This is a genomic window from Haloterrigena salina JCM 13891, from assembly GCF_000337495.1.
Taxonomy (GTDB): domain Archaea; phylum Halobacteriota; class Halobacteria; order Halobacteriales; family Natrialbaceae; genus Haloterrigena; species Haloterrigena salina.
Genome location: NZ_AOIS01000018.1, coordinates 38929 through 124000, shown reverse-complemented (window position 1 = coordinate 124000; position 85072 = coordinate 38929). Strand labels below are relative to the sequence as shown.

Here is an 85072-nt window from a genome sequence, read left to right as displayed (position 1 = left end):
GGCGACCCGACCGTCGACGTTCCCTTCCAGTACCTGCGGTTCTTCTTCGAATCGGACGACGAACGACTCAAGCGCATCGCCGCCGACTATCGGTCGGGCGACCTGCTCAGCGGGGAGTTGAAGGACCTCGCGATCGAGCGGATTACGGAGTTCCTCGCCGACCACCAGCGCCGCCGGGCGGAACTGGGATCGCTCGAGTCTGAATTGGAGCCCTACCGGCTGACCGCGGGAGAGCGGCGACGGGCGCTCGAGCGGGCCGGCGTACCGACGGGGCTCGAGGGGTAAGCCCGCTCTCGAGTCCTCACGATCATCGAAGCGTGTACTCCGCGTACGACTCCACGGCGCGGTCGATGGCCGCCCTCGAGACGGCCAGCGCGATACCGATCGTCAGGAGGACGGCGGCGCTTCGAACGAGCGGTGCCGGAACGCCGAGTACCGCCGTCGCCGCCTCGGTGACCGCCGGGACGGACGCGACAACTGCCGGTAGACAGACGGCGGCGAGCGCAACCCCGATCAGCCCGAGTCGAATGAACGACGCGCGACCGATCTCTCCGTAGATCATCGCGCTGGTGAACGGATACGGCATCGGGTAGATATCCCGATACCGGACGTCCATCCCGAGCGCCGTCGCGACGGCGGCGCTACAGCAACACCACGCGACGCTCGCGACGGTGATCAGTACGGCCTCGAGGACGCCGACCGAACCGACCAGTCCGGCGCCCAGCGTGAGTAGCGCGGTCGGCGGGGCACCGACGGCGACGGCGGCGAGGACGGTCCCGCGGACGAACTCCCGGCCGGAAGCCGACGTGAGCGTCATCGGTAACACGGGGTACTCGGCGCCGAGCACTTCGCTTCCGAAACCCTGTCCGACGCCGGTCGCACAGACGAACCCGATAGATACCAGCGCGAGCGGCGGGACGTCCCTCACCGTGCTCGTGTAGAGAGTGATTCCGGTCAGACCGAACAACGGGAAGCAGATCATTCCGAAGAACGCCACCGACACCCGCCACTCCTGGACCCACCGCTTCCGGGCGACGGTCAGGGCGGGGCGCGAGACATAGCGTCCGAACAGCCGCCTCGAGAGGCCGTCACCGACGAGCGATCGCGATCCGGCCGTCAGTTCGGCAGCGTCCGCTTCCTCGCCGAGGACTCGATCGGCGATCGCGACTGCAGCGATTACGCCACCCGGAATGCCGACGGCGAGTACCACCAGTGCACCGAGGCCGCGACGTGAGACGGTGTCGATTTCCGGGACGGCGATCAGCCCCAGATCGACGAGCCACGCAATCGGCGCTCGGCGAGCGATCTCCGCCACCCGATCGAACGGGGGCAGTCCACCGCCGGCGACGACGCTCGCGATGAGCCCCCCGACGCCGATCAGCACGTACCGCAGGACGGATCGTTGCCGAACGAGGACCGTGACACGAGCGGGAACGAGGCCCCAAGCGAACACGCCCACCGCACTGACCACCGCCGCGAGTGCGAGGAAACCACTGACCGCGACGACGATAGCCGCGGCAGTCGCCGGTGATCGAACGCCGATGGCGAACCCGACGGCCCCGCTACAGACGGGGGCCAGCCACGGCAGCGCAACTCGGCTATAGACGGCGAGGCCGATCCCGACCACGAACTCGCGGGTGGTGACCGTCGTGAGCAACAGGTCGGTTTCGGCGCGCTCGAGTCGTCGCGACGTCGCCTGCGCGAAGACGACGATCGCGGTGAGAAACCCCACGGTCGCTCCCATCCGCATAGACTCGAGGTCGAGTGCGAGTAGGTCCCGGTACATCGCCGCTCCGAAAGCGTACGCACCGACGCCACAACCGATCGAGAGCGCGATCAGTGCGATACCGAGAACGAGATGCAGCCCTCGCGAGCGGCCGCGTTTCCGGCGCGCACACAGCACTTCGATACGGGCAATTCGGACGCTGCGGCCCAACCGACCAGGGACCATCACCATACCAGATGGTGACAGAGACAGAACATATTAATCCTAACAATCGCCGTACGATCGACGCCGTGGAGAAGACAGGCGGCTACGAGTGACGACTCCTCAACGAATTAGTGACTCGCCCACGCGTACTCCCGTATGAACATCGGGATCGTTGCAGATACCCACGACAACGTCGAAGCCATCGAGCGAGCGACCGAAATCTTCGCCGAGGAAGGCGTCGAGATCGTGATTCACTGCGGCGACTTCGTCGCGCCGCTGATGGTCGACTACTTCGAGGCGTTCGAACTCCACGGCGTCCTGGGGAACAACGACGGCGACGTCGCCAACCTGCAGGCCGCGTTCGACGCGCTGGGCGGCGAGAGCGAACTCCACGGCCGGTTCGCCAGCCTCGAGTTCGACGGGCTCTCCGTTGCCGTCCTCCACGGGGAGAGTCTCGAAGAGGTCGAGGCGATCGCGGCCGGCGAGACGTTCGATTTCGTCTGTTACGGCCACCACCACGAGCGCGAACTGTCCGAGGAGGGCCGAACGACGGTTCTCAACCCCGGCGCGCACGTGCTGGCGGCAGACGAGGACCGCACGGTCGCGATCGTCGACACCCGTTCGGAGTCGGTCCGGTTCCGGTCGGTCGACGAGTGACTCGGGCCGCCGCGCGCTCGTCATCGGGACCGCTCGATTCGGTTCGACTCGAAAACGGGGCCGAAACCTTATTAATCCAATAACATATAATTAGCCAGTAGAAATTGCTGAATTAGATGATTACGACCTCGAACTACCGTAGCTGGCCGAAAAAGTATTATCGACCTCTGTTCTCTTTCGGCTATGCCGGTAATAAGGACTAGCAATGTGTGACGATCTACCACCCGTCGACGGATCCGGAACGGGGCCGAGCCTCGACGATTTCTTCGCCGTCTTCGCGAACTACCGGCGGCGGTGCGTGCTCCACCATCTACGAGAGGAGCGGTGTGCATCGCTCGGAGCCATCGCCCGACAGCTCGCGGCCTGGGAGCGCGCGTATCAGGCCGAGATCGACTCCGAGAACCTGGTCGATCGAATCGAGACCGAACTGTTTCACACGCACTTGCCGAAATTACGCGAGGTGAACCTCGTCGAGTACGACCGACAGTCTTCGATCGTCGTCTATCGCGATCCGCCCGCCATCGTCAGCGCGCTTCTCGATCTCTGCACCGACCGCGATATTCCGAAGTGAGGAGGCGTCCGGTCGCGGATCGAACGCGACGCTCGTCGGAACCGCGACCCCTTCCGAACGTTCGTCACGGCTCGAGTACGACTCACATGAACATTCGATCCTCCGGGAAGTTCCGGCTCCCGGGACCCTCTTGGGCCTCCAGCGTCGCCATGCGATCCGCGAGTTCGGCGTAGTGTCGCTGCAGCTCCGCGGCGCGTTCGCGGAGCTGATCGTCGTCGATCTCGAGGTCGTAGACCGTCCGCAGGAGGTCCAGATACCGCAGCGCCGCCTCGAGGTCCGGACCGGGCGGGTGCGTCGGGGTGACGTACGCGCCGAGCGGCGGGGCGTCCCCGTCGAGACTGCGGGCCGTCAGTTCGCCGGCGACGCCGTCGAGCACGCCGCCGCTGGCCGGCGACACGTCCGCACCGTCGAGTCGGCGATCCCCGTACGCCGGAGTGGCGACGTAGCAGACATCGTGCTCGTCCGGACCGTGCGGGTACGGAATCCCGTGCAAGACGGCCAGCTCGTCGATCTCGGTAGTATCGAGCCACTCCAACAGCCCGTCGGCGAACGCGTCGGCCGCCCACACCGGGACGAACAGTTCGCTGAGCACCGCGCAGTAGCCGGCCTGCGGGGCGGCGTACACGCGCATCGGGTGTCGCGGGACGCCGTCCTCGACCGGCGTGATATCGGGCAGTCCGCGGGCCCGGACGTGACCGACCTGCTCGAACTCGAGGTGTGAGACGAGGTAATCGACGGCCGTGAGTCCCGCCAGCCCCGCGTTCGAGAGGCCGACGAGCAGGGGACCCTCGAGCGCCTCGTCGCTCTCGACGACGACCTCGTACGCTGGATCGGAAGCCATGAGAGCCCTACGCGGGGGCGACGCTTCAACGTCGCACCTCCATTTTCCGGCGCCGGTAGCGGGACTCGACCGCGGCCCTCGAGAACGGACACCCCTCCCCCGCCGCGGCCGCCGCGAGGGGGCGCCCCGAGCGTCGTGGGACCGCTCCCCGCAGACCCTGAACGCTCGGACCAAGGTCTTAACCTCACCCAGCCAGTATCGGGCAGTATGCAACACGTGAAGATTCCGCAGGACCGCATCGGCGTCCTCATCGGCGAGGGCGGCGAGACGATGCGCGAGATCGAAGCGGAAGCGGAGGTGCGACTCGACATCGATTCGGAGAACGGCTCCGTCGCCGTCGAGACCGTCGGCGATCCCGTCCGCGGGCTCAAGGGCCCCGAGATCGTCCGCGCCGTCGGCCGCGGCTTCGCGCCCGACGCGGCGCTGCGCCTGCTCGAGGACGACATGATGCTGTTCGACGTCGTCGACATCGACGCCGCCGCTCGCAACAAGAACGACATGAAACGCAAGAAGGGCCGACTCATCGGTGAAGGCGGTCGGACCCGCGAACTCATGGAGGAGCTCACCGGCGCCGACGTCGTCATCTACGGCTCGACGCTCGGCATCATCGGGACGCCTGAACAGGTCGACGCCGTCCGCAGCGCCGCCGAGATGCTCCTCGACGGCGCGCCCCACGGCGCGGTGTACTCCTTCCTCGAGGAGAAACACAACGAGATGAAACACCAGGGGATGGAGTACCACCGGTTCCCGGGCGGCCAGTCCTAATTTCGAGGTCTCGATTTCGTCGACCGCTCTCTACGAACGGTCTCTTTCGCCGCCGAATGAAACGGCGTGAGTCTCCGCCGCGAGTCACATGTGTTTCGCGAGGTTCTCCGGCAGGTCGACCTCCTCGCGGTCGCACATGTTCTCGAGGCGACGGGCGATGAGGAACGCGGCCACGTCGCCGGCCGTCGCCACGTAGGCGCCGACGAGGTCACCGAGGACAGCCCGGCCGTCGCGTTCGATGTCGACGACGGTCCCGTCGCCGTCGACGACGAGTCCGTCGACCGAGTCGGCGCACTCGATCGCGTCGTCCGGCCCCAGAATGTCCTTCTCCCGGTCGATCGCGGCCTGAATCAGTGCGGTGTATCCGGGAGTTTCGTCCGTCATGGACATGGGTTAGGCGCTCTTGCCCGTCGCGGCGGACGCGGGGTTACGGTTACAGTTACAGTGACTCATTGGTGATAACCTCGATGGCGATGCTCTGGTGGTGGACGTCCTGGCGCATGAGCGACCGTGGATCGTCGTTCCACAACGGGTTCGGCGTCGCGATCTCTCCGTAGCTGTAGAAGCCGGCGACGGGAACGTCCGGGCCGACACGCTCCCTGACGATGTCGAGTTCGGCGTTTCGCGTCTCCTCGTTCGACAGGTGATACCAGCGGCAGTTGCAGTCGAATACAAGCACGGCCGCGATATCCTCGGGCCCGCCGGCGGCCATCAGCGCCCGATCGACGGCGGTCTCGACGCCGTCGAGGACCGCGTCGGCCGACGTATCCATGACGGTCAGTTCCTGACCCTCCTCGAGCGGTTTCTCGCCGACGATCATCGATCCCGTTTCCTCGTCGACGTCGGTCATTATCGCGATGTGAGTCTCCTCGCCGTCGTCGTCCGTTCCGAGCGGGTGGGTCATCAGGAAGTGTTCCTGGGTTACCCGGTCGCCGTAGCAGTCGCGGTAGGCCTCGAGTGCGGGTTTGTCGTCGAGTTCGTAGAGGCGGTTGTCCTCGGCGCTCGTCACGGTGAACGTGTGCTCGGTCTCGCGCAGGCCGTTGGCGACGCCGACGCCGGTCTTGACGTCGACGTCCATCGCGGCGACGGCCATCGAGTCCTCGACCGGTTCGCCGTCCCGGTAGACCCACGTCGAATCGAGCTTCCAGTCGTCCCCGGCGAACCCGCCGGAGACGTGCGCCCAGCCCAGCGCGTCCTGGACGCCGATCAGGGCCCACTCCTTGCTGCCGGTCAGGCCCGGGCCGAACGCGTTCACGAGCAGCTTCGGGTACCACCGCCGCCGGCCTGACTCGGACGCCGAAACCGACGTCGGGACGGGGCCGTCGTCGAGGTCGTCCACGGCCGCAGAGGCCGCTTCCATCCCCGCCTTTCTCGAGAACTCGGCGAACTCCGGTGCGGACCCGACACCGGGGCGAATACCGTCGCCCGCGAGCGCGAGCACGACGACGCTTTCGGTGTGCGACTGCGCGTGGGCGATTTCGCCGGCCGTCGAACAGCCGACGACCGGACAGTCGAGTTGGGCCTCGATACCGCCGAGTAACGCGGCCTGGTCGTACTCGCTCGAGCCGAACGCGTACGCGATCCGTTCCTCGCCGCCGAGGTCGTCTCGCGCGGCGCGGGCTGCGCGGCGGCCGGCCGCCGTCGAGTCGTCGTCGGTCGCGTGGCCGACTCCGGCGAGAATCTCACTCATCGATGCTACGGCAAGGATGGAAGTACACTCACATAAACGTACTGTCCGTCACGACGACCGAGGCGTCTCCGTCGCCGTGAGTCGGCGACGGACGAAGCGCCAGTGAAAGCCGCACGCGACCGACTGCGGGTTCCCGTTGCCAACCCCACAATGACTATGCCGGTTCGTTACTATCTGCAACGCAATGTCCGATCCCGATCCGCTGTCGGACATCGACGCCGTCGAGGCCGTACTGGCCGACGAGTCGCCGGCGACCCGCGACGGGTTGCTGGTGGCGCTGGCGTCGAACCGGGGCCGTTCGACGGCGGAGATCGCCGCACTTACCGGACTCTCGAGCGACGCCGTCGAGCAGTGGGTCGAGGCGCTCGACGTCGAGGGTCCGCCGGCGAAGAGGGACGACGGTGGCGACGGTGACGGCGGTGGGGCCGGTCGGTCCCGGTTCGAGGTCGTCGACGCGGCCGTCCGATCGCTGGTCAAGTCGGAAACGATCGACGGGATCACGGAGCCGGTGACCGACGTCGCGGACGAATTCTTCGGGACGACCGCGGCCGCCGTCTACCGGTACGACGGTCTCCGATCGGAACTCGTACCCGAGATCGTCACGCCCGCGGCCGACGCCCGCTTCGAGATCGAACCGATCGCCGAAGGGGGAGATCCGTGGTGGTCGGCGTTCCGATCAGACGACCCGACCGCCGTGGCGTCGACCGAGCTCGTCGTCCCGTCCGAGACGCTGGGGATCGTCCGCCTCGGCGGTCTCGACGCCGACGCGGTCGACGAGATCGACGTCCGGACGTTTCGACCGATCGCGACGGCGGCCATCGGCGCGATCGAGCGCCGCCGCCGAATCCGGACCCTCGAGGACGACCGCGCCGAACTCAAGGGAAAGAACGAGGACCTCCAGGACTTCGCGAACATCGTCTCCCACGACCTGCGGAACCCGCTGTCCGTCGCGGAGGGCTACCTCGATCTGGCCGTCGAGACCGGCGACGAGGAGTACGTCCAAGAGGTCGAAGACGCCCACGAGCGCATCGATCGGATCATCGAACACACGCTGACGCTGGCCCGGCAGGGACAGGGGATCGACGACGCCGAGCCCGTCGATCTCGAGTTGATCGCGCGACGGGCCTGGAGAACCGTCGAAACGCCGAACGCGACGCTCAACGTCGCCGACTCGACGACGTTCGACGCCGATCCGGCCCGGCTCCGACAGCTGTTCGAGAACCTGTTTCGAAATGCTGTGGAACACGGTTCCACAAACCCTGACTCGCAGGCTCGTCAGGACAGTGTCGAGCATGACTCGACAGGCGGTCGACCGTCGACCGACGACAGCGAACCCGTTGAGACCGACGATGAACTCGTCGTCACCGTCGGAACGCTCGAGGAAGGAGACGGGTTCTTCGTCGCCGACGACGGTCCCGGCATCCCGGTCTCAGAGCGGTCCCGGATCTTCGAGCGAGGGTACACCGACAGCGACGACGGAACCGGCTTCGGACTTCACATCGTCCGCGAGATCGTCGACGCCCACCGCTGGAGTATCTCCGTGACCGACAGCGATTCCGGCGGCGCTCGATTCGAGATCAACGGGGTGTGAGAAACCCCCGTACGGAACGGGGATCGACCACGGCATAAACAAAAGACTTATATAGAATAACAATCAATCGTTCCCTTGACTATGGCTCAGCAGATGGGTAACCAGCCCCTTATCGTTCTCTCGGAGGACAGCCAGCGTACCTCCGGAAAAGACGCGCAGTCGATGAACATTCAGGCCGGGAAAGCCGTCGCCGAGTCCGTACGGACCACGCTGGGTCCGAAGGGGATGGACAAGATGCTCGTCGACTCGACGGGCAACGTCATCGTCACGAACGACGGTGTCACCCTGCTGTCGGAGATGGAGATCGACCATCCGGCGGCCGACATGATCGTCGAAGTCGCCGAGACCCAGGAGGACGAGGTCGGCGACGGCACCACGAGCGCCGTCGTCATCGCCGGCGAACTCCTCAGCCAGGCCGAGGAGCTCCTCGACCAGGATATCCACGCGACCACCCTCGCCCAGGGGTACCGACAGGCCGCCGAGGAGGCCACCGAGGCCCTCGAGGACGTCGCCATCGACGTCGACGAGGACGACGACGAGATCTTAAAGCAGATCGCCGCCACGGCGATGACCGGCAAGGGCGCCGAAAGCGCCCGCGACCTGCTGGCCGAACTCGTCGTCGATGCCGTCCAGGCCGTCGCGGACGACGACGGCGTCGACACGGACAACATCAAAGTCGAGAAGGTCGTCGGCGGCTCCATCGAGAACTCCGAGCTCGTCGAGGGCGTCATCATCGACAAGGAGCGCGTCTCCGACAGCATGCCCTACTTCGCCGAGGACGCCAACGTCGCGATCATCGACGGCGACCTCGAGATCAAGGAGACCGAGATCGACGCCGAGGTCAACGTCACCGACCCCGACCAGCTCGAGCAGTTCCTCGAACAGGAGGAACAGCAGCTCAAGGAGATGGCCGAGGGCGTCGCCGCAGTCGGCGCCGACGTCGTCTTCGTCGACGGCGGCATCGACGACATGGCCCAGCACTACCTCGCCCAGGAGGGCATCATCGCCGTCCGCCGCGTCAAAGCGAGCGACCAGTCCCAGCTCGCCCGCGCAACCGGCGCCACGCCCGTCTCTTCCGTCGACGACCTGAGCGAGGACGACCTCGGCTTCGCCGGTAGCGTCGCCCAGAAGGAGATCGCCGGCGACCAGCGCATCTTCGTCGAGGACGTCGACGACGCGAAGGCCGTCACCCTCATCCTGCGGGGCGGCACCGACCACGTCATCGACGAGGTCGACCGCGCCATCGAGGACTCCCTCGGCGTCGTGCGAACGACCCTCGAGGACGGCAAGGTCGTCGCCGGCGGCGGCGCCCCCGAAGTCGACCTCTCGCTCTCGCTGCGCGACTACGCCGACTCCGTCGGCGGCCGCGAGCAACTCGCCGTCGAAGCCTTCGCGGACGCCCTCGAGGTCATCCCGCGCACGCTGGCCGAGAACGCCGGTCTCGATCCCATCGACTCGCTGGTCGAGCTGCGCGCCGACCACGACGGCGGCGAGACCAGCTCCGGTCTCGACGCCTACACGGGCGACACCATCGACATGGCCGAGGAAGGCGTCTACGAGCCGCTGCGCGTGAAGACCCAGGCCATCGAGTCCGCCACCGAGGCGGCCGTCATGCTGTTGCGCATCGACGACGTCATCGCCGCCGGTGACCTCGCGGTCGCCGACGACGACGATGACGAAGACATGCCCGCCGGCGGCCCCGGTGGCATGGGCGGCGGCATGGGCGGTATGGGCGGCGGCATGGGCGGCATGATGTAAGCCCAGCTTTTACGCTGCGCTCACTCACGCCGTTCGCTCGTTCGCTCGGTAAAACCTGGATCAAAAGCACTCCTCGCTCCCTACCGTCGCTCGTCGGCCCGAGCGCGGCGAAGCCGCGCTCGGTGAACGGCGTCGTTCGGGCTCTCCGAACCGCTCACTCGCCGACGCTCGCTGGGAGTGTGGTCAGCGGGCTATCGCCCGCTCGAGTCGCTCACTGCAGTCGGCCCATCTGATCGTTCTTTCTTTCGTCGTCGCTCCCGAATCCCGTACTCTTGCAGTTCGTACTCTCGCAAATCGGATCGTGCGACGCTCGAGTCCGTCCGCACGCAACCTTCATGTTGTTCTCATCACAAGTATCGGTCGTGACGAACGACGCCGACAGAAAGCGCGACGTCGCGACGAGTTTCGGGAACGCCACGGACGGCTATCGGGACGGGGCCGTCCTCAAGGAAGGTGCCGACCTCGAGCGACTCGTCGACTGGACCGAGGGCGCGACGCGGGCGCTCGACGTGGCCACCGGCGCGGGCCACGTCGCCGGTGCCGTCGCCGAACGGAACGTCCCGCGGGTCGTCGCGGCGGACCTCTCCCCCGAGATGGTCACGACGGCGACGGCCGACTACGGCGGTCTCGAGGGGGCCGTCGTCGACGCCGAGCGCCTGCCGTTTCCCGCCGGTCGGTTCGACGCGGTCACCTGCCGCTTCGCCGCCCACCACTTTCCGGACCCCGAGGCGTTCCTCGCCGAGGTCGAGCGGGTGCTCGCGACGGGCGGCGTCTTCGCGTTCGAGGACCTCGCCGCCCCCGCCGACCCGGAACTGGCGAGCTACGTCAACCGAATCGAACGACTGCGCGATCCGGGTCACGTCGAGACCGCCTCCCCGGCGCAGTGGCGCGACTGGCTCGAGGCCGCGGGACTGACCGTCGACGCGGTCCGGGAGACGAGTCGGCGTCTCGAGGTCGACACGTGGCTCGACCGGATGGACGTACCTGCCGATCGTCGCCGAGAGATCAGGTCGCTGCTGTCGAACGCGCCGGCCGCCCTCGAGGACGCGTTCGACTTCCGGTACGCCGACGACGGCGAACGGTTGGAATCGTACCGCACCGGCGTCGTGCTGTTTCGGGCGCGGGCCTGACGGTCGCCCGCCATCGAGACGGTGTCGGTGAGACGTGCGGGTAGACGACGCGACGGACAGCTACCGTCTACCACGGGAACAGCGGCGGAAGGTTGAACGCCACCTGCGACGCAGTCAGTTCTGCCCCGTCTTCGCCGTAGGCCATCGCGGGATAGCGGCCGATCGAGGTGGCGTGGTCGATGTACTGCTCGTAGCCCGTCCGCGTGTGCGGGGAGAACGGCGACCGGAGACCCTGCTCCTCGAGCGCCCACTGACCGAACCGCTCGTTGGCGTTCTCGTTCTGTCGCCACTCGCCGCCCTCGAGGCGGCTCCCCTCCTCGAATTCGGTTTCGTCGCGCTTCCGGTCGTCGACGTAGAGGTAGTGTTTGGGGTACGGGCTGACGTCCCAGACGCGGGCGAGACTCGTCCCGTCGGCCATCACCGCGAGCTCGAGGAACGTGTACATCGTCGGCGGCTGAACGATGAACGCGGGGACCGCTTCGAACTCCATCCCCGTCGTCTCGAGGAACTCGACCGGCCCGAGTTCGTAGAACTTCTCGCGCATGATCTCGATGTACGTGTCGCTCCCGCCGAAGAGGACGGACGCGCGCACGCCCTCGATCCCGTCGACCGCCTCGCGGACGGCGTCGCTCTCGAATCGCTTGCCCGCTACGTCGGCCCGGAGCTTGTCCTTTCCGTCGAACCAGTCGAGGTCGTCGCGCTCGATAATGTCTCTGACGACGTTCTCCTCGCCCGCCTCGCCCTCGACGCCGACGTACGACGGCTTCTCGTTCGCGTTCGTCTTGCGGGTGACACTCGAGTCGACGACGGTCCGGCCGTCCTCGGTCGAGAAGGAGAGTTCGAGCTCGTTCGCGAGGCGGTACTGGCGCAGCCCCTCGTCGTACTCCGGGAGCTGCTTTCGCATCTCGCGGACCGTCTCGAGGTCGTCGGGGAGGTCGGTCACGGCGTCGGCGACGAACCACGCGTCGAGGGACTTCCCGTCGTAGTCGGGCATCGCGCTGTCGAGCGCGTCGCCGCCCTCCGCGGTGTTCTCGCTGTGGCCGGGCAACAGCGTGATCGTCGCCGCCGAGGTCGTGCGCTCGACCATCAGGACCACCCCTCGCCGAACTCGATCTCGGTATCCGCGATAGTGAGCAGATACCGGTCCGCGCCGAGCGTCTCGAACCGGTAGGGCACGGTCTCGCCGTCGTCGAAGACGAACGCGCCCGCCTCTCCGCCGTCGAACGCATCGGTCACCTCGGTCCGAACGTACGGGCCGTGGTCGAACTGGAGGTCCCGCATCGTCGCCGCGAGTCGGGCGCTCCCCACTGGATCGACCGAGGCGGTCGCGCGGACGTCGTCGACGACGACGTCGCCGCGGGCGGCGACCGTTCCGTCCGCCGGGTCGCCGTCGGACGGATACCAGCCGATCTCGAGGCGAGAGACCGCGTCTAAGAGACCGAGGTCGACGTCGCTCGCGTCCCAGTAGAGACGACCCGGCGTCGCCTGCGGGACCGTCACCGGATCGGACGCGGCGACCGGCTCCCCCGTCGAGCCGTCCGCGAGGAGATCGGTCGAGCGATAGAGCCTCCACTGAAAGGCGACGCGGGCGTCGGTCCCGGTGAGTCGGCCCGGCGTGACGTCGGCGACGAAGTACGGATGCGTCGCGAGGTCGAGATCGGTGACCGGCCGCGAGATCGCCGGTTCCGTCTCGCCGTCGACGGCGGCCTCGAGGGCGTACTCGCCCTCGGTGACCGCTACCGGGCGCTCGTCTCGCCCGATCCGCGACAGCGCGAGGTCGCCCTCGGGGCGCCACTCCTCGAGCGACGACTCGAAGGTGCCGAACGAGATCTCGTCGAGCGCGTCGAGCGCGGCCGCGTCGGAAACGCCGTATTTCGACGCGAGCGTTCCGATCGCAGCGACGCCGGTTCCCGCGACTGTCGATAGCACGCGCCGGCGAGACGTCCGAATCACCCTCTCGTTTCCGAACATTATCCGAAGCGTGATACTCCTGCCCGTATTAAGGTACGTGTAGCACGAACGTCGCCGCCCGATACCGGACTGCGCGCCGGCCGTCGATTCAGGACGAATTAAGTGTCTTCCCGCGATATTTGCCACTATGAACACGCTCCTTCTGGACAGCGACGACGTCGACGAATACGCCGCCCTCGCCGACGTCATCGACGCCGTCGAGCAGGCCTTCGCGGCCTTCGAGCGCGGGGACACCCAGATGCCCGCGAAGTCCTACATCGACCTGCCGCGGTACAACGGCGACTTCCGGTCGATGCCCGCCTACCTCGATACGGGCGAGTGGGACGCCGCCGGGCTGAAGTGGGTCAACGTCCACCCCGACAACCCGGAGGACCACGACCTGCCGACGGTGCTGGGGACGATGATCTACTCCGATCCGGAGACCGCCTTCCCGCTGGCGATCATGGACGGGACGACGCTGACCATGAAACGCACCGGGGCCGCGGCGGCCGTCGCGACCGACCACCTCGCCGTCGACGACGCCTCGAGTCTCGGCATCGTCGGCGCCGGCGTCCAGTCGTACACCCAGCTTCGAGCGATCAGCGAGATCCGACCGATCGAGGAGGTCGTCATCGCGGATCAGGACGAAGACCGCGTCCGACGGTTCGTCGAGGCCTTCGAAGACGAGTTCGACGTCCGCGCTGGCTCGATTTCCGAGGCCGGCCACTGCGATATCCTCTCGACGGTGACGCCCGTGGAGAGTCCCATCGTCGGCCTCGAGGACGTCGGCGAGGACACCCACATTAACGCCATTGGGGCCGACGCCGCGGGCAAGCACGAACTGAGCGACGACCTCCTGCTCGAGGCGACGATCGTCATCGACGACCACGAGCAGTGTACCCACTCCGGCGAAATCAACGTCCCCTACGGCGAGGGCACTCTGACCGACGACGACATTCACGCCGAAATCGGCGAGGTCGTCGCCGGCGCGAAGGAGGGGCGGACCGAGGAGACGGGGATCACCGTCTTCGACTCGACCGGGCTGGCCATTCAGGACGTCGCGGCGGCCCACGTCGTCTACGACCGCGCCAGCGACGCTGGGAAGGGACTGTCCTTCGATCTCGTCGGCGCCGGAGACGCCGCGCAGTAGTCGGCGCCGCTCGAGCGGATCGCTCGCGGCGAGTCGAACCGACGGAAAAGGGAACCGCGCAGCGCGTCAGTCGTCCGATTCGGCGGGACGCGGACTGTCGTCGCCGACGGTGGAACCGAACGCCGTCTCCCGCAGGTCGGCCTCGATCTCCTCGAGCGACCGTCCCTTCGTTTCGGGGACGAGTTGGTAGCAGAAGACGAGCGCGAACAGCGTCAGGACGCCGTACAGCCAGAACGTGCCGGACTGGCCGAAGAGGTCGACGAGTCGGAGGAACGTCAGCGAGACGATCAGGTTCGCGGCCCAGTTTAAGACCGTAACGACGCCCATCGCCGTCCCGCGGATCTCCATCGGGTAGATTTCCGAGATCATGAGCCAGAACACGGGACCCAGCCCGATCGCGAAGAAGGCGACGTACAGCATCAGGCTCCCGGTCGCGAGCAAGCCGAGTCCTCCGGAGAGACCGGGCAAGTAGAACACGGCACCGAGGACCGCGAGCATGACGGTCATGCCGCCGAGCCCCGAGAGCAACAGCGGTCGCCGACCGAGCCGGTCCATCAAGAGGACCGCGACGACGGTCATCGCGACGTTGACGGCGCCGATGCCGACGGTCGCGAGGATCGACGCGGTGTCCTCGAAGCCGGTCGACTCGAGGATCGTCGGTGCGTAGTACATCACCGTGTTGATGCCGGTGACCTGCTGGAACACCGCCAGTCCGATCCCCACGACGAGCATCGGGCGTACCCACGCCTGAAGCAGGTCGCGGAGGGTTCCGGACTCAGTCTGGATGTTCTTTTTGATCTCGCGAAGTTCGCCGGCCACCTGACTTTCGGTGCGCGTGCGGGAGAGCACGTCGCGGGCGTCGTCTTCGTGACCCCGCTCGTAGAGCCATCTGGGACTCTCGGGCATGAAGAGCATGCCGGCGAACAGGATCGCCGCGGGGACCATCCCGAGGCCGAGCATCCAGCGCCACTGGCCGCCCTCGGAGAGCGCGTAGTTGACGAGGTAGGCGATCAGGATCCCGCTCGTGATCGTCAACTGGTTCAGCGAAACCAGCGAGCCGCGGATCTTCGGCGGCGAAATCTCCGAGATGTACAGCGGCCCGACGACGGACGCGAAGCCGACGCCGATCCCGTCGACGATGCGACCGAGGATGAGCACCTCGACCGTCGGCGCGACGGCCATGATGAGCGAGCCGACGAAGAAGACGACGGCGCCGACCAGGATGAGGCGCCGACGACCAAGTCGGTCGGCCAGTCGGCCGCCGAACGCGGCGCCGACGATCGCACCGATCATCGCACCGCTGACGATGACCCCTTCGACGAGCGAGGGGTTCATCGAGTAGCCGAATATCGTTGCCAGTTCGAACGTCTCCCGGATGTAGAGCATCGCACCGGAAATGACGCCCGTATCGAAACCGAACAGTAAGCCGTTGAGCGCGGCCAGCGCCGCGACGACGTAGACGAACGGATTTCGTTCGTCGACCGAACCGCCGGTCGATGTTGCAGTCATGGGTGATTAGCCAATATAATTATCTCGGATCATAGTTAACAAAGTCTCCGATCTTCCTCGGGAGGTGTTGACCCACAGTCAGAAGAGCCCAAACCCTCGAGCGATGTCGAGAGCCCGCCGGCTACGGTCGGCAGTGGACGGTCCGCCACCGCCGGATCGACCGTCCTCACCCCTCACGGAGTCGCCGCGGAATCGACCCCGTCATCGGGAGTTCATCGCAGTAGTAGACGACCGGATCGCCGGTCGGCTCCGGCAGGTCGTTGACCTCGAACATGGTGTTTTCGTTGATCGTCACTTCGCCGGGCCGGAGGGGCCACCGCTCGTGGGCGATTTCGCCGGTCAGGACCCCCCTGTCTTCGGCGGCGTAAAACCGGCGGCGTTCGACGAGCCAGTGGGCGAGCGTGTCCGGTTCGGGGCGAAAGACGTCGCCGTCGGGGCGATACGTCGCGTCGAAGCGAGCTCGCGGCGCGTCCTCGTCGAACCGCGGCCGCGCGCCGGCCGCAGTCTGGCCCCGCGTACTCGAGAAGAGGACGTCGCCGCTGTCGGCGCTGACCCGCATGTGTGCGTGATAAACCGGGAGCCGCGTCGTTCGGCTGACGATCGCGGCGATCAACGGGCTCCCGACGTCGATACTGAAGAAGAACAGGCCCGGGTCGCCGCGGTACCGGACGTACGTCCGGACGTTGAGTTCGGCGACGGCCGTTCTGGTAAACGGCGGCGTGCCGCGTATCCCGACCTTCGTGAGCACGAACGGCAACACGCTGAGCCAGGCGTCGCCGTCTCGCGTCTCGAGCGTCAGTTGGTCGGGAACGTGGGGACGGAGGGCGTCGGCGTCGACGGGCCAGTTGACGAACGACCCGTCGCGCCACGTCATCGAGACGACGTGTGGCGCGGTCGGGGTCGAGCCGTCGGCGAAGTCCCACCGAAAGGGGTCAGTTCGCGGTCGTATTCGGCGTCGTGTCTGTCTGTTGTTGTGATCCGTCATCCTCGAGAGCCAGTCCTGCGGACTGTGGTCCCGAATACGAGGAGCGATCGGATAAAGGAGACAGTCGACTGTCAGCTTCGATTGAGGTCTCGAACAGCGACAGTCGATCGGCCGCTCGAACCGGAACTGCGACCGGTTAGTCGGCCGGTTCGATGTCGGGATCGGCGTCGGAGTCGCCGGACGGCTCCGTGAACGTCACTTCGCCGTCGGACTCGTCCGAACCGCCGTTCGACTCGACGTCGTCGATGAGGTTCGCCATCGCATCGGACCCCCGAAGAAGCAACAGTCCGAAGCCGATTCGGGTGGCGATGTCGAGATAGGCGCCCGCGAAGACGCCGCCGAAGGCGTCGAGCAGGCCGATCCCCTGTCGCGAGATGACGCCGATAACCAGATACGCAATCCAGAGCAGGATGATCAAATTCCTGAGTTTGCCGTAGAGAAGCACCCGCTCGCCGGAGGTCTCGCCGGAGCGTTTCGTCACCGGCCAGATCATCACGTAGAGGAGCGCGGCGAGGGCGACGGCCGTACCCAGGTTCGCGGCGAGCACTGCCGCCCCAGTGAGGAAGTATCGACCGAGGCTAAAACCGATCCAACCGATCGTCAGGGCGATGAGCGTGGCCAACTGGCGTCGGGTCGCGTCCGCGACCTTCCCCGCGACCGCGATCATGATCGTCGTCGCGACAAAGTAGTCGACGTAGCGAGTCATCGGAAGCGGCTGGCCGTTCGGCGTCGTCACTCGAAGCAGTTCGAGCGACATCCCGAAGTACGCGAGCGAGAGCGTCCCGCAGACGATCGGCGCCGGCAGGAAGTACCGGCGCGTCCCGGCCGGTTTCTTCGCGACCCAGCCGAGAAACGCCAGCGTCGCGACGGCCGTCACGTAGGAGCTGAGCCGGTACATCTCGAGCTCGCCGATCATCGGCTCTCACCTCCGTGTTCGGCGGCCGGCGGCTGTGCGTCGGCGTCCGCCCCCGAAACGGCGAACTCGTCGACGGCGTCGGCCAGCTCCGTCGCCCGCTGGTCGAGCCGCGTCGCCTCGGCGGAGACGTCGGTGATCGTCGCCGTCGTTTCCTCGGAGGCCGCCGCGACCTGCTGTGCCTGCGAGGTCGTTTCGTTGGCCACGCTGGCGACGTCCTGAACGATCGTCGCGAGCTCCTCGGCGGATTCGGACTGCTCGTTCGTCGCCTGATCGATCTGCGTGACGCCGCTCGCGACCTGTTCGATCTCCCGGGCGATCCGGTCCAAGTTGTCCGCGAGGGAGTCGACGCGATCGGTAGCCGATCCGATCGTCTCCTCGGTCTCCTCGATCTGTGCCGCACTCTCGGTCGCGCGCTGTTGTATCGATTCGATCATAGCTTCGACGTCGTCGACTGCCGCCTGAGTCTGCTCGGCCAGCTCCTTGACCTCGTCGGCGACGGCCTGGAAGCCGCCGTCCTCGCTCGAGGCGCTCTGTGACCGGGCGGACTCGATCGCCGCGTTCAGCGCCAGCATGTTCGTCTGGCCGGCGATCTCGTCGATCAGCTCGACGATTTCCTGAATCTGTTCGGCCTCTTGCTCGAGGTCGTGGATCGTCTCGGCGACGGTCTCCGTCTTGTCGCTGGCGTCGTGCATCTCCGCCGTCGTCTCCTCGGCCGCTTCCTGGCCGGCGGTCGCGAGCTCGTCGACCTGTGTCGATTGGTCGGCGATCGTACTCGTCGCGGCGGCGACCTCCTCGACGGTCGCCGACATCTCCTTGACTTCAGTCGTCGCCGTCTCCAGGTCGTCGGCCTGCGCCGAGGACCCGTCGGAGATCTCCTGAACCGAGGCGCTGACCTCCTCGCTGGCCCGGCTGATCTCCTCGGAGCTGGACTGGACCTCCGTACTCGTCCGCGCGACGTCCCGCGAGATCCGCTTGACCTGAGACACCGTCGTCTCGAGGTCGGCGATCATCTCGTTGAACGACTCGGCGATCTCGACCATCGCCTCGTGGTCGGTCTCCGGTTCGAGGCGCCGCTGCAGATCGCCGTCCGCACAGTCGGCCATCACGTCGCCGAACCGCTCGGCCTCCGCCTCGAGTTCGCGGTTGCGCTGCTCGGTGCGGCGCTGGGCCTCGCGTGCGCGTTCGCGTTCGTCCTCGAGATCGGCCAGCGTGGTGCTGAGGTTGTCGCGCATCGATCCGAAGGAGTTGTAGAGGATGCCGACCTCGTCGATCCGATCGGTCTCGAGGTCGACGTCGAGGTCGCCGTCGCCCATCCGTTCGGCCTTCTGGGCGAGCCGGCGGAGTTGCAGGGAGAGGTTGCCGCCGAGGACGATAGCGACGAAGCCGAGGTTGATGACGAAGATGAACGCCAGCGTTGCGATGGCGGCCGTCGCGGTGTTCTGGGCCACGAAGACGTCGTCCGCGACGCCGTAGGTCATAACCCCCATCGTCGACTCGCCGACGTCGATCGTCGCCGTCGTCGCGGCGAGTTCCCGATCGGTTCCCTCGGGAGTCGCCGTCACGACGCCCGATGCGTCGGTCCCGACGGCCTCGAGGACGGCCGCGTCGTCGACCTCGACGTCACCGCTCAGTTCGCCGACGCCGACGATCCGCTCGCCGTCGGCGCCGGTGACGACCGTCCGGTAGTCGTCGCCGCTCTCGAGCGTCGACGCGAAGCCGGTCACCGGCGCCGAGAGGGCGACGTAGCGATCCTCGCCCGGGACGCTCGCGACGAACGAGAGCACCTCGTCGTCACTCGAGAGCGCCCGGTGGGCCGCGGTCGGGCCGTCGGTCTCGCCATCGACGCCCGCGGCGTCGAAGAAGTTCTCGGCCGTCGCCGCGTCGTCGCTGCTCGCGAGCACCTCGCCGTCGGCGGCGAGGTAGTGGATTTCCGCGACGCGATCGTCCCGGGCGGCCCGGGCGTCGGCGAGCCGGTCGGCGATCGCGTCGGTATCGCCGTCACGGACGGTCGCGTCCGCCGCCAATCCGTTCGTCGTCTCCGCGTTCGTTTCGAGCCACGTCTCCGCGACGTCGCTTCGGTCGTCGGTTCGGTCGCCGAAGTGCTGTTCCGCTTCCGGTCCGACCGCCCCGGAGACGTGGGCGAAAAAGATCGCCGAGACGAGCAGCGTCACGAGCGCGATTGCGACGAAAATCAAACCGATCTTTACACTGTACGTTTCTCTGAGCCGATCGGGGAGTGAGTCCTCGAATGCCATAGTATACCGTGGACGTGTCGGGCAGCGTGGCGCTGCGACGTGTCTCCGTAATACTGGTAATTCACACTAATTGAATGTATCGACACAATTGAACACTCCGAGCCGGTTTGTACACATCGTTATATCTCTCGGAGTTCCCCCGAACCTGCGAGCGCGAGCGAACGGTTCGATCGAGAAGTGGTTGCTGATAGCCGTACACAGCCTTCGGGGGAGAAGTCGGTCGGTATGCTCGATCGACCGCGCCGTATTTCGACCCGGTCATACCAGTACGGACAGATAACAGCGGACGGGATCGGTCGGCGACATCGACCGCCACCGACGAGTCGGGAACGACGGTCTGTCGACGAGTTCCCCTCGGTAGCGTCGCGTACGGATGGCGAGTCTCGAGGTCGGAACGCTCGAGCGAACAGCGGTAATCGATTGCCGACGGCGTCGGACGGTGTCGGACGGCGTCGATCAGTCGTCGATTTCGATCGCCGGGCGGCCGGGTTCGGCGTTCGCGAGCGCGCCCTCGTCGGCTTCGTCGGCGCCGACGACGGTCACCGGCGCCTCGAACTCGCGTTCGATCAGCCAGGCGGCGGACTCGAGGGCTGCGTACTCCGCCTCGGGCGAGAGGGTCATCGACAGCGCCTCGCGTTCGGCCTGCAGGTCCTGGCCGTAGTCGGCCGCGGCGTCGCCCTGTTCGCGGATGTGGCTCTCCTGCATGAGTTCGCCGATCAGGTTGTCGGCGTCGCTCTCGATCGCGATCTCGAGGGCGTCGTACTTCCAGTCGGGCGCGACGACGACGTCGATCGCGTTCGGGTCCTCGATGCCGGCGACCTCGACGATGTCGCGGATGTCCTCGCGGGTGTTCTCGACCAGTCGGCGGCGCTTCGTGACGTGGTCGCGGTCGACCTCGGCGGTCGGCCACGCGGCGTCGGCGACGAGGCCGTCGTTGCCCAGTTCGTCCCACAGCTCCTCCGCGAGGTGGGGCGCGACCGGCGCGAGCAGGCGGACGACCGCCGACAGCCCGCGCTCGTAGGTCTCGGCGTGGGGTTCCGCGTAGTCTCTGTATTGGCGCAGCGTTCGGACCAGATCCTGCGTCTCGCGCAGCGCCTTGTTGAACGTCAGGTCGTCGTACTCGTCGGTCGCCAGCGCGATCGTGGCCTCGATCTCGCCGTCGACGTAACTCGCGACGGCGTCATCGTCGCCCGCGGGCTCGTCGGAAACGTAGTCCTCCACCATCCCCTTCAGCCGCGCGAGGAACGCGTTGGTCGACCGGACGCCCTCTTCGCTCCAGTCGAAGTCGCGCTCGGGCTGGGCGGCCTGCATCATGAACAGCCGCGCCGTGTCGGCGCCGTACTCCTCGACGATCCGCTGGGGCGAGACGACGTTGCCCTTGGACTTGGACATCTTCTCGCCCTCGAGTTGCACCATCCCCTGGGCCAGCAGGTTCGTGAAGGGCTCGCGGTGCTCGAGCCCTTCGTGGTCGGCCAGCACCTTCGTGAAGAACCGCGAGTACAGCAGGTGCATCACGGCGTGTTCGATGCCGCCGACGTACTGGTCGACGGGCATCCAGTCGTTGGCCCGCTCTAAGTCGAACGGGGCGTCCTCGAGGCCGGGCGAGACGTACCGCAGGAAGTACCACGAGGAGTCGACGAAGGTGTCCATCGTGTCGGTCTCCCGTTCGGCCGGGCCGCCACACTCGGGACAGGTCGTCTGCTTCCACTCCTCGGCGGCGTCCAGCGGGTTGCCGGTGGTGTTGATGAACTCCGGCAGTTCGACCGGCAGGTCCTCCTCGGGGACCGTGACCGGACCGCACTCCTCGCAGTGGATCACCGGGATCGGCGTTCCCCAGTAGCGCTGGCGGGAGATCCCCCAGTCGCGCAGCTGGTACTGCGTCGCTTCCTCGGCGCTGTCGATGTCCTCGGTCAGGCGCTCTCGAGCCGTCTCGCTGTCGAGACCCGAGTAGTCGCCGGAGTTGATCAGCACGCCGTCCTCGGTGTAGGCCGCCTCCTCGACGTCGGGAGCTTCGGGGGCCTCGCCCGCTTCGGGTTCGGGGGCGATGACGGGGACGATGTCCAGTCCCTTCTTCTCCGCGAAGATGTGGTCGCGCTCGTCGTGGCCCGGAACGGCCATCAGCGCGCCCGTCCCGACGTCCGAGAGGACGAAGTCGGCGACGTAGACCGGAATCTCGTCGCCGGTGGCGGGGTTCGTGGCTGTGAGGCCGGTCGCGACGCCGTTCGGCTCGTCGCCGTCGGGGTCGGCCTCCTCCTCGACGAAGCGGCGGACGTCCTCGTCCTCCTCGGCGAGTGCCTCGCTGATCGGGTGGTCGGGCGCCAGCGCGAAGAACGTCGCCCCGTGGATGGTGTCGAGGCGGGTCGTAAAGGCCGTGACGGGACCGTACTCCCGCGGCTCGCTTCCCTCGCCGCGTCCGTCCGAGGCGCGTGGCGCCTCGCTGACCTCGAAATCGACCTCTGCTCCGTACTGGCGGCCGATCCAGTTGCGCTGCATCTGGCGCACCGAGTTGGGCCACCCCTCTAAGTCGTCGATCGCCTCCAACAACTCGTCCGCGTACTCGGTGATCTTCAGGAACCACTGCTCGAGTTCGCGCTGCTCGACGGGGGTGTCACAGCGCCAGCAGAGTTCGGCCTCGCCCTCGACCTGCTCGTCGGCGAGGACGGTCTCGCAGTGGGGACACCAGTTGACCTCGGCGTCGCGGCGCTCGACTAAGCCCTCCTCGTGGAACCGCTCGAAGAGCCACTGGTTCCACTGGTAGTACTCCGGCGTGCAGGTGGCGATCTCGCGGTCCCAGTCGTAGCCGAAGCCCATCGACTCCATCTGCTCGGTCATCGTCTCGATGCAGTCGAAGGTCCAGTCTCGCGGGTTGGTGTCGCGCTCCTTGGCCGCGTTCTCCGCGGGGAGGCCGAAGGCGTCCCAGCCCATCGGGTGGAGCACGTCGTCGCCCTGCATCCGTCGGAACCGGGCGTACGCGTCCGTGATCGTGTAGTTTCGGACGTGGCCCATGTGGAGTTTGCCCGACGGGTACGGATACATGCCCAGCACGTACGTCGGATCCTCGACGTCGTCGGGCGTCCGATAGGCGTCTTCCTCGTCCCACGCCTCCTGCCAGCGCCGTTCGACCGTTGCGTGGTCGTATCCCGCGTCGCTCATTTGCTTATATAGCTATAGGCGGGGACGGCGCCCTATACCTTTCCATACACTAGCCCGCGCCCGACGACCGCCGCGCGACCGACGTGACCGATTCCGAGGAAGCCGCCGAGCGGGCCGTCCGCCTCGAGGGTGCGGACTCGAGAGATCGAGACCGGTCCTAGAGAACGGCGAGTATCGCGACGAACACACCGAGCCCGAAGAACACGCCGCTGACCGCCTTTCGCATGCGGACCTCCGAGCGCAGTTGGTCCTCCTGACTCTGGAGATCACCGGCCGCGATCGACAGGGGCGTCTCGTCCGACCCGCGGATCACGTACCCGTCTGCCGTCTCGGTCAGATCGCCGCGGACGATCAGTTCGTCGCCGTCACGGAGGACCGTGGCCTGGTACTTGTCGGGCATAGTGGTCTTCCCGCCGGCGCTGATCGAGACCTCTACATCGCTTATGATACCGCCCTCGTCCGCGAACCCGTGGCGTTCGAGGAATCTGTTGATCGGATCGAGCTCGCCGAGATAGACGTCCGTTTCCGGCTCGTCGAGGAACAACTGCGACGAGTCGAACGGGTCGTCCACCTCGGCCGCAAGCGTCTCGGCGTCGACGCGAACGCGGTCCCAGCTGTGGTCGACAGTGAACTCCCCGACCGCGAGTTCCCCCTCGACGGTCTCCCATCCGTTGGTGCTCTCTCCCCCCTCCTTTCGGCGGTGCCGCCAGGCCCAAAGGGCGGCCGAGTCGGTCCCGTTCGACTCGGGACCGGTTCGTTCCGGCGACGCCGGTTCGACGACGGAGACCGGGCCGCTGATCGTCTCCTCGCCGCCCGGCTCGAGATGACCCTCATCCGTCGATTCGAGTTCGTCGATCGTCGTCTGCCGACCGCGCAGCCTCCGAGCGCTGGAGAGCGCCATCCACCCGAACAGCATGAACCCTGCTGCGACAGCGAGGACGAATAGCCGGACCATACCCACATATATGTAATAGAGATATAATAATCGTCTGGAAACGTACGGTGTGGACCAATGCGGTCGGTCGACGAAAGTCGCCATCGCTCGTCGCACTCGTCGGATTACGCTCGGTCGGCAAGTCTCGGTCGACCGATTCGCCGGCTGTCAGCGAGCGGCCACACTACGGCGGGGCTCGAACAGGCGCCTCGCCGATTACTCGATATCGATCCGCTTCGAGTCGTCGGTTCCCGAGACCTTCGGGAGCCGGACGGTCAACACGCCGTCCTCGAAGCCGGCCGAGACGGACTCCTCCTCGACCGGGTCGGGAAGGCGGATCCGGCGGTTGGCCGACGTGCGCGTCCGTTCGCGACGGAGGTAGCGACCCTCGGCGTACTTCGACTCGTCCTCGCGGTTGGCCTCGAGGCGCAGGGTCCCCTCCGAGAGGGTCAGTTCGATGTCGTCGGTTTCGTAGCCGGGAAGATCGGCCGTGACGAGGTACTCCTCGCCGGCGTCGACGACGTCGACCGGGACCGAGCCCGGGACCTGCAGTCCGCCGGCGCCCATACCCTCCTCGACCTGCCGGCTGACGCGGTCGAGCAACTCCTCGATATCGTCGAACGGGTTTCGTCGCATACGCACAGCTAGGGGCTCGAGCGAGATAAATTCTGCCCGCGATTCGAGGTCAAAAGATCCTATTCGGGTAACGTCACCAGCCCGGCGTCGAGCGCGTCGAACAACACTTCGCGCGCGTGGCCGTCGGGGTCGACGTTCTCGTAGACCGCCTTCACCTCGCCGTCGGCGAGGAAAAAGGTCGTCCGCGCGGTGACACCGCTGTCCCGCCGGTCGACGTCGAACGCCTCAGCGATCTCGCCGTCGGGGTCGGCCAGCAGGTCGAACTCGAGGCCCTCCGACTCGCAGAACGAGGCGTGGGAGTCGACGTCGTCGACCGAGACGCCGTAGACGTCCACGCCGGCCTCTCGGTAACTCTCGCGTTCGCGCTGGAACTGGTTCGCTTCGATCGTACAGCCGGGCGTGTCGTCCTTCGGGTAGAAGTACAGCACCGTCGGCTCCTCGAACTCGAGGGAGACCGGCTCGCCGTCCTGGATCGGTGCGGTCACGGTCGGCGCGTCGTCGCCGTCGTCGAGCGTCATGTGCGGGGCTACCGCGGGGACGCGGAAAACCGTTTGCGGTGCCGGGCCTGCCGTCGCGCGATCCGCAGTCGGCGGCCGCGTCGCGTTCAGGTGAAAGCCCCGCGCTGAATAGCCAGCCGGCTGTCTCTCTTCGTGCTATGTCAGTCGGCGAACTCGGTCCGAAGAACGTCGTAACGGCCGGTCCGGACACCGAACTCGAAACGGTCGCACAGCGGCTCGCGTCGAACAACGTCGGCGCCGCGGTCGTCACCGAGGGCGAGGAACCGGTCGGGATCGTCACCGACCGCGACATCGCCCTCGAGGTGGCTCAAAGCGACGACGTCGCCGCGACGCCGGCGGAGGACGTGATGACGGCGGGGCTGACGACGCTGCGGGAAGACGCGGACGCGATCGAAATCTCGCGGGCGATTAAGGAGGAGAACGCGCGCCGCTTCCCGGTCGTCGACGAGAACGGCGAACTGACCGGCATCGTCACGCTCGACGACCTCGTCGCGACCATCGGCGAGCAACTGGACAACGTCGCCGACACGATCGAGGCCCAGTCGCCGGCGTACAGTCCGTAATCACCGTCCGGCGTCGGTCACCTCGAGCGGCTCGTCGACGCTCACGCGGTCGTGGACGGTGATGATCCGTTCCCCGCGTTCGGTGAGCGTCACGACCTTCCGGTCTCGGTCGTAGCTAACCGCCTCGCGATCAGCCAACCGCGGGACGTGCGAGTGGTGCAAGGAGAGATAGATCCGCTCGATCTCCTCGTCCGAGACGTCGGGGGCTGGCTTTTCGTTGCACGCTCGCGCCACGTCCGCCGCCGCGTCGGCCAGCGAGACGGGCGCGTCGTGTCGGTCGAGACACTCGAGCAACGCGCGACGATAGACGTGGCTCAACAGGCGGAACGCGATGTCTTGCGAGATTGTCTCATTGGTCATTGAGGAGACTAGCCGACCCGGCCGGAAGAGCGACGAACCTGCCGAGCGCAACACTTTAAAAGGTGTCAGTCATCTATGACGACTCGGACTCCCGCTCCGCCGGCAGCGTCGCGAAGACGAGGTTCTCGGTCCCCCGTCGGAGGAGTTCCGAGATCGCCTGGTGAGTGATGCCGAGATCGTCCGCGAGTTCGGCCGTCGTCGTCTCCCGCGGGACGCGGTAGTAGCCGCGCTCCGCGGCGGCCACGAGCGCGTCCCGTTGGGCCGCGGTGAGGTCCTGCAACTCGTGGTCCGAGCGGGTCATTTCGGTCAGGCTCAGGAGCCGAAAGGAGTAGTCCCGGTCCGCGAACTGCTCCCGGAATGCGTCGAACTGCTCGCGGTCGGCGAAACGGAAGTCGACCCGCCACTCGCCCCCCGAGAGCCGGGCCTCGAGCAGCGACCCCTCCTTGTCGATATACGAATCGATCCGCCGAATCACGTCCTCGGCCCACTCGACGTGGTAGAACGCCGCCTCGTCGAACCGCACGCTCGCGACGACCTCGTCGATCGACGGATCCGACTCCAACGCGTTCTCGACGGCGTCGAACTCCCCGTCGGCGATCCAGAGACACGGCATGATCCACTCCGTGCTGTGCGCGGCGATCCGCTCGGCCTCGACCTCGATCCCGGGAACGGCGCTCGACGCGTACTCGAGCGCCAGCGCTTCCGCCGGAATGGCGATGGATGCGCGTAACATACGGAACGGAGGGGTTCCAGCGAGAAAAAGCCGCGAGGGGGGTCGACTCGAGCGGGCGAACCGGCGGCGGCGCACGATGAACGTATTCAGCAACACCTAACCGCGTTCTCTCGAGTGAACACGCCGTGAACTACACCGTCCTCCGGGTCTGGGGAATCCCGATCCGCGTGAACGTCTCGCTGCTCGTCTTCGTTCCGGTGCTCGTCTGGCTCATCGGCAGTGGCGAACAGCTCGCCGCGTACGAGGTCGTCATCAACGCCGCGACGCCGGCGACGGTCGACGCGGCGAGTCTCTCCGCCGCCGACCGCTGGCTCGTCGCCACCCTCGCGGCCGTCGGACTGTTCGCGAGCGTCACCGTCCACGAACTGGGCCACGCGTGGGTCGCGATGCGCTACGATATCGAAGTCGAGTCGATCACGCTCTGGATCCTCGGCGGGCTGGCGAGCCTCGCCGAGATGCCACGGGAGTGGAACCGCGAGTTCTGGATCGCCGTCGCCGGCCCCGTCGCGAGCCTCATCGTCGGGGCCGCCTGCATCGGCGCGCTCTTCGTCGTCCCCGAGTCGGCGACGGTCGCCGTCTTCGCGCTCGGGCTACTCGGTGTCATGAACGTCTCGCTAGTGGCGTTCAACATGCTCCCCGCGTTTCCGATGGACGGCGGGCGGGTGTTGCGAGCCGTGCTCGCGCGCAACCGGTCGTACGTCAGCGCCACTCGGACGGCCGCCCGCGCCGGAACGCTGTTCGCGATCCTGTTCATCTTCCTGGGCGTCGTCGTGACGTTCAGCCCGGTCCTCGTGCTGGTCGCGCTCTTCATCTACATCGGTGCGACCAGCGAATCCCGCGCGGTCGTTCTCGGTGACCTCCTCTCGGGTCTGACCGTGACGGACCTCCTCTCGCCCCGGGAGCCGGTCCAGATCGGCGCGACCGTCGAAACCGTGTTCGCCCGCTTGCTCGCCGCGCGGCGAACGGACCTCCCCGTCGTCGACGAGAGCGGCGCGATCGTCGGCGCGATCACCGCGGCCGCGCTGCGCGACGTCGGGCCGGCGGAGTACGAGACGACGACCGTCGGCGACGTCGCGACGACGGACCTCCCGCGCATCGACGCCGAGACGAGCGCGTTCGACGCGCTCCAGACGTTACAGCGGAGCCGGGCCGACGTCGGGTTCGTCGTACGCGACGGCGAGCCCGTCGGACTGGTCTCGCGGGCCGACTTCGCCGCGGCGCTCGAGCTCCGGCACGAGACGACGGCGTTCTAACGATTCGAGGGTGTCCGGTAGCGAACGCCGATAGTAAAACGGAATCTCGACGGCGGGCGACTACTCGACGACGTGTTCGGTGTCGTACGAGCCCAGTCGACGGACCCAGCCGTTGTCGGCCAGTTCCTCGAGTTCCTCGATCGCCTCCTTCGTCCGGGCCTCGTAGAGGCCGGCCTCGAAGTCGGCGTGGAACACGTAGTCGCCGAGTCGCTGCCCGCTGGGGCGGGACTCGACCCGCGTGAGGTTGATGTCGCGATCGGCGAAGGGCTCGAGGAGTTCGAGCAGGAGCCCGGGGTAGTTCGCATTGGGGTAGACGACGAGCGAGCTCTTGCCGCCGCCCTTCGAGCGCTCCTCGGCGGGCGCCAGCGCGAAGAAGCGAGTCGCGTTCGAGTCCTGGTCCTGGATGTCCTCGGCGAGCACCTCGAGGGTCGGTTCGTCGTCGGCATTGGCCGGATGCCCGATACCCGCGATCGAGGGATCATCGCGGGCGAACTCGACGCCCTGGGCGGTGCTGGCGACCGCCTCGAGGGTGGCGTCGGGGTACTCTCGCTCGAGGTAGGTGCGACACTGCGCCAGCGCCTGGGAGTGGCTGGCGATCGTGTCGAACTCCGGTCCCTGGGCGAGGAGGGCGTGGCGGATCGGGGTGACGATCTCGCGGACGACGGCGACGTCGTACTCCGCGAGGGCGTCCAGGCTCTCCGTGACCGAGCCCTCGATGCTGTTCTCGATCGGGATCACGCCGCGATCGTACTCGCCGCCGGCGACGGCGTCGACGATGGCCGTCACCGACTGCCGGAAGTCGATCTCGTCGCCGTCCGCGATCGCCGTCGCCGCCCGGTGCGAGTAGGTTCCTTCGGGACCCAGCGTAACTGCGACCATCGGCTGGTGATAGCGGGGACGGGATCAAAAGGTCTCGGGTCCGTCTCGAGCGCTGTCGGTCGGTTCCCCCTGGTTCGGTCAGCGATCGCCCCGCACCGGATCGCACTCAGGCCGGCACCGTGACGATGTCGTCCTCGTACTCGGCGATCGCGTCCAGCACGGCCTCGCGGTCGTCGGCGTCGACGTCGAACTCCTCGAGCGTCGCGTCGAGGTGTCCGACGATGACGTCGAAGTCGGGTTTCGTAATCCCGAGGTCGTCGTGTGCGGCCTCCATGTCCGCGCCCGAGTAGTCGACGGGGCCGCCCGCAACCGCGCTGATGAACTGGGTCTGGTGGGCCCGCTGTTTCTGCATGTCGACGTCCTCGAAGTAGTGGGCGACCTGCTCGTCTTCGACTACGCGTTCGTAGAACTGGTCGACGACTGCACCGATCGCGTCCTGTCCGCCGAGTCGTTCGTACAGAGTTTCGCTCATCCACCCGGCCCTACGAATGGCGGAGGGTTAAGTACTCTCTCGAATATGTTCGCGCGAAAATTCATGTTACTTGGTCACAAACACCATATGTTTTGTGAGCTGAATGACCGCAACGACCGCCGCCCGACAAGCGTGCGCTTTTCATACCCCAGGCGCCGACTGTTCTCCCATGAGAACGCGCGGGACGCTGCGACTGGCGACTCGGGGATCCACACTCGCCCGGCGACAGGCCTCACTGGTCGAAGAGGCCTTAGAGGACCGGCGCTACGAGGTGGAACTGGTCACCGTCGAGACGACGGGCGACCAGATCAGGGACGAACTGATTCATCGGCTGGGGAAGACGGGCGCGTTCGTCCGCGAACTCGACGAGCGCGTCCTCGAGGGCGACCTCGATGGCGCCGTCCACTCGATGAAGGACATGCCGACCGAACAGCCACTAGAGCTCGTCACGGCGGCGGTGCCAGAGCGCGGGCCGCCGGGTGACGTCCTCATCACGCCCGACGGCTCGACCCTCGAGGAGCTTCCCGAGGGGGCGACCGTCGGCACCTCGAGCCTGCGCCGGCGAGCCCAGCTCCTCTCGGAGCGCCCGGACCTCGAGGTCGAGCCCCTGCGCGGGAACGTGGACACGCGCCTCGAGAAGCTGCTGGCGCCGTCGCTGCAGGAAGAACACCAAGGGCGCACGGAAGCCGAGAAGGAGCGCAAAGAGAACGCCGGCGACGACGACTACGAACCGGAGTACGACCGCACCGTCGAGGAGTGGTTCGACGACCTCTCGGAACTCGAGCGACAGGCGATGGAGCGCGAGGTCGAGACCGAGTACGACGCGATCGTCCTCGCGCAGTCGGGACTGGAGCGCAGCGGCCTCGCTCACTACGTCGACTATCAGGAACTCCCGACGGGGACGTTCGTTCCCGCGCCGGGACAGGGTGCGCTCGCGGTGACCGCACGCGACGGCGAGACGGCCCGCGACATCCAGTCGGCGATCGACTTCCCGCGGAGCCGCGTCGAGACGACCGTCGAACGGACGATCCTCGCCGAACTCGGCGGCGGCTGTATCGCGCCGGTCGGCATCTACGCGGTCGTCCAGGGTGAGTACGTCCACGCCACGGTCAACGTCTTCGACCGCGACGGCGAGGAGTCGGTCGAGGGGAGCCGCGACCTGCCGGTCGAGACCCACGCCGAGGCCGCCCGCGAGTTCGCCCGAGATCTCGCGGATCGCGGCGCGGCCGACCTGATCGAGGCCGCCCGCGAGGACACCGAGAGCGACGAAGGCGACGTTTCCGCGGAAGATAAGCCGGAGGGGAAGTGAGGGAACGTACGGAGATGTCAACGGACTCCATCAGCGCCGACCCGGGAACGGTCTACCTCGTCGGCAGCGGCCCCGGCGACCCTGATCTGCTGACCGTCAAGGCCAAGCGACTGCTCGAGGAGAGCGACGTCGTCCTCCACGACAAACTGCCGGGTCCGGAGATCATCGATCTCCTGCCCGAGGACCGCCGTGAGGACGTCGGGAAGCGCGCGAACGGCGACCGCACGCCCCAGTCGGAGATCAACGAGCGACTGGTCGAACTCGCCCGCGAGGACAAAACCGTCGTCCGCCTGAAGGGCGGCGACTCCTTCGTCTTCGGCCGCGGCGGCGAGGAAGCCGAGTACCTCGCGGCCCACGACGTTCCCTTCGAGGTCGTCCCCGCGGTCACCTCGGCCATCGCCGCGCCCGCGGTCGCCGGTATCCCGGTCACCCACCGCGACCACGCCTCCTCGGTGTCGTTCGTCACGGGCCACGAGGACCCGACCAAGGCGGAGTCGGCGGTCGACTGGGAGGCCCTCGCGGCGACCGGCGGCACCATCGTCGTCCTGATGGGCGTCGGCCGTCTGCCCGACTACACGAAGGCGCTGCTCGAGTCCGGGATGGCCCCCGAGACGCCCGTCGCGCTCGTCGAACGAGGCACCTGGCCCGACCAGCAGGTCGCGACGGGGACCCTCGAGACCATCGTCGACGCCCGCGACGAGGTCGGGATCGAACCCCCTGCAGTGACGGTGATCGGCGACATCGCCGGCATCCGGGCGTCGGTCGTCGACTTCCTACAGAACGACTACGGCGCCGTCGGCGCCGACGAGGAGGGGAGGGGCGACCGATGAGCGACACGCCCGACGCGCCGACCGTCGCCGTCTTCCGCCCCGACGACGAGCGCCTCGAGTCGGCCGCGGTCCTGCTCTCCGACCTCGACGCCGAGCCGGTTCCGGACCCGATGTTAGCCGTCGAGGCCACCGACGCGACGCCCCGAAGCGACGCCGACTACGTCGTCTTCACGAGCAAGACCGGCGCGGAACTCGTCTCTGAAGCGGGCTGGGAGCCCGGCGATCAGACCGTCTGTGCCATCGGCCCCGCGACGGCCGACGCACTGCGCGCCGAGGGGTACGCGGTCGACCTCGTCCCCGAGGAGTTCACCTCGAGCGGCCTCGTCGACGCGTTGGCGGATCGCGTCGCGGGCGCCCGCGTCGAGGTCGCCCGCAGCGACCACGGCAGCGCGGTCCTGCTCGACGGCCTCGAGGACGCGGGCGCGTACGTCCACGAGACGATCCTCTACCGACTGGTCCGTCCCGCGGAGAGCGGCGAGTCGGCCGCATTGGCCGCCGAGGGCGAACTCGACGCGGCCTGCTTCACGTCGTCGCTGACCGTCGACCACTTCCTCGAGGCCGCCGCCGAGCGCGGCGTTCGCGACGCGGCGATCAAAGGGCTCGCCGACGCCACCGTCGGCGTCATCGGCGAGCCGACGGCCGAGACCGCCGCCGAGCGCGGGATCGACGTCGACGTCGTGCCCGAGGAGGCCACGTTCGACGCGCTCGCGCGGGAGACGGTCGCGGCCGTTCGGCCCGATCGCGAGTAACGCCTCGCGACCCGACTCCGTCCGGGACATTTCGAGCGCAAAAACCGCGTGCAGGGCCGTCACAACCCGCGTTAGCAAGGGTAACCAATACTCGTATTGGACCCTATGTCTCGAGTACTGTGTCCGTACAAACGTCCCTCGGAAAACGGCTCGACCCGCCGGACTCGGTCGGCATACGCTTCGCGTTTCTCACCCTCTGGGGGATCGACGCGGTCGCCGCGACCCTGTTCTTTCTCGTCCCGTACGCGAGCGAGCTCAACCCCGTGACCGTCTTCTTCTACCACCTGTTCGGACTCCCCGGAGTCCTGCTCGCCGCGGCGTGCTACGCCGCGGTCGTGATGCTGATCGGGCACGTCCTCTCGGACCCGATGGACGTTCGGTTCGTCGCCATCATCGTCGGACTGTACGTCCTGTTCGCGGCGAACAACCTGCTCTTGCTCGTGTATCGCGAACCGCTGCCGGAGCTCCTCGGACTGTGGTGAGACGCCGACGGTGACGTCGGCCGTCGGCCGCCGACCGATGACCGGAGGTTTATCCCGAATGCCGCCCCATCGTCTACCGATGTACCGATGACCGGTCCGGTTCCCGAACTCGCCGATCGCGCCGCCGCCTGCGCCGACCGCCTCCTCGAGGCCGATCGCGTCCTGCTGGCCTCCCACATCGACGCCGACGGACTCACCAGCGCCGCGATCGCCGCACAGGCCCTAGAGCGCGCGGCGATACCCTTCGAGACGGTCTTCGAGAAACAACTCGACGAGGACGCCATCGCCGACATCGCGGCGACCGACTACGACACCGTCCTCTTCACCGACTTCGGGAGCGGGCAGCTGGATATCATCGGCGAGCACGAGGACGCGGGCGCCTTTACGCCCGTCATCGCCGACCACCACCAGCCCGCCGACCGCGACACCGAGTTCCACCTGAACCCCCTGCTGTTCGGAATCGACGGCGCCTCCGAACTCTCCGGCGCCGGCGCGAGCTACGTGCTCGCGCGGGCGCTCGCGGACGCGGCGGATGTCGAGCCCGCCGCCGAAGCCGACGGAGGTGAGGCGAATGAAATGAGCCGATCAACGCCGGATCCCCGCTCTGATGGGGGCATCGTCACCGCCTCGGGTGCGACCAACGCCCGCGCCGACAACTGCGATCTGGCCGCCCTCGCGGTCGTCGGCGCCGTCGGCGACATGCAGGCCTCCGGCGGGGAGCTCCACGGCGCCAACGAGGCGATCGTCGAGGAGGGCGTCGAGGCCGGCGTCCTCGAGACCGGCAAGGATCTGGCGCTCTACGGGAAACAGACCCGGCCGCTGCCGAAACTGCTCGAGTACGCCACCGACGTCCACATCCCCGGCATCTCGAACGACGAGAACGGCGCGCTCCGGTTTCTGGACGGACTCGACCTCGAGTTGAAACGCGACGGCGAGTGGCGCCGCTGGTCGGGGCTGACCAACGACGAGAAGCAGACCGTCGCCAGCGCGCTCGTCAAGCGGGCCGTCTCGACGGGCGTCCCCGCGTCGAAGATCGACCAGCTCGTGAGTACGGCGTACGTCCTCCCCGAGGAACCGGTCGGCACCGAGCTCCGGGACGCGAGCGAGTTCTCGACGCTGCTGAACGCGACCGCCCGCTACGAGCGCGCCGACGTCGGCCTCGGGGTCTGTCTCGGGGATCGAACGGGCGCCTTGGAGCGCGCCCGGAAACTGCTGCGAAACCACCGGCGCAACCTCTCGGAGGGGATCGACCTCGTCACGCGCGAGGGCGTAACCCACGATGAGCACCTCCAGTGGTTCCACGCGGGCGACGAGATCCGCGAGACCATCGTCGGCATCGTCGCCGGAATGGCGATGGGCAACGAGGGAATCAGCCGCTCGAAGCCGATCCTCGCGTTCGCGGAGAAGACCGGGGAGGACGACGCCGCCGAGGACGACGCGGAAGTCAAGGTCTCCTCGCGGGGCACTCACAACCTCGTCCGACAGGGACTGGACCTCTCGGTCGTCATGGGCGAGGCCTCGCGGGCCGTCGGCGGCGACGGCGGCGGTCACGACGTCGCCGCGGGAGCGACGGTACCCGAAGGAAAAGAGGACGCGTTCATCGAGCGCGCCAACGAAATCGTCGGCGAGCAACTCTCCTGACGGACCTCGAGTAGCGGCCGACTCGAGTCGCGAGTAAATCAGGTCGAACGGTCCATCGAGGCCGGCACCGTCGGTACCAGCGGCGCCCGCGAGGTCAGCAGGTACGATACCTTCCGAGCCCCGCCCTTGGCGTACTGGACCGAACTCTTGTGAATCGGCGTCCGCTTGCCGCGGATCTGAGTCCGGCCCTCGAGGATGGCCGCGACGAGTTCGTCGCCGTCGATATCGGCCCCGGTGGCGGCGTTCGCGTCGGGCGAGACGAGAATCTCGGTGTAAGCCTTGCCGACGTTGGGCAGGTAGTGGGCGTCGCTGGCGCCGATTTGGGGATAGCCGTGGCGACGGGCGAACGTCCGCGCTCGGCGGTTGCGGTAGCCGGTAAAGACCATCGAGTTGTAGGTCTCGATCGCGTCGGCGTCCTCGAGGTGACGTTTGCGGACGCCGTGGCGGCTGCGCTGGAACGGGTGGGGAACGATCGCGATCCCGCCGCGGGCGCGGACGGCCGCGACGGTCTCGGCAAACGACTGGCCGGGTTCGGGCCGTTCCTCGACGCCGATCGCCAGCAGGTGGCCGTGGCGCGTCGACACCTCGACGCCGGGGATGCCGATCAGGCCGTACTCCGGCGCGAGTTCGGCCGCGCGGAGGGACTCACCGATCTCGTCGTGGTCGGTGATGACGACCCCGTCGAGTCCGATGTCGGCCGCCTGTTCGAGGATGAGTTCGATCGGTTCGTGCCCGTCGTAGGAGTCGTCGGAGTGAACGTGAAAATCGATCGCGAGCGGAATCTGAGTCGTCATAGCGGGATCAGGGCGGGGAACGCTACGCCCAGTACTTCGCTGGTCCGCATAAACGCTGTGTTGCCGCTCGAGAGGAGAGCGAGGGCCGGTTTCAATATAGCATTATCAGATTTATCGTGGCGAGAGCCATCCCGCGACGGGCCGAACGACGACCTGCAGACGAAGCGGCGAAGTAGAGCGATACGACGGATATCAGGGATTAGACCCGGTGATGGCGGGCAATCACTCGTTTCCGGCAGTTCGGCGGACGGATCGACGCGTCTCGAGAGATTTAGGCCACCCTAAAATTCGGTGGACTTATGTTGGTTTAGGTAGGCCTAAAGAACGAACGGCGGTCCCCGCTACCGCGATTCGGCGCAACGAGGCGATTCCGCCCCGAACGGGGCCGTGGCGCCGCACGACCGCCCTGCGATCCGCCGAGTGACTGGAGGAAAACCATGGTCGGAACGACACTCAGAGAGATTCGCCACGAGATCGAACGGTTGGCCAGCGACGACGGCGACTACTACGTCGTCTGCGCTCGCTCCGGCGAGCGACCCGTTCCCGTCGCCGGCCAGCGGTTCGCGACCCGTACGGCCGCGGCCGACGCGGCTCGAGCGACCGAACAGTACCGGGCGGCGCTCAGACGGTACGATCCGCAGTTGCCCTACTACGACCCTATCGTCCGGCAAGAGCAGCCGCTGCACGTCGGCGACGGGCCCGACGACCCCGACGGGGGCACGGACCCCGTCCCCCAGCAGCCCGTCGATCACGGCGGCGAGGCCGACGATCCGCTGATCAGTTTCTGTCACGACGTCTCCGGCGCCGTGTTCGAGGCCCTCTCGGGGAGCGAGCACGACGAGGCCGAGACGGCGATCATGGAGACCTATCTGGCCGCCGCCGAAGCCACGACCGACCGGAACACGCTCTGCCTGGTGTTGCTCGAGGCGATGGCGGCCGAACTCGAGGCGCACTTGACTGTCGACGAACGGACGCGACTGCTGCGGGACGCGGCGGCGAATCTCCCGTCAGTCGCGGCGGCGGCCGACCCCGTCGAGGCGAGTCTGACGTATCTCGACTCGCTGTCGCTAGTGCGAGCGTACGACGTCGTACGCGAGCCGCGGCCGGAGATCGACGCCTGGAGCGTCTCCCTGCGCGGGTACGCCATCGACTGCGACGGCCGGCGGTTTCCGACGCTGCCGATCGGGATCGACATCCTGCGCCGGACGTCAGAGGCGACCGCGGCGCTGGGCGTGACCGACGTGACCGCGCTGGGCGAGGGCGACTGGGAACTCGTCGTGACCAGCGACGTCGAGGCCGCGGGCGGCCTCGTCTGTCTCACGGAGGACGAGCCATGACGGACTTGACGGTCGTCCACCGGGCGGTGGCGTGTCTCGAGGGCGAACGGGACGACGTCGCCGACCGCGCGTCGGCCCTCGAGACGTTCGCGCGGGAGGTTCGAGACGTGCCGACGGCGTCAGGACCCGCGCAGGCGGCCGGTACCGTGCCGGCGACGCCGAAGGCGATGGCGACGGCGGTCGGATCGGCGACCGCGACTCCGCAGCCGTCCGACGACCGCTGTGAGACCGTCAAGGAGGCGTTCGTCGAGACCGTCGAACCGCACACGATCGCGGCCGACGACGACTCGCTCGTCGAGACGATGGCGGCCGAACTCTCGGAGGAGATCGCGGTCTCGCTGGCCGCCGACGCCGACTGGACGCCGGCGCTCAAACGAGCCGTTCTCGAGGAAGTCGAGACCCAGCACCGGAAGACGGTGCTGCTCGAGGAAACGCTGCAGCGCGAGCGACGGACGCTCGAGGAGGCGATCGACGAAATCGACGAGATCGTGGGGTGGCTTCGAGCGACGGCTGACGAATCGCTGCTTCAGTGCGGGTTCGACGATCTGCGCGAGAAACACGACCGACTCGAGACCCATCGGGACCGCCTCGAGACGCTGACCGACGAGCGACAGCGGCAGTTCTCCGGGGAGACGAACCCCCGCGGGACCGCCGACTACCGAGAACTCGTCGCGGCGATCTACGCGGATCTCCCCGTCAAGTTCCCGCTGCTGTCGACCGCGGCGCGGCTGTACGGGATCTGCGGCGACTGCCAGCGGACGGTTCGCGCGCATCTATCGCGGCGCGCCTAGGCGACCGCTCGCCGAGCGCGGACTACGACGACGACTGCGAGAGGCTGTCCGGGACGAGATCCGGAAGGGGGACGCTCTCGAGGACGTCCCGAACCTCGAGGGGATTGTCGCCCGTCGAAACGGTGTCGTGGACGCGTTCCATACACGCGAGGGCGCCTTTGACGGCGGCTCGGCGGGTCGACACGCGGCCGATCACCTCGGTGATCGTCTGGTCGGTGAGGAAGTACCGGTACCGAAGCTCCCAGCACCGACAGAGGCCGAGTCCCGGATGCGAACGATCGGCGGCGGTGCGATCCGCGACGAGTTCGAGCGGGGGCTGGCTGTGACGGTATTCGAACCGGTCGTCACAGCAGTCGAGGGGTCCCCATCCCGGTGGTAATGCCTCGCATGGAATGGGGGGCTGATCGGGAGGCATGTCCCTCCCTGAACCGGGAACGGGAGTGTCGGTTCCGCTTGCGTACGCATTGTTCGTATACCGCCTCCCCTACTGTGTCATCTCGTTGTCACTCTCGAGCGGCCTCGAGACCGCGAGACGGCGGCGGCCGACCGATCGTCCGACTTTTGTCTCCGGTCGCCGTCCCTCCGGGTATGGCCGACTTCGACCCCGAACAATTCGAAGACAAGTACGCCAACTACTTTCCCGAACTCCAGCAGGCGTACAAGAACGCGTTCAACCGGATGAACGATCAGTACGACTCCGAGCTGGTCCACGCGATCGACCAGCAGGTGTTAAACGAGAGCGAACCCTTCTACGAGGGCGACGGCGAGTTCCGCGTCGAGCTCCCAGAGGACCCCTACGACCGACTCACGGGCGTGCTGGTCGAGCGGGACCGGTTCGAGGAGGTTCTCGAGCGTCACGTCGAGGAGATCGAGGCCGAACTGCAGCGAGTTTTCGGGTTCGCCTGATCGGGGCCAAACGACTCGAGGACCGCGATTCGGCCGTCGCGAGCGTCGGCAGCCGAACGGGTAGGACGGAAGGTTTAGGGGCACCCACATCCAAAGGTGGTCTATGAGCACGGAATCCCAGAACGACGGGGACGACCTCGAAGACCGCGTCGCGAACTTCCTCCGCCGCAACTTCCCGCAGATCCAGATGCACGGCGGCAGCGCAGCGATTCAGGACATCGACCGCGAGAGCGGCGAAGTCAGCATCGCCCTCGGCGGGGCCTGCAGCGGCTGTGGCATCTCGCCGATGACGATCCAGGCGATCAAGAGCCGAATGGTCAAGGAGATCCCCGAAATCGAGACGGTCAACGCCCACACCGGGATGGACGGCGGCGAGGCCGACATGGGCGGTGGCGGCGGCATGAGTCCGTCGTTCCCCGGCGAGACCGTCGACGACGATGGTGACGCCGACGAAGGGCCGGAAGCACCGTTCTAATCGCCGGTCGTCCCGCGTAGTTCCAACCGCGTTTTTCGCTATTTCACTCGCCGAGAGATAGTGGTTCGACTTCCTTTCGCCGGAGTCCGTGGAGTCGGAGGAGCGCTCAGCGGCACCGCTGTGGGAGCCGCGGTAGACGGATACCGCGCCGACTTCGGGCGGCGCGAAACGGAGACCGTAGCGAGCCTAATCGCCGCTACTCGAGCGATTTCGCCCGGTTCTGAAACTCGCCGCCGCACTCACATACACCGGGATGGGTGTTCGCTTCGACGACGGTCCCACACTCGAGACACTCGTAGGTCGACGCCGATTCGGGGTCGTTCTCGCCTTCGACGTCCTGATCGTGAGGCATACGACGCACTTTTCGGTCCACGATCATATATTTCGTGCAAAATAGTTAAGGCGAGTAGCCGCGACGACGGTCAGCGCAGCTCGAGTTCTCGTTCCCACGTCCTGACCAGCGACGTCAGGACCCGGTTCGTCGGCACCTCGAGGCCCCGCTCGGCCGCCCGATCGACCACGTAGCCGTTGATGGCGTCGATCTCGGTGCGCCGCTCGGCGCGGACGTCCTGGTGCATCGAGGACGTGTTCGCGGCCGTCTCGCTCGCGACGGACTCGAGCGCGGCGAGCGCCTCGCGGTCCGAGAGGGAGACGTCGCAGGCCCGCGCGACCCGCGCCGTCTCGCGGGCGGCGGCGCGGGACAGGTCGATCGCGTCGGCCTCGAGGACGGCCCCGTTTTCGGTCCGAGCCAGCGCCGTGACGGGGTTGATACCGGCGTTGACGGCGAGTTTCTCCCAGAGGCGACGGGGCATGTCGTCGGCGACGGTCGTCTCGATCCCCGCGGCCGCGAACGCCTCGCCAACTCGATCCGCGGCGGCCGCGGGATCGCCGTCTCGAGCCCCCAGTACGACCTCGCCGACGCCGGTACACGCCACGACGCCCGGTTCGCGCAACATCGCGCCGTAGGTCGCCGTCGCCGCAAGTACCGGGGCCTCGAGCCGCGCGGCGAGCGTCTCCTCGTTCCCCATACCGTTTTGCAGGGAGCAGACGACGTCGAACGAACCCATCGTGAGCGCGTCGGCGGCGGCCGCGGTGTCGAACGATTTGACCGTCACGACGGCCAAATCAGCCTCGAGCCCCGTTCCGTCGGTCGTCGCCGCTGGAGACGCGTTGCACGGGAAGCCCGCCGCCTCTCCCTCGAGCGTCAATCCCGACTCGCGGACGGCCTGAGCGTGGGCCTCTCGGGCGACGAGCGTCACCTCGTGCTCGCGGGCGAGCAGTCCGCCGACGAGACTGCCGAGGCTTCCGGCCCCGAAGACGACGATCTCCATGGCTCGAGGTGGAACGAGCGGGCTGAAAACGGTTGTCGTCTGCGAGCCGCGCTCAGTCCTCGGTCCAGTAGTAGAGGTTCTCTCGCTCGGTGCCACAGGACGGACACTCGTCGGGGATATCACGGTCGAGCCGGCCCATTTCGCCACACTCCCAGCAGCGCCACATGAGTTCGGCCTCGCCGAACTGCTGTCCCGAGCGGACGTGTTCGACGCTCATTCCTTCGATTCCGTCACGCAAGGTGACGTAGAGCCCGTTCTCGTCGAGCCCGCGGATCCGTCCGATCGTCTCGCCGTCCTCGGTGTAAACCGTCGTTCCGAACCCCAGTCGCGGCTGTTTTTCGGCCATGGCGTCTCACCGCCTACAGCTACGTCGCGCGTGACGATAAACTCCAATACGCGATATAAAATAAGCCGCGGCCGGCCGGCGCAGTTCAGTCCTCGGTCCAGTACATCAGGTTCTCGCGCTCGGTGTTGCAGTTCGGACACTCGTCGGGCAGTCCGTCGTCGATGTCGCCCATTTCGCCACACTCCATGCAGCGCCACATCAGGTGGGCCTCGCCGAACTCGTGGCCCGAGCGGGCGTGTTCAACGCTCATCGACTCGGCGCCCTCGCGCGTGGTGACGAAGAAGCCGCTCCGCTCGAAGCCTCGGACCTTTCCGAGTTCGTTCCCGTCCTCGTCGTAGACGACCTGCCCGAGGTTGAGGTCCAGAACCTCCTCGACGGCGTCTTCCTCGCCTTCTTTCGCCGGAGTCTCCCCAGTTTCGACCATGGGCGAACGGACGCCGGCAACGCGAATAAAGTCACAGCGCGCATTATGCAAGCGGCCGCTCGAGGGCCGGTACCAACCGAGAACAGCCGATCGACGAGCAGCACGGACGATGATCTGAAACTGTAAACCAGACGCGAGAAAACGGAATCATTGGAAGGTGATTTCGCCGGTAATAGAAAACAATATACACCTCCCGTATAGATAGCCGCCGTATGGTAACCCTCCACACATCAGAGTTTCCCAGTGGTCGGCGATCGGCCGGCCGGTGCGGCACCGACGGCGAGGGGGGCCGAGCGGTACTGACCGTTGCGAGGGAAAAGGTGGACAACAGTCGAGCACCTTCGGCGGACGTGTTGTCTCAGACGTCCGCGTTCGGTCATCAGTTCGATCGCTGTCTGACCGTCGTCCCGTCTACGAGCCATGCCGACGATAGCGCGAGGGTGAGGGGAGTATGACGGGGACCGGCGTTACGACCGTCGGTGACTGTCGGATCGCCTACCGGCGCGCGGGGACGAGCGGTCCCCCGGTCGTCCTCTGTCACGGCGCCGGGATCGACGACGCGACGGTCTCGTGGCGCCACGCCATCGACGCCCTCTCCGAGGACTACCGCGTCTACGCGATCGACTGGCCAGGGTACGGCCGCAGCACCGGCTCGGTCACCCACACGACCGAAACCTACGTCGACGTCCTCGACGGATTCCTCGAGTCGCTCCCCTACGAGCGGGTCTCGCTGGTCGGGATCTCGATGGGCGGGGGCGCGGCGCTCGGCTACGCCCTCGAGCGACCCGACCGAGTCGAGCGACTAGCGCTCGTGGACAGCTACGGACTTGGCGGACGACTGCCCAACGCCCTCCCGTGGAAGCTGCTGTCGCGGGTTCCCGGAATGACGGAGTTCGGCAAGATCGCTGCCGGGGCTACCACCGATAGCGTCAGACTGGTTCTCGATAGCCTCGTCGCCGATTCCAGCGCCCTCTCCGACGGGTTCGTCGAGGACGCCCGGGCGAAGCTGATGGAACCGGGCTCGATCCAGGCGTTCACGGAGTTTCAGGGGAACGAACTCTCCTACGACGGCCGCGTCGCGACGAACTTCGTCGACGACCTCGACGACCTGTCCGTCCCGACGCTGCTGATCCACGGCGAGGAGGATCCCCTCGTTCCTCTCGAGTGGTCGGTTCGGGCCGCGGACCGCATTCCGGACGCCGAACTCGACGTCATCGAGAACTGCGGCCACTGGGCGCCTCGAGAGCTCCCCGAGCGGTTCAACGAGAGTCTCCTGAACTGGCTCCCGGACCGCCGCTGTGCGCCGACGCCCGAGTATCCGCCGGCCGAGATGCCCGGGGTTACTCGCGTCGGGGACTGATCTACCCTCGCTTGCCCGGTCCGAACCGAAACTTCGCTTTGTTCGGACTACGACTCGGTGGCTTTCGTCGGGCTACGCATCAGCGAGTGAGCGACTCGAAGAATCTGAGCGGGGCACGGTTCGAAGTTCCTGAGGGACGAGAACTGCGGAACGACGAACGACAATGGCGAACGGAAAACGGGAAACGAAGTGACCCGTGAGCGATGTCGTTCACCGGGTGCGGCGAAGTCGCGCTCGGGCCGACGACTGCGTGGGTGAGCGAAGCGACTGAACGAATCGAGTCGCGCTCCTCGAGTCCGGTGTCTTCGGCGTAGCGGGAATACGCTTGCTTGCTATCCGACCGTGGTTCGATCGCTCCGAGTCGACCGTTCTACCGTATCGGTAACAGAGAGCCGGGAGAGGGTTGTCTCTCCCAGACTGACCAGATTGACGGAGAACGTTCGACGGGTCTCGAGGGGCGACGTGATTACACAACAATGAGAAACGAGTTCGACTATATACGAAACTAGATTCATATATAATCGACCATTAGCGGAAGGAACTTATGTCAAACATACAATTATCCTAGGTGATATATGGCTGACTTCAGTCAGACCGGACGGAGAACGGTGCTACGAGGGGGTGCCGCACTCGGTGCTGGCATTATCGCGGGTTGTCTTGACTTCACTACTCTCGAATCAGACGACACTGAGAGTTCCGCTGCAAACGCTTCCGACGAGAACGGTTCGAACGATGTTGACACCGAGGACGACGCAGAAGAATGGAGCGAGTGGTCTGAGAACGGCGCGCTCACGTTTATCTATGACGACGGGCCGGTCCAGGACCTGGAACTGGCATTGCCAGCCCACGAGAAGTACGATGCGCCAGCTTCAGTCGGTATCGTCTCCGACTGGATAGAGAGCGACGACGAGAGATGGATGGATTTCGACGACGTCGAAACGCTCTCCGACGCCGGGTGGGAGATCGCATCCCATACGGCGACACACGTAGCGATAAGTTCCTTCGAGCTCGTTGCGGACGTCTCGTCCGGCGATAGCCGTATCTATCCCGAGGGGAGAGGTCAGCACGGATTCATGCTCGGGAATCCGATCGAAGTCACTGATGGGGAGAAGCTTGTCCAGCGGACGGTTATCGACTCGGGAACTGATGATGTTGGCAAATATATCGAGCTTGATAGGCCGATCAATGACTCGTTTATAGCCGGGGAGACGGTCGAGAGGTATCCGGAGACCTTCGTTCGCGAGGAACTTGAGGAATCGAAGCAAGTGCTATCTGAGTTCCAGCCGACGACGTTCTTGGCCCCGCACGATGTCATCGACGACTATCACCTCGACATCGTCCGAGAATACTATGACGGTGTGTTCAACGTAAATCCAGATACACTGATCAACGATGTGCCGTTCGACTCGTTCGACACGAACCGATCATACTTCGCTGAGCGAGTTGATCGGGACAGCGTGTACGAGGACCTTGAACAGATAGCTGAAGCGGGTCTCTATGGAATGGTTGGTGCCCATACACATTTCGAGGAAGTCACACAGGACCGTATCGAGGAAACGCTCGAGTGGTGCGACGAACTGAGTATTGACGTAATCACGTTCGAGGACGCAATCAGTCGAGCGAGCGCTGAGTGACAAGGTGGACGAAGAGGCGATAGGCCAGCGATACTTCTTGCGGAAATCGCTACAATTCGTCCGGGTTATAGCGGGCTCAGCCGTCCCATACTCACGGACAGCAGTGCGTACCGATGGTCGGCACGTTCGGTACTGTGAAAGCGAAGAGAGAACTGCGACTGGCACCGCTGGGAGTCACTTCATCGAGAAGTGATTCCTGCAAGTGCCGTCGTTGACACAGGAAGCCCTGCCTCAAGGAACGAACCGCGAAAGCGGTGAGCGAGTAGGGTGGGGTAGTTCACGTATCGCTTCCAGGACCCCCACCCATGAAATCGGCAATCGTCGTGGGCTTGTTCTTGTCGTTCTCGAAGATACTCTCGAGCGAGCGCTCGAGCACTTCGAGCCGCTGTTTCGTGTAGTCGCGGCAGTCGTACTCCTCGGCGACCTGGATCGCGGTCTGCATGTACTTGTTGACCGAGCCCTTGTGGACGGTGAGGTTGACGCGGCCGCCACACTCCCGACAGTCGCCGGTCAGGGGCATGCGGCGGAACTTCTCGCCGCAGTCGAGACAGCGAGTCTCCTGTCGGGAGAACGCGCGCAGGTTCCCGATCAGGTCCGGCAGGAAGTGGTACTCGATGACCCGTTCGGCTACGTCGGTCTCGTCGACGGCCTCGAGTTTCCGCGAGAGCTCGAGCTGGGCGTCCATCTTGTCCATCATCGAGCCCAGTGTCTTGTACGCCGAGAGGTCGGGCCCCATCGCGATGTCGGTGGTGTCGTGGGTGTGCTCGAAGCCGGTGTACTCGGTGTCGGTGCCCAGCGTGTCCTCGGCGATTTCGACGTCGACGTCCTCCGGGTCGGCCTGCTCGCGGGTCGCGAGGAAGAACTCGCGGGGGTACTGCGAGACGACGTCCATGTTGTGGGCCTCGTCGTCGATCTCGGAGGGATCGATGCGGGAGGACATGACCAGCGGAGCGTCCATCTTCCCCCCGCGCTGGTCGGGCAGGAAAGACTTACTGAAGTTGAGAAGTCCGTCGAGTAGCAGCATGACGCAATCTTCGTCACCGTCGCACTGACCGACGAATAAGTCGTTTGCGACGAGTGTGTTAGTGTCATCAACAGTCAGACAGTAGGTGTGGTCTATATCACTTTCGACAATTTCGACGGAAGTGACTTCGTCGAACCAGACATCTCCACCGTCGGCGAAGAGACGCTGTGAGCGTAACTCCGTCGTCTCGAGAACGTCGTCGATCGTCTCCTGTTTCCGTTCGAGGTGGAAGCCGATACGATCGGCGAATCGAGCAGCGTTCTGGGACGTGATCTTGAGAACTCGCGTTTCGAATTCAGGGATCTCTTCCTCGTCCCCGTAGAACTCGGAAACCGCTCCAGTGGACGGTTGCCGAGTTTCTCGATACGTCTTCGCTGCGATACCGAACCGTTTCAGCGCGGCGACGAGATCGTTCGCGAGTTCGTCACTGATAGTATGTGCGCGAATCTCGATGCGATCACTCGAGGCGCTCCCGTCACCGCTGAAATATGCAGCCAAGAACGCACGTAAGTGTGACTGGGGACTGTCGAAGAGGTAATCGGGAATCCGTTTCGTTTCCGCAGTCGAACCGAGTTCGAGCACGTCCGTGAAGAGGGTCGATACGAGTCGGCTCGAGACCGTTATTTTCCACTCATTCTCTTCGAAGGCGTCGATCGACAGGGCATCGCTGAACGTATCAATGATCTCGTCACGGGCTACTGCGTCCGGTGTACAGATAGTCGTCTGATAGAACGAGCCGTTCTCACGCCGGGTGAAGCCCTCCGCAGCGTAGTAACCAAGCAGCGTCGCAATCGATTCGTCGATTTCGAAGTGGCGCCGGACGCTCGCAGTATCACGTTTGACACCGAGGGTCACATCATCCGGAATACGTTCGAGGAGTTCCTTCCTGCCGAAAAGCGAAAGAAGCGGAGCAATCGGAACGCTGTCCCGATTCACCCAGTTATAGACTGTCGACTCGGAAACGTCGAGACGCTCTGCGACCGGTTTGAGGTAGGCGTTCTCTGAAGTCGCATCGTCGAGGAGTGCTTTGATTCGATCGGACCCGAGTTCCCGAACGACGAGTGATTCGTTCGGAATCGCTTCCGCATCGATGAACGCGTCAAGCAGGTCGATTGATTGCGTCGTTCCTTCGAAGTCGATCGACTTGGGGGAGGGAAGTTCGTCGCCGGCCGAGAGCGCATGGGCGTCGATCGATTCGAGCCCAGACGGCGTCCATCGGTGGAACGTGTGATCGGGCGTAACAGTCAGTGTCCGGCCGCTTCGCGTTTCGATACGAACGAGATGATCTGGTGCAGGATGTTTCGAGATCGACTCGACTGAACGTTCGACGGTCGTTCCGTCAGATGTTATGGATGGAACGGAAAGCCCATCGACGTCTTGGACGAGCGTTCCGATGTCGTCTTCGGTCGGATCAGTCAACCGTTGCTCGACGATCGTTTCGATTGGTTCGTACGTCCGTTCGCCGTTCTCGTCCTGATACCAAATTTTCGTCTCGGGATGGAAGCAGTTCCGCCGTTTCGCAGCGTGAAAGTACGGATGGGCGTATCCGACTGCCGCGCTCGTGAAACCGATAACTCTCCCGACAGTTGCCGCACTCGTGTGGGGTGCCATCCCGAACACCAGCTCGCCGACCAGTTCCTGCCGATCCTCGAACTCGTAGAACGGCTCGAGGCCGTAGTACTGCTCCAGCAGGTCGTCGATGAAGTCGGCCGTCTGCAGCATGTGCTCGGCGGCGCCGTCCGAGAGGACGATGTCCTGGACTTTCAGCTCGACCAGCTGGTCCTCGTGGGTCAGCGGCTCGCCGTGAATGTCCTCCTCGTAGCCAAGCGCCTGGAGCTGGCCGACGTCGATGTCGAGTTCGCTGGCGCGGACGGACGTGACCGGGAGGTCGGTCATGTCGTAGCGGACGGTGCCGTCCTTGAACGCCGAGACGTCGTGTTTCGCGCGCAGGATCCCCTTCTCGATGGGTTCTGGGATCTTGTTCGTCGAGGACAGCCCCTTGACGCCTTTCAGGATGTCGAAGGCGTTCTCGCGCTCGCCGACCGACTCGAGGGCCGAGCGGAACTCGTCGTTGACGTCGATCTCCCGGACCTCGACGCAGGTGCCCTCGCGTTCACAGCGGTCGCACTCCACGCGACCGGCGTCGTCGGGCTCGAGGGACTCGTCGCAGTCGGGACAGCGGTAGTCGGGTTCGGTCCGCGCGTCGCAGTCCGGACAGCGGTTCTTGAACGTCTCCGTCGCGCAGTCGGGACAGCGCTGGCGACCGACCTGGAGTTCGACGACGCCGGGAGTGTCGGACATCGTCTCGGCGTGTTTGGCGGCGTCGGCGACGTTGCGCTGTGCGCCGCCGGCCTCGCCGATCGGGAACAGGGTGTGGACGGGCGGGCTGAGGTCTCGGCTCTCGGACTTCTCCGGGCGTCCCATCCGGTTGCCGATCCGCGTGGGGGCGCGCTCGCGCACCTGAAACGGTGCGACCTCGTTGACTGCCTCGATGGCGTTAGCGCCGTCGGGTTCGTCTTCCTGGCCCCAGTTGCGGGCGCGCTCCGAGAGGTCGTCGTCGGCCCACGTGCGCTCGAGTTCGACGATCGGCTCCTCTTCCCGCTTTCGTTCGTCCGGATCGACATCGGGCTCGAGCGCGGCGCCGTCGGCGACGGCCTGCCGTGGTTCGCAGCCGACGGTGCGGACGAACGGCCGCCAGTCGTCGACCTCGATGCGGTCGCCGTCGCGCTGGCGGTGCTCGATGACGATCGTCTCGAGGGCGTCAGCGACCGCGTCGTCGTGCTCGAGGACGAGGATGCTGTCGTCCCCGTTTCCGTTCACGCTGCCGTCGCCATCCTGCTCGATCCGGCCGTCGGCGACCGCCGCTGCGAGGTCACAGAAGGCGTCGACGGAGATGTCGTGCCAGAGGTAGGTGTACTCGGGATGGAGCGGCGCGTCGTACTCGATGGCCCACTCCACCGCCTCCTCGGGGTCGGGGAACTCGAGGTCGATCCTGGGGTCGTCCTCTAAGGCTTGCACGTCGGCGCCGGCGGCCGCTAAGTCCTGGACCCACCACTCGTAGGTGTAGGAGGCGGGCGCGAGCGGGTGGTTGTTCTCGACGAACTCGCCGTAGTTGACGAGGTACTCGCCGAGGTCTAAGATCTTCTCGACGCCGTTTCTGATCTCGAGGGCGTCCTCGGGGTCGTCGATCCGGCGGACGTCGCCGTTGGCGAGTTTGACCGTCGGACCCTCGAGGGAGTCGACGGGGACGACCCCCGCCGCTTTGCCGGGGCGTTCGGTCTTGATCTGGGTGCCGGTCGCGAGGAAGTCGTCGACCAGGTGCATCGCGGCGGGGTGGACGCCGGCGGTCGCGAAGCCGTGGTTGCGCGCGCGGCCGTATCGCAGTCGAAAGCCACCGTTCGCGCAGGGGTGGGAGAAGACCGGCCGACCGGCGATTAGGTCCCGGAGGAACTTCGTGGACTCCTCGACGCGCGGCGGGCCCTGCGGTCCGTCAGCGTCGTCGCCGTCCGCGGAGTCCTCGCCCTCGCTCTCGGCGTCGCCGTCATCGTCCGCGTCGGCGCCGTCCTCGCCGTCCCCCTCGTCGGCCGCGTCCTCGTAGTAGGTGCCGTCGATCAGGTCCTGGAGCCACGGCCAGTCGATCTCGTCCAAGTTGCGGGTGTAGCGCTGGATCTTCGGCGCCTTGAGCGCGATCCCCTCGGCCATGACCAGACACATCCCGCCGCGGGCGCTGTTGGTGTCGACCCGCTCTAAGTCGCGAAAGCCCGAGACCTCCTCGTCGCCGGTGGCCTCGCCGTCCAGCATGATCGGCATGTGCTTGGCGATGAACTTCGTCTCCTTGTCCTTGGGCGTGTACTGGAGGCCGGTCTCCTTGTCGTAGAGGGCGATCTCTTCCGCGTAGCGCTCGATCTCGTCGTCGCGGGCGTTGAACTGCTCGATGCCCACGAGCGCGCGGGTGTAGTCGGCGACGAGCACGGACAGCGCCTGGGCGGTCCCGCCAGCCGACCGGATCGGGCCGGCGTAGTAGACGTTGACGAACTCCGTCCCGTCGTCGTTCTCTAAGATCTCGACCTTGTCGATCCCCTCGATGGGGGCGGCGACGACCCCTTCGGTCAGCAGGGCGACCGCGGTGCGGACCGCGCCCTCGACCTTCCCGGCCTTGGACTCGTAGTCGCCGACCCGGCCCTCGGCGAAGTCCTCCGCGAGTTCGAGGGCGGCCTCCTCGCGGCTCATCTCTCCCTCGAGTTCGCGGACGCGCTCGGCGACGCCGTCGATCCCGAGGATGTTCTCGACGCGGTCGGCCATGTCCCGCGCGGTCGGAATTTCGACCTTGGGTTTCGGATCGGCGCCGCGCTCTTTGGCCCGCTCGGCGACGTCGAAGGCCTCGTCTAACTGGGACTCGAGCCGCTCGAAGTACCGCTCGTCTACCTCGCGCATGTCAGAGCCACAGGTCCAGTTCGGTGGTTTCGTCGTACTCACGCTCGAGGGGCTCCTCGAAGACGCGCATGTAGACCTCGCCGGCCCAGACGGTCGCCTCGTTCAGGTGGCCGGAATACGTCGTCCCCTCGTCGTCCGAGAGGACGACGTGGGTGTGCGCGAACCGATCGTACTGGCGAGACTCCGTCTCGCTGTCCTCCGAGTGTGACTCGGAGACCTCGAGCCACGAGACGTTCCCGACGCAGCTGGCGACCTCGAGGGGCTCGTCGAACTCGATCGGATAGTACTCGCACTCGTCCTGATCGTAGAACCAGAGTTCCGCGTCTTGGACCGCGCCGAGGGCGGTAAACCAGGCCGCGTCGGCGTCGACCTCGCCCGCGAGCGACTCGATCTCGGCCCGCCAGTCGGCGCCGTGCTCGAGGCGAGCGACGTACTCGTTCGTCGTCTCGACGGTGCGGTAGTTCATACTCAACATCTGTATCGGCCGATAGAAAAAGCTCTCCGGTTGGCCACTGGGGCGCGATCGCGCCCTCGAGTCGTCAGCGTACGAAACCGACAACGAGAGTGGACAATCAGGTACAGTATCGGAAGAGTCCAACTATAGTGGACCATTCCGCACATAAGTGTTCGACATGCCCCTAATATATCCGTAATACCTCTTGTTCGAACAATCAATCACACGATTTCTTCAATTATTTTGATGGGCAGCAAAAGCTATATTTGTGGTGTCATACCATATCGTACGTTATGGTGCAACGCAACACAGAACTTTCTCGACGGCAGCTCCTCGCCTCGGGTGCTGCTGTCTCCGCAGCGGCGGTCGCAGGGTGCATCGGTGGGGGCGACGGCGACGGCGACGCCTTCCATTTCACGCAAGAGCAATCGCGGGAGGATCAGTTCGATCCCGTCGTTTCGAACGACGTCTACAGCTACCAGGTGATCAACAACGTCTTCGACGGGCTCTACGAGTTCGGCGAGGACCTCGAGCTCCAGCCCAAGCTCGCGACGGGCGAGCCGACCGTCGAGCGCGAGGGGACGCGCTATATCTTCGAGATCGAGGAGGCGGCCGAGTTCCACAACGGCGACGACGTGACCGCCTCGGACGTCGCCTACTCCTTTACCGCGCCGGTCGAGGAGGAAACGGAGAACGCCGCCGAGTACGACATGATCGAGAGCACCGAGGTCATCGACGACTACCAGCTGCAGGTCGACCTCGGCGAGGAACCGTACGGGCCGTTCGAGCTCCAGACGATGGGCGTGACGGTGGTCCCCGAAAGCGTCCGCTCCGAGGATCCAGAGGCGTTCAACAGGGATCCGGTAGGGAGCGGTCCGTTCACGTTCGAGACGCTCGAGGGCGATTACGTCGAGATCGCGCGGTGGGACGACTACTGGGACGATCTGGACCCGAACTTGGACCGGGTTCGCTTCGTGGCCCACGACGACCCGGCGGGGCGGGTCTCGGACATCCGGGCCGAAAACACCGACGTGATCGCGGGCATTCCGAACGACGACTGGGACGTCCTCGAGAACGAACAGGGCGTGAACCTCCACTCGGCCGAGAGTGCCACGTACATGTACATGGCGTTCAATTGTAACGAGGGGCCGACGACCAGCCCCGAGGTGCGACGGGCGATCGCTCACTCGTTCTCGATGCAGGACTTCATCGAATCAAACGCCGCGAACGTGACCTCACCGATGTACAGCCCGATTCCGCCGGTCGTCAACGAGGTCTGGGGATTCCCCGAAGACGAGTATCAGGAGCTCCTTCCGGGGTACGATCCCGACGAAGCCCAGTCGCTGTTAGACGAACACGCGCCCGACGACTTCGAGCCGACGATCATCACGCCGGAGGGGATCCGCGCGCAACTGGCCGAACGGATCGCCACGCGGCTCGACGAGATCGGCTACGGGGCCGACGTCCAACAGCTCGACTTCTCGACGCTCGTGGACACCTACACCACGGGCAACGCGGACGACTACAACATGTACCTGCTGGGGTGGAGCGGGGGTCCAGATCCGGACTTCTACCTCTACTCGCTGTTCCACGAGAGCCAGGAAGAGCTCAATCAGGGCCACTTCTACGAGGGCAGCGACGGCTTCCACGAGGGGCTGGCGCAGGCGCGTAACATGGCCGATCAGGAGGCGCGCTACGAGATCTACGAGCCGATCATCCGGGAGGTCGTCCAGCAGCTGCCGGCGCTGCCGGCGTTCACGCAGGACAACACGATGGCCTCGCGGGATTACGTGCAGGACCTGCAGGCTCATCCGGATTCCATCTACAATCCGACCTTCGTCTCGGACTACGCGAACGTCTCGATCGAGTGAACGTGTCGGTACGAACACCGCTTTCGGAGCCGTCGACCGGTTCCCCGGTGGTCCGTGCGACCGCCGTCCCGCGCCGTCGCCGGCGACGAGCTACCGACGAGACCACTGCCAACCCGCGGACCAATGAAACTACTCAAGTACACGATATACAGGCTCCTGCAGGCGATCCCCGTTCTGATCGGGATCTCCGTCATCACGTTCCTGCTCGCGAACCTCGGACCGGGCGACCCGGTCAGCCTCATGCTCCAGGGACAGGAGCACACCGAAGCACAGGTCAGAGCGATCGAACAGCGGTACGGGCTGGACAAGCCGTTACACGAGCGGTACGTGACGTACATGGCCGGGCTGTTACAGGGCGATTTCGGCCGAAGCATCCACTACCGCCGACCGGTTGCGGACCTGATGCTAGAGCGGATCGGGCCGACCCTGCTGTTGGTCCTGTCCGCGTACGCGTTCGCGCTCGTGACGGCGATCCCGCTCGGCATCATCGCCGCAAACAAACGGAACGAACCGACCGATCACGTCTCGCGGATCGTCGCCCTCTTCGGCGTCAGCACGCCGTCGTTCTGGATCGGGATCGTCTTGATCCTGATCTTCGCGGTCAAACTCGGCTGGTTCCCCTCGAGCGGGCTCGTCTACCCCTGGCGATCGCCCGATTCCGTTCGGGGAATCAGCAGCTACCCGGAACTGTACTACGAGACGCTCAGGCACCTGCTGTTGCCGATGATCGCGCTGGGGACCCTCCAGATGGCGACGATCATGCGCGTCGAGCGCACCCAGATGATCGAGTCGCTGCAGGGCGAGTACGTCAAGCTGGCCCGCGCCTACGGCGTTCCCGAGCGGACGATTCTGCGAAAGCACGCCTTCAACGTGGCCCAGCTGCCGATCATCACGATCGTCGGGCTGAACCTGTCGACGGCGATCGGCGGCGCGGTGCTGGTCGAAACGGTGTTCAACATCAACGGTATGGGTCGGCTGTTCGTCGACGCGATCGCCCAGAACGACTACCAGCTCGTCATGGGGATCACGATGATGCTCGGGTTCCTGTTCGTGATGGGCGTCATCATCACCGACATTTCCTACGCGTACGTCGACCCGCGCGTGACCTACGGAGAGAGTGACTAAACATGGCAGTCGGCGAATCACAGATCGAAAGCGGCTCGGAATCGGTTGCGGAAGACGACGATGTCGAGGCCCGCGTCGGCTGGCGGTACACCGTCGCACAGGTCAAACGGGACACGACGGCCCGCTGGGGGCTGTACATCGTCTCGTTCGTCCTGTTCGTCGCGGTGTACGCCCTGATCGACAGCAACCTCTCGCGGCTCACGTTCGGTCACGTGTCGAACTATCGGTTCGCGCAGCTGCTCCCGATCTTCGACCATCCGACCCACATCCCGCCGCCGGGCGAGGGCCGGGCGCACGTCCCGCCGTACTTCCCGCTGGCCGAGCAGTCCTGGAACCCGCTGCCGGCGGGCGGCACCCTCGAGCACCCGCTCGGAACCGACCGCGCCGGCCGGGACTACTTTACGAGAATCGTCTACGGCACGCAGGTCTCGGTGTTCGTCGGGCTGATCTCGGCGTTCATCGGACTGCTCGGCGGGACACTCATCGGCGCCACCGCCGGCTACTACGGCGGCCGCATCGACGACGTCCTGATGCGAGCCGTCGAGACGGTCTACTCGATCCCGCCGCTGATCCTCATCATCGTCTTCACCGTCTTCGTCGGCGGGGCGAACATCTGGTACGCGGTGCTCGGCGTCGGAATCACGTTCGTGCCGGTCTTCGCCCGCATCATCCGGAGCCGGGTCCTGAGCATCCGCGAGATGGACTACATCGAGGCGGCGCGGGCGGCGGGCGTCAGGGATCGCAACATCATCCTCAGGCACGTCATTCCGAACAGCTTCGCGCCGGTGCTGGTGTACGCGACGCTGCAGATCGGCGTGACGATCCTGATCGTCGCCGGCCTCTCGTTCCTCGGCTACGGCGCCCAGCCCCCGACGCCGGACTGGGGCGCGATGCTCAGAACCGCCCACGGCTACATGCACTCGAACGTCTGGCTGTCGATCTGGCCGGGAATCGCGATCATGATCACCATCATGGGCTTCAACCTGTTCGGCGACGGCTTACAGGACGCCCTCGATCCGCGGATCAACGACTAACATGAGCTCCGAACCACTCCTTCGCGTCGAGAACCTCAAGACGCAGTTCTTCACGGAAGCCGGTACAGTGCGCGCAGTCGACGGGATCTCCTTCGAGGTCCGCGAGGGCGAGATCGTCGGCCTCGTCGGCGAGAGCGGCGCCGGCAAGTCGGTCGCCTCGATGAGCCTGTTGCGGCTCGTCGAGGATCCCGGCGAGATCGTTGCCGGCGAGATCACCTACAAGGGCGAGACGATCTTCGGCCTCGAGGAGGGGCCGAACGGCGAACTCCGGGAACGGGACGACGTGCTCTCGAACGAGGAGATTCGGACCCGCATCCGGGGTAACGAGATTGCGGTGATCTTCCAGGATCCGATGGAGTCGCTCAACCCCGTCTTCACGGTGGGGGGACAGCTCCGGGAGTTCATCGAACTCAACCGCGGCCTCGGAGAGGACGAGGCGAAAGCGGAGGCGATCGACATGCTCCGGGAGGTCGGCATCCCCGATCCCGAACAGCGCTACGAGGAGTACCCCCACCAGTTCTCCGGCGGGATGCGCCAGCGCGTGCTCATCGCGATGGCCTTAGCCTGCGAGCCCAGCCTCATCATCGCCGACGAGCCGACGACGGCGCTCGACGTCACCGTGGAGGGCCAGATCCTCGATCTGGTCGACGAGCTCCAGGCGAAGTACGGGACGAGTTTCATCTGGGTCACCCACGACCTGGGCGTCGTCGCGGAGATCTGCGACCGCGTGAACGTCATGTACCTCGGCGAGATCGTCGAGCAGGCCGCCGTCGACGACCTCTTCTACGACACCAAACACCCCTACACGGACGCCCTGCTCGACTCGATGCCCCGCCCTGACCGGACCGTCGACGACCTCGAGCCCATCGAGGGCGTGATGCCCGAAGCGATCGACCCGCCCTCCGGCTGTCGGTTCCACCCGCGCTGTCCCCACGCGCGGGAGGTGTGCAAGCGGGTCCACCCCGAGCCGAAGATCGTCGCGGGCGACGGCGAGCCCCACCGGGCGGCCTGCGTGAAACACGACGCCTTCGACGTGGGCTACGACGAGAGTCCGCCGCTCGAGGACCGCGGACCGACGCCGAGCGGGGAGGATTCCGCCGACACTGACTCCGAGTCCGGCCTCGCCCCGAACCCGACGGCCGACGACGGAGGTGAGCGCCGTGAGTAGCGACCTCCGGTTGGGTGACGACAGCGGCTACGAGGGCGACGGCCCGCTGCTCGAACTCGACGCCGTCTCGAAGCACTTCGCTCAGGAGTCGGGGCTGTTCGCGGGCCTGCAGTTCGAACCCGATCAGTTCCCGCCGATCAGCATGGACCCCGGGTCGGTTCAGGCGGTCGACGACGTCTCCCTCGAGATCCAGCCCGGGGAGACCCTCGGGCTCGTCGGCGAGTCCGGCTGCGGGAAGAGCACGCTCGGGCGGACGATCCTGCGCCTGCTCGAGCCGACCGAGGGAGACATCTACTTCAAGGGCCGGAACCTAGCCGACCTCGGCGGCGAGGAGTTGCGTCAAATGCGCTCGGACATGCAGATGATCTTCCAGGACCCTCAGTCGTCGCTCGATCCGCGGATGAAGGTGGGCCAGATCATCGAAGAGCCGATGCGGGCCCACGACATGTTAGACGACGAGGGCCGGGAGGCGCGGGCGAAGGAACTGCTCGAGAAGGTCGGGCTCGACCCGCGCCACTACAACCGCCACCCCCACGCGTTCTCGGGGGGCCAGCGCCAGCGGATCAACCTCGCGCGGGCGCTGTCGGTCGACCCCGACTTCGTGGTCTGTGACGAACCCGTCTCCGCGCTCGACGTCTCCATTCAGGCCCAGGTAATGAACACGATGGACGAACTCCAGGAGGAGTTCGGCCTGACCTACCTCTTCATCGCCCACGACCTCTCGGTCATCCGCTACGTCTCCGACCGCGTGGCGGTGATGTACCTGGGCCACATCGTCGAGGTCGCCGAGAAGGAGGAACTGTTCGAGAACCCCCAACACCCCTACACGAAGGCGTTGCTCGAGTCCATTCCCGTCCCGGATCCACGTGAGTCGGGCGTCCGCGGCGTCCTCGAGGGCGAGGTGCCGAGCCCGCAGGATCCGCCCTCCGGCTGTCGGTTCCGGACGCGGTGTCCGCGGCTGATCGCGCCGGAGGCGTACGACCTGACCGACGAGGAGTGGGCCCACACCCGCGCGTTCATGCGGGCGGTCAAACGCCGGACCTTCGAGGCGATGCCGGCCGACGAGATCCGCCGAGAGTTCTTCGGCGGCCGACCGCCCGGCGGCGAGGCCGGCGAAATCGTCGCCGAGGCGATCGACCGGATTGCGACCGACCGCGACGACGCGGCCGTCGACGAGGACGACTGGGACGAAGCGAGTTCCCTCCTGCTCGAGTCGTTCGCCGAGCGGAGTATCTGCGCTCGGGAGCGGCCCGCGTACCAACTCGAGTCGACCCTCGGCTCGGGCGAACACTTCGCCGCGTGTCACCTTCACCGCTGACCATCTGCCGTCGGCTCCGCGGACCTATCTGATTTTATACCCTTGTGAATAATCCTCTAGATTTGGTCATTCCTATCGGTAAATCACCTAAATTCCCGATCTAGAGAATCTAAGACGCTCGTTCGAACGATAGGAAGATCTGTGCTCGTTACCGCCGTACCCACACGATCTTTCATCTCGAAAATACTTATATGCGTCCCGTGCTTGTTTACTCATGTATGAGTAAGATACTCGCCACCGTCACGGCAAGCACGCAGCGACTGGCAAAGGTCCGACGAACGATCCGCCACTCTCCCGACTTCGGCGACGACGTGTCGACGAACGAGGACGGCACGCCTGCGACGCGTATCCCGACCGGCGGATTCCTCACCGGGTGAGGACGATCGCGATGCCCGCCGTCCGCGATCGCGACCCCTCTCCTTCCACTCGAGACTGACTTCGTAGCGACCGCGTCGAGTGCAGTCGCCGACCTCCGCTGGCTCGACAGTCGTTCGCAGGGAGTTCTACCGTTCGGCCCCGTCCCGCAACCGTCGTTCGACTCCCGTTTCGGTTCCACTCGAAGCGACCGTTCTAGACACCTGTTACCACCCCACAGAGTGGGTGAAACCACTTTGACAGCCGGTGGTGTAGCGGGCGGTATGGAACTTCGACCGGCCACCCTCGAAGATCGTTCGGCGATCAGGAGCGTCGCTCGCGACACCTGGCACGAAACGTACGACGAACTCGAGGCCGACGCGATCGACGAGACGATCGACGACTGGTACGGCGACGAGCGACTCGAGCAGGCGCTGTCGAAACCGGGAACGGCGTTTCTCGTCGCCGAGCGCGCGGAGCCACGGTCCGCGGACGGGAGCCGGACGGCGTCCGGCGACGGCGAGGTGGTCGGCTTCACCCACGGCGTCGTCAGCGAGGCGGAAGGCGACGTTCTCCGGATGGCGGTCCACCCGGACCATCAGGGGCAGGGGATCGGGACGGCGCTGCACGAGCGGCTCTGCGAGGACTTGCAGGACTTCAACATGGAGCGCATGCGGGCGATGGACCTCGCTTCCAACGAGGACGGCCGGCGGTTCTACGAGGAACAGGGATTCGAGCAGACCGGCGAGGACACGGTCGAGATCGGTGGCGAGGAGCGCCGAGAGGTCGTCTACACGCTCGATCTCTGACCGGCGGGCTCCCGTCGATCGAATCGACCGACCGAGTCATACTCGAGACGCCGCGCCGATCGCTGACTGTTCGCTGACGACCGCTAACGACCGCTATTACTGGAAATCTGCGGCGGTGGCGAACGCAGCGTAGCCGACGCTCTCCGTAGCAGCGATCGACCGTGACCGCGCCGACCGGCACGGGCCACCAGCAACTATATATCGCATGCTGCTAAACCTATGTTTAGAGATGTCTAATCTTCTGTCAGTCCCCTCACAAACGGCGGGTGAGGTGTCGTGAACGAACTGCTGACCGTCCTGCTCGAGTCGCTGCGGGACGGCTACGTGCAGGTGAGCGCGTTCGTCGCGGTGACGGTGCTGGCGTTCGGACTGATCCAGTATCGAACCGACGGCGCCGCGCTCGCGGCGATCGAAGACAACGAGCGACTCCAGGTCCTGTTCGGCGGCCTCCTCGGGCTGACCCCCGGCTGCGGCGGCGCGATCGTCGTCATGCCGCTGTACGTCCGCGGCACGGTCAGCTTCGGGACCGTCGTCGCGACGCTGGGAGCGACCGCGGGCGACTCGGCGTTCGTCATCCTCGCGCTCGCCCCCGAGGCCGCGCTGTACGCCTACGCCATCGCGTTCGCGGCGTCGGTCGCGACCGGCTACCTCGTCGACTCCGTCGGGTTGGGCGTCACTCGAGTCGACAACGCCGTCGCGAAACTCTCGCCGGCGATGGCCGACGGCGGCACCGTCGTCAACGGCGGTGTCGGACCGAACCCCGCCCACGACTACGGCGGACCGTCACCGGCGTGTGCGCACGACGCGGGTCCGGATCGACACTCTCGGGTTCTCACCCCGCTCTCCCATCTCGCGCACGTCCTGTGGTGGGTCGCAGCCGTCGCGGGGCTCGTCCTCGGGAGTCTCTACCTGCTCCGCGGCGGTCCCGAAGTCCCGCTGACGGCCGGCCTCGGCTTCGACGGCCTCTTCACCGTCGTCGGCATCATCGGCGCGGTGCTGTCGCTGTACCTCTACGCGGTCGGCCGCCACTACGTCGGCGAGGGGGAGATCGCCCGGGCTCGGGACTCCTTCGGCTCGGTGTACGATACGCTCACCCACGCGGCGATGGAGACGAGTTTCGTCACCGTCTGGGTGCTCGTTGCCTTCCTCGTCTACGAGTACGCCGTCCTCCTGACGGGGATCGACGTCACGACCGTCGCCGCGGCGGCCGGGGTGCTCGCCCCGATCGGCGGCGCCGTCGTCGGCCTCATTCCGGGTTGTGGCCCGCAGATCCTGCTGGCCAGCGTCTACGCCGAGGGCGGCCTGCCGTTTTCGGCGCTGACCGCCAACGCGATCGCCCAGGACGGCGACGCCCTGTTCCCGCTGCTGGCCGTCGACGCCAAAGCGGCGATCGTCGCCACGATCTACAACTTCCTGCCCGCGGTCGTCGTCGGCGTCGCGCTCCACCTGCTGTGGGGGCCGGTCTTCGGGATGGCGGAGTTCGGATTCGGCGTGCTGTGATATTCCGTCGGTTTTAATCATTCTCGTATCTCGAGCCACCTGCAATAGTTTCCGCCCCGTCGCCAGTAGCCAGATGTGCTTCAAGCCGGGAGGCTTAAAAAGCGATAATTGGGGTACCTCCCTCGGGATAGAAAGGTTTCACACGACAGTGGACTTACTCCCAACGACCAGCTAACGGACGCTGGAGGTTATCGAATCCCCTCCTCCTCGAGGACTCGTTCAGCGTCCGTGAGTGCCGTATCGATCTCCCGAAACCAATCGGCGTCCGTCAAATCGTCGTTGATCGCCAGCGCCTCGTCGGCCCACCGTCTAATGGTCGTGTAGATTTCCTCGACGAGAGCAGTGCGGTCGACGAGATCCGGCGAATCATCTCGGCTCTCTCGCGGTACCCCATCAATGTGGAAATACACGCCGACGGCGTCGTTCTCCGGGACGGGCGTGAACTCGAGTTCACCCATATCGAACGCTGCAGCGCACTCCTCATTCTCGAGGATCACAGCCATACATCGGAGCAGATCCGGGAACACCTCATTCGGGAGGCTTACGTCGTCCCAGGGACGGTCCTCTCCCCTCTCAATTCCACCTAGGTGTATTCGCATGTCAGCACTCGGCATCCATCCTCTTTCTAGATCATAGGTTCCCGGGGATTGGATTTCAATATCTATTTCATCATATGTATCCTCCATGGTTTCACCCCACATGTCTCCAACCAACGTCGTTCTGACTGATGTACTTCCAGACTGCTGGGCCCTTTTTCGGATATGCAGTCCGGACGTTACCGTTTCTGATTATAACTTCAATCTCTGAAACACCTGTTCTATCGACGAAACTTTGATCGAAGTCGCTGTACTTGAACGAGTCTTGTTGAGTCGTTTCTGTGTCTTCGAGAGCCTTGTAGATGGCTTCGCTGACATCTTTTTCCGACATCGAATTTGGGAGCGGCTGGGCCTTTGAATCGAAATCTTGGCCCATTGGCCAGAGGGTGGTTGCCCTCTTTTCACGCATCAACTTACCGTCGATATGACGTGCTTCCATATAGGTCCAACCATAGTCTGTCTGGCCAGCATTCGGGTCGAAGACACCACGCTCGAGCCAACGAATATTCCCATCGTCGTCAGTAACAACGAGTCGAGTTGTGCTCAGGTCATTACCCTGGCTCGGAATCTTGAGGAGATCGTTTGCTTGAATGGTGTCCTCGATTAGCGGATTGTGGCCTTTCGTCTCGAGTATCCCCATCATCCGCTGGGCGTCGGCCTGAGCCATGTCGCCGCTGTCCAGCAGTTCGTTCATCCGGCGGAGATGCTCGGCCTCGAGGTCGCCCTCGCCGTAGCGGACGAGCATCCGCGTAGCCGTCGTGTCGTCCACACGCTCGAGCGCTTGCCGGCTGTCGGCATCGGTGTTCTTCAGGAACTCGTTCGCGTCGAACGAGTCACTGCGGCTGTCAACGACGGTCAGTTGTTCGCGGAGGTCGTCGCTGATTCCACCACAGCCACTCGCCACCATTACGGCGGCCGGCTGCTGTGGTATCCCTGCCCCCACGAAGGTGACAGTTGAAGGCGACGACACGGCGTCCCCAAGAAGTCGTCACGCACCTCGGGACCGAGGTTGTCGAACTGTGGTCCTCGCTGTAGTTGTCGCGGTTAGCGTCCCCGTCGCCGCATTTCGGGGGTCAGGCAATCTGGCAGGTGGACCTTGGCCTGAGGTGATTACTCTATGGCATCACCTATCTCTTCGAGTTGTTCACTACAGCTCTGAACAGTGGTCCGATAGCGATCGTGGAGGTTTTGGTTCTCTGTGAGGAGTATCTCGACTAACTCGTCGATGGTCTGTAATATCTCTTCGACGAGGGGATCACGATCGACGACGATCGTTGGCTCGGCATCATACCGGTCGTCTGGGTTCTTAGCTGTCTTTTCGGTGTAGCACAGGGTAATTCTAACGTGGTCCTCATTTTCGCGCTCGAAGACGAGATACGACTCCCCCGCTGTAACGATGGCTCGTTCGCTCTCACCGACGATGAAGTCGTCCATTCCGAAAAATACGAATCCCATGATCAGTTCTCGGAGACGGAATCCGATTCTTCCACCGTCGCCGGGGAAAGACTCACCGTTGACAGTGATCGTAACACCGACTGAGAGGGATAGCGCTTCCTCATCGGTGAGTATCCTGTCGTCCCCTTCTGGCCGGGAGTAGGCGATCTCGATAGTATCTTTACTCGTCATAGGTTCCTCAGCCAATCACCTGCTCCACGCGACCAGGTCCAGACAGGCTTGCCTCCTTTTTTCCGATACACAACTTCCAATCTTCCAGTATTCGGATCGGCTCTGACTTCTATTCCATTCACCCCTATTGGTGCCGGTCTGGGACTCCCTTTCTTTGCGAAATTCCAGAGATGTCGCTCCGACAGTTACTGTCGGATCTCTTCTATCCCGGCGTCCTCGAGTGCATCTTCTGCGTCTGCGAGCGCCGCTTTGAGTTCCTGATACCATTCCGAACTGTCGAGATCCGGATTGACCGCTAGTGCGTCGTCACACCAAGATCGAACAGTGACGTAGATTTCCGTCACGAGTTCGGTCCTTCCTACCACGTCGGGCTCGTGTCCACGGACATCATCCGGAATCCCCATGATCTCGACTCGTACCGTGACGCACTCGCCATCTGGTTTGGGGGTAATGTGAATCCGAGTGGCATCCAGCTCGATAGAGATGCTATCTCCGTCGAGGATTGCTTCGATCCCGGCAACCAGTTCCTTCAACACGTCCCCTAACAGACTGCACTCATGATACGGTTTATCGCTTTCCTCCGGAATATTCTCCGTAAGGAGCCGTATATCGCCTGCCGGCATCGATCCCGTCTCTAGCCAGCCAGCAGTTGATGACGGTGAAGGGAGATCGAGATAGACACCCCGGTTACTGTAATCTCTCATCTTCACTCACCTCGGTTGATCCAACCAACGTCGTTCTCACTAATGTATGCCCAGGCATCTTCCCCACCCTTCGGGAAAGCAGTCCGAACGTTCCCCTCTCGTATCACGACTCGAATGCGAGAAATTCCCGTTCTATCAACGAACTCGGGGTCGAATCCGTCGTAGTTGAATGCATCTTGGTCGGTCGTCTCACCCTCTTTTATCGCTTGATAGACTGCTTTGTTGACGTCCTCTTCAGACATGGTATCCGGCAGGGGCTCCGCTCTCGAGTCGAATTTTTGCCCCATCGGCCAGAAGTCCGTCGCCTGTTTCTCCGTCAGCTGCCGACCGTCAATATGTCGCGCCTTCAGATATTCCCATCCGTAGCTTTTGTCGCTACTCTCGGGTGTGTACCTCCCTCGTTCCATCCAGCGGACGTTTTCGGACTTATCTTTTACAACCAGCCGTGTCGTCGCTAAGTCACCTCCTTGTTCAGCGATATCCAGGAGGTCGTTTGCATCGACGTCATCGATCAATGGATCATGCTCCTTCGTCTCCAACATCCCCATCATCCGCTGGGCGTCGGCCTGATCCATGTCGCCGCTGTCCAGCAGTTCGTTCATCCGCCGAAGATTCTCGGCATCGAGGTCGCCCTCGCCGTAGCGGACGAGCATCCGGGTCGCAGTCGCATCGTCGACCTGGCTGAACGCCGCCCGACTGTCGGCGTCGGTGTTCTTGAGGAACTGGTTGACGTCAAACGAGTCGCTGCGGCTGTCGACGACTGTCAACTGCTCGCGGAGGTCGTCGCCGATGTCGCCGCACCCACCCGCCAGCCCGGCGCCGGCAGCCATCGACACCGACGCTCGGCGACACGGCGTCCCCAGGAAGTCGTCTCGCACGTCGGCATCGAGGCTGTCGAAGACGTCCACGCCATCGTCACCGTTTCGCATGAGGTACTCGCCTAACCGTTGCTGCTTGGCCTCTGACATCGCATCGACGTCAGCGTCCATCGCGCGCTGATGCCGCCAGAGCCGGAACGCACCGCCAGCGGTATCGGCCTGACTCAGCAGCGGTTCGGCGGCGTCACCGTCGGCAGTCAGCAGAATTCGGGCGGTCGCGCGGCCTTTCGCGGCCTCTTTCGCATCGCTGACGCGTGAGATCGCACGAAGCGCCTTCGTGTCCGCGAGTTTCGAGCCGACTTTCTGCGCAGTCGTCGTGCTCTTGATCGTGTTCTTGATGCTGCTCGAGGCCGCTCCGCCGAGCGCCGTTTTCGCGAGGAACCCTGCCGCGTACCCCTCGTACCAGTTCCGCTCGAACGTGTCGTACAGCCGCGGTCGGTCTTTCTCCTCGAGCGAACCGTACGGGTTGTTCAACGCCTGCTTCTGCTCGACGCTCTGAACCATCGCGTCGACCAGCGTTTCGGCGGCTCCGAGTCGTTCCTCTCTGACCAGCTCAAGGAGCATCTCGATCCCTTCGACGACGGCAGTAGGGTCGTCGATGAGCTGGGAGACATCCTGGAGAGCGACGCCCAGACTCGAGGAGAATCCCGAGACCGTACCGAACTCGCTGGCCACCGCATGATCGAAGATCGTGTCCGTGTAAAGCCCGTCGGCGGCTTCGCTGTAGAAGTTCTGCCGTTGAATGCCGACGGTTTGCTGGCTATTTCCGTTCGTGTCGCTCGCTTCGACGTGGATCGTCGTCCCGGCGACGGTATCACCGATACTCTCACTGACGCTTCCGGCTGTTTCTGTAGCCTTCTTAAAGCCAGAGACGAACGTCGATTTCACGCTGCTCGTATCGAGTTCGGTCTCAGACTCGGCGAATTTCTCGGTGAACTCGAGGTAGTCGTAGACGGTATCGCCACCGTCGTAGGTCTCGGACGTCTCTTCGTTTCCGGCTTTGATCAGTGCGGCTCGATCGACACCGGTCGGATCGTCCAGACGGAGGCTGACCCAGTACGTCGTGTCGAGGCTCGTCTCCGGGATATGATAGCCCGAACTCCGGATGTCGATCGTCGGCGGGCGCGTGTCGAACAGCGTCGGATCACCTTCGTCGTCGGCTTCGTCGCGATCGAAAAGCCCGTCACGATCGGTGTCGCTTCCGGTCGGATCCGTCGCGAGTTCGCGTTCGCGGGCGTCGTCGAGTCCATCCCCGTCCGTATCGACGCTCCACGGGTTACTGGTCGCGTTGTACGTTTCGTAGGCGTTCGACAGTGTCTCGATATCCGATCCCTCGAGGGCGCGTTCGGTCTCGCTAGCGCTGGTCGTTCTAACGACCGTACTCCCCTCGACGCGTTCCGTCCGATCGTCGAGCCCGTCGTCGTCGGAGTCTCTCTCCGTCGGGTCACTCGCGATGTTGAGGTAGACGCCTCTGGTCGAGTTCGTATCGTATCCGGCCGCTTCGACGGTCTCGAGGAGGGCTCTGGCCCGTCGCTGTTGCCGGTCCGAAGCGCCGCTACCGGGCTCGAGTCGTTCGGCGACGTCATCCAAGTTCGTCGGCTCGCCGATTTCTTCGCGGTCGCTGAGCCCGTCGCCGTCCGTATCGGCACTGTCCGGGTCGGTCGTGATTGTGCCGCGCGGGGTCAGGAATCCCTTCCGTTCGGTGGCATCCGGAATCCCGTCACCGTCCGTATCGACCGCATCCGTGGTAAGCAGTTGTGCTCTGAGATTGACACCGTCAGCGGTGAGCGTCAGCGTGGCCTCGCCATCACTGAGCGCGGAGACGTTGATGGCTTCTTTGACCGTGCCCACTGTCCCAATCGATAGTGATTCGGTGACCGTCGTTCCGTTCGAACCGGTGGCGACGAACGTCGCGGTCGGATCGACGTTCGTCTGCTCGGTCTGGTAGGCGACCGAAATCTCGTCGGTATCGTCGCTGAGATCGTACGTGATGGATGCGTTTCCGGAATCGCCGACAGTCTCGTTCGACTCGTTCATCGCCGGCGCCTCGGGAACGCGGACGGTCACCGGCTCGTCCATCTCCAGCGAATGAGACCGTGGGTCGGTCGCACGCCCCGTCAACACCTGCCAGTCGGTGAGCTCACCGTGGTCGAGCGGCGATCTGGTCGCTGCGTCGTTGAATGCGGGATCGATCGTTACCGACTGGTTGGTGAGTCCACCGCGGAACACACCGCCGTCCGTACGGATCCGATTCCACGCCCAGTCGAACCGCGTGTTATGTCGATAATCCCCGGAGTCGTCTCTGACGATCCAGTTCCCCTGGCCCGTCGGGAGATCGTCGAACGTCATCGTGACCGCGCCACCGGACCCGTCGCTGGGCTTGTCGTGGAGAAGGACGAGACTCAGTCCCTCCGGGCCGGACCAGAAGAAGAGCTGGCTCTTGTCGCTCTCGGCGATCGGCAGCGGGGAGTTGATCTGGGCGTTACCGTAATCGTAGAACTCCTCGATCCGCTGGCCGTTACTCAACGGAACGACGTCGAAGCGTTCGGATCCCTGCTCGACGGATATCTTTCGAGCGTTCGGTTCACCACCGAGGACGAGCGTCGAGTTGTCCGCGACCTCGCAGGCAGCGTTACACGAAAAGTTCGAACTGCCCTCGAGTGGAACCGCTTCCGTCGTCTCGTCGAGGAGCGTCGCATCGACCCACTCGTCGGCGTCGAGCACCGTGAAGTACGAGAACGAGTCGACCGTCGCACGTGCGGTTCCGTTTTCGATCGTCGACTCGACCGGCATCCACGTTTCGTTCGCCTGTCCGCTCCATTTGAAGACGGAGAGATCGTCGTACTTCGACTCCGGTATCGTCTCGTCGATCGGAATTTCGATCGTCGCGTTCGTGAAGTCGGTACGGTTAACGACACGGACGGTGGGGCTCGCACTGATCTCGTCTTCCTCGAAGAACGTCGGCTTCGGGGTGATATCTACCGCAGAGGCCACGTTCCCCGAACCGCGCATCGTTAACGAGACGTTGGTTTCTTCGTCGCGAACCGTCGTCTCGATCGTCTCGCTGCCGTCCACGACCCCGTCACCGTCGGAGTCGGCCACGAGCGGGTCCGTTCCGAGTTCGAGTTCCTCGCCGTCGAGCAGCCCGTCGTCATCGGTATCCGGGTTCTGGGGGTCCGTGCCGACCTTCAACTCACGGCCGTCATCGAGACCGTCGTGGTCGCGGTCGGCCAGCTGCGGGTTCGTACCGGCCTCGTACTCCTCGCGGTTGGTCAATCCGTCGTCGTCGATATCCCACTCAGCATCGCTGGTACCGTCGTCGTTGGTATCGGTCAGGGTCTGGTCGAGTTCCGGATATTGGACCTCGAACTGATCGGGCAGTCCGTCACCATCAGTATCCACCTGGAACGGATCGGACCCGAACCGACCTTCGTGGTAATTCGAGACGTTGTCGGCGTCGAAGTCTTCGAGGCCATCGACGATGCCGTTATCGCTGACGTTTTCATCGACCTTCGGAGAATCGCTATCCGGGTCCTGCGGGTCGGTTCCGACGACATCTCTTTCGTACGTATCCGGAAGGCCGTCGCCGTCGAACAAGACGATATCACGACCAACGTCAGCAGCACCAGGTCTCCCGCGCCGGGTCCCGGTGTCGTCGACCTCGACTGTGACCGAGGTACGCTGTTCCTGTAGGGTGACGTTCACCGCGAACGTGGCCGTCAGTCCCCGGCTAGTCCTCTCGAGCGGAACCGTTTTCGGTTCGGTATCACCGACCGTCACCGTCGCGGTGGTCAAATCGTGCGGCCGAACGTCGAAGACGGTACCACGGATCTCACCGGTGATCGAATCACTGTCGTTCCGAGGTGGATCGCCGCGCATCGTGATGGTGACCTGCGGGGTCGTCTTCCCGCTGGATCGTGTCCAGCGCCTGCTGGCTCTGGCGCCACGCGGTCATGAACTGCCGGATCGCACGTGCGCGATCCTTCGCCGTTCGTTTGACGCTTCCGTCACGCTCGAGCGCGTTCTCACCCCGCTCGTACGCCCGTTCTGCGTTTCGAAGGTGGCTCTCGATCGCGTTCCGATGGCCGGGATCGTCGAGGTCGTCGTCGAACCGCTCGAGGGCGCGTTTCACATCCGTGATGGATACGTTCGCAGTCCGCGCGTTCGCCTTCGCGAGTAACCATGTCGTCTGGTTGACGCCGTGCGGATCGGCATCCGAGAGCGACGCCAGATGCGATGCGGCGGCGGCATCTCCTTCGAACACCGCCGGACTCTCGACGCGGTCGTCGTCGAGATAGTTATCTACCGTCTCGTTGATTCGATTCCCTGCCTGCTTCTTCCGGCGTTCGTCTGACCGATCCGCGGGCTCCAGCACCGCTAATTCCTGCACGGCTGCATATTTCAGCTCGAGTGCGGTGGGGTCGCGGTCACCCGCCGAAAACAGTTCGTACGCCGCGTTTTCGCTTCCGTTCTCTGCGGTCGGTTGCGGTGTCGGGGAATTTGGAGCGGCCAAAGCCGGGCCGATAGCCCCCGTAATCAGTAAAATGGAGAACGTTACTGCTAATATCTTCTCAGTTGGAATGTCTATATATCGTGACTATAGTGGTAATATAATAGCTTATCGGTGCGTGTACTATCTCTCCGGACCGTTGCGATAAGGAAGTCCACGGGGGGAATCAGCTCCGAGTTCCCCCGACGAAACGGCGCTCAGTGTTGAATAGATGCTTCGCAGTCTCTCGTCAATTGATGCTCGAGTAGCGACGAACGCGTCCGATCACCCGCACGAGAGCGGAGGTCCGTTCCGTCTGGAAGCGGTTACGCCACCTTCTCAGGGAAACTGTCTGGTGAAATGACTGTCGTCCGACTCAGATTTGATTGCTGGAAACTCGCCGCAATCGAGGAGTTTGCCGACCAATGATGGACGCATCCCTGCGGTATCGATGATCGAGACTGTATGGTGACTCGGACTCCCTGCCGTCTCGGAATCCCGTTTCGGGCCGTCGGAGGGCCACGAACGCGGTACCGGAGTTGTAACGGACTCGTGTCTGCCGGTGAACGCGGATTCTCGACGATCGAAACCGATTCTCGCGGAGAGGGGATCCCGCTCAGAACTCTTCCGTCGGCGGCGCGATCCCCTCGTCCTCGCCGCTGCCGAGTTCGAACTCCTCGCGCACTTCTCGGATCCGATCGCGAATATCGGCCGCCAGTTCGAACTCGAGGTTGCTCGCGGCCTCGTCCATCCGGTCCTCGAGTTCGGCGACGTAGCGTTCGGCCTCCTCCTCGTCCTCGATCTCGCGGCCCGAGACCTGCGTGGTCTCGGTCTTGCTGCCGGGGAGGTTCGTCTCGCCGACTTCCTTCTCGATCGTCGTGGGTTCGAACCCGTGCTCCTCGTTGTACTCCTGTTGAATCCGGCGGCGACGCTGGGTTTCCTCGATCGCCGACTCCATGGCGTTCGAGGGGTCGTCGGCGTAGAGGACGACCTCGCCGTTGACGTTTCGCGCCGCCCGGCCCATCGTCTGGACGAGCGTCGTCTCGCTGCGGAGGAACCCTTCCTGATCGGCATCTAAGATCGCGACGAGGGAAACCTCGGGGATGTCCAGCCCCTCCCGCAGGAGGTTGATCCCGACGAGGACGTCGATCTCGCCCAGACGTAACGAGCGGATGATCTCGTGGCGCTCGAGCGTGTCCGTCTCGTCGTGCATGTACGCGACGTCGACGCCGGCCTCCTCGAGATACTCGGTCAGGTCCTCGGCCATCCGCTTCGTGAGGGTGGTGACGAGGGTCCGTTCGTCGCGTTCGATGCGCTCGTCGATGCGGTCCATCAGGTCGTCGATCTGGCCGCTGGCCGGCGAGACCTCGATCTCGGGGTCGACGAGGTGGGTGGGTCGAACGATCTGTTCGACGATCTGGTCGCTCTCCTCGCGCTCGTAGTCGCCGGGCGTCGCCGAGACGTACAGCGTCTGGTTGGTCTTCTCCTGGAACTCTTCAAAGGTGAGCGGCCGGTTGTCGTAGGCCGTGGGCAGTCGGAACCCGTTCTCGACCAGCGAGTCCTTCCGGGACTTGTCGCCGGCGTACTGCCCGCGAACCTGGGGAAGTGTGACGTGGGATTCGTCGACGACTGTGAGGAAGTCGTCCGGGAAGTAGTCCAGCAGGGTGTACGGCGCGTCGCCCGATTCCCGATCCGAGAGGTAGACGGAGTAGTTCTCGATGCCCGAGCAGTAGCCCGTCTCCTGCATCATCTCGAGGTCGAAGGTCGTTCGCTCCTCGATGCGCTGGGCAGCGATCATGTCGCCCGTGCGCTCGAAGTAAGAGATGCGCTTGTCGAGGTCGGTCCGGATCTCGTCCATCGCCTCCTCGAGGGTCGTCTCCGGGATCGAGTAGTGCTCCGCCGGGTGGACGAGGACGGCCTGCTGGTCGCCCTGAGTCTTCCCCTCGAGGGGGTCGACCTTCACCATGCGGTCGATCTCGTCGCCCCACAGTTCGACGCGGACGGCGTAGCGGCCGTACATCGGGTAGATTTCGACGGTGTCGCCCCGCACGCGGAAGGTGCCCTGCGTGAAGTCGACGTCGTTGCGCTCGTAGTTGAGGTCCACCAGCCGCTTCAGCAACTCGTCGCGGCCGACCTCCTCGCCGACCTCGAGTCGCATGGACATGTCGACGTAGTTGCGCGGGTCGCCGAGGCCATAGATCGCCGAGACCGAGGCGACGACGATGACGTCCTCGCGCGTCAAGAGGGAGCGCGTCGCGGAGTGGCGCAGGCGGTCGATCTCGTCGTTGATCGACGCGTCCTTGTCGATGTAGGTGTCGGTCTGCTCGACGTAGGCCTCGGGCTGGTAGTAGTCGTAATAGGAGACGAAGTACTCGACGGCGTTCTCGGGGAAGAGGTTCCGGAACTCCTCGTAGAGCTGGGCGGCCAGCGTCTTGTTGTGGGCGATGACGAGGGTCGGCTTCTGGATCTCCTCGATCAACCACGAGACGGTGTTGGTCTTTCCGGAGCCGGTCACCCCGAGCAGGGTCTGTCTGTCCATCTCCTGTCGGAACCCCTCGGCTAACTGCTCGATCGCCTCGGGCTGGTCGCCCGCGGGCTCGAAGGGCGCGTCGACCGTAAACGGCCGATCGACGTCGGGACGATCCGGCTGGAGGGGGCCTCGAGAATCGGAGTCGCTCATTAGCGGGATCAGGGCCTCGAGCTACTTTACGCGCTCGCATTACGCGACGCGCGAACGCGGGCGGAGGCGACGGCGGACGAGACTCAGTCCGCGTGCTCTCTCTGGGCTTGGGCGGTCCCGAGACCGATCGCCGCTCGCGTGGTCAAGGCGGTTCGCTCGAGGAGTTCGCGGACGCTGTCGCGTCGCCGGAGGAACAAGGCGAGCCCGAGCAGGACGTACACGGCAGTGTAGCCGTAGAGGACGCTCATGCTGAGGTCCGTCACGACCGGCTCGGAGTACGTCCGAATGACGTAGAACTCCGCGAGGACCTGCGTTCCGAACAGTCCGAGCAACGCGAGCGCCTCGCGGGTGCTGATCTCGAAGTTCGTCAGGATGGCGATCGCGAAGAAACTCTGGGCCGCGGTGATCCAAATCTCCGCGACCTGCTTCGAATCGAACGGGAGCGTCCCGACGTGCCCGGCGGAGATCGAGTAGACGACCGCGAGCGTCCCGATGAGCAGCGTCCACTGATTGAGCTTCGAGGAGATGAGCGCGTTGAATCCGGCGGTCGTCCGCGCCTTGTTCACGAGGTAGGCCACGACGATCAGCTCGGGGCTTTCGGAGGCCAACGGGGCGAGCCACTGGATCATGAAGAACTCGGGGACGCCGTACTGGAGGCCCATCTGCTCGAGCCCTTCCGCGAACGGATGCACCGCGGTGAAGATTATCGCCCCTGAAAACGCGAATCCGAAGAGGACGACCGCCACTCGCGGGATCTTGGGGAAGCCTTGGAAATACGCGGGCACACCGACGTGTTCCTCGGTTTCCTCGACGTCGCTCCGGATGATCACGAGAAGATAGATCAGATAGAGGCCGACGAGAACGAGCGTATCGACCATCCCGATCCCGCCGCCGAGCGGGACGAGAAACGCGAACGCCGTCGCGACGAGGAGGAACACGATCTCGAGGGAGATCGCGCGGTCCAGTGTGACCGCGTCCGCGAGGACCCCCGAGCGGTGTTCGACCGCCGGATCGGCCGTGCGCTTCGCGCGGTAGATGCTGAACAGCGCGATCCCCGACCAGCCGAGCCCGATGAGGATCCGGTTCGCGCCGGTCATGTTCGCGACCGCGAGGTTGCCCGCTTCGCCGGAGCCGGCGCCGGCCTGCCAGGCGTAGAGCGCGTCGACGGCGTACTCGGGAGCCACGGCAAGCACCGCGAGCACCGCGATGGCGAACGCCTGCGGGACGTCCTTCTCGGCGGTTTCGGCCGCCCACGCGAGCAGGAACGCCGCGCCGAGGATCGCGGTTCCGGCGACGAGGACGGCGATACCGGCCGCGATGTTTTCGCTCGGATGAACGGTTCCATAGCCGCCGTAGGAAAGGAACGTCCCGATCCACGGGACTGTCAGGAGTAGCGTAACGATGACGGCGACGAGCGGATGGCGTAACCGAGACGACATGTATGTGATACTGACGAGTACGTCCCCCCATATAAGGTACAAGATGTGCCTCTTACCACCGATTTCGAGGTTCTCGAGGCATCGAACGCTCGGAATCGGGGATTTGCCGACATTCGGGGATACGCCCGCCTCACGAGCTCCTTCGTCGGAATTCGGCCGTTTTGGAGATAGAGTGATGAAAACGTCAGTGTCGGAGCCGATGGCCCGTCTGGATGTCCTCCCGGCGGGACGAGGTTTCGAATCCGTTCGCCGACCGCGGCGCCGCCTCAGTCGTCCGTCACGAACTGGACGTCCGCTCCGGCCGCGCTCCGTTTGACGCTGTCGATGCCTCGCTTGACCCCCTGTTTGGACGCGTAGCCTTCGCCGCTATCGGCGATGATGTTCCCGTTCGCGGCGACGAGACGCCACCGCCACTCGCCCGCTCTGTCCTGAAAAACCTCGAACGTCGCCGTACTGGTCATTCACTAGCAAGGTACTGTCGGTCGCCACTAATAGCCTTCCATACCCCGGAATCAGTTCGTGCAAACGTCGTTCGGAGTCCGAACGGACGTGGCTATTGCTCGCCCAACCGTTATGCGTCGTCTCGGTTTGGATTCGACTATGACCGAGCAACTCCAGCAGGCCCGCGACGACCTCGAGGAAGCGGCCAAATCGGCCGACGACGACGTTCGCGACGACATCCGCGAGACCACCGACGCGTTCGCCGACTACGTGATGGGCGACACGACACCCGATCACGCGATCCTCGACGAACGGCTCAACACGCTGCGACAGGTCCGCGAGGCGGCCGACGGCAACACCAAGGACAAGGTCGAGGAGGCGATCGAGGAGGTCGAAGACTACCGCGAGCAGGTCGACCAGGCCTGAATCGAACGCTCGAGCGACTCGAGGAGCATCGAGACGACTCGTTTTTCGCGGGGGGTTCGACCGCCCTCGTAGCGACTCGAGTAGCGATCGATCGCAATTCGACCATCGGCGCGCAGCGTCGCAGCGAGCGATAGCGAGGCACGAACGGAGTGAGTGCCTCGAATGCGGGACGCGACGCGACTCGCGAGGGACGAGTGAGCGGACGGGCGAACGGCCGACGGCCGTGAGCCAGCGAGCGAACGAGTCGGCTGGGGAGGGTGTGGAACTCCTCGCTGCCAGCGCGAGGAAAACGAGCGGCGATTCTCCGATCGGTTCGCCCCGAGACGCCAGTTACCGTCGGTTCGACGCTCCAGAAGACGACGCTCACTCGCTATCGCTCTCGAGGCGAGCGTTCGCTGACGTCGACGTCGGCGTCGGTCTCACCCAGCAGGGTCTCGAGGCCGTACTGTCGGAACTGGTCGACGACCGCGGAGCGTTCCGCCTCGTCGACCGACTCGAGGAACGTCGCCAGCACCGCGGTCGCGGCGCGCTCGCCGGTCACGTCGAGCGTTTCCATGCGCTGGTCGACCCGCGAGATGAACTCTTCCTCGGAGAATTGCTCCCCGGACTCGCCCTCGGTGAGGTGCTCGCTCAGGTCCGGGGGCAGTTCGGCCGCCAGATCGTCGACCTGATCGGCGCTCAGGTGCTCGCCGAGCGTCTCGAGGACGGCTCGCGTGGCGTCCGTCGCGCCGTCGTCGTCGGCTTCGGTGCGGTCGCTGACCGTCTCGACGATGGCTGCCCGTTCTATGGGCGTCCCCACGCCCACTCGCTCCCTGACCCTTCGGGCGGCAACTGCCGGGGCCGCGACGACGGGACGCCGGCCGCCGCGACGCCGGCCGCGAACTCGAGGACGTCTCACTCGCGCGACTGGGAACGAACGGAATCCCGAACGGAACGCAACGACGTCACTCGAGCACCGACGACGGCCGTTTGAGGTACACCTCCTGCTCGGTCACCCGCTGGTAGAGGTCGTACAGCGTCTCGACGGCCGCCTCGTCGGGCTCGAACCGGATGTGGGGCGCGCCGTAGTAGCCCCGACAGCTGACCAGGAAGAAGTACAGCGTCCGGTGGTGGGCCGGCGTCGCGTCGACGACGCCCATGGAACGCCCGCCCAGATCGGCCGAGAAGTCGTTCAACAGCACCGCGATGTCGTCGGCCAACTGCTCGTCCGGCCGGTATCGGGGCACCCCGAACGTCTGTCGCATGTGCGTCGTCGCCGCCTCGAGGAACGGGTTCGCGTCGAGTCCGGTCGGATCCACGGCCCGAAACGTCTCGTACAGTTCCAGGACCGCCGTCAGTTCCTCGCGAGCGACCGCGATTGGAAACACGGGGTCACCGCGAGGCAGCGAGTGGTCCGGGAACGCGTGCGATCGAGGGTCCGGCAGCCGCGAGAACACCTGCTCGAGCGACATATGTGGTACCACAACACACCCGAGTAAACGGTTACCGGTGGTCCCGCCGACGCTCGGCGGGGGTCATCGACCTACTCGAGACAGAAACGGGCGCGACTCGAGCCGGTGGCCTCGACCTACTCGAGGCGGATCGTCGTCTCGTCGCTGGGCCGGTGCCGATCGGCGCCGGTCGCGACGAACGCCCGGAGTTCGTAGGTGCCGGGGTCGGGGACGACCGACTCGCGACGGTCGCCGTCGGTGCGCTCGAGGCGGCCGTTCCAGGTCACTTGCACTCGTTTGCGCTCGCCGCCGCGGAACCGAAACGTCGAGGGGCGTTCCGGGACGTAGCGGCGCTCGTCGCTGCCCTCGAGGTCGCCGTCGATCGTCCAGCCCCAGCGGCGCCGCCGCGGCGTCGGCACGGAGACGGGCACCGGCAGCCGGTTTTTGAAGTCGACCGAGATGTCGACCGGCTCGTCGCGAGCGTAGACCTCGCGGTCGGTCGCGATCGAGACGGCGACCGCGCGTCGGGCCAGGGCCGCCGGAACGAGCGACGAGAGGAACGTCGCGACCGTCGGCCGCGAGTCGTCGCGCTCGAGGCCGACGGCGTCCACCGTCCGCGGGCGCTCGGGGCCGCCGTCGCGTCGGGGGTCTGGACCGTCCATCGATCGGACGCTCGATCCTCGCGTACTAAAATCGTTGGGCGCTGCGGATCGGTCGTTCGACGCGGACACTCGCGGTCGGACCGAATTCGAGAGGCCAGGGAAAGAGTCGAGATCCCGATTCACGGGTGTGGGATTCGGTCTCGATGTCACCGAGGATAGTCGATAACACCGCCGTTACCAGGGGATACGGATGTCCGAGAACGGCTATTACGGTTCGATTACTACAGCAGGTTACAGAATGATAGCTGCTATCGAAACGGTACCGCTACAGAGTTTTGACGGCCCGCTTGCGGCCGAACTGTTCCTCGTCGCTCGGATACTCTTCGGCGGCGTCCTCGCGTTCACGGGCGTGAACCACTTCCTCGACCTCGAGGGCATGGCCGGCTACGCCGAGATGAAGGGGATTCCGGCGCCGACGTTCTCGGTCGCCCTCTCCGGGGTCGTGCTCGTGGCGGGCGGTCTCGGCGTCATACTCGGCGTCTTCCCCGCGCTCGCGGCCGGCGCGCTCGCCGCGTTCCTGCTCGTGGCGACGCCGACGATGCACGACTTCTGGGCCGTCCCCGAGGACCAGCAACAGTCCGAGATGAACGCGTTCCTGAAGAACGTCGGCCTGCTGGGCGCGTCGCTGACGCTGGTCGCGCTCGGCGCCCTCGAGTGGCCCTACGCGGTCGGTCTCGGCCTCTTCTGAACGTCGCGGACGGTATCAGGAATCGAACCGCTCGTTCTCGGATGCGTTAGACGTCTTGGTCGACGGTCTACTCGAACAGCGGTTGCGGCCGGCGACGGCGTCACCCCGTTGTCGCATCGGCGAAACCGTCGGCTGCCGCGCTCGAACGACAGTCGTCGTGACTACCCTCGTCAAATAAGCCGTCGAACGGAACCGGTACGCAGCCGATCACCGGTGACCGGGCGCGACCGAGTTCGTCGACGGAACAGAAATCCCGTTTCCCACCCCCAATTATCGCCATGCCGGAAGCGTCGGCGCGTCGTCAGCCTGCATGGAAAGCCAGGCGCCATCGGCCGAGATATCGGCGATGACGTACTCCGTACTCGAGTCCGTCGAGTCGATCGAACCGACGACGGTGTCGTCGGACGTCATGGCGTGGGGGTTCGTCGCCATGTATGTCACTCGTTCCCAACCACATATAAACTCATCGAATCGAACTATCAGCCCAAGTGACTGGTCGGGCCGATATCGCGGGCGCACGAAACACTGGGTTTATACTCATTTTCGCCGTACCGTGGGGATATGAACGTAGCCGACGCGATGACGCCCCGCGAAGACGTGGTAACCGTCGAACTGCCGGGTTCGCGCTCGGACGTCCTCGAGTACCTTCAGGAGCGACCGTTCTCGTCCGTTCCGGTGCTCAAATCGACCGAGGACGGTCTCGAGTACAGAGGGCTGATCTCCCGCGACGCGCTGATCGAACAGCCCGATGAGGACCAGCTCGTCATCCTGATGGACGAGGACGTCCCGACGACGACGGCCGACACCAGCCTCGAGGACGTCGCGCGGACGATGGTCGAGGACGGAGCGCGCCGCGTGCCGGTCGTCGACGGGGAGTTCGAGGGGATCGTCACGGTGACCGACGTGATCCACGCGATCGCGGCGGGCGACCAAGAGACCGAGGGCACCGTCGAGTCCTACGCGAGCGAGGACGTCAACACCACCTACGAGGGCGCGCCGCTCCCGGTCGCCGAGCGGGAACTATCCTACGCGAACGTCCCCTACGCCGTCGCGCTGGACGACGACGGCCGGATGAGCGGCGTCCTGACGGAGGTCGACGTCATCGACGTCGCCCGCATCGTCGAAGGCGAGGAGGAGACCGGCGACAACTTCGGCGACCAGGACGACGACTGGTCGTGGGAGGGAATCAAGGCCGTCGGCAGCCGCTACCTCCCCACGCGGGACATCGAGATTCCGGCCGAGCCGGTCAGCGCGTTCATGAGCGACGACGTGGTGACGGTCTCGGCGCAGACGTCGATCCAGGAGGCCGCCCAGCGGATGATCAGCAACGATATCGAACAGATCCCGATGGTCACGGGCGAGGATCTCGTCGGCATCGTCTGTGACGTCGACCTGCTGGAGGCACTCTATGAGTGAGCAAGAACACGCGGACGACACCGAGAGCGTGACCGCGGCGACGAGCGAGAGACTGGTCGAACTGGCCAAGCGGCGGGGCTACTTCTTCCAGTCGTCGGGCGCTTACGGCGGCGTCGGCGGCTTCTACACCTTCGGCCCGCAGGGCGCGGCGCTGAAGGGCAACGTCGAGGACGCCTGGCGCGACCGGTTCGCGGTCGCCGAGGGGAACATGGAGATCGACGCGCCCACCATCATGCCCGAGCCCGTCTTCGAGGCCTCGGGCCACCTGGACGGCTTCGACGACATGCTCGTCGAGTGTCCGGAGTGCGGCGAGAGCCACCGCGCTGACCACGTCGTCGAGGACAACACCGAGTACGAGGACGCCGAAAGCCTCCCCATCCCCGAAGTCGAGGAGGTCATCGCCGAGTACGAACTCGTCTGTCCCTCCTGCGGGGCGGGACTCGCGGGCCAGGCCGTCGAAACGTTCAACCTCATGTTCGCGACGAACATCGGCCCCGGCGACTCCGATCCCGGCTACATGCGCCCCGAGACCGCACAGGGCATCTTCGTCGAGTTCCCCCGGCTCAAGGAGTACGCGCGCAACCAGCTCCCCTTCGGCGTGACCCAGATCGGGCGGGCCTACCGCAACGAGATCAGCCCGCGGCGCTCGATCATCCGCACTCGCGAGTTCACGCAGGCCGAACTCGAGTACTTCATCGACCCCGAGACGGACGAGCCGGACCTCTCGAGCGTCGAAGACGTCGAGGTGACGCTCTACCCGGCCAGCGAGCAAAACGCCGAGGACGGCGACGAGATCCGGACGACGATCGGCGACGCCGTCGAGGACGGGATCATCTCGAGCCCGTGGGTCGCCTACTTCCTGGGCGTCGCCAAGCCGTGGTACGACGCGGTCGGCGTCGACATGGACCGGTTCCGGTTCCGCCAGCACCTCTCGGGCGAGCGGGCCCACTACGCCAGCGACTGCTGGGACGCGGAAAGCGAGATCGACGGCAACTGGATCGAGATGGCCGGCTTCGCCTACCGGGGCGACTACGACCTCTCGAAACACGGCGAGCACTCCGACGACCGCTTTACGATCTTCAAGCAGTACGACGAACCGAAGACCGTCGAGCGCGCCACCGTCGACCCCGACATGAGTTACCTCGGTCCCGAGTTCGGCGGCGACGCGCAGGCCGTCGTCCAGCAGCTCGAGGACCTCGCCGCGCGCGATCGCTCGGCGTTCGACGGCGACGTCGTCGAGATCGATCTCGAGGGCGAAACCCGCGAGATCCCCGTCGAGAAGACCGGATTCGCGGTCGAGGAGCAGACCGAGGCCGGCGAGCACATCACGCCCCACGTCATCGAACCCTCCTTCGGCGTCGACCGGCTGGTCTACACCGTCCTCCACCACGCCTACCGCGAGGACGAGGTTGACGGCGAGGAACGGACCTACCTCGACCTCGAGCCGGAAGTCGCGCCCACCTTCGTCGGCGTCTTCCCGCTCCAGAACGACGACGAACTCGAGGCGCAGGCGAACGAAATCGTCGCGGACCTGCGCGAGGTCGGCCTCTCGGTCACGTACGACGACTCGGGCAACATCGGCCGGCGCTACCGTCGCCAGGACGAGGTCGGCACGCCGTTCTGCGTCACGGTGGATTACGAGACCGTGGAAAACGAGGAGACGACCGTCACCGTCCGCGAGCGGGACACGACCGACCAGAAGCGGCTGCCCGTCGACGACCTCGCGGAGACGCTGTCGGCGATCCGGGAAGGCGACCTCGAGTTCGACGAGCTGTAACGCGGCGTCGACCGCGTTCGCCGTCTCGAGCGGAAACCGGGGTTTGACGCCGCTACCGGCGAGATACCGTTTTATCCCGTGGTGTCGTACCGAGTATCATAATGGATGCCGAGGAGATCACGGTAGACCATCGGATCGACGCCGAGGACGACGCCGTTCACAGCGACTGGGACAACGGACGCGAGCCGGCCCTGACGGTCCAGCCGGGGGACGTCGTCCGGATTTCGTGTCGGGACGCGACGAACGGACAGCTCAGCCCAGAGTCGACGGCGGCGGACGTCGCTGCGCTCGACATCGATCCGATCCACGCGCTGACCGGCCCTATCGCGATCGAGGGCGCCCGACCGGGCGACGTCCTCGCGGTCGAACTGCTCGAGGTCGAACACGAGGGCGTCGGCTACACGCTGGTCCTCCCGGGACCGGCGGAGCTCGGCGTGCTGGCCGACGAGTTCCCCGACCCGGCGTTGCACGTCTGGGATCTCGAGGGCGACGTCGGCTATTTCGGAGACGGGATCGAGGTGCCGCTGAATCCGTTCCCCGGCATCGTCGGCGTCGCGCCCGCCGAGGACGGCACCCACGGAACGTTTCCGCCGCGGGACGTCGGCGGGAACATAGACGTCAAGCAGCTCACGGCGGGCTCGACGGTCTATCTTCCCGTCGCGGTCGAGGACGCCCTGTTCAGCATCGGAGACTGCCACGCCGCACAGGGGGACGGCGAGGTCTGCGGGACCGGCATCGAAGCGCCGATGACCGTCACCTGCCGGTTCGGCCTGCGCTCGGACCGCTCGATCGAGCAGCCGCAGTTCGAGACCGCGGGTCCGTTCACACCGACCGGTCGAGACGAGCCGATGTACGGGACGACGGGCATCGCCGACGACCTGATGACGGCGACCAGGCGGGCCGTCCGGAGCATGGTCGACCACCTCCAGGACGAGCGCGGACTCGATCGCGACGACGCCTACATGCTGTGTTCGGTGGCCGTCGACCTGAAGATCAATGAGGCCGTCAACGCGCCGAACTGGGTCGTCTCCGCGTACCTCCCGGAGAGCATCTTTCCCGAGGCGAAGCAGCGCCCCACGCGTGCGTGAGGACCCCCCGATAGAATCCCATTTATTCGTCGGTCCCCTCTCGCTCGTATGGAGCAGCGCCAATTCGCTGAGACGGCGTCGGAAGGGGGCGAGCGCGCGCGACTGTTCGGCGACGACCGGCGTGACCGCGACCGTTCCGACGAGAGGGACAGCCGAGGTCGAGGGAGCGTCCGACCGTACGGGGCGATGAGACGGTGACGGAGTCTGCCGAGAACGACGAGGCCGAGGAGTCGGTCGACCCCCGGGAAGACGAGTTCGTCCGAACCCCGCCCGAGGATCTGGCTCGGCGGGTGTTCGACGTGAACCCCGTTAGCACCGTCGTGATCGATTCGGCGGGAAGCTACGCGTTCGCGAACGAACGAGCGGCGGAAACGCTCGGCCGGACGAACGAAGATATCGTCGGCCGGTCGTACGCCGAGACCGAGTGGAACATCTACTACGACGACGGCTCGCCCGTTCCGGTGTCGGAAAACCCGGTTACGCAAGTTCTCGAGACGGGCGAACCCGTCTACGGTTTCGAACACTGGATCGAACTCCCCGACGGCTCCGAGCGGTGGCTCTCGAGCAATTCGGCGCCCGTACTGGACGACGACGGGAACGTGGAGTACGTCGTCGTCTCCTTCGAGGACGCGACGGCGCTGAAGCGCCGCGAGGAGCGGTTGACCAGCGACCACGTCCGGCGCCTCGAGTTCCGCACGGACCGGACCGCGGTCCCGCCCTCCCTGCGGGTCGCGGACGACGAGATTCGACTCGAGGTCGACTCGGTCGTCTCGCTGCAGAACGGGACGACCGTCCAGTACATGGGGACGTCGGACCTCCCGGCGAGCGAGTTCGTGACCGCCGTCGAGGAGGTGCCCCACTACCGCGACGCGCGGTTGCTCAGTTCGATCGACGGCTACCATCGCGTCGAAGCGAAGGCGGAGTCGGCGACGGTCTCGCAGGTGTTTCCGGACCTCGGCGGTCGCGCCCGCGCCGTCGTGATCGCTCCCGACGAGGTCCGGTTTCTGGGCGAATTGCCCGGAGACGTGGATCCCCGGCAGGCCGCGTCCAGGATCCGGCGGTTCCACCCCGAAGTCGAACTGGTCTCCGAGGACCTCGTCTACTCGCCCCAGTTGCTGTACGGCGTCGTCGCCGACGCGCTCACCGAGCGACAGTTGTCGGCGCTCGACGCCGCCTACTTCGGCGGCTACTTCGATACGCCCCGGACCAGCACCGGCGACGAGTTGGCCGACCGCTTCGACGTCACGCGCCAGACCTTCAACCAGCACCTACGAAAGGCCCAGCAGACCGTCTTGCGACACCTCTTCGAGAAGTCTGGCGCGGACGCACGCTGACTGGTCAGCGTCCGCCCTTACCACGACCGCTTGCATACTGTGCCCAATGGACGAGGATACGATCCACTCCGACGTCATGTCTTCCCCACCGATGGGCGAGGACAGCGTCGGTCACGATCCCACCACGGAGACGTTTCACACTCGCTTCGACGCGGCGCTCGAAACGAAGCACGGTACGGTTACCGACGCGCTCACCACCGCGATCGTCGAGAACGTCGGGGCCGTCACGGACCGCGATCCCTGTACCATGGCGCCGCTGTTCGCGACCGTCGACCCCGAGTCGCTCGCCGATCTCGTGACGTCGACTCGCGACCACCCCCTCACCGTGAGCTTTTCCTACGAGGGCTGTCACGTGGTCGTTTCGAGCGACGGAACCGTCGTCGTCAAACTCGCTACGGACTAATTCGGCCCCCGCGGGCGGGGTGGATCGGCGTCCGAACACGGATCGTGTCGAACGTAACCGACGGACTGAAGGTCGTTACCTTCGACGGGAGATCTGATGGCTGACGAACTAAAGCGACGAGCCGTCCACGCGAGCGGGGCGGGACTGGTCGCGCTCTATCTCCTCGCCGCTCAGTTCGATCTCGGGCTGACCTGGGATCGATTTCAGCTCCTGATGGGGCTCCTCGCGGTCGGAACGATCGCCCTCGAGTTCCTCCGGCTCTACGTCGGCGTCGAGTTGTCGCTCTACGACTCGCTAACCCGGGAGTACGAACAGAACCAGTTCGCCGGCTACGGCTACTACATGCTCAGCATGACGGTCGCCGTGCTGTTCTTCGAGCCGCGGGTCGCCCTCCCGTCGATGTTGATGCTCGCGATCGGCGATCCGATCAGCGGGACCGTCTCGGACGACAGCCTCAAGTTCGTCAAGGGGCCGAAGGTGCTGGTCACGATGTTCGTCGTCTCGACGCTCATCGCCGCGCTCTTTCTCCACGAGACGCCGCTGGCCGTCGTCGCGGCCGCCATCGGCGCGACCGTCGCCGACGGCGTCAAGCTCAGAATCGGCGATTTCATCGTCGACGACAACCTGACGATCCCCATCTACGCCGGCCTGCTGGCCACGCTCGTCCTCGAGTTCGGGCTAGTCTGAAACGGGCGATCGACCCGTGGAATACGTACGCGAGGATGCTCACGGAGAACCGATGGCATCCGCTCGCTTTGCGAGCGGTTACTCGTCGGAGCGGGGTTCAACCCCGCGACGACGATCTTTTTCATCGAAGTTTTTGCGCCCAGCGCGGGACCTTCGGTCCCGCGGACCGTTCGCGCGGCAACGCCGCGCGAAGACGCCGCGAGTGAACCCGAGGCGGAAAAAGTTCGTTAGAGGTCCGTCGTCCGGAACCGCCAGTAACCGACGCCGAGCGCGAGGACGATCCAGCCGGCCAGTACCGCGAGCGCGAACGCCGGCGTCTGGTAGAACGTCGGTTCCGCCGGCGGTCTGACGAACGTCCCGCCCTCGAGGTCGGGAAAGAGCCCGGCAACGAGGTAGGTGTACGCCGCCATCGGATTCAGCGCGTCGACGAAGGCCACCCACTCGGGCGTCGTCGCGGGCCACGAGAAGCCGTGGGCGACGTAGAGCGCGATCCGCGGGAGCTGGGCCCACAGCTGGAAGAAGAAGAGCACGAAGACGCCGAACGCGGCGGCCGTCGCCCGGGTCGACGTGCGGACGGTCGACGAGAGACCGACCGCGAGCGCGGTGAACGTCGCGGCCAGCAGAACGAGGGCCGCGACGACGCCGACGAACTGCGCGGGATCGACGGGCAGTCCCAGGGCCAGCCCCACCGGAACGGCGGCGGCGAACGACACGACGATCGCCGCGACAATCGCGAGGCTCCGCGCGAGGAAGGTTCCGAAGACGACCGTGGCGCGATCGATCGGGAGACCGAGAACGACCTTGAGGGCGCCGCTCGAGCGCTTTTCGACGACCGCGGACGCGAAGAAGGCCAGCGCCAGCAGCGGCGTCACCATCGAGAACAGCGCGTACAGCCCCGCCGTCAGCGGGGGCGCGCTTCCGGACAGCCGCGCCGCCGTCCGCCCCTCGGAGTAGGTCAGGAGCACGCCGAGGAGGACGTAGATCCCGACCAGCAGGTACAGCTGCCGCTCCCGGACCGTATCGCGGAGATCCTCGCGGACGAACAGCGCGAGGGCGGCCAGGCGACTCACTGGGCGACACCCCGCGTGTAGCGTTCGAACAGGTCCTCGAGGGAGGTCTCACTGGTCGTGACGTCCCGGACGGTCGCCGGTGAGTCGTAGAAGGCCGCGACGACCGCCGCCTTCGCGGCGTCGTCGCAGGTCACCGTCACCGACGGCTCGTCGATCTCGACGTCGACCACGCCCTCGAGCGCTCGGACGTAGTCGACGACGTTGGCGGGGACCGCAGAGAGCTCGAGCGTCACGGCCGCCGACCCGCCGGCGGCCTCGCGCAACGCGTCGATCGAGTCGACGGCGACGAGTTCGCCGCCGTCCAGGATGCCGACGCGGTCACAGACCGCCTCGACCTGCTCCATGATGTGACTCGAGAAGAAGACGGTCGCGCCGCGCTCGTTTTCCTCGCGGACGATCCGGCGCATGGTGCGCGCGCCGTTGGGATCGAGCCCGGTCGAGGGCTCGTCCAGCACGAGGAGGTCCGGCTCGCCCGCCAGCGCCACAGCGAGCATGAGCCGCTGGGCCATTCCCTTCGAGTACTCCGCGACGGGGTAGTCGGCCGGCCCCTGCATCCCGACGCGGTCGATGAGGTCGTCGGGGTCGTCGTCGGCGTCTTTGGCGTTGATGGCGAACTCGACGTGATCGCGGCCCGTTCGGTCGCCGATCGGGCCGTAGCCGTCGGGCAGGACGCCGATCCGGTCGCGGACGGCCGCGCTCTCGGTCGCGACGTCGTGACCGAGGACGCGAACCGAGCCCGACGTGGGGGCGGCGTAGTCCAACAGGAGGTCGATGGTCGTCGACTTGCCGGCGCCGTTCGGGCCGAGAAATCCGAAGATCTCGCCGGAGCGCACGGTGAGATCGAGATCGTGGAGGGCGGTGACCGTTCGGCTCCCGCGGATGCCGAACCGCCGGTAACGTTTGGTCACCCCGCGGAGTTCGATCGCTGACATACGATCGAAACATCGGTGAGATATTATTATCCTTTTGATGGGTTGGGCGGTATCACCGATCGCGGGGCTCTGCGGGGTTCCGGTATCGGCAACACCGTACCGTTCAGGAGGCCTCAACACCGCTTGCCTCCAACGTGGCGGCCAGTGTCTCGGTTGCAGCGGTTCGAACGAGTGTCGCGGATCCGATCGGTGCTCGCGGAGGGTCGCGGGAAGATCCTGTTCGCCGTCGCCACCGGCTGGTGTTTCTCGATCGGCGTCCGACTCACGTACCCGGTGTTGTTGCCTTTCCTGCGGGAGGCCTACGGCCTCGACCTGACGACGGCGGGGTTCCTGCTGACGGCGCTGTGGCTCGCGTACGCGCTCGGCCAGCTTCCCGGCGGGATCCTCGCCGACCGCCTCGGGGAGGGGAATATCCTCGTGGCGAGCTCACTCGTCTCGGCGATAGCGGTCGGCGTCGTCGCCGTCGCGAACTCGGCGGCGCTGGTCTACCTCGCGACGGCCTGTTTCGGCTTCGGGACGGCGCTGTACGGCGTTGCCCGGTTCACCATCCTCTCGGACGTCTTCCCGAACAACGCGGGGACCGCGGTCGGCGTCACGATGGCCGCCGGCGAGGTCGGCAACGCCGCGCTCCCGCTCGCGGCCGGCGCCATCGCGACGACGCTGGCCTGGCAGTTCGGTTTCGGCATCGCCGCGCCCGTCTTCCTGCTGGTCGCCGGCCTGCTGTGGGCCGTCGTCCCTGGCCGAACCTCCGGCGAGGGCAGCGCCGTCGACAGCCTCTCGCTCGAGACCGCCCGGTACGTGGGGGCCCAGTTGCGCCGCCGAGAGATCGTCGTCGTGACGGCGATTCAGATCCTCACCTACTGCGTCTGGCAGGCGTTTACGGGCTTCTATCCGACCTACCTGATCGAGATCAAGGGGTTCTCGGAGGGGATCGCCACGGCGCTGTTCAGCGCGTTCTTCGCGCTCGGGATCGTCGTCCAGCCGGTGACCGGGCGGCTCTACGACGAGTTCGGGATTCGACGGTCGTTGCCGATCGTTCTGGGCGTCATGGCCGTCGCGCTCGTCGCGCTCCCGCTCCTCGAGGGGTTCTGGCCGATCGTCGCCGGGACGATGTTGCTCTCGAGCATCCTGGGGTACGGGACGATCACGCTGCCGTACATGACCGCGGCGTTCCCGACGGACATGCAGGGGACGGGCGTGGGATTCCTGCGGAGCACCTACATGACGATCGGCGCCGCGAGTCCCGTCCTGTTCGGCGCGCTCGCCGAACGGGGCTTTTTCGACGAGGGCTACGTCGTGCTGGCGGCCTTTGTCGTCTGTGCGATCGTACTCGTTCGGTGGCTGCCGGCGCTTTCGGCGGCCGCGTCGGACTGAACGGTGTCCCGACGGCGTCTCACTGCCCCGCGTCGGAGTTCTCGGGAACCGTCCCGTCCATCGTCACCGTGCGCCCGTCGACCTCGAGGGCATCGACCTCGTCGGCCAGCGACCGAAGCTCCGTGCGAACGTCGTCGGTGATATCGTCGGGATCGTCGAAGACGAACGCCCAGGTCGCCGTCTCGGGGTCGCGCCCCGGCATCGACAGCCCCCAGCAGTAGATCTCGGGGATG

78 protein-coding genes and 2 pseudogenes are annotated in these 85072 nt (G+C 65.4%); 38 read left to right on the top strand and 42 right to left on the bottom strand.

Annotation, left to right across the window (positions count from 1 at the left end; genetic code table 11):
* Positions 1-285: pseudogene (locus C477_RS05280) on the top strand (tryptophan--tRNA ligase); the annotation flags it as partial.
* Positions 286-307: 22 nt separating this feature from the next.
* Here C477_RS05280 and C477_RS05275 read toward each other — a convergent pair.
* Entirely contained in the window at positions 308-1957 is a 1650-nt protein-coding gene (locus C477_RS05275) for a hypothetical protein (RefSeq protein ID WP_152423276.1), read from the bottom strand.
* Positions 1958-2086: 129 nt separating this feature from the next.
* On the opposite strand from C477_RS05275, the gene C477_RS05270 reads away from it, so the two are divergent.
* Together C477_RS05270 and C477_RS05265 are read left to right on the top strand one after the other, a co-directional pair.
* On the top strand, positions 2087-2587 hold the full coding sequence (locus tag C477_RS05270) for a metallophosphoesterase (RefSeq protein ID WP_008893416.1): 501 nt from the start codon (positions 2087-2089) through the stop codon (positions 2585-2587).
* Positions 2588-2792: 205 nt separating this feature from the next.
* A complete protein-coding gene (locus C477_RS05265; protein WP_008893415.1) occupies positions 2793-3158 on the top strand; it encodes a DUF7344 domain-containing protein in 366 nt (121 codons plus the stop codon).
* Positions 3159-3240: 82 nt separating this feature from the next.
* On the opposite strand, the gene C477_RS05260 is transcribed toward C477_RS05265, so the two are convergent.
* Complete coding sequence (locus tag C477_RS05260; RefSeq protein WP_008893414.1) at positions 3241-3999, bottom strand: proteasome assembly chaperone family protein; 759 nt, start codon at positions 3997-3999, stop codon at positions 3241-3243.
* Positions 4000-4206: 207 nt separating this feature from the next.
* Between C477_RS05260 and C477_RS05255 the strand changes: the two genes are divergently transcribed.
* Complete coding sequence (locus C477_RS05255) at positions 4207-4764, top strand: KH domain-containing protein (RefSeq protein ID WP_008893413.1); 558 nt, start codon at positions 4207-4209, stop codon at positions 4762-4764.
* Between the two features lie 84 nt (positions 4765-4848).
* On the opposite strand, the gene C477_RS05250 is transcribed toward C477_RS05255, so the two are convergent.
* Together C477_RS05250 and C477_RS05245 are read right to left on the bottom strand one after the other, a co-directional pair.
* Positions 4849-5148 (bottom strand): hypothetical protein, encoded by a 300-nt coding sequence (locus tag C477_RS05250; protein WP_239641844.1) that lies wholly within the window; start codon positions 5146-5148, stop codon positions 4849-4851.
* 55 nt (positions 5149-5203) lie between these two features.
* Positions 5204-6454: an FIST signal transduction protein gene (locus C477_RS05245; RefSeq protein ID WP_008893411.1), complete on the bottom strand. Its 1251-nt coding sequence runs from the start codon at positions 6452-6454 to the stop codon at positions 5204-5206.
* A gap of 184 nt (positions 6455-6638) precedes the next feature.
* Here C477_RS05245 and C477_RS05240 point away from each other — a divergent pair, with 184 nt between their 5' ends.
* The 3 genes from C477_RS05240 to C477_RS05230 all read left to right on the top strand — a co-directional run bounded on the left by C477_RS05240 (position 6639) and on the right by C477_RS05230 (position 10933).
* Positions 6639-8045, top strand: a complete 1407-nt coding sequence (locus C477_RS05240; protein ID WP_008893410.1) for a sensor histidine kinase — start codon at positions 6639-6641, stop codon at positions 8043-8045.
* Positions 8046-8138: 93 nt separating this feature from the next.
* Entirely contained in the window at positions 8139-9803 is a 1665-nt protein-coding gene (gene thsA, locus C477_RS05235) for a thermosome subunit alpha (RefSeq protein WP_008893409.1), read from the top strand.
* 362 nt (positions 9804-10165) lie between these two features.
* Positions 10166-10933: a class I SAM-dependent methyltransferase gene (locus tag C477_RS05230; RefSeq protein WP_008893408.1), complete on the top strand. Its 768-nt coding sequence runs from the start codon at positions 10166-10168 to the stop codon at positions 10931-10933.
* Between the two features lie 67 nt (positions 10934-11000).
* On the opposite strand, the gene C477_RS05225 is transcribed toward C477_RS05230, so the two are convergent.
* Both C477_RS05225 and C477_RS05220 read right to left on the bottom strand, forming a co-directional pair.
* Entirely contained in the window at positions 11001-12020 is a 1020-nt protein-coding gene (locus C477_RS05225; protein WP_008893407.1) for a hypothetical protein, read from the bottom strand.
* Complete coding sequence (locus C477_RS05220) at positions 12020-12862, bottom strand: hypothetical protein (RefSeq protein ID WP_239641843.1); 843 nt, start codon at positions 12860-12862, stop codon at positions 12020-12022. Before C477_RS05220 ends, C477_RS05225 begins: the two co-directional genes overlap by 1 nt.
* A 169-nt stretch (positions 12863-13031) precedes the next feature.
* Here C477_RS05220 and C477_RS05215 point away from each other — a divergent pair, with 169 nt between their 5' ends.
* Entirely contained in the window at positions 13032-14033 is a 1002-nt protein-coding gene (locus C477_RS05215) for an alanine dehydrogenase (RefSeq protein WP_008893405.1), read from the top strand.
* 66 nt (positions 14034-14099) lie between these two features.
* Here C477_RS05215 and C477_RS05210 read toward each other — a convergent pair whose 3' ends face one another.
* From C477_RS05210 to C477_RS05175, 8 genes are all read right to left on the bottom strand, one after another.
* Positions 14100-15542, bottom strand: a complete 1443-nt coding sequence (locus C477_RS05210) for a sugar porter family MFS transporter (RefSeq protein WP_008893404.1) — start codon at positions 15540-15542, stop codon at positions 14100-14102.
* A 166-nt stretch (positions 15543-15708) separates the two neighbouring features.
* On the bottom strand, positions 15709-16527 hold the full coding sequence (locus C477_RS05205; RefSeq protein WP_008893403.1) for a YqjF family protein: 819 nt from the start codon (positions 16525-16527) through the stop codon (positions 15709-15711).
* Between the two features lie 136 nt (positions 16528-16663).
* Complete coding sequence (locus tag C477_RS05200) at positions 16664-17443, bottom strand: bacteriorhodopsin (protein ID WP_008893402.1); 780 nt, start codon at positions 17441-17443, stop codon at positions 16664-16666.
* Positions 17440-19638 carry a methyl-accepting chemotaxis protein gene (locus C477_RS05195; protein WP_239641842.1) on the bottom strand — a complete coding sequence of 733 codons (2199 nt, stop codon included), beginning with the start codon at positions 19636-19638 and terminating at the stop codon, positions 17440-17442. Before C477_RS05195 ends, C477_RS05200 begins: the two co-directional genes overlap by 4 nt.
* Before the next feature lie 516 nt (positions 19639-20154).
* Entirely contained in the window at positions 20155-22851 is a 2697-nt protein-coding gene (gene leuS, locus C477_RS05190; protein ID WP_008893400.1) for a leucine--tRNA ligase, read from the bottom strand.
* A gap of 157 nt (positions 22852-23008) precedes the next feature.
* Positions 23009-23806 (bottom strand): hypothetical protein, encoded by a 798-nt coding sequence (locus tag C477_RS05185; RefSeq protein WP_049914291.1) that lies wholly within the window; start codon positions 23804-23806, stop codon positions 23009-23011.
* Between the two features lie 195 nt (positions 23807-24001).
* Complete coding sequence (locus tag C477_RS05180) at positions 24002-24421, bottom strand: Hsp20/alpha crystallin family protein (protein ID WP_008893398.1); 420 nt, start codon at positions 24419-24421, stop codon at positions 24002-24004.
* 59 nt (positions 24422-24480) lie between these two features.
* A complete protein-coding gene (locus tag C477_RS05175) occupies positions 24481-24939 on the bottom strand; it encodes a peroxiredoxin (RefSeq protein WP_008893397.1) in 459 nt (152 codons plus the stop codon).
* A gap of 137 nt (positions 24940-25076) precedes the next feature.
* On the opposite strand from C477_RS05175, the gene C477_RS05170 reads away from it, so the two are divergent.
* Positions 25077-25502, top strand: coding sequence for a CBS domain-containing protein (locus tag C477_RS05170; protein ID WP_008893396.1), 426 nt, complete (start codon positions 25077-25079; stop codon positions 25500-25502).
* Here the strand turns inward: C477_RS05170 and C477_RS05165 are convergent, their stop codons facing one another.
* On the bottom strand, positions 25503-25862 hold the full coding sequence (locus C477_RS05165) for a DUF7344 domain-containing protein (protein WP_008893395.1): 360 nt from the start codon (positions 25860-25862) through the stop codon (positions 25503-25505).
* A gap of 73 nt (positions 25863-25935) precedes the next feature.
* Positions 25936-26595: a helix-turn-helix domain-containing protein gene (locus tag C477_RS05160; protein WP_008893394.1), complete on the bottom strand. Its 660-nt coding sequence runs from the start codon at positions 26593-26595 to the stop codon at positions 25936-25938.
* A 125-nt stretch (positions 26596-26720) separates the two neighbouring features.
* Here C477_RS05160 and C477_RS05155 point away from each other — a divergent pair, with 125 nt between their 5' ends.
* Positions 26721-27848: a site-2 protease family protein gene (locus tag C477_RS05155; protein ID WP_008893393.1), complete on the top strand. Its 1128-nt coding sequence runs from the start codon at positions 26721-26723 to the stop codon at positions 27846-27848.
* A 60-nt stretch (positions 27849-27908) separates the two neighbouring features.
* Here the strand turns inward: C477_RS05155 and pheA are convergent, their stop codons facing one another.
* Both pheA and C477_RS05145 read right to left on the bottom strand, forming a co-directional pair.
* Positions 27909-28727 (bottom strand): prephenate dehydratase, encoded by an 819-nt coding sequence (gene pheA / locus C477_RS05150; RefSeq protein WP_008893392.1) that lies wholly within the window; start codon positions 28725-28727, stop codon positions 27909-27911.
* Positions 28728-28833: 106 nt separating this feature from the next.
* Positions 28834-29199, bottom strand: coding sequence for a group I truncated hemoglobin (locus C477_RS05145; RefSeq protein ID WP_008893391.1), 366 nt, complete (start codon positions 29197-29199; stop codon positions 28834-28836).
* 169 nt (positions 29200-29368) lie between these two features.
* Here C477_RS05145 and hemC point away from each other — a divergent pair, with 169 nt between their 5' ends.
* The 5 genes from hemC to C477_RS05120 all read left to right on the top strand — a co-directional run bounded on the left by hemC (position 29369) and on the right by C477_RS05120 (position 34210).
* Complete coding sequence (gene hemC / locus C477_RS05140; RefSeq protein ID WP_008893390.1) at positions 29369-30508, top strand: hydroxymethylbilane synthase; 1140 nt, start codon at positions 29369-29371, stop codon at positions 30506-30508.
* 14 nt (positions 30509-30522) lie between these two features.
* Positions 30523-31338 carry a uroporphyrinogen-III C-methyltransferase gene (gene cobA, locus C477_RS05135; RefSeq protein WP_008893389.1) on the top strand — a complete coding sequence of 272 codons (816 nt, stop codon included), beginning with the start codon at positions 30523-30525 and terminating at the stop codon, positions 31336-31338.
* Positions 31335-32087: a uroporphyrinogen-III synthase gene (locus C477_RS05130; protein ID WP_008893388.1), complete on the top strand. Its 753-nt coding sequence runs from the start codon at positions 31335-31337 to the stop codon at positions 32085-32087. Before cobA ends, C477_RS05130 begins: the two co-directional genes overlap by 4 nt.
* A gap of 119 nt (positions 32088-32206) precedes the next feature.
* On the top strand, positions 32207-32569 hold the full coding sequence (locus C477_RS05125) for a hypothetical protein (protein WP_008893387.1): 363 nt from the start codon (positions 32207-32209) through the stop codon (positions 32567-32569).
* Between the two features lie 87 nt (positions 32570-32656).
* Positions 32657-34210: a DHH family phosphoesterase gene (locus C477_RS05120; RefSeq protein WP_008893386.1), complete on the top strand. Its 1554-nt coding sequence runs from the start codon at positions 32657-32659 to the stop codon at positions 34208-34210.
* A gap of 38 nt (positions 34211-34248) precedes the next feature.
* Here the strand turns inward: C477_RS05120 and C477_RS05115 are convergent, their stop codons facing one another.
* Positions 34249-35004, bottom strand: a complete 756-nt coding sequence (locus tag C477_RS05115; RefSeq protein ID WP_008893385.1) for a PHP-associated domain-containing protein — start codon at positions 35002-35004, stop codon at positions 34249-34251.
* A 437-nt stretch (positions 35005-35441) separates the two neighbouring features.
* On the opposite strand from C477_RS05115, the gene C477_RS05110 reads away from it, so the two are divergent.
* Positions 35442-36341 (top strand): DUF7551 domain-containing protein, encoded by a 900-nt coding sequence (locus C477_RS05110; protein WP_008893384.1) that lies wholly within the window; start codon positions 35442-35444, stop codon positions 36339-36341.
* A complete protein-coding gene (locus C477_RS05105) occupies positions 36338-37132 on the top strand; it encodes a DUF7260 family protein (RefSeq protein WP_008893383.1) in 795 nt (264 codons plus the stop codon). Before C477_RS05110 ends, C477_RS05105 begins: the two co-directional genes overlap by 4 nt.
* A gap of 22 nt (positions 37133-37154) precedes the next feature.
* On the opposite strand, the gene C477_RS05100 is transcribed toward C477_RS05105, so the two are convergent.
* Positions 37155-37547 carry a hypothetical protein gene (locus C477_RS05100; protein WP_008893382.1) on the bottom strand — a complete coding sequence of 131 codons (393 nt, stop codon included), beginning with the start codon at positions 37545-37547 and terminating at the stop codon, positions 37155-37157.
* A 173-nt stretch (positions 37548-37720) separates the two neighbouring features.
* Between C477_RS05100 and C477_RS05095 the strand changes: the two genes are divergently transcribed.
* The gene (locus C477_RS05095) at positions 37721-38038 is read left to right on the top strand and encodes a DUF5783 family protein (RefSeq protein ID WP_008893381.1); all 318 of its coding nucleotides are present in this window, start codon (positions 37721-37723) and stop codon (positions 38036-38038) included.
* A gap of 103 nt (positions 38039-38141) precedes the next feature.
* Positions 38142-38513, top strand: a complete 372-nt coding sequence (locus tag C477_RS05090; protein WP_008893380.1) for a NifU family protein — start codon at positions 38142-38144, stop codon at positions 38511-38513.
* A 196-nt stretch (positions 38514-38709) separates the two neighbouring features.
* Here C477_RS05090 and C477_RS23410 read toward each other — a convergent pair whose 3' ends face one another.
* From C477_RS23410 to C477_RS05075, 4 genes are all read right to left on the bottom strand, one after another.
* Positions 38710-38865: a rubrerythrin-like domain-containing protein gene (locus tag C477_RS23410; protein WP_008893379.1), complete on the bottom strand. Its 156-nt coding sequence runs from the start codon at positions 38863-38865 to the stop codon at positions 38710-38712.
* 70 nt (positions 38866-38935) lie between these two features.
* Positions 38936-39844: a ketopantoate reductase family protein gene (locus C477_RS05085; RefSeq protein WP_008893378.1), complete on the bottom strand. Its 909-nt coding sequence runs from the start codon at positions 39842-39844 to the stop codon at positions 38936-38938.
* 52 nt (positions 39845-39896) lie between these two features.
* Entirely contained in the window at positions 39897-40190 is a 294-nt protein-coding gene (locus tag C477_RS05080) for a DUF7130 family rubredoxin-like protein (protein WP_008893377.1), read from the bottom strand.
* Positions 40191-40275: 85 nt separating this feature from the next.
* On the bottom strand, positions 40276-40614 hold the full coding sequence (locus tag C477_RS05075) for a DUF7130 family rubredoxin-like protein (protein WP_008893376.1): 339 nt from the start codon (positions 40612-40614) through the stop codon (positions 40276-40278).
* A 451-nt stretch (positions 40615-41065) separates the two neighbouring features.
* Between C477_RS05075 and C477_RS05070 the strand changes: the two genes are divergently transcribed.
* Both C477_RS05070 and C477_RS05065 read left to right on the top strand, forming a co-directional pair.
* Positions 41066-41974 carry an alpha/beta fold hydrolase gene (locus tag C477_RS05070; RefSeq protein ID WP_008893375.1) on the top strand — a complete coding sequence of 303 codons (909 nt, stop codon included), beginning with the start codon at positions 41066-41068 and terminating at the stop codon, positions 41972-41974.
* 575 nt (positions 41975-42549) lie between these two features.
* Positions 42550-43608, top strand: a complete 1059-nt coding sequence (locus C477_RS05065; protein WP_008893374.1) for a polysaccharide deacetylase family protein — start codon at positions 42550-42552, stop codon at positions 43606-43608.
* A 277-nt stretch (positions 43609-43885) separates the two neighbouring features.
* Here C477_RS05065 and C477_RS05060 read toward each other — a convergent pair whose 3' ends face one another.
* Both C477_RS05060 and C477_RS05055 read right to left on the bottom strand, forming a co-directional pair.
* Entirely contained in the window at positions 43886-49066 is a 5181-nt protein-coding gene (locus tag C477_RS05060; protein WP_008893373.1) for a DNA polymerase II large subunit, read from the bottom strand.
* Between the two features lies 1 nt (position 49067).
* Positions 49068-49532, bottom strand: a complete 465-nt coding sequence (locus C477_RS05055; protein ID WP_008893372.1) for a PPC domain-containing DNA-binding protein — start codon at positions 49530-49532, stop codon at positions 49068-49070.
* Positions 49533-49813: 281 nt separating this feature from the next.
* Here C477_RS05055 and C477_RS05050 point away from each other — a divergent pair, with 281 nt between their 5' ends.
* The 8 genes from C477_RS05050 (at position 49814) to C477_RS05020 (ending at position 58699) form a co-directional block, all read left to right on the top strand.
* Positions 49814-51391 carry an ABC transporter substrate-binding protein gene (locus C477_RS05050; protein ID WP_008893371.1) on the top strand — a complete coding sequence of 526 codons (1578 nt, stop codon included), beginning with the start codon at positions 49814-49816 and terminating at the stop codon, positions 51389-51391.
* 123 nt (positions 51392-51514) lie between these two features.
* On the top strand, positions 51515-52516 hold the full coding sequence (locus C477_RS05045) for an ABC transporter permease (RefSeq protein ID WP_008893370.1): 1002 nt from the start codon (positions 51515-51517) through the stop codon (positions 52514-52516).
* Positions 52517-52518: 2 nt separating this feature from the next.
* Positions 52519-53550 carry an ABC transporter permease gene (locus tag C477_RS05040; protein ID WP_008893369.1) on the top strand — a complete coding sequence of 344 codons (1032 nt, stop codon included), beginning with the start codon at positions 52519-52521 and terminating at the stop codon, positions 53548-53550.
* Between the two features lies 1 nt (position 53551).
* A complete protein-coding gene (locus C477_RS05035; protein WP_008893368.1) occupies positions 53552-54718 on the top strand; it encodes an ABC transporter ATP-binding protein in 1167 nt (388 codons plus the stop codon).
* Positions 54711-56036, top strand: a complete 1326-nt coding sequence (locus C477_RS05030) for an ABC transporter ATP-binding protein (protein WP_049914297.1) — start codon at positions 54711-54713, stop codon at positions 56034-56036. The genes C477_RS05035 and C477_RS05030 overlap by 8 nt, the downstream gene beginning before the upstream one ends.
* A gap of 218 nt (positions 56037-56254) precedes the next feature.
* Positions 56255-56413 carry a hypothetical protein gene (locus C477_RS23985; protein ID WP_008893366.1) on the top strand — a complete coding sequence of 53 codons (159 nt, stop codon included), beginning with the start codon at positions 56255-56257 and terminating at the stop codon, positions 56411-56413.
* 261 nt (positions 56414-56674) lie between these two features.
* Positions 56675-57199: a GNAT family N-acetyltransferase gene (locus C477_RS05025; RefSeq protein WP_008893365.1), complete on the top strand. Its 525-nt coding sequence runs from the start codon at positions 56675-56677 to the stop codon at positions 57197-57199.
* Positions 57200-57475: 276 nt separating this feature from the next.
* Complete coding sequence (locus C477_RS05020; RefSeq protein WP_008893364.1) at positions 57476-58699, top strand: putative manganese transporter; 1224 nt, start codon at positions 57476-57478, stop codon at positions 58697-58699.
* A gap of 188 nt (positions 58700-58887) precedes the next feature.
* Here C477_RS05020 and C477_RS05015 read toward each other — a convergent pair whose 3' ends face one another.
* The 10 genes and pseudogenes from C477_RS05015 to C477_RS04975 all read right to left on the bottom strand — a co-directional run bounded on the left by C477_RS05015 (position 58888) and on the right by C477_RS04975 (position 71572).
* Positions 58888-59385, bottom strand: a complete 498-nt coding sequence (locus C477_RS05015) for a hypothetical protein (RefSeq protein ID WP_152423275.1) — start codon at positions 59383-59385, stop codon at positions 58888-58890.
* 4 nt (positions 59386-59389) lie between these two features.
* Positions 59390-60202: a hypothetical protein gene (locus tag C477_RS05010; RefSeq protein WP_008893362.1), complete on the bottom strand. Its 813-nt coding sequence runs from the start codon at positions 60200-60202 to the stop codon at positions 59390-59392.
* Between the two features lie 203 nt (positions 60203-60405).
* A complete protein-coding gene (locus C477_RS05005; protein WP_008893361.1) occupies positions 60406-60921 on the bottom strand; it encodes a hypothetical protein in 516 nt (171 codons plus the stop codon).
* Between the two features lie 185 nt (positions 60922-61106).
* Entirely contained in the window at positions 61107-61625 is a 519-nt protein-coding gene (locus C477_RS05000; RefSeq protein WP_152423274.1) for a hypothetical protein, read from the bottom strand.
* A 2-nt stretch (positions 61626-61627) separates the two neighbouring features.
* A complete protein-coding gene (locus tag C477_RS04995; protein WP_152423273.1) occupies positions 61628-65905 on the bottom strand; it encodes a hypothetical protein in 4278 nt (1425 codons plus the stop codon).
* Positions 65906-66058: 153 nt separating this feature from the next.
* A pseudogene (locus C477_RS24890) lies at positions 66059-66382 on the bottom strand (hypothetical protein); the annotation flags it as partial.
* Positions 66351-66893 (bottom strand): hypothetical protein, encoded by a 543-nt coding sequence (locus C477_RS04990; protein WP_152423271.1) that lies wholly within the window; start codon positions 66891-66893, stop codon positions 66351-66353. The gene C477_RS04990 and the pseudogene C477_RS24890, both read right to left, overlap by 32 nt.
* A 715-nt stretch (positions 66894-67608) precedes the next feature.
* Positions 67609-69672 (bottom strand): excinuclease ABC subunit UvrB, encoded by a 2064-nt coding sequence (gene uvrB, locus C477_RS04985; RefSeq protein ID WP_008893357.1) that lies wholly within the window; start codon positions 69670-69672, stop codon positions 67609-67611.
* An 83-nt stretch (positions 69673-69755) separates the two neighbouring features.
* Positions 69756-71111, bottom strand: a complete 1356-nt coding sequence (locus C477_RS04980) for a sodium/calcium exchanger membrane region (RefSeq protein WP_008893356.1) — start codon at positions 71109-71111, stop codon at positions 69756-69758.
* A gap of 266 nt (positions 71112-71377) precedes the next feature.
* Positions 71378-71572 carry an HVO_2922 family protein gene (locus C477_RS04975; protein ID WP_008893355.1) on the bottom strand — a complete coding sequence of 65 codons (195 nt, stop codon included), beginning with the start codon at positions 71570-71572 and terminating at the stop codon, positions 71378-71380.
* Positions 71573-71711: 139 nt separating this feature from the next.
* Between C477_RS04975 and C477_RS04970 the strand changes: the two genes are divergently transcribed.
* Positions 71712-71978 carry a DUF7553 family protein gene (locus C477_RS04970; protein WP_008893354.1) on the top strand — a complete coding sequence of 89 codons (267 nt, stop codon included), beginning with the start codon at positions 71712-71714 and terminating at the stop codon, positions 71976-71978.
* Between the two features lie 370 nt (positions 71979-72348).
* Here the strand turns inward: C477_RS04970 and C477_RS04965 are convergent, their stop codons facing one another.
* The 3 genes from C477_RS04965 to C477_RS04955 all read right to left on the bottom strand — a co-directional run bounded on the left by C477_RS04965 (position 72349) and on the right by C477_RS04955 (position 74070).
* On the bottom strand, positions 72349-72777 hold the full coding sequence (locus C477_RS04965) for a DUF2267 domain-containing protein (protein WP_008893353.1): 429 nt from the start codon (positions 72775-72777) through the stop codon (positions 72349-72351).
* A gap of 145 nt (positions 72778-72922) precedes the next feature.
* On the bottom strand, positions 72923-73429 hold the full coding sequence (locus C477_RS04960) for a hypothetical protein (RefSeq protein ID WP_008893352.1): 507 nt from the start codon (positions 73427-73429) through the stop codon (positions 72923-72925).
* Between the two features lie 116 nt (positions 73430-73545).
* Complete coding sequence (locus C477_RS04955; protein ID WP_008893351.1) at positions 73546-74070, bottom strand: hypothetical protein; 525 nt, start codon at positions 74068-74070, stop codon at positions 73546-73548.
* Positions 74071-74308: 238 nt separating this feature from the next.
* Between C477_RS04955 and C477_RS04950 the strand changes: the two genes are divergently transcribed.
* A complete protein-coding gene (locus C477_RS04950; protein WP_008893350.1) occupies positions 74309-74758 on the top strand; it encodes a DoxX family protein in 450 nt (149 codons plus the stop codon).
* A 270-nt stretch (positions 74759-75028) separates the two neighbouring features.
* Here C477_RS04950 and C477_RS23980 read toward each other — a convergent pair whose 3' ends face one another.
* Entirely contained in the window at positions 75029-75190 is a 162-nt protein-coding gene (locus tag C477_RS23980; protein ID WP_008893349.1) for a DUF7556 family protein, read from the bottom strand.
* Positions 75191-75319: 129 nt separating this feature from the next.
* Between C477_RS23980 and C477_RS04945 the strand changes: the two genes are divergently transcribed.
* From C477_RS04945 to C477_RS04920, 6 genes are all read left to right on the top strand, one after another.
* Entirely contained in the window at positions 75320-76174 is an 855-nt protein-coding gene (locus C477_RS04945; RefSeq protein ID WP_008893348.1) for a CBS domain-containing protein, read from the top strand.
* Positions 76167-77951, top strand: a complete 1785-nt coding sequence (gene glyS / locus C477_RS04940) for a glycine--tRNA ligase (protein ID WP_008893347.1) — start codon at positions 76167-76169, stop codon at positions 77949-77951. The genes C477_RS04945 and glyS overlap by 8 nt, the downstream gene beginning before the upstream one ends.
* Before the next feature lie 101 nt (positions 77952-78052).
* On the top strand, positions 78053-79039 hold the full coding sequence (locus C477_RS04935; RefSeq protein WP_008893346.1) for an acetamidase/formamidase family protein: 987 nt from the start codon (positions 78053-78055) through the stop codon (positions 79037-79039).
* Positions 79040-79233: 194 nt separating this feature from the next.
* Positions 79234-80373 (top strand): bacterio-opsin activator domain-containing protein, encoded by a 1140-nt coding sequence (locus C477_RS04930; RefSeq protein WP_008893345.1) that lies wholly within the window; start codon positions 79234-79236, stop codon positions 80371-80373.
* Between the two features lie 46 nt (positions 80374-80419).
* Positions 80420-80776 carry a HalOD1 output domain-containing protein gene (locus C477_RS04925; RefSeq protein ID WP_008893344.1) on the top strand — a complete coding sequence of 119 codons (357 nt, stop codon included), beginning with the start codon at positions 80420-80422 and terminating at the stop codon, positions 80774-80776.
* A 96-nt stretch (positions 80777-80872) separates the two neighbouring features.
* Positions 80873-81463 carry a diacylglycerol/polyprenol kinase family protein gene (locus C477_RS04920; RefSeq protein WP_008893343.1) on the top strand — a complete coding sequence of 197 codons (591 nt, stop codon included), beginning with the start codon at positions 80873-80875 and terminating at the stop codon, positions 81461-81463.
* Between the two features lie 227 nt (positions 81464-81690).
* On the opposite strand, the gene C477_RS04915 is transcribed toward C477_RS04920, so the two are convergent.
* Both C477_RS04915 and C477_RS04910 read right to left on the bottom strand, forming a co-directional pair.
* Complete coding sequence (locus C477_RS04915; protein ID WP_008893342.1) at positions 81691-82533, bottom strand: ABC transporter permease subunit; 843 nt, start codon at positions 82531-82533, stop codon at positions 81691-81693.
* Positions 82530-83465, bottom strand: a complete 936-nt coding sequence (locus C477_RS04910) for an ABC transporter ATP-binding protein (RefSeq protein WP_008893341.1) — start codon at positions 83463-83465, stop codon at positions 82530-82532. Before C477_RS04910 ends, C477_RS04915 begins: the two co-directional genes overlap by 4 nt.
* A 153-nt stretch (positions 83466-83618) precedes the next feature.
* On the opposite strand from C477_RS04910, the gene C477_RS04905 reads away from it, so the two are divergent.
* Positions 83619-84839 (top strand): MFS transporter, encoded by a 1221-nt coding sequence (locus C477_RS04905; RefSeq protein ID WP_394295430.1) that lies wholly within the window; start codon positions 83619-83621, stop codon positions 84837-84839.
* The last annotated feature ends 233 nt before the right edge of the window (positions 84840-85072 follow it).

Bases quoted from the DNA above. Each gene is read 5' to 3' on its own strand.
- C477_RS05055 (WP_008893372.1), bottom strand. From the start codon at position 49,532: ATGAACTACCGCACCGTCGAGACGACGAACGAGTACGTCGCTCGCCTC.
- C477_RS04945 (WP_008893348.1), top strand. From the start codon at position 75,320: ATGAACGTAGCCGACGCGATGACGCCCCGCGAAGACGTGGTAACCGTC.
- C477_RS23980 (WP_008893349.1), bottom strand. From the start codon at position 75,190: ATGGCGACGAACCCCCACGCCATGACGTCCGACGACACCGTCGTCGGT.
- C477_RS05240 (WP_008893410.1), top strand. From the start codon at position 6,639: ATGTCCGATCCCGATCCGCTGTCGGACATCGACGCCGTCGAGGCCGTA.
- thsA (WP_008893409.1), top strand. From the start codon at position 8,139: ATGGGTAACCAGCCCCTTATCGTTCTCTCGGAGGACAGCCAGCGTACC.
- C477_RS05275 (WP_152423276.1), bottom strand. From the start codon at position 1,957: ATGGTGATGGTCCCTGGTCGGTTGGGCCGCAGCGTCCGAATTGCCCGT.
- C477_RS04970 (WP_008893354.1), top strand. From the start codon at position 71,712: ATGACCGAGCAACTCCAGCAGGCCCGCGACGACCTCGAGGAAGCGGCC.
- uvrB (WP_008893357.1), bottom strand. From the start codon at position 69,672: ATGAGCGACTCCGATTCTCGAGGCCCCCTCCAGCCGGATCGTCCCGAC.
- C477_RS05025 (WP_008893365.1), top strand. From the start codon at position 56,675: ATGGAACTTCGACCGGCCACCCTCGAAGATCGTTCGGCGATCAGGAGC.
- C477_RS05015 (WP_152423275.1), bottom strand. From the start codon at position 59,385: ATGGAGGATACATATGATGAAATAGATATTGAAATCCAATCCCCGGGA.
- C477_RS05040 (WP_008893369.1), top strand. From the start codon at position 52,519: ATGGCAGTCGGCGAATCACAGATCGAAAGCGGCTCGGAATCGGTTGCG.
- C477_RS04935 (WP_008893346.1), top strand. From the start codon at position 78,053: ATGGATGCCGAGGAGATCACGGTAGACCATCGGATCGACGCCGAGGAC.
- C477_RS05105 (WP_008893383.1), top strand. From the start codon at position 36,338: ATGACGGACTTGACGGTCGTCCACCGGGCGGTGGCGTGTCTCGAGGGC.
- C477_RS05215 (WP_008893405.1), top strand. From the start codon at position 13,032: ATGAACACGCTCCTTCTGGACAGCGACGACGTCGACGAATACGCCGCC.
- cobA (WP_008893389.1), top strand. From the start codon at position 30,523: ATGTCAACGGACTCCATCAGCGCCGACCCGGGAACGGTCTACCTCGTC.
- C477_RS04955 (WP_008893351.1), bottom strand. From the start codon at position 74,070: ATGGACGGTCCAGACCCCCGACGCGACGGCGGCCCCGAGCGCCCGCGG.
- C477_RS05255 (WP_008893413.1), top strand. From the start codon at position 4,207: ATGCAACACGTGAAGATTCCGCAGGACCGCATCGGCGTCCTCATCGGC.
- C477_RS05000 (WP_152423274.1), bottom strand. From the start codon at position 61,625: ATGAGAGATTACAGTAACCGGGGTGTCTATCTCGATCTCCCTTCACCG.
- C477_RS05180 (WP_008893398.1), bottom strand. From the start codon at position 24,421: ATGCGACGAAACCCGTTCGACGATATCGAGGAGTTGCTCGACCGCGTC.
- hemC (WP_008893390.1), top strand. From the start codon at position 29,369: ATGAGAACGCGCGGGACGCTGCGACTGGCGACTCGGGGATCCACACTC.
- C477_RS05095 (WP_008893381.1), top strand. From the start codon at position 37,721: ATGGCCGACTTCGACCCCGAACAATTCGAAGACAAGTACGCCAACTAC.
- C477_RS05205 (WP_008893403.1), bottom strand. From the start codon at position 16,527: ATGACGGATCACAACAACAGACAGACACGACGCCGAATACGACCGCGA.
- C477_RS05050 (WP_008893371.1), top strand. From the start codon at position 49,814: ATGGTGCAACGCAACACAGAACTTTCTCGACGGCAGCTCCTCGCCTCG.
- C477_RS04980 (WP_008893356.1), bottom strand. From the start codon at position 71,111: ATGTCGTCTCGGTTACGCCATCCGCTCGTCGCCGTCATCGTTACGCTA.
- C477_RS04925 (WP_008893344.1), top strand. From the start codon at position 80,420: ATGGACGAGGATACGATCCACTCCGACGTCATGTCTTCCCCACCGATG.
- C477_RS05165 (WP_008893395.1), bottom strand. From the start codon at position 25,862: ATGACCAATGAGACAATCTCGCAAGACATCGCGTTCCGCCTGTTGAGC.
- C477_RS23985 (WP_008893366.1), top strand. From the start codon at position 56,255: ATGAGTAAGATACTCGCCACCGTCACGGCAAGCACGCAGCGACTGGCA.
- C477_RS04950 (WP_008893350.1), top strand. From the start codon at position 74,309: ATGATAGCTGCTATCGAAACGGTACCGCTACAGAGTTTTGACGGCCCG.
- C477_RS05260 (WP_008893414.1), bottom strand. From the start codon at position 3,999: ATGGCTTCCGATCCAGCGTACGAGGTCGTCGTCGAGAGCGACGAGGCG.
- pheA (WP_008893392.1), bottom strand. From the start codon at position 28,727: ATGGTCGCAGTTACGCTGGGTCCCGAAGGAACCTACTCGCACCGGGCG.
- C477_RS05035 (WP_008893368.1), top strand. From the start codon at position 53,552: ATGAGCTCCGAACCACTCCTTCGCGTCGAGAACCTCAAGACGCAGTTC.
- C477_RS05110 (WP_008893384.1), top strand. From the start codon at position 35,442: ATGGTCGGAACGACACTCAGAGAGATTCGCCACGAGATCGAACGGTTG.
- C477_RS04910 (WP_008893341.1), bottom strand. From the start codon at position 83,465: ATGTCAGCGATCGAACTCCGCGGGGTGACCAAACGTTACCGGCGGTTC.
- C477_RS05245 (WP_008893411.1), bottom strand. From the start codon at position 6,454: ATGAGTGAGATTCTCGCCGGAGTCGGCCACGCGACCGACGACGACTCG.
- C477_RS04920 (WP_008893343.1), top strand. From the start codon at position 80,873: ATGGCTGACGAACTAAAGCGACGAGCCGTCCACGCGAGCGGGGCGGGA.
- C477_RS04960 (WP_008893352.1), bottom strand. From the start codon at position 73,429: ATGTCGCTCGAGCAGGTGTTCTCGCGGCTGCCGGACCCTCGATCGCAC.
- C477_RS23410 (WP_008893379.1), bottom strand. From the start codon at position 38,865: ATGCCTCACGATCAGGACGTCGAAGGCGAGAACGACCCCGAATCGGCG.
- C477_RS05075 (WP_008893376.1), bottom strand. From the start codon at position 40,614: ATGGTCGAAACTGGGGAGACTCCGGCGAAAGAAGGCGAGGAAGACGCC.
- C477_RS04975 (WP_008893355.1), bottom strand. From the start codon at position 71,572: ATGACCAGTACGGCGACGTTCGAGGTTTTTCAGGACAGAGCGGGCGAG.
- C477_RS05185 (WP_049914291.1), bottom strand. From the start codon at position 23,806: ATGGTCCGGCTATTCGTCCTCGCTGTCGCAGCAGGGTTCATGCTGTTC.
- C477_RS05115 (WP_008893385.1), bottom strand. From the start codon at position 35,004: ATGACGACTCAGATTCCGCTCGCGATCGATTTTCACGTTCACTCCGAC.
- C477_RS05120 (WP_008893386.1), top strand. From the start codon at position 32,657: ATGACCGGTCCGGTTCCCGAACTCGCCGATCGCGCCGCCGCCTGCGCC.
- C477_RS05090 (WP_008893380.1), top strand. From the start codon at position 38,142: ATGAGCACGGAATCCCAGAACGACGGGGACGACCTCGAAGACCGCGTC.
- C477_RS05010 (WP_008893362.1), bottom strand. From the start codon at position 60,202: ATGGTGGCGAGTGGCTGTGGTGGAATCAGCGACGACCTCCGCGAACAA.
- C477_RS05160 (WP_008893394.1), bottom strand. From the start codon at position 26,595: ATGTTACGCGCATCCATCGCCATTCCGGCGGAAGCGCTGGCGCTCGAG.
- C477_RS05170 (WP_008893396.1), top strand. From the start codon at position 25,077: ATGTCAGTCGGCGAACTCGGTCCGAAGAACGTCGTAACGGCCGGTCCG.
- C477_RS05265 (WP_008893415.1), top strand. From the start codon at position 2,793: ATGTGTGACGATCTACCACCCGTCGACGGATCCGGAACGGGGCCGAGC.
- C477_RS05080 (WP_008893377.1), bottom strand. From the start codon at position 40,190: ATGGCCGAAAAACAGCCGCGACTGGGGTTCGGAACGACGGTTTACACC.
- C477_RS05225 (WP_008893407.1), bottom strand. From the start codon at position 12,020: ATGGTCGAGCGCACGACCTCGGCGGCGACGATCACGCTGTTGCCCGGC.
- C477_RS05070 (WP_008893375.1), top strand. From the start codon at position 41,066: ATGACGGGGACCGGCGTTACGACCGTCGGTGACTGTCGGATCGCCTAC.
- leuS (WP_008893400.1), bottom strand. From the start codon at position 22,851: ATGAGCGACGCGGGATACGACCACGCAACGGTCGAACGGCGCTGGCAG.
- C477_RS05045 (WP_008893370.1), top strand. From the start codon at position 51,515: ATGAAACTACTCAAGTACACGATATACAGGCTCCTGCAGGCGATCCCC.
- C477_RS05085 (WP_008893378.1), bottom strand. From the start codon at position 39,844: ATGGAGATCGTCGTCTTCGGGGCCGGAAGCCTCGGCAGTCTCGTCGGC.
- C477_RS05175 (WP_008893397.1), bottom strand. From the start codon at position 24,939: ATGACGCTCGACGACGGCGACGACGCGCCGACCGTGACCGCACCGATC.
- C477_RS05065 (WP_008893374.1), top strand. From the start codon at position 42,550: ATGGCTGACTTCAGTCAGACCGGACGGAGAACGGTGCTACGAGGGGGT.
- C477_RS05200 (WP_008893402.1), bottom strand. From the start codon at position 17,443: ATGATCGGCGAGCTCGAGATGTACCGGCTCAGCTCCTACGTGACGGCC.
- glyS (WP_008893347.1), top strand. From the start codon at position 76,167: ATGAGTGAGCAAGAACACGCGGACGACACCGAGAGCGTGACCGCGGCG.
- C477_RS05060 (WP_008893373.1), bottom strand. From the start codon at position 49,066: ATGCGCGAGGTAGACGAGCGGTACTTCGAGCGGCTCGAGTCCCAGTTA.
- C477_RS05250 (WP_239641844.1), bottom strand. From the start codon at position 5,148: ATGACGGACGAAACTCCCGGATACACCGCACTGATTCAGGCCGCGATC.
- C477_RS05210 (WP_008893404.1), bottom strand. From the start codon at position 15,542: ATGACTGCAACATCGACCGGCGGTTCGGTCGACGAACGAAATCCGTTC.
- C477_RS05100 (WP_008893382.1), bottom strand. From the start codon at position 37,547: ATGCCTCCCGATCAGCCCCCCATTCCATGCGAGGCATTACCACCGGGA.
- C477_RS05270 (WP_008893416.1), top strand. From the start codon at position 2,087: ATGAACATCGGGATCGTTGCAGATACCCACGACAACGTCGAAGCCATC.
- C477_RS05130 (WP_008893388.1), top strand. From the start codon at position 31,335: ATGAGCGACACGCCCGACGCGCCGACCGTCGCCGTCTTCCGCCCCGAC.
- C477_RS05145 (WP_008893391.1), bottom strand. From the start codon at position 29,199: ATGAGCGAAACTCTGTACGAACGACTCGGCGGACAGGACGCGATCGGT.
- C477_RS05005 (WP_008893361.1), bottom strand. From the start codon at position 60,921: ATGACGAGTAAAGATACTATCGAGATCGCCTACTCCCGGCCAGAAGGG.